Here is a 115,343-nt window from a genome sequence, read left to right on the forward strand (position 1 = left end):
GTAGCGGCAAGATGATGAGTCAGCGGGAAGAGAAGGTGTACTTCACGCTTGATGGCATGCATGTCAAAGAATTAAATGTTAAACCAGGGGATAAAGTGAAAAAGGGTCAACTTCTTGCTGTCCTCGATGTGGAGAGTGTAGAGAAGGAGATCCGTGGCAAGAAACTGGCTATTCGCAAATCCGAAGTTCAAATGAAGGAAACACTCCGCAAGAAGGATGAGATGGACCCGGTAGAGTTCGAAGAATCAACGATTGCGTTTGAAGAACTACGCCAGGAACTCGCTGATCTGGAGGAACAACTGGGCAAAGCCACGTTGACAGCTCCGTTTGGTGGCACCGTTATTGCTGTGCAGGTAGAGAAGGGTGCAACTGTGAAAGCGTATGATCCGATTGCTACGATTGCGGATACATCGAATCTGGTTGTGGCAGCTACCTTTGCCAAGGAAGATCTGGAGAAGTTCTCGGCCGGTATGAAGGCAGAAGTAGATATTAATGGAGCTGGTAAAGTCGCTGGCAAAATTAAAGTTATGCCTATCGCGGAAGCATCGGGAAGCGGCAGTGGCGAAGGGACGGGTGAAGGCGGTACGCCTCCAACCAAGGAAACGCTGGATAAGTATGTCATCGTTACACTTGCAAAAATGCCAAAAGGCGTCGAACGTGGCACACCACTATCGGTCTCGATTGTAACGCAGCGTACCGAGAACGCGATTGTGATTCCTGTATCCGCTTTACGCTCCATCGGTTCAAGAACGTATGTACAAGTGGTGGAGAGTGATGGCAGCAAGCGTGAAGTGGACGTTGAAGTTGGACAGCAGACATCGACAGATGTCGAGATTCTGAAAGGTCTGACCGTAGGTCAGAAAGTAGTGGGACGCTAATGGGGCTGCCATTGCTTCGGTTGCTGTTCCGCAAAATGTGGAACACGCGCTGGATGACCTTCAGCACACTGATCGGATTGATTGTGGCGGTAGCGTTCACCGTCAGTATTCCAATGTATGCCGATGGTGCGTTGAAACGGGTCGTCGCGCAAACGCTGCAGGATAACAGTGAAGGGTTGCCAGCCGGTTCGTTGCTTATGAGTTATCAGGCACCTGGTGGCGTGAAGACAGACACACGGGGTCTGGATGAAGTAGATCGTTATATTCGTGAGGATGTTCCTCGCGACATCGGGTTTCCTTTTCATACGTATGTGAATTCGAGATCCATTCGCAGCACAGAGGTGAGCCCGGAAGATCCAACCAAAGTGGATGCCAGCAGGGCGCGCAGTATGAGTCTGGGTACGATGAGTGGGCTGGATGCACAGGTGAATTACTCTGCCGGGGTGAAACCTGGAAACCAGGTCAAAGATGACACGATCGAGGCAGTCATGTTGGAAGAGGGCATGTACCGTAACGACCTGCATATCGGTGACATTCTGGAATATCCAGTGTATAGCGGGCTTGATATCACGTTACGTGTGAAGATTACGGGTTCCTTCAAGGCAGATGATCCGAACAGCCCTTACTGGGTACAAGGATTTGACGGCATGATGAATGGACTTTATGTGGATGAATCGGTTTTTAATGATGTTTTACTGAAGGAAAAAGGGATTCCACTTCAAAATTCACGCTGGTATTATGCCTTTGATCTGAAAGAAATTCAAACCAGCCAGTTATCAGGTCTGACTTCCATGCTGGAAAGGCTGGATATCGATCTGTACCAGCGGCTGAAAGATACAAAAGTGGACATCACCTTTGGTGATCTGCTTAAGCAGTTCCGCAGTCAGAGTCTGCAACTGCAGACCATGTTGTTTACCTTGGCAGCACCGATGATTGCGATGGTCTTTTATTTTATTGCGATGAACGCCAGACAGTCATTACAGAAGCAAGAGAGTGATATTGCGGTATTGCGCAGCCGTGGAGCTTCAGCTCGGCAGATCTTCTCTCTTTACCTGCTTGAAGGTATATTCCTGGGCGTTATTGCGTTGATTATTGGACCGTTTCTCGGTTGGTTTATGGCCAAGAGTATTGGCTCTGCAAGTGGCTTTCTCTCGTTCGTAGATCGGAAGTCTATTCCGATCGGTGTATCAAAAGAAGCTATTCTCCTGGGCGTAGCAGCGGTCCTTGTTGCGATCATCGCATCACTTATCCCTGCGATAACCTATGCACGGGCAACCATTGTATCAGCCAAGCGGCGACAAGCACGTACAGACCGCGCTCCAGTATGGCAACGCTGGTTCCTGGATGTTGTGTTGCTGGGTCTGGCTGGATATGGATACTACCTGTTCTATGAACGTCAGATGTTGACCTTCCAGACCGGAATGACAACGGATCAGTTGCAGGTACAGCCGTTTCTGTTTTTTGTACCCGCACTCGCGATCTTTGCGCTTGGACTATTCTTCCTGCGCTTGTTCCCGTGGATATTAAAGCTCATTCAGTTGATCGGTCGCAAGTTTCTCCCGGTCCCGTTGTATCTGACATTGACACAGTTATCGCGTTCATCTTCTTCCTATTATCCGCTGATGATCCTCCTTGTACTGACACTGGGACTTGGGGTGTACAACTCGGCTGCGGCTCGGACAATTGATCTGAATTCCACTGAGCGTACCTTGTACCGTTATGGTTCTGATGTGATTATGCAGACTGTGTGGGAAGGAACACCTGAGGTTAAACCCGGTGGTTCCGGACAGAATGGCGGTACGGGTGGAGGTCAACAAGGTGGTGGCAATGGAGGAGGAGGTTCTGCTGGTGGTGGTTCCGGCGGAGGCAACGGCGGTGGAGGTGCTCCAGGTGGTGGTGGCGGCGGTTCTTCGCAGCCATCCAAAGTCATCTACTCTGAACCTCCATTCGAAGTGTTCCGCAGATTAGACGGGGTTGAACATGCAGCACGAGTGCTACAGACCAAGGGCAATATTATCGTCTCTGGTAAATCGGGCGGACAGGGGATGCTGGTCGGAATTGATAATGTAGACTTTGCTCAAGTGGCATGGTTCCGCAACGATCTGTTCCCGGCACATCCCTACAAGTACCTTGACTTGCTTGGTAAATATGAAGGGGCTGTATTGATCTCTTCCAAATTTGCTGACAAGTTCAAACTCAAAACTGGAGATCTCGTCTCCATGGGTGTACAGGGACAGGCGATTGAATTCGTGGTGTTTGGGATCATACCTTACTGGCCAGCCCAGTATCCGGATCAGATGCCATTTTTCGTGGCGAATCTGGATTATATCTATGATCAGGTGCCTTTGATTCCTTATGAGGTGTGGCTGAAAATGGAACCGGATGCCAAAGTGGCTCCACTAATGGAGAAACTTGCAGCAGAAGGCATTGAGTTATCATCTGTACGTGACGTACGTACCGAATTGGTATCTCAGGCTAAACATCCGTCAAGAGGTGGCGTATTCGGGATACTGAGCCTTGGATTCCTGGTATCGGTTATTATCTCGTTGATCGGATACGTGCTGTACTGGTTCTTCAACCTGTCCGGACGTGTTGTGCAGTTTGGTGTTTTACGAGCCATGGGGTTATCACGCGCACAACTGAGCGGTATGCTGCTACTGGAGCAGGTGTTCACAGCAGGTCTATCGATCCTGCTAGGTATTGGGATTGGTCAGGTATCCAGTCGTTTATTCCTGCCATTCCTGCAAACGACGGATAATGTATCTGCTCAGGTACCTCCGTTCCGGATTGTGTTTGAACAGCAAGATATGTTGCAACTGTATGGGGTCACCGTAGTGATGCTGGTCATTGGTGCAACGATGTTGCTCTGGCAGATTCGCAGATTGCGAGTTCACCAGGCAGTCAAAATGGGAGAGGAGAGGTAAACGTGATCCAATGCGAAGGACTTGTCAAAATTTTTAAATCCAGCGATGTGGAAGTCGTTGCCCTTCAGGGTCTCAACCTGACTGTCAATCAAGGTGAAATGATGGCGATCATCGGTAACAGCGGTAGCGGTAAATCCACGCTGCTGAATATTCTGGGCGGACTTGATCGTCCTACGGCTGGTACGGCTGTTGTGGGAGACTGGGATTTGCTCAAGATGACAGATGCTCAATTGGTCGAATACAAACGTCATACGGTAGGTTTTATTTGGCAAAATAACGGTCGTAACTTGCTGCCTTATCTCACTGCACTGGAAAATGTGGAGACTCCCATGATTCTGGGAGGCAAGCGTGATCGTGCTTACGCGAAACAGTTGCTCGAATGGGTAGGCCTTAAGGATCGGATGCATAACAAATTGCATCAATTGTCAGGAGGAGAGCAACAACGGGTAGCGATTGCGATCTCATTATCCAATCGTCCCAAAATTCTGCTTGCAGATGAACCAACCGGTTCGGTCGATTCCGAGACATGTGATACAATCATGGGCATTTTCCGAAGAATGAACAAGGAACTCGGCGTTACGATTGTCATCGTTACCCATGACTTGACGCTTGCTGGCAAGGTAGACCGGATCGTAGCGATCCGGGACGGCTTGACCAGTACCGAGTTTGTGAAGCGCAACCCGAATCTGGATGATGAACACAGCTTGTCCGAGGCGGGTATGCCGGACATTCACGAAGCATTTGTCATTATTGACCGTGCAGGGCGACTTCAGGTGCCTAAAGAGTATCTGGAGGCCTTATCCATTGATAACCGGGCTACATTGGAATTTGACGGTGAACGCATTGTTATTACACCGCCAAGATAATTAAGAGGGGGAACTGGGATATGAAGAACAGTATGTGGGGAAAACGTGTTTTAGCCGTCATGGCTACAGCAACGCTGGCAATGCCGCTGATTGCCGGTTGTACGGCAAGTGAGGCGAAGGATACGGAGCAGCGCGTATTGCGTGTGGCTACGATGTGGGGCGGACAGGATGACAGTTACTTCCGTCAGCAATTTACCGATGCTTTTGAACTGACACACCCCAATGTAACGATCGAGATTGTGGCTGCCGTTGATCAGAGCAGTATGTATGGGTACGGTAACACAGAAGAACAGCAGGAAGCTCCGGATACGATGGAAAGTCTGAAGAAGATTATGACTGGGGATAATCCGGTTGACGTCATCGTGGCGGATACCTCTACAGTCAAATCATTAATTCAGGAGAATCTGGTCAAACAGCTGGACCCATTGATGCAGGAAGACAAGTTTGATACCAGTGATATTGTGCCTAGTGTGCTGGAGGGAATTAAGGACCTTGGGGACCAGAGCATCTATGCATTGACACCAACGTTTTCCTCCTCCGCTTTGTTCTATAACAAGGGTATGTTTGAAAAAGCAGGCGTGGAACCGCCAACGGACAATATGACTTGGGATGATATTTTCAATCTGGGTACACGTCTAACGAAAGGTGAAGGTAAAGATCATGTATTTGGTTTCTCCTTCACGACATATCAGGGTGGTCCGCCGTACTACTCCATGCAGCAGTACTACAGCTCGTTGCAGCTGAAGACGTTTGATGACAAAGCAGAGAAGATGACAGTAGATTCTCCTCAATGGGAGAAAGTGTGGAGCACCATCAGCAAACTTGCGATTGACAAAGTTATTCCTAAAGGCGACGAGCCACAGGATCAGAATCCGAGTGGGCGTTATGATCCGGTACAGGGTGACCTATTCCTGAGTGGCAAGTCAGCCATGGTTATTGGTGATTACAGCTATATTAATCAATTAATTGATGCTAATAAAAATGCGGATAAAATGAAAGACTTTACGAAAGTGGATTGGGATGTGGTAACACCTCCAGTTCACCCGGAAGCTCCTGAAATTGGAGGCAGCATCTACTTGAGCAACCTCATGGCGATTAATAGTGCGGCTCAGAACCCGGATGATGCGTGGGAACTGATCAAGTACATGAACAGTGAGGACTGGGCTAAGATTAAAGCACGCAGCAGCTATGAGATGGTATCACGGAAGAGTTTCATTAAGCCCAAAGACGGTCTGGATTATAACATTCAAGCATTCTATTCGCTGAAGCCGATTCCGCCAACAAATACCAATCTGGATAAAATGTATCAAAAATCCCCAGGTTTATGGCAAGTCAATGAAAAAGGTATGGAATATTTCAACCAGGTACTAGAGAACAAAAAGACACCAAAAGAAGCACTTGGTGAGTGGGCAGCTAAAGGAAACGAGATGCTGGAGAAATTGAAAAAGGATCCTAAAGCTACGTTTCAATGAGATTTGATGTAGTAGTCATATCATAAGTTAAGGATAGCCGCTGAAGATTTTAATCTTTGGCGGCTATTTTTATGAAAATGGGGTATTCTACAAAAAGCAGGAATAAATGACGACTCCGGAAAGGACGAGCGGTATGCACTGGGTATATTTCAGCAAGTTGTATGCAACCAAATTTCAGGCAGGGTGTCTGGCCAAACGTATGGAGCAGGATGGGTGGATTTACGGTCATAATGAACCAGCGGAAGTGGAAGTTTATCGATCACGTAAAGGACGTTACGGTGTACGTTTTATTCCCTGACATTACCCCTTGACTTATTGGGATAGAATGGTGTATATTAATTAAGTCGCTGTTTTAATATTTCTTACTGACGCGGGGTGGAGCAGCCCGGTAGCTCGTCGGGCTCATAACCCGAAGGCCGCAGGTTCAAATCCTGCCCCCGCAATTTAGTTTCACTTGGATGATTCACAGCCATCATCTGCACGTTATACATTATGTCTAGGGCCCTTAGCTCAGTTGGTTAGAGCGGTCGGCTCATAACCGATTGGTCACAGGTTCGAGTCCTGTAGGGCCCATACTCTTAAAACCCTTGCCTAGCAAGGGTTTTTTTCTGTCTACATGTAAGCTTTGGAGGAAAAAGTATCTTGTTAATGGTGTCTTCTAGTATGCCCTTTTTTTCGAATCACGATGTATGTCCATGCCATATCTCAAATCTCGCATATACTACCTTATCCCAACCCATAGGAGGTAGATTTCATGAGTCAATTTCTTGATGCAAGAACATCTCAGAATGCGAGTTTGGCTAACTCTATTGCAATACCAATCCTGGTTATTAATACACCACAATTATTCGGCCAGATTGGTCTGCAAACAGCAGGAGCAGGGGCAAACCCACGGGTACAATTCAAAGGAACGGTGTCTGTGCAACTTCCTTTGGCACTCGTTGGTGTAACTATTACAATTGTTAGGGGGACTTTGGCTACGGACCCTGTGATCTATTCCGCAACGTCTACGTTTAGCTTGAGTGTCCTTGCACCTCAGATTATTACGTTCTCTGCAGATGACTTCAACCCGCCTATCACACCTCAATTGACGTACACTGCATTTATCAGTTCCAACTTGCTCGGTACGATCCGTGTAGGCCCTGAGAACTTTGATGGAGCTGTATATTCCGACTAATGTTGAGCGTCCTTGCCTAAGTAAACTAGATCAATAGTCTTCTTAATTGAAAGGCCTCAAGGACCTGCCCTAAAAAGCAGGTTTTTTCCCTGTTGAAGGGGAAAACTGAACTTCATCGAGTAGGTAGGGTTCTATGATATAATGCATTACAGAGATTGAATGGTATTGGACATCAAATAATACGTGATCATCTGAGAAACGTATGAAATTAGTGATAGAAAGCAGGTTTCCGTTTAATGACGTCAAATGAAAGTCAACGTTTTCGTTACAGTGAAGCTCCGGTCTGGGATTGGCAGAGAGCTTATTATGAGCAGAAGGGGCTACAAGCTTGGACAGAGAACCAAGTCCCTCAATATATTACGAGTAATCCGTTGATTGCCACGGCGTATGCAGAGATGATCTTTGGCTTTCTTCAGGACCTTTCGAACAAAGGAAAGATCAACGAGACCGTAACCATTCTTGAACTTGGAGCGGGTGTAGGGCGTTTGGCACATCAAGTTCTCCTGAAATTGCTTGAGTTAAAGGAATTTGCTGGAATACCTTTACCGCCTTTCAGATATGTGATGACGGATCTCGTAGCGGAGAATGTGCTAGGTTGGCAGGAGCATCCATCCATGCAATCCTTTATTCAACAAGGTATAGTGGATTTTGCGCGTTTTGACGCTGTAGCGGATACGGAATTGAATTTGGTCGTTGCAGGCACGGTTATTCAGCCCGGTGATCTGAAACAACCGTTGTTGTTGATTGCTAATTACTTTTTTGACAGCATTCCACAGGAATTAATCTACATTGGGGATGGCGAGATCTATGAGTGTGATCTGCTTGTACAGTCTCCGGATCGTCGTCTTGATCTTGAGCCCGCTGAGATGCTGAAGAACATGACACTGAGTTATGAGTATCGCCGAGCGCCCGAATACAGTGCAGATAACTATCCGTATCAGGAGCTTATCACATTGTACAAAGAGGAACTGGAGGATTCGCACATTCTGTTCCCTGCAATCGGGTTGTCCTGTCTCGAACGGTTGAACAAGCTGTCACAGTCAGGTTATGTGTTGATTACCGCTGATAAAGGGGATCATCGCCTGGATAACTGGAAGTTCGCAGAGCCACCAGAATTTGTTCTTCACGGGAGTTTTTCTCTAACGGCTAACTACCATGCCATTCAATATGTTCTTGAACAGCAGGGCGCTCATACACGATTCACAACACATCATTATAAAGATCTGAATGTTGGGTGTATGTTGATGGTTGAAGAACCCATTAGTTATGTGAACACACGTCTGGCCTACCATCGATTTGTTGAACGTTTTGGCCCGGATGACTTTTTCAGCATGAAACAATGGGTAGACTCTCGAATAAAGAGTATGGAGTTAAAGCATATTTTACCGTTTTGGCGTCTGGGCGGGTATGATGCGGAGTTCTTGATTCACAGCGCTACCCACATTTCCAGTCTTCTTCCTGATGCGAGTGATGAGGAAATGCTTGATATTCAGTCTGGTATTCATACGATGTGGTCGTCCTACTATGTGATGGAGCAGCAAGGAGGTCTCGCATTTTTGGCAGGGCAGCTATTATATGAGATGTATATGTATGAGGATGCAAAACGGTTTCTGGAGATATCATTGGTTGCAGATCCGAGTAACCATAATCCAGCCGTCTTGTACGATTTGGCTGTGTGCTGTTATGAACTTGAACTGGAAGAAGAAACCCTGTCATATACCCATAAAGTATTGGCTCTGGAACCTGATCATGAAGAGGCGGCAGCCTTGCTCCAGAGTTTCGAGTTGATCTGAACGGAACAATTTTAGTTTATCTCCTGTATGTCTAGAAATAGTGATGGTTGTATATAAAATTGAAACCTAATTGGGTTGTAATCGTATTAATGGGATATTCAACCAATCATTTCTATAGTACATAAAGGAGACAGAGCTATGAAGAAAATGTTATCCGTTGCATTATATCCACTTGCTTGGGTGTTGGGGGCACTGAGTATCTTATCTGGAAATGCAAACAGTGTCCTATTGGTGAAAGATATCGCTACAGATCGAAGCTATGATGGGCAGGCTATATATGATAGTATTGAACGTAGAAATGCCTAACTACATATCATTCAACTGTAAAGGTAATTGTGTCGTCGAGCAATAACATGAGAAACAATTACTCTTGAAGTGATGTACGATGAGCAGGAGTTCTGTCCGTACAACCTTTAAGCCGGTTTCGTACCTTATTCAGGTATGAACCGGCTTTTATTTATGAATGGGGGATACCAGATGAAGATTATTATTGGACAACCGAGGCTGGAACAGGATTTGCTGCAGCTTGAAGCCGAACTCAAGCAACACCCTGATGCGGATATATTGTTTTTTCCTGAAGGTTATCTGAACCAGAATGTTGAGGAAGCTTGCAGGTTGGCGGCTGAATATGGGACCATGATTGTCTCAGGTCATCGCAGACTGGACGAACGTCCAAAGGACCGATCAATTATCATCAGTAAGGCTGGAGAGATTGTATTGGAGAAAGCTAAATATACACCTGCTGAGACGGTTGAGGAACAGGGTTGGGTAATAAGCACTTTGTTGTGTGATGAGCTGGTCCTGCAAGGATTTCGCAATGAGAATATAGGGAATGTGGACATTGTGATGCATTCCATTGGTGTGGGCATGTTCAGTGAAGAACAGTACAGTGAGTGGGTCGAAGAGGCTCGGCAGATCGCACTGAAGCATCAATGTATTGTCATGGGGACAAGCCATGCGGATGGTTCGTACCGTGATAGCGAGATATCCATTCCAATCGCGTATTGTATAACACCTGATGGAGAGGTTGTTCTGGCATCCCGAAGTGATACACGTACTCTTACAATCCTTCTGGACAGAGGAAATACAGACCCTTCACCTCAGGAGTCAAAAGAAAAACAACTGAAAATCTCCATCGCCCATTCGGTTAAATCAACGGGTATGAATCCCGGATGAATGGGCTGTTGAACTTGCCGATTCGCCCGGTCACTTGCGCGGAATACGCATATGTTATGGCATACCTTGAAATTCAAAGGAGGCCAATCAAATGAGTCAAGTTGGATACGGTTGTTGTAATGCTGGTGGCGGATGGACTTCTACAAGTGCAATTCTTGTGCTTTTTATCCTGCTCGTGATCATCACAAAATCTTTCTGGCTGTAAGTCACGTATAGAAACGTGCAAACAGTGGGCTCCGCTGAGACTTCAGCGGGGCTTTTCCTGTTTATAAGAAGCAACATATGCCATCCATGACATTTGACAACTGAAAACAATGTGCTTAAAATCACATAAGAGACTATTAACAGAGATTGAAGGGATAGCAATGCCGTTTATTCGCTTTAAAGGATTCACAGGTCCTCAACTAGAGGAAGTTGTACCCCAAATTACAGAGCAGATGGCCCTAATTACTCATATTCCAAGGGAGAGAATGAAGGCAGAGCGTCATGATGTACAAGCGCTAACACCTTCTCCGGCTTCTATAGAGATTCTGATGTTTCAACGTGACCAGGAGATTCATAATCGGATTGCATCGTCGGTGCAAGCTATTTTGGAAGAAGCATACATGCCCGATGTGCATATTTTCTTCAATATATTGTCACCTACTTTGTATTATAAAAAAGGCAGGCCGCTGACAGATTATCGATTGGATTGAGATTGTGAGGGACGAGCAGAATGTTGCTCGTCTCTTTTGATTTACATATTTTTCGTATGTTTAGCAATGGGATGGTTTCTGTGAATTCTGCTCAACGATAATGAGCATATCGCAGATACAATAAACAAGGCTCCACCGATAAGGTATACCCACCGAACGCCCAGTTGATCGGCGACTAGACCAAAGATAACTATGGATACACTCATAACCGTGGATATCAGGACGCCATGGGTGGCGTATACCTTGGTTAGGGATTCGACAGGTACACTGTTCTGAAGCGCTGTCTGCTGAGCCACATCACGAATCTGATGAACTGGACCCATCAGTATGCATAACACCAGAGCGAGCCATGGCAGGTTGTTTAGACCATAAACGACGGTCAGCAGGCTGAAGAGAAGAGAACCCATGGTCATACTAGCGATTAGGTGCTTCTGAATACGTTTGGCTAGTGCAAGAGCCAGAATACCTCCAAGCATGGTTCCAGCAGCGTAACTCGAGTTCATGAGTCCCCACCAACCTTCTCCTCGTCCCAGAGCTTCTTTTGCAAAGGCCAGCGTAACAGCTCCGATCCAGATGGAACCCGCAAGTGCTTGGGCAATGTCCATAAGCGTAATCAGCCGTAATGATGGATTCTTCCAAAGTATACTCCAACCTTCCCTCAATACATTCCGCGATACAGCAGATTTCTGAGGTTGTTCTACATTCCGTGTGAGCGAGCCCATGGCAATCATGAAGATCAGAACGGCCCAGGACAGGCTTGTAGCTGCCCAGAAGGTCTGTGACGCCCCCCAGTTCATCACGGCGAATCCCGTCATGGCGTAACCGACAATGGTTACAGTCTGATTGGAGAAAGATAGTAGGCTATTTGCTTTTATAAGGTCTTCACCTTGAACCAATCGTGGCGTTAAAGTCTTCAGTAACGGAGTTTCCCATCCGTCCAAGAAGGATAATACAATCACTCCGAGCAATATAAGCGGCAGTTGTGAAATCAAGTGATTCAACGAAATGGCTATACAGGTCATGATTAATGTTTTGGCTATGGAAATGCTGATCAATAGTCTGGAGAATGGGAAACGGTTCACAAGTAATGGCAAAGTGAGACCGGCTATTATGCGTGCAATGATCTGAATAAGTGGAAACATTGCAGCAGAGAGTACCGATCCAGTGAGACCGTATATAAATGTAGTAATGACCATGATATATATGACATTAATAAGCGAGAGCAGCGTTTTGGCGGCCCAGTACGGATAAAATGCGATGTTCATGCCAATGATGTCCTTTCCGAAACGATATATCTATATTACGGGCATTCTCATCATTGCACCACAAACAAAGTTATCATTTTCCCGTCATTTCACCACAAAAAAACTGCCCAACAGGGCAGTCATCTTCTAATGCTTATAATTCATGCCATAGCAAGTGTGAAGGCGATAAGCAACATCAGCAGGCTGGTCGTTCTGACCATAGTCATATAAGGCCTGCTGGGTTCGGCTTCGCCCCGGGAAATCCAGCCATAGCGCAGATACCAGCCGAATTTTGGGAAACAGAGATTGATGATACAGAGTACCATGAATATAAAAAAGAGGGTTCTCATACCCATCTTCCTTTCTCACTTACATAACGGATCTTATTTTAACGTTTGCGTCTGGTAAAAAAGACTACAATCAAAATAATAATGATGATAATTAACAGAAATTTCATGTATGTTCCTCCTGGTGAGTAGTTAGGTTATTGTGGAATGTTAGTTATCAACTATTACCCATAAACCACATGACTTGAATAACTATGTTACAATTAAAATATATTGATTTAATATCAACACATTCCGACTGGTTAGTTTTCTCTCCTTATAATGTACGATTGCAGAATATATAAACATTAATGTGTGTGAGATGAAGGAGGAAGGCATGAGCCAACATAATCAACTCTCATTACAATGGGAATTTATCATCTCGAAAGTGAAATCCTCCGTGACGGTGGTCGATGCTACCTTGCCTGAGCTTCCGCTCATGTATGTAAACGAACACTTTACCCAACTGACAGGATATACGTATGAAGAGTCTGTCGGACACAATTGCCGATTTTTGCAAGGGCAGGATACAGACCCGGAAACGATAATGCAGATTCGTGATGCGTTAAAGAAACAACAGTCCATTAAGATTGATATTTTAAATTATACAAAAAGTGGTCAGAAGTTCTGGAACGAACTGAATATCGATCCGATCTTTAATGAATCCGGAGAGTGTTTATATTTTGTAGGCATTCAATACGATATTTCAGAACGGAAGTATGCTGAACAGCAGTTGAAGTTTGCAACTTCCATGGCTGAGATGAACAGCAGAGGGCAATTGGAATTCATCGGCAAGCTGAATCACGAGCTTCGTACCCCGCTTAACGGCATTATGGGCATGATCGAACTTGCAAGTATGGGTGAAACTACGGATGAGCAGACAGAATATCTGGAGCTAGCACGTCAATCAGGTGAGGCGCTCCTTAACATCATTAACAATAGCCTGGATATGGCGAAACTGGGCAGAGGCAAAATGGATGTTGAAAACATTGAGTTTCAACCTTTGAAGCTGATCCAACAGATTGTGAAGACACATGAACCTGTGGCACAGAATAAACACATACGTTTGCTCTGTCATGCTGATCTGAATGTTCCTGATGTGCTTATCGGTGATCCGCTAAGACTTCGGCAGGTACTGGATAATTTGCTGAGTAATGCGATCAAGTTCACAGAACAAGGTGAAGTGCAGTTACAGGTGGATGTGAGGCAACAACTGATGGATACCGTTGTATTGGTATTCTCTGTACGTGATACGGGAATTGGCATTCCTCAGCATCAGATCGAACAATTGTTTGATGCATTTACCCAGACCGACATCTCCCATGCGCGCCGATTTGGCGGAAGCGGTCTTGGTCTGACCATCTGCAAAGAACTGCTGGAACTGATGAATGGTCAGATTTCGGTGGAGAGTACAGAAGGGAAAGGTACACAGTTTGAGGTGACACTGCCCTTGCTGCGCCAACAGGCCATTCCCAATGTAGGATAATCAATAAAGCAGGACAGCCGGGCGGTCTCGGCTGTTTTTTTATTGTATTGGATTGTTTTACGAACGGGCGTTCTGTTATAATGCAAGTGTTGAATGGGGGAGACACAGCATGAGTAAGAGACGCACAAGAAGAAAACGCAAAGGCAAGCAAGGCTTTAAAAAGCAGGTTCTGACGCTGGTAGCGATGCTGCTGGTAGCCCTCTACGCCTGGGCTGGGGGAGAATGGCCCGAGGAGATACCTAATCCATTCGGTGGGACTAATAAGAGTGTAGACCATACCATTACGTTCCCTTCAGAGCGTTATCCCGAAACAGCCAACCATATTAAAGCTGCTATCAAGGCAGGTCATTCGGATGTATGCACCATTGATCGTAGTGGAGCCGAAGGCAATCGGGATTTATCACTTAAGGGTGTTCCGGTCAAAAAAGGTAAGGATCGTGACGAGTGGCCCATGGCGATGTGTGCTGAGGGAGGAACAGGTGCAGATATCCAGTACATTACCCCGAAAGATAATCGTGGTGCAGGTTCATGGGTAGGGAATCAGTTAAGTACATATCCAGATGGAACACGAGTGAAGTTTGTAGTGAAGTAACCAACAGGATATCGTTGGGCAGAAATAAGGATTGTAAGGCCTTTGTTGTGAGGTCAGTGGCAGCGTGGTACAGGATAAGTAGAAGAGAAAAACCAGACGTGCATGCGTCTGGTTTTTTGGTGTAAAGTGCTGGCATAAATAGATCTAGTTAACGTATCTATACGGGAACTGGAGTTTCTAGGATTACAGAGCCGACTAAACGAGTTGCATTCCGCTTAAATGATGAGACCGGATGCTTAACAGACGCGTAACATGTTCCACCTCATCAAACGGTATCCACAGACTGCCGTGGACCGTACGTAAGGAAAGAATGGATGTATCAGCGGTACGCTCGGGAAATCCGGTTACCGTCTGACCGCTTGTATTACGAACCATGATCTGTTGTTTGCGCCGGATGGCAATTTCTACCTCTTTTTTCATAAGTCATTGCTCCTGATTATGAGATGTTAAATCCATATGTCAATGTTTTCAATGGTTAATTTGTCTTCTTTATCTAGTCTATCAGAACTAGGTATAGATTTCCAGAAGAGAAATCAACATTCTTCTAGGTGATTTGTCTTAGCTGTGGATGATCCGTTTTTGAATGGGGATTACGGGGTTATATTAGGGTAAAAGGAGGGGAACGGAATGACACAATTGATTATTGGGCTGGCCCGTACCGAGAACGAGGCTATAATTATGCTGAATAAGGTCAAAGAGGAAGGCATCAAGGATAAATATTTGGGAGCGGTGGCGAAGGAGCAGCTTAATCTGGAGCTGGTGAGCGAAAAGACGGGGTTGCCCAAACCTTTGAAGGGTGCCGGAACAGATGGTGCCTTTGGCGCTCTGAAAGGCATATTGGCTGGTTTGGGGAAGCGAATGGATCAGACGATGTCGATCGGAAATGCAGTGCGTAGACTCGCTGGTAATGAGATTGGGAGTGAGACCGATGATTTGGTGCTTACACTGACTGAAGCGGGGATCTCGGAGGAGGATGCGCGGTATTACGAAGATTGGCTGTTAAAGGACCATATCTTGGTTATCGTGGAGTGCAGTAAGGAAGAAGCTGCTCGTGTTCGACCTATTTTACTTTTTTAGTTTAATTTAAGGCTGATTTTAGGTTTCTTTAATGTTGGGGAGGTATTCTTATCTCACACCTCCCTTAATATAGATTGGTTTACCGGAAGTCCGGGACCGCAACTCGGACTTTCTAGGCACTGTGAGCTGACGCTTGCAGTGCCTGTTTCATTTATATAAGTTGAACTAAAGATTATTTACACTGGCACTCCGATGACAGAATAACTTTTAATCGCTGTTATCCCCAGATTTTTTGATTCCCTTTCTCAAGGGAAAATCCGGTGATAGCGTATGCTTCCGATGCAGCTTTCTTTCAGAAAGCTTTTAGGCGAACGCTTCGCTTTTTCAGTTTTTTCTGTCTTCTCCGTTATCGTGTAAATCATTAGTTAAACTTATATAGTTAAATTTTTTTTATAAAAAGTGTTGCAAAGTTAATTAGTTCATGGTAAGATATTTCTTGTCGCCAAGAAATACATAATCCTGCCGGGGTGGCGGAATTGGCAGACGCACAGGACTTAAAATCCTGCGGTAGGTGACTACCGTACCGGTTCGATCCCGGTCCTCGGCATCTTAAAAAGAAAGATCGTTTGACGCTTGTTAACCAAGCTGCATGCGATCTTTTTTTGTGTTCTTTAATATGATCGTCACTTTATTGCAGACCACATCACCATGTAGCTCATAAACATAAACCCTGCATAATACATATCAGAAGGTACATTTATCTGACTTTTATGAAGAGACGGAACAATGGTGTATACTATCCGTAGGCATATATTACCTTTACCTTGCTGAACGATATAGGTTCAACTACACATTTACACGATAACGGAGAGGACAGATGTTGTTCTGTCATCGGAGTGCCCGTGTAAATAAACATATTTGAACTTATGTAGAGTCACAAAACCAATAAAACAATCTTATGGACGGAGGACTCAAGTTTATGTTGAAACAGCTTAAGCCATACAAGGTGTTACAGGAGCGCAGAATCGAAGAACTGAAATCGGATGCGTATCTGTTGGAACACCAGAAATCCGGAGCCAAAATTGTACTATTGTCCAATCAGGACGACAACAAAGTATTCAGTATCGGTTTCCGCACACCTCCGGAAGATGATACAGGGGTAGCCCATATCCTCGAACACTCCGTGCTCTGTGGGTCCAAGAAATTTCCGGCCAAGGATTCTTTTGTTGAGTTGCTGAAAGGTTCATTGAATACATTTCTTAACGCCATGACGTATCCCGATAAGACGATCTATCCGATCGCCAGTCGTAATGATCATGACTTCCATAACCTGATGGATATTTACCTGGATGCAGTATTGAATACAAATATTTATGAGAATGAAAAGATATTTCTACAAGAGGGCTGGAACTACAACCTGACCTCTGCAGATGATGAATTAACCTACAACGGAGTTGTATATAACGAGATGAAGGGTGCCTTTTCTTCACCGGAACGAATGGTGCGCAGAGAAGTGCTGAACTCCCTTTTCCCGGATACCACATACTCCTCCGAGTCTGGCGGATTCCCGGAAGCTATTCTGGATTTAACGTATCAGGGGCTGCTGGATTTCCACACGAGATACTACCATCCTTCCAACAGTTATATCTATCTCTACGGGGATATGGATATGGAAGAGAAGCTGCAATGGCTGGATGAGAACTATCTGAGTGCATATGATCGCATCGATATTGATTCGGCCATTCAACTTCAACCTGCCTTTGCAGAACGGGTAGACACAGTTAAAACTTACTCTGCGGGAAGTACGGAATCGGAAGTGGATAACAGCTTCTTGACCTATAACGCGGTGATCGGCACAAGTCTGGACAAGGAACTGAACATTTCGTTCCAAATTTTGTTATACGCCCTGCTGAACGCTCCGGGAGCGGTGTTGAAACAGGCTTTGCTGGATAAAGGCATTGCGAAGGATGTCTACGGTTCGTATGATGACAGCCTGTATCAACCTGTATTCACTGTGGGACTGAAGAAGAGCAATCTGGCGAGCAAAGAGGATTTCCTGGGAACGGTCAAAGAAGTACTTGAGCGTGTGGTAAAAGAAGGCTTTGATCCAAAAGCGCTGCTTGCTGGCATTAACTCGTATGAGTTCAATCACAGAGAAGCGGACTATGGCAGAATGCCGAAAGGCCTGATCTACGGATTCTCCTCCCTGCAAAGCTGGTTGTACGATGAAGAAGCACCTTTCACTCATTTAGAAGCCAATGACGTATTTGCTGAACTGCGGACAAAAATGAACGAAGGTTACTTCGAGCAACTGATTGAGAAATATATTTTGCAAAACACACATACTTCCTTTGTGGCGCTTACCCCGGATAAGGGGCTGAACTCACGCAAAGAAGAAGCGTTGAAAGAACGTCTGAAAACCATTCAAGCCGGTCTTAGCGAGGAAGAAGTTCACTCGTTGATTCAGAAAACGGAGGCACTCGCTGAGTATCAGAATACACCTTCAACCAAAGAGCAACAGCAGGTCATTCCGACGTTATCGATTGAAGATATTGAACCGAAGGCCTCTACGTTGCATCAAACGGCGAACCAGGTCGACGGAACAACCATTCTCCATCATAACCTTTACACCAACGGAATTGGTTATCTGAGACTGTTGTTTGATATCAAAGAAGTGCCACGTCATCTCCTGCCGTATGCAGGATTGCTCAAGAATGTACTGGGTTACGTGGATACTCAAAACTACTCGTTTAATGAATTGTCCAATGAAATCCATATCCATTCGGGTGGTATTCATAGCGGGATAGGATCTTATGCTAACGCGCATAAGCACAATGAATTCAAGGCGACCTATGAGTTCAACGCAAAAGTGTTGTATGACAAGCTTGGATTTGCCTTTGATATGATCAAAGAAATCGTGTTCACATCCCGATTCGATAATTCGAAGCGGTTATATGAAATCATCTCCCAGATGAAAGGTAACCTGCAACGTAATCTGATCAATAGCGGACACTCTGCGGGAATCGGCCGGTCTTCGTCCAAACATTCAGCAGTTGCCGATTTCAGGGAAGCTGTAAGTGGCATTGCCTTTTACCAGTGGCTTGAGGATCTTCAGGCGAATTTTGAGGCGAGAAAAGAAGAGTTATCTTCCAGTCTGCAAGAGTTGACGGGGTATATTTTCAGACCGGAGAATTTGCTTGTTAGTTATACTGCCGATGAGCAGGGATATGAAGGACTGGAGCAACAGGTATCCGACCTGAAAGCGAAGCTGTTCACACATGAGGTTGCCAAGGAAGAGTTTACGTTCACACCGGCTACTCATAAGGAAGGATTCCGTTCCCCGTCAGAAGTGCAGTACGTGGTGCAAACGGGCAATTATATCGACAAAGGATACCAATACACCGGTTCTCTACGGGTCTTGCAGGGAATCCTGTCTCTGGATTACTTGTGGACCAATATCCGAGCCAAAGGTGGAGCTTATGGCTGTATGTCAGGCTTCAGACGGAACGGAGACAGCTACGTTGCATCGTATCGTGATCCGAACCTGGATAAAACGTACAAAGTATATGAAGAGATACCGCAATATTTGACCGATTTCCGGGCAGACGAGCGGGAAATGACGCGTTATATCATTGGTGCCATTCAGGATCTCGATACGCCGAGAACGCCTTATGGCGAAGGAGCTTTCTCTCTGGAGTGTTATCTGTCGAATGTGACTGAAGCGGATCTGCAACAGGAACGTGACGAAGTGTTAAGCACGAAGGAAAGCGACATTATCGGTTTTGCTGAGCTTTTATCGGCCATACTTGAGCAGCAACAGCGCTGCGTGATCGGTAATGAGAACAAGATTGAGGAACAGAAACAAATGTTTGACGAGACGCTGGATTTAGTTAAAAACTAAGCGCTAGTCTCACTTATCTCCGATCGAATAGGCAGCAAAGCGAAAGGCACTTTTATGAGCTGGTTTCAACAGCTTATAGAAGTGCCTTTTCTAATGGGGAGGGACTGTCTCCATCCCATATGAGAATGTGTGACACACTGCGTTGTTCAGGTGACAGCGAGCATGTTGTATATTTTCAGGGTCCGCAGATCTTCCTTTGAGATTTTTAATTCATTATATAACTCCTGATTCTCGGGCAGCGGGGTTCTGGAGAATAACATTTTGAGCGCGATAGGCATGAAAGGTCTGAAGGAGACACCAGCCATCAGTCCCCATTTTTTCTCCGATTCCTGAAAAGACGCCAAAATATTAATATATAGGTTCTCCAGCGGCGTAGCCTGATTTTTCAAAATTAGCGTGGTGAGTGTATCATAATGCTCGGTGTGGCCCCAATACATATTCTCGCACTCCTGGTAGTTCTCAAAATCCTTCACATTCATATACATCACGGTGCGATAACGGTTGGCATCCGATTGAGCCATCATGTCAATGACACAACGAATGAGACTGTTGTTACGCCCGTCATAGAAGTAAGAATAGAAACGGGTGGAGTTCTTGAAAAAGCTGGACGGGACCGCATTCATCAGGGGAGATGCATGCCTTGGTTCTTGGTACAAGAGTTGCTCCACCTGGATGTTGAGTGCGTTAGCAATATGATGTAACGTGACCAGATCAAGTGTAATATCTCCGCTCTCATATTTGGACAGCGTACCCTTGCTTTTGAAGATCTGATCCGCAAGCTGTTGAATGGTCAGTCCCCGCCACTTCCGAAAGTTTCGTATTTTCTTGCCAACTTCTTGATTGATATTGTTCATAATCGGTTCTCCTTATGCCAATGTTTCTTGAGAGTACGTGAAAATGATGAAACTCATTCATAAAAATGATGTTATATGAGAAATATATCACTTTTTCATCGAAATACCTATTTTGGAGAAACAATAAACTTCATTTGTTTCGTCAGAATAGATTGTATTGCATTTGATGCAATTCCTGCGTCATGAAATAATAGGTGTAATACGACATGAAACGACAATTGAAAAAGTAAAGCAGATAGAGGAGCAGAAGCTATGAAATATAACTTTGATGAGATTATTGATCGCACAGGAACAAATGCCATGAATACGGATGGTTTCCGTCAATATATTTTTAACGCCAGTGAAGACATGACTTTTCCATTTAAAGATGAAGAATTTATTCGCATGTGGATTGCAGATATGGAATTTGCCACACCTCCCGAGATTCTGGATGCAGTTAAGGAGCGTCTAGACCGTAGAATTATGGGTTACTCCCAGGTGTTCGATCCGGCATACTATGAAGCTGTTTCGAATTGGATGAAGAGATACTATGACTGGTCCTTCCCAAAGGAACATTTGGAGACCTCGAACGGGATCATTCCCGCTTTGTATGAACTGGTGGAATATATCTGTCAGTCGGATGAGAAAGTACTGATTGTTACCCCATCTTATGGTTTCTTCAAGTCAGCTGCGGAGCATAACAATCTTGAACTGGTATGTTCGGATATGATCAACGAGAAGGGGCGTTACTCGATTGATTTTGAGGATTTTGAAGCCAAGGCGAAGGATGAGAAGGTAAGGGTATGTATTTTCTGCAACCCGCATAATCCATCTGGACGTGTCTGGACAACGGAAGAGTTACAACGTGTGGGTGAGATCTGCCTGCGGAACAACGTATGGGTCATTTCGGATGAAATTCACTGTGATCTGCTGCGAACTGGCAAAAGACATACGCCACTTGCAAAGCTGTTCCCGAATACGGATCGAATCATTACATGTATGTCCCCAAGCAAAACATTTAACATGGCTGGTCTGATGTTCTCTAATGTCATCATTCCGAACAAAGCACTTCGAGACATCTGGCAGGCACGCCATTATGGTTTCAAAAACCCACTGAGCATTGCTGCCACTCAAGCGGCATACGAAACGGGGGATGAATGGCTGAAACAATTAAAAGGGTATCTAGACGCCAATTTCGCCTGCGTAGAACAGTATGTGAAGCAGCATCTGCCACGGGCTGTTTTTCACATCCCGGAAGCCACGTATCTGGCCTGGATTGATATCTCGACATATGCTCCACAAAATGTAAGTTTACCTCTATTCTTCGCTGAGCAAGCGGGTGTATTGCTTGAAGATGGTCATATGTTTGTAGCCAATGGTGAGGGTTGCATTCGGTTGAACCTGGCTTGTCCCCGTTCTGTCCTTCAGGAAGGGTTACGAAGAATCAGCAGTGTGCTTGTGAAAGAAGTCGAAGAGGTGCCCGTTCAAGTATAAAGTCATCAAGTCACCACGCAATAGCGAGGTGACTTTTTTGGATGAGTATACGGAATGTAGCGAGAATACGATTTATTTTGAGGTGAACGTATACCCTGATGTGCAATTCTGGTCTGCTGTCCCCGGTTATGTTAAAATGGTGGATAGTCTATGAGTTGCATGACATGCGGCTCTCAGAAGGAAGAGCCCAGTAGTTGGGCTGAACGAAACTGTATTCATCAGGGGAAAGGAGCCTATACATATGTTTGGAAACGATTGGGACAAGGTGCTTCAGGAAGAGACGGAAGCCGAATATTTTAACAAGATTCGTTACACTCTCGCCGCCGAGTACAAAACGCAGACGGTCTTTCCGCCCAAAGAAGACCTGTTCTCTGCACTGAAGCTGACGCCATATCATCAGGTTAAGGCCGTTATTATTGGTCAGGACCCTTATCACGGAGCGGGACAAGCTCATGGATTAAGTTTTTCGGTTAGACCGGGGGTACGTGTACCGCCTTCTCTGAAAAATATATATAAGGAACTTCAGGCCGATCTGGACTTGCCCATTCCGAATCATGGATCTCTGGTTCATTGGGCGCAGCAGGGAGTCCTGCTATTAAATGCTGTTCTGACGGTCCGTGAAGGTCAGCCTAACTCTCATCAGGCATTGGGCTGGCAGACGTTTACGGATGCTGTCATTCGTGCGTTGAATGAACGTTCAGAGCCGATGGTATATATGCTGTGGGGGAGCCATGCCCAGAAGAAAGGTGCATTTATTAACAGGGACAAGCACATGGTACTGGAGTCTACACATCCCAGTCCGCTGGCTGCGCATCGTGGATTCCTCGGCAGTCGTCCCTTTTCCAAAGCCAATGATTTCTTGACCTCCAAAGGTATTGAACCGATCGATTGGAAGATACCTGAAAACTAGACAGATGGAGGTGAGAACATTGCGACATTGGATAGGACGAAAAGTAGCGGTATATCGTGCAACAGGCATACGGGAGCCATTGAAGGGAACGCTGGTTGAGTGGGATGAAGAAGCGGAATGTGTGCGGATCGGACCGAAACGGATTAAGGTATCGTTTGACAATATCGCAATGATCAGACCTCTTCCCGAAGAGAGTCTTCCCTTAAAGAAAGCACGTTCTGAAGTGCACAAGGTTGGATATGTGATGAAAAAGGCAATTCAGTTCGAAAATGCGATCTATTTCAAGTCGCAGGTGATGATCTGGCGCCGGGCCAAAATTGTAGCGTTATCCACGACGATTCTGCGTCATGACGAGGATCAGGTTGAACTTGCAGATGGTCGGGTTCTTCGTAAAGACAAGCATATGTTTGTCGTACGTTCACGCCGTGGGATACGTTAGTTATACGAAGATTTAATATTCATTTCATGCAAAGATCATACGGATTTAATGTTTGGTCTGTATATTAGGTAGTAACAACCCCTTCTAAATTGATGTGTATTGAAATGGGAGCCCGGCCGGCTGCAAACGGTCGGGTATTTTTTTTGTACATGGGTTCTGTTAACCTGTTGTACATACCCATTACATTCATGTTGTATACTATTAAAATAGAAAATTGAACTAAACATTTACACGAGAACGTAGAGGGCAGAAATAACCTGAAGAAGCGGAGCGTTCGCCTAAAAGCTTTCTGAAAGAAAGCTACATCGGAAGCATGCGCTATCAACAGATTTTCACCTTTGTAAAATTGAATTAAAAAATCTGGGGATAACAGCGATCGGAAGGTTGTTCTGTCATCGAAGTGGCAAGTGTAAATATTCTTTAGTTCAATCTAAAAAGATTATGAGAAGGAGTGAAACCCAATGAAACGTATAGCTGTTTTTGCAGGCTCCAATCCGGGAAATCACCCCGATTATACAGAGAAGGCTGTTCAACTGGGCAAACAGATTGCTGATAGTGGTTATGCACTGGTCTATGGTGGTTCTTGCATGGGCTTGATGGGTGCAGTAGCCGATGCTGCTCTTGAGCAAGGGGGAGAGGTAATCGGGGTTATGCCTACTGGATTGTTCCGGGGCGAGGTTGTTCATGGAGGGCTCACACAACTGATTGAAGTGGGAACCATGCATGAACGGAAGGCTACGATGGCTGAATTATCCGATGGATTCATTGCACTTCCCGGAGGTATGGGTACATTTGAAGAACTATTCGAGGTACTATGCTGGGCACAGATCGGTATTCATCGTAAGCCTGTTGGCTTATTAAATGTCAACGGATATTATGGACCGTTAATGAAGATGGTAGAACATAGCGTACAGGAAGGATTCTCCAACACTTCGCATCTCAGTCTATGGAGTCTGGAAGCTGATCCGGCTGAGCTGATCAAACAAATGTCATCCTATATTCCTGCAGAGCTGACTCAGAAGTGGTCACAACTCAACGGGAAATGAGTGCATAAGAAGACGGGCCTGAACCTACTCGTTCCTCGGGAGAATTTTTGATCTGCCCAAGCAAGTTGCGCTATCGGACATAGTCTATAGTGTACTTCGATGAAGAGGGGAGTGTCACTGATGAGCGAACTCAAAGGTACAGGTTACGGATATTGCGGAGGCTTCGGTGGTGGAGCATGGACATCAACAGGTGCAATTCTGGTATTGTTCATTCTGTTGGTTATTATCTCTCGCACATTCATTCTGTAATTCGGTCAAATCCCGGGACGGGGATCATGCTGCAGAGGCAGCGCCCGAATAAAAAATGACCTTTCCAAAGAGACGCCGGTATATGCCGGCGTTTCAGGGGAACGGTTTTTTGACGTTTCCAGCATACGTTGAGTAATTGAAAAAGCAAAAACCTGCCCCTGAATAAGGTCAGAAGCAGGAGAGAGCCTCCTGAGCCATTAGCTGCACAACAAGCAGCTTACACCACAACAGCAGTTTGATCCGGATTACTTAACGATTTCCAGGCGATATATAGCCCGATGGCGGCTGCAATTAAGGAGAGTATTGCTGCAACAATAGCCAGCTGATCCAGTGTGTTGGGTGAACTGGAGTTAAGAGAACGCTGATTAGCCGTCTTACCGGATTTGTTTTTGATATGGACAGATGTTCTGGAAAGCCTGGAAGCCGACTGTAACTGGGATGTGTGAGGACGCGTAGGTATCGATTTTTTCTTTGAGGGATTCAATAGTCAACCTCCTTATAACGGAGTTCAGTGCTTCCATCGTTCATACTATGTTATGTCGATTTTCAGATTGAGTTCGCAAAAATGAGTGAATCCCCAGCCCGTTAGATGTTGAACCCGTTCGCTAGTATCAGCGAAGCAGGTAACCCATTATACGCTCTGTTAATACAGGTCTAACAAACGGTGTTTATAGTAAGGATCATAGAGTGAAGCTTGAACACAGGAGGCGCTGGAATGAGGAACTTGGAGATTATTGCCCACCGCGGTGCATCTGCCGTATGCCCGGAGAATACGATGAGCGCTTTTGAACGGAGTCTGGAGCTTGGAGCGACAGGCATTGAAACCGACGTGCAGATGACGAGTGATGGCAGACTGGTACTGATTCATGATGAGACGTTAAGCCGAACTGGCGGCGCAGAAGGCTGGGTTAAAGATACGACTTACGATCAATTGCGCACACGGGATGCCGGGTCTTGGTTCCATGCTGATTTTACCGGGGAACGTATTCCTTCTCTGGAGGAGTTATTCAAGCTGGTACAGGGGAAAGGAACACTGCTTAATCTGGAATTGAAAAATGGTATTGTGAGTTATAAAGGGATGGAAGAGAAGGTTATACAGGCGATCCGGGACTGGAATCTGGAGCAACAGGTTGTGCTGTCGAGCTTCAATCATACTTCGCTCGTGAGATGTAAACGTCTTGCCCCGGAGATTCGTACAGCACTTCTATATATGGAAAAGTTATATCGTCCCTATGATTATGCCGCCAAACTCGAAGCTTCAGGCCTTCATCCCTACAAGCTGGCAGTCACACAAGAAGATGTTGCTGCTGCACTGGCACATGGCGTTGTTACCTATCCATTTACGGTGAATGATCCTGCCGAGATGCAGGCCATGATTGATATGGGTGTGCAAGGGATCATTACCGATGTTCCAGATGTCTTGGCATCCTTACTTACGGTACATGCCCGTTAATCGAGTCTGTATTTTACATGTTCTACATATGCAATGATAAGGCTGTGTTCGAGCTTTTTGGCTCTTGCGCAGCCTTTTTGCGGGTAAAATTGTGTGCAAATCTTCATATATGCAATAAACATGTCCTATTTGTCCATTGCCAGAGCCGGTGGATTCACTTACAATGGTCTATGGGAATGAGAATCAATATCATTAAAGTTCGGTATTTATAGAGAGGTGATTGTTATGTACATAGGTTTGAGCAGCTCTACTCATAACGAGGGTGGGCGCGTATGAGTTCACAAGCTTCACCAGAAAAACATAATCCGGATTCACCCACAGCGAAGATACACACTCGTCCGTGGGCGGCCACACTTATTCTTACAGGGGGAGTTTTGCTACTCGCTCTGGGTATGGCGTTGTCCATTTCTTTTGGCGCTGCTGATATTAAGCTTAGTGTAGTCTGGAAGGCCATCTTTGATTTCAATCCTGAGCTGACTCCACATCAGATCATATGGGAGATTCGGTTACCACGTATCCTTGGAGGAGCAATGGTAGGTGCATGTTTCGCTGTAGCTGGTGCGATCATGCAGGGCATGACTCGTAACCCGCTGGCCGATTCAGGTCTGCTTGGGTTAAATGCGGGAGCTGGATTTGCGCTTGCAGTTTGTTTTGCCTTCTTCCCTGGCTTGCCATTTATGTATATCATCATGTATTCCTTCCTTGGTGCGGGGCTTGGTGTCCTGTTGGTGTATGGTTTTGGTGCAGCTTCTAAATCGGGTCTTACACCACTACGCCTTGTGCTTGCAGGTGCGGCTGTATCTGCGATGTTGTCGGCACTCAGTGAAGGGATTGCATTATATTTCAGAATTGGACAAGATTTGGCTTTCTGGACAGCTGGTGGTGTAGCCGGAACGAAGTGGTCTCAACTTGAGGTCATGTTCCCCTGGGTACTCGCGGCACTGATCGCAGGTCTTCTCATCTCCCGTTCCATTACGCTGCTTAGTCTCGGAGAAGATATTGCGGTGGGCTTGGGGCAACGTACTGGGCTGATCAAGCTCATAGGCCTGATTGTTGTACTGATTCTCGCGGGTACAGCTGTGTCCGTGGTGGGTGCGGTCGGTTTTGTTGGACTCATTATTCCCCATCTCACGCGGAAGCTGGTTGGGGTAGATTATCGCTGGATTATTCCATGTTCCGCTGTGATGGGCAGTCTGCTGCTTGTATTTGCGGATCTGGCTGCACGTATGATTAACCCGCCGTACGAGACGCCAATTGGCGCATTGGTTGCCCTCATCGGGGTACCATTCTTCCTGTATCTGGCGCGTAAAGAAAGGAGGACTCTGTAACGATGGAATCCTCAACAATAGTTGGAGCAGAGCGCAAGAAGAGAACCAAGAGTACGATTGTCCTCATTGTGCTTGCCCTATTAATTATTACGGCTTTTGTGGTGAGCATGAACACAGGTTTTACCAAGCTTTCGCCGCTTGAGGTGTTGCGAACCCTGTTTGGTGGAGGCACGGCGAAACAGGAATTGATCCTGTTTGAATTCCGTCTGCCACGGATTGTGATTTCGGTGCTGGTCGGGGCCGGACTTGCGTTATCTGGTTGTATTTTGCAGGGAGTATCTCGGAATGCGTTGGCAGATCCGGGGATCCTCGGGATTAATGCAGGTGCTGGTCTGGTCGTCATGTTATTTGTTTCCTTTTTCCCGACAACGACAGCAGCGCCGGTATTTCTTTTGCCAATTCTGGCCCTGATCGGTTCCGGTTTTGCTGCATTTCTGATCTACGTTCTCTCTTACAAAAAAGGAGAGGGCATTATGCCTACTCGTATGTTACTTACGGGGATCGGGGTAGCGGCGGGAATCAGTTCTGCCATGATCGTGCTTACGTTACGGCTTAGTCCGGAAAAGTATCAATTTGTAGCTACCTGGATGGCAGGCAGCATCTGGGGTTCGAACTGGAAATTTGTAACGGCATTACTGCCGTTTCTGATTATTCTTGTCCCGCTTGTTCTGTATAAGGCACGTGTATTGAACGTGTTGAATCTGGGGGACCAGACGGCAAGCGGACTCGGGACTCCGGTTGAGCGTGAGCGACTGATTTTGCTTGCGGCTGCTGTAGGACTTGCCGGCTCATGTGTATCTGTGAGTGGGGGGATCGGTTTTGTAGGTCTGATCGGACCGCATTTGGCACGTCGTCTGGTGGGTCCAAAACATCAATTCCTGTTACCCGCATCGGCACTGATCGGTTCATTGCTTGTGCTGGTTGCAGATACGCTGGGTCGTGTCATCCTGCAGCCTTCGGAGATTCCTGCGGGGATCCTGGTTGCCATTATTGGTGCGCCATACTTCCTGTACCTCTTAAGCAAGACGAAATAGAACGTAATCACCATTGTGTGGTTGCATAAGGAGGACTTCAGTCCATGCTTCGCCGTTTCTTTGCCTATTATAGGCCTTATAAAAAGCTCTTTATTCTTGACTTCAGTTGTGCGATTTTAGTCGCCCTGCTAGAGCTGGCATTTCCACTGGCGGTCAACCGGGTAGTCGATGATCTGCTACCAGGCGGTCGCTGGGACTGGATTCTATGGGCATGTCTGGCATTGCTCGGCATCTACTTATTGAATTCATTTCTCAACTTCGTGGTTACCTATTGGGGACACAAGCTCGGTATTAACATTGAGACGGATATGCGTAAAAGTCTGTTCAATCATGTGCAGAAGTTATCGTTCCGTTTCTTCGATAATACAAAAACAGGACACCTCGTGTCCCGCATGACTAACGACCTGATGGATATCGGTGAGATTGCCCATCATGGTCCAGAGGATGTATTTATCGCGGTGATGACGCTGATTGGTGCATTTAGCATCATGATGAGCATTAACGGGAATCTGGCGGTGTTAACCTTTATCATCGTTCCACTGATTATTTATCTGTCGCTCTACTTTGGTAGCAAAATGTCCAAGGCATTCAGCCGAATGTTCGGTGATATCGCGGACTTCAACGCTCGTGTAGAGAACAATATCACAGGTATCCGTGTTGTTCAGGCTTTTGCTAATGAAGAGCATGAAAAAGCACAATTCGCTGTGAACAACGGTCGTTTCCGTCAGACCAAACTAATCGCATACAAAATCATGGCCTGGAACTCCTCTGTCAGTTATATGCTGATGAAGCTGGTATCTCTCTTTGTCCTGGTATGCGGAACATGGTTTGTGATTCAAGGCAGTATGACCTACGGTCAGTTCATTGCATTTATTATGTTATCCAATGTGTTCTTGACACCGATCCAGAAGATCAACTCGGTTATTGAGACGTATCCAAAAGGGATTGCAGGCTTCAAACGTTATACGGAGTTGCTTGATATGGAACCGGATGTGGAAGATCGTCCAGGAGCCGTTACGGTATCCCATTTGCGTGGAGATATCCGTTATGAGCAAGTCACCTTTGGTTATTCAGATCAGGAGCCTGTGCTCAAAGGTATTGATCTAAACGTACGTGCAGGTGAAACCGTAGCGCTTGTCGGTCCATCGGGTGCAGGAAAAACAACGTTGTGCAGTCTGCTGCCACGATTCTATGATGTGCTGGAAGGTCGCATCACGATCGATGGGCAGGAGATACAGGATATGACACTGGACTCCTTGCGTAGTCATATCGGAATTGTACAACAGGACGTGTTCCTCTTCGATGGAAGCATTCGGGAGAATATTGCCTACGGCAAGCTGGATGCATCCGAAGAAGAAATCTGGATGGCTGCCAGACGTGCACAGATGGAACCTTTGATTCAGTCCATGCCGGAAGGGCTGGATACGTTAATTGGTGAACGCGGCGTGAAGCTGTCCGGTGGACAGAAACAGCGTCTGTCTATTGCCCGTATGTTCCTGAAAAACCCGCCAATTCTGATCCTGGATGAAGCCACATCCGCGCTGGATACAGAAACGGAAGCGGCGATTCAGCAATCCCTTGCTGAGCTGTCTGAAGGCCGGACCACACTGGTTATTGCTCACCGATTGGCTACGATCAAAAATGCAGACCGCATTATTGTCGTTGCTGAACAAGGCATTACGGAGCAGGGACGCCATGAAGAATTACTCGCAGCAGGTGGGGTGTACAGCCGCCTTCACTATGCGCAGTTTGGCGCGTAACCTATTCGATGTGGATGTAACAATGTAAATACGAGAAGTAACGCCATCGTTCTTGACTTGGAAGGAGTCAGGACGTTGGCGTTTTTTTCTTTTTCATGATCAAGTGTGAGTCAGGGGTGCAACATTGTTGTCTGCCTGTGATCATGGATATGGAAACGGGTAATATAGTAAAGAGAACACTTAACGTGTAAGATATGTTCATCATCTTGTAAGATATAGGAGGTACATGATATGCAGTTGAACGATATGCTGAAAATTCTTATAACCTGTCTATTATTTATTCTGATTTGGTGGCTACTGACTCAAGGAATTCGCAAAATTTCCAGAAGTCGTGCGGGGTCCGGTTTCCAACGCTGGGGTGGATGGTCCATTGGACTTTTCGTTGTTGGCGCCGTGCCACTCGGTTTTTCGCTATACACAGAGATCTTTGATAAGCGCCTGGATGCCAACATCGGGTTGGGGCTTGCCATGTTTTTTGTATGGGCTTATTGTGTGATCTTGTTGTGTGCGGCGTTGGTGGTATGGGGAAGGTACGTGTACAAAAGGGATATGAAGAAGTGAATATTTGGGTTGATCGTGTTGAGCCCGTCAGGAAGTTAAGGGTGAGCTGACAGCTGTATTTGTAACAATAAACTGATATGGAACGTTAAATTTAGAAAGAGGTGTTATTAAAGGGGGATTTACATATGTCCTATCTTCGTCAAGTCTTTATGTTGCTCTCAACCCTAATCGTATGCCTTACCGGATGTTCTGGATCAAACGAATGCAACTCTGTGCAGACTCAAGCGAATGCACCAAGTGAAGATGGTTTCACTGGTTATGTGGTTGAACGCAAAGACAATTCCATTCTTGTGGTTGATCCTGCATATGAAGATTTCAGTGCGAACGGAGGAGGAAGTCGGTATTATCCGGCAAAATGGTTCTCCAATTCACCTGATCCACAGATCGGCTCCTATGTTGAAGTCTGGACGGATGGAGGCCCGGAAAATCAACCCTATCCCGGGCAGGCCAGAGCAGAAAAGATAGCGGTATCTTGTCCAGTGGCACCGGATGGTGCGCATATGACGGATGCCGATGCGATTCGTAGCGGACTTCTTTCATCTGATGCAGAGAACATCCGTGTTCCAGTCATTGAGGACAAGCGGTTTGATGCAGATTCAGGGGCATGGACCCTTCTTATTCGAGATGCGATGACAGCGAATGAAGGGCAAGCCGTGCATGTGACCGTGAAGGAAGAGGAGCAAGTGGGGAAGCAGGGCGGAGAATGAGGGGTTCATAGCTTTATGATGGTGGAGAAGCGTGCGTTGCACAAGATATGATTCAAATTGAAAGAAAAGATGTGGATTAGATTCATTGCAAGCTATCATGATTTTTGAACCGCCTGTAAGTTCTCTTACTGTCCATCATGTATTATGATTTTATAAAAAGGGAAAGGACTCCTCTGCCCATGGAATTATCAAGGTCTCAGCAATTAGCTCAAGAGCATGTAACCAATTATGCAAGAAGCCGCAAAAATGAGGCGGAGCATACCATTAGGGAAATCCTTCGTATGTCCAACATCGAGCTGAAGACATTTGAAAAAGCTATCACTAAACTAAAATCTCATGCAAGTATTGCGCTACACTTTCACCCAGATCGATTAGATCCGAATATGAAAAGCGTGGCTGAAGCACTATTTGAGCAGGGATTTTATAAAAGTCAATTTGAGACTTTTTTATCGAATGGAAGTGTATCCGCATTTTCAGGTGGTGAACGTGACGTTTGGGAAAATAAAATGTTTGGCGAATCGTACCAAATAAATGGCTCAACCAATAGCGAACGACCCAAGTATGGGGCACTCAATGTCATGTTACATCCTGATGGACCTGCTCCGCGTTTTGGATCATGTTATTTTATTTTATCCGCTGAGGTCTCTCATCGTTGCACGTATACATATTTGGATTCTCACCAAGACCCCGAGGAAAAGGGAACGTATGAGGAGTTTGACCTTATTTTGGCTGCTCTCATGAGGGACGCATTCAATAGTGGTTTTGCCATTGGTGAAAGAAATCTAACGGTTCAAAAGTTAATCAACCATATGCTCTTCAATCTTGAGAAACCATTCCAAGATCCATCAAACCAAGAGCCAAACGGAAATCTGGACCATTATATCGAAGCTCAGGTCCATGGTGACATTTCACTTAAAGAAGACGTCAATATGCTTGTTGCCGACCCATCATTTAAAGGCACACATACAGGACGAATCTTAGAGCAGATTTGTTTAAAGTATTCCATTGATCTGCACTGGCACATGGGCTTTACACTATTAGTTGATGACGTTCCTATGGATTTTCGAGGTCCTTCGATGCCTTCATTAGCCAAAAGAATTGCAAAAAGTGATTTGATTGATGCAGATATCATTGGTTCTGCAGCTATGGACTTGAAACGAAACCCAAGCCATTGGAGCGATAGAGGAACCTACACAGAAGTTCTACAAGAGTTAAAATTACTCTGGCATGTCTTGGTGAGATATGGAAAGCCAATGGAAGAGTGAAATAGTACTCTAACAACCTTGAGCGCCTAACCGTTCAAGGTTGTTTTTTTATCATTCAAACGGATTACTGACTATACATTTATCTATGAATCTGCTGTCACAAAAACGAACGTATGTTTTACAAATACATTGACTTTTTGTCCAGACAATATTATATTATTGTCAGGACAAAAAAAGAGGTGAAGCAATGTCCGCCAAAAAGATGGGGCGGCCTAAATCTGACAAACCCAAAAGCAGAACGATTGAGATACGTGTCGACGAGGAAATTATGAACAAGCTCGATATTTCGGCTGAGAAGCTGAATACGAATCGATCAGACATTGTTCGCAAAGGGATTGAGAAGATTTACGACGAACTCCAAAAATAAAAAAGGAAGCAGCGCTAGTCCCGCGAAGAACACGCTGCTTCCTATCCCGCAATCACTTGAATGAGCGACTGCATAAATATCCTACCATGTGTAGAACGTTCATTCAAGTGAGGTGCGAATTGATATACAGGAGGATGCACATGAATTCGATATTAGAAGCATTATATAATGGACGACTTCGACCGGATGAGATGATGATGCCGACACATCCTGAATACCAAGCGTTAGGACGGCAGATTGCAGCTCTGACAGAGCAGTGGAAGAATCGATTGAGCGAGGAAGAATTCCGTGAGCTTGAAAAGTTATTTGACTTGTGTGGCAGATGTGAGGGCATGCATACGGAAGCAGCGTTTGCACAAGGTTTTCGTCTGGGTGCCAACATGCTAATTGAAGTCATGAGTCAGCGTGAGGAATCGGTGTTGGAGTTTAACTAAGTTTAACGATGTGAACAGAGATCAGGTTTACTTTTACAGCTAAATTCTCAAGAAATGACGTGCATACAACATACTTATTTTGCATCATAAAATTTTATCAAAAATTGAGTATAACAAAGCCCTCCAATCCTCTCTGCATTCAACAGCAGGGTTCGAGGGCTTTACTTAAACATACAGTTAACAATATATATAGGGAAAGAACCTGTTAAACAAAATTGTTCCTTAATCCGCAATATTCCCCGCCATTTTTAGGCGACGCGCAATTTCCTTGAAGTCTTCTTGCGATATACCTGGTGCGAACTCCTCCTCGACCGCAGGAGCTTCTGGAATCGGGAATCCTTCAGGTATCCCTTGAATGACTTCCAGAGGTTGTCCATCTTCGGGGTGAGTTCCTTTCCAGATCTGGCCGATCGTGTTGAAATCTTTATCACTATAGGTATACAGCTTGGTGTGTACGCCTTTTTCTTCATATTTACGAGCCTCGTTGAAGGCTTTGTTGTTCAGTGAAGGGATAGGAACCAGCTTGGTCACATTTACGCCAGTTGCAATCTCAAGTGCTTTTGCATATGCGACAACATGCACGCCGCCACGTACCAGCAGGAAACCAACCACTTCCCGGGCTGCCGGGTGATCCGTCATTTCATATACTTTCATTTTATGGGTACGAGCGCCACATTCTAGGAAGAAGTTATGCAGCAGATCCTCGACCAGATTGCCACTGTTGAAGACGTTTGCTCCCGTCCATGGATTACCCATAGAGTCAAAAGGCATTGCGCCTTGTGCACCTGCCAGGTAGTGATACGACAGACGAGCATCTTTTACGGAACCTAGTGGTGTATCGTCGGGTTCTTTGTACTCGGTTGAACCTCTGAGGCACTTGTTAATACCATGAGACACGAGCTCAACATGACCCAATTCTTCGGCCGTAATACTCATGACGAGGTCATAGAAGGGCTTCAGCTTTTCTTTGGATCGAAAATTAAATGATTGATAGAGGTAGTTGTTCAACGTTGACATTTCTCCGAATTTGCCGCCGAGTAATTCTTGTATGGCTGCCGCAGCATTCGGATCTGGCTTCTCGACATTGGGAATCTCAATCAGGATTTCATCCAAGCGTTTGAACATTCGGGTGTAACCTCCTCATATTGGTATTGCAGATCGTGTAGGGTTTCAGATCGTGGAGTCACTCTGTCATGGCCTATTACACGTTTATTGGGTTTTTTAAACAAAAAATCAACCGAATGGGACTTAAGCATCGCATAACGCATGCCTCAACTCTTCTCCCATTTGTTATTTCCAATACGGTCAAATTTATGTATAATCAAACATTCAAACGAGTCTTCACGTATAAGAGAAGAGAGTCATGAATCCATAAAGGAGTAAGAGATGAACAAGCTTTGGATACAAATAGTTGGGATTGTGATGTTTCTAATGATGCTTATGTACATAAGCAGCGAGCCTGCCACAGCATATGTCGTTACGAATGAGGTTCAGGTGGATGAAGAAATACGGCAGTTAATTGAAAAGAAATACGGGTTGGATCGTCCTGAGGAGCCGAAGACACAACAACACTTTTTCTCGGGTGACTGGGGAATGAGTTTCCGGACGGAGCCTCCTGATTCGTTTGACCGACTTGTTCATGTGGTTCCTTTTTCCCTACGGCCACTGGCCTGGATCTTTCGTTTATTCGTGTAAAATGAAACCCGGACGGGCAATATAACAGAAACATATTGTCCCAAGGAGTGAGTGAAATGAGAATGCTCATCGTTACCGTCATGTCGGTAGTTCTGAGTTTAGCCGGAATTACATCAGGCACAGGCGCCGCCATCCCTGATTATGCGAAGTGGGGAATTATTGCGGTCAAAGAAACACAGACCAAGTATAATGTGGATATTTTGGACTATAAGCATATCGGTCGCACCTCTCTAACAGCAGATCAATCACGGGAACAGTTCAAGCTATGGGTTCGTGCGAAAGACGGCAAGCAATTCGCAGTCTATGTAAATGTTGATTTTAATCCATCTACACAGCAATTAAAGAAAGTACAATTTTCCGAATCGGATCGACACTGATCCGCTGGACTTGGTCATTACAAGCCATGTTTTCATATTAGCTATACTATGGGTTGAACCAGACTGCCTTAATCATTAAGGTGAAAGTCTGGTTTTTTTTATTTTACAAAATCCTTTTTTTACTATTGAATAAAGAACTTATGTTCGCATATAATATGAAATACAAACAAACGTTCTTATCGGAGGGATGATTATGCTAGGGAAATATATTGGCCAGATGGTGGAGCTTGTCTACATGGATCGTGCAGGGCAGATTACGCAGCGACAGATTCGAATTAACAGTGTACGTGGCGGGATGATTAGAGCATCAGCGGGAAAAGAAGGTTCGCCTAGAACATTTCTGGAGCAAGGTATTCTGGCATGGCGTCCTGTTACCGATCTGAATGGGGAGGTAAAGTATGCTGAACGACTTTGAACGCAAGATTTTGCGTATTATGGTGAACTATGCAGGACAACGGCGCAGGCTGCCGCGTATGGATGAACTCGAGAACAAGACGGGACGAAGCAAAGCTTACATTCATGAGTCATTGCTGGAGCTTGAACGCACCGGGCACATCGCGTGGGAGAACCGGTCTACTCTTGAAGGGATACAGATTTTGCAGGCATGGGAACAGGTACAACAGCCGATTCGCAAAAGCCAACCTTCCGGTGATTCCGTAAAATATTTTACGGACTACTAATCATAATAAGAAAACGCCAACCCGGATATCCGGATCGGCGCTTACTGTGTCACATGTACGACATGTGCATCTATTTTAGAAATGGGGAAGTTGGTCCAGGTTGTTGGTTGGGTCACCGTCGGCATCTCCGCGAATGTACATTTCGCCATCCTTGCCTTTAAATACATTCACACCGGCAATAGCGCCAGCTTTTACTTCTGCAAGTGCCTGCTGATAATCCAGTACGCGTCCTGCTGAAGTCTGAAATGCTGTCAGGTCACCGTCGCCATTTTTCTGTACGGCTGTGAAACTCTCGCGTGTTGTTTGATCCATGATGTCACACTCTCCTTATATGACGAGATAGGAATCTGTCTACCTGATTAGCCTATCCGATTTCCTCGGAAGTATGCATCATATGCTGATAAGAGCTGCCAACGTCGAGGTTTTACAAGCTCTTTCTCATACGAACATGCAGAATATCTGCATCATAAAAAGGTTCTTCCGAAATCACTTCATAACCCAGTTTTTCATAGAATTTCTGTGCCTGACACTGCGCATCCAGTACAGAATAGGATAAGCCGAGTTCACGTGCCAGCTCCTCCATCGCGAGCAGAAGCACACGTCCATAACCAAATGAACGATGAGATTCAAGCACTGCGATTCGCTGCATTTTGGCTGTATCCTTGCTGTAATAGATCAGACGTCCTGTGGCTACAGCTTGGCCATCCGTACTTAACAATACATGATGCACATCCGGACTGATGACATCATATTGATCAATCTCAATCTCGGCAGGCACCTGTTGCTCGATAACAAATACGTGATGGCGAATTCCCAGGGCTTGCTCCAGTTGTTCTTCTGTTGATACATAACTAATCTCAGCTGCCAATTCCATTCCTTCTTTCTGCTCTTGCGCGACATATCAGACTGAATTATACAAAAAAATGTTTTTCCTGTATAGTGAAGTCTGGAACATATTGGGAGAGGAGGGGGTAGTGATGGGCATGACAGGCATCATGGTAATTACATTGCTAATGTCGGCGGGAATGATTACTCTGTTGTATTACGTTACGAAGAAAGCATACTCACGCAAGTGGGATGAAGATGAGTAATTCACCTGTTAACCTTCACGGCAAGACTTCACTGCTTCCTCGCGGAGAATACACATCTTGAATTACAGATTTGGAGTATACGTCCAGCCAGACGGGCAGAGATTCACCATTTTCATTGGGCTGTTGTAATTGTTGGAATTGAACTGTATGTTCATCCCTCTCTAAGCCGCAACCAGTAACGGTTGTAATGAGAATCATAAGCCCAGCAAAGAGAAAGAAGCATTTGGTAAATGTATATTTATTGGATTTTGACCGTTTTGTTAAGTTTCTCATAGGGAATTCACCTCGTGTTGAAATGGTAATCTTTCCTTTATTGTGCACCATTTCGGGTGAATTATAACCAAATAAATCATTGACAATGAACACGGTTACTTGATATGATACTGTTACTTGATTGGGAAACAATTATATATCATGATCTGTTAGCTCAGTTAAATTTAGTAGTACGACCGTGATTGATACATCATAATTATTACAGGGCGATAGCTCAGCGGGAGAGCATTATCTTGACAGGGTAAGGGTCGTGGGTTCGATCCCCACTCGTCCTATATGAAAAATTAAAACAACTTCTTTTGAGAATTATATCTCAAGAGGAGTTGTTTTTTTTATATAATAATATGGCTACCTCCAATAATATGTGTAGGTGGTTTTTGTTGATAATAAATTTAATGGCACAGTTTCTCTTCCTCTTTTTAAACAAAACTTAAATAAAACATAAATTCATCGTAAGGTTCGTCTTCTATACTTGGTCATGAGGTCAACATAGAACAGGAGAAGGAGAGAACTTATGAATTATTCAAGTCCATTTACATCAAAGTTAGCCAGAGTAGGGATCGCGGGTACACTGGCTTTAATACTGGCAGCAAGCCCACTTGCCAACATGGGGGTTGTTGCCGCGGAAGCAGACCCAGCACCTGTATCTTCGAAGATATATAATACACAGAAAGACTCTCTAGAGCAGACCCCGATTCAATACCAGATCCAGGCTCGATTAAATGAGAAGGACATGACGATCCAGGGGAGCGAGAAGGTAACGTACCGCAACACAAGCAAGGATGCACTCCAGCAGCTGGTTCTTCATACATATGCTGATGCAAACCTCTCCAAGTCTACACAGGCGAGCATGTACCAACAGCATAATGAGAAGATTAGTGAAGATCACCCGGAGAAGACAGCGGAGGACTTTCTGGGTGGCATCGATATTCAGGCTGTAAGCGCAGATAGCCAATCGCTGGACTTCCATAAGGAAAACCAAGCGTTGACCGTGCAGTTGAAGAAGCCCGTACAACCAGGTGAATCGGTATCATTCCAACTGGAGTTTCAGTTGAATATACCCTATGGCTCACAGCGAGTTTCCTACTACAAGGACATGATCAATGGTGCACACTGGTTCCCGGTGATGTCTGTATACGACGAGGTAAAGCATCAATGGAACAAGGCACCGTATAGTCGAACATTTGAGAGCGATTATTACACCTCATCGGACTTTGAAGTTCAATTAAATGTTCCTGATAAGTATCAAGTAGCCATGCCGGGCACGATCACCACTCAAAACAGTACAGAACATGGTCGTAAGATTGTGTCTGCTGTAGCCGAGAATACGAGGGAGTTTGTTTTCTTTGCAAGTCCTAATCTTCAAGTGGAACGCGTTACCCGTAACGGTCTGACGGTGGAGTATTATTATTTCAACGATGACCCATCCAAGAAAAAGATAATTGACCGGTACATTAATCAGGCATTCAAGGTCATCGATTTCTATAGTGACAAGTATGGGAAGTATCCCTATCCAGAGTTCCGAATTGTCGAGACGTATGTACAAGGCGTTGCCGTGGAGTATGCGAGGCTCATCCAGATGGGACAGATTCAAGATGGTGCGGTTCCAGAAGAAGACACAACATTTGTTCATGAAATAGCGCATCAGTGGTTCCATGCATTGATCGGTAATAACTCGGAGACAGAATCCTTCCTGGATGAAGGCTTTGCTGATTTCTCCATGGTGTATTTTGCCGAGAAACAGGGAGACAAGCTAAATGGATTCAGATCCATACAGTTTGATACTGCGCCCGTAGATATGGCGATTGCGTCAACAAACGATGAAGCTGGGGATTTGGCAAGTTTGGTATATTATCAGAAGGGGCGACAAGCGATCTATCAGCTTTACCGTTCCGTCGGTGAAGAGAAATTTGACGAGTTGATGAGGACATATTTCAAACGCTACGTGTACCAAAATGCAACGGTAGAGGGGCTGCTTCAAACCATTGAAGATGTGCTTGGTAAAGAAATACGTTCAGAAATGCAGATGGCCCTATATCAGCCTGATTTTGTCTTAAAGCCGGAATACCAATTATCACAGGAAGAGACCGCCGCCTATGTGCATGATGTCTTACAAGTGCAATATCAGGCTGTCATGGGTATGGTTCCTAATCTGCCTTATGAAGTGATGAATCGATTGATGGACAAAGCCCTTCAAGGCGAGGAATTAACCATTGTGCTCAGCGATCAGGTGAGTAAGCTTGCAACTAAACAGCAGGAAGATATGGTTAATCAGTTGACCGGATTCCTTGATATGACTGGTATGAAATACGACATTATAAGGGATCGCAAGGAACTGAAGCAAAAGATGAAAAAAGAGATCGGCAACAGCAACCTTATTGTTATTGGCAATGCCAAGTCAAACGGATTGGTGCAGGCTTTAAAATTCAACATTATTGATCGAACGAAACAGACGGGTTTTCCTTGGAAAAATACCATGAATCAACCTCTCACGGCTGGTGCATATGTTATCAAACATCCCTATAACCAGAATCGATTGATGCTTCATTATTTCTGGAATGAGGATCATCTGAGTGATGAGGCATTTGAAGCTTTTAAGCTGAAAATACAGGAGTCTATCGGATTCACTAACGACTTTTACCAGTACTATGTATTGGATAACCAAGGCAAGGAGAAATCCAATAAAAAAGTTGTGAATCCCATATCTTCACTTTTTGCGGAGTAATAAGTAATAAGTAATAAGTAATTGGTTTTGCAGTTTCTTCCTCTAAACAGGTTAGCCAATTGTTATTGGTTAGCCTGTTTAGTCATTTTAACAAAAGCAAACCGATGGTTGCACAACTCACTCCCCTCCATAGAAAAGATATAACCTTCAAAAAGTCTAAAAGGGGATAAAATTTTATGTTGTTTTGCAAACCAGTCTTGGAATATTAGGCCTTAAAATGGGTATGATGCTTTAACAGAAAGGTAACTTCATGAATATACTTATCGTGAGAAAACAATAGGAGGGATTAATATGAAGGATCAACATTATCCGGGCATGCCATGGAAAGAGACAGTCACTGATCACAACGGTAAGGAAAGCAAAGGAATTAACAAAATGAAAGCGTATTCATATAATACAGGCATTCGCTCTATCATTCGTGTTATTCAGGGGCCGGCTGCGAATATGGGTAATGTTGTTGATCTCTCAAATCTACTAAAGGGCGCGACGGATTTAGTATACTTCTCTCCATTGGACATTGTCACCCTGAACGTTAAGGAGGTTGTGTAACATGTCAATGGTCGAAAAAAATATCCAGGCAGAACAGACTGCTAATGTCACAGCCAACAGTTTCACTTCACCTTATGATTATTGCGATGCAGAAACCAGACGGATGTACACGCCTCAATTTGATAAAAAAATGGACAATCCTATGTATACCGCTGCAATGGCGGGTCTTCAATCGATCTATTGGTTTCGGGCGATCAAGGTAAAGGGGCTTATCCCTGATGCAAAAGCAGATTATTATGCTACGTATTCTACCAACCATAATCACATCGGAGGAATTGGACTAGCCTACTCGAACAGCCCGACAGGACCATGGACCAAACACGGACAGGTGTATCTCGATACTGTGGTTGGGAATTCGACGGAAACTCCATTTGTGATCTGGAACGATGAAGAACAATTGTTCTTTATGTATTATCAACAAAACGGACTGGGGATCAATCAATCGACGGCACTTGCGACCTCTGTAGACATGATTAACTGGACAAGAGTGGGTTTGATTTTGGACAAACCTCCCGGGTTCCCAGGTGATGGTCATACCGGTTACTTCTCGTGTTTCAGAAATGGCGGCAAATGGATCGGTTTCTCGGTGATGGGCGGTGGTGACTTTGGCCGTAAATGTATCTGGCATTCACATGACGGACGTAACTGGTTAGCTGATCCAAGACCATTAATGGGTGGGAATGATGCCACTTTAAGTGCAGGAGAAAACATTTCGAGATCCAATGCTGGTGTATTTATGTACAAAGGGAGCATGTGGTGGCTGGGCATGTTATCGGCTTATGCTTCCGGTGGGGTTACGACTGTAGCTCGGCCTGCCATTGCCAAGATCAGCGCAGACTTTCGTCAACTGCTGGACAAACCTACAGATATATATTTTCCAGCATTGACTTGGGAAACGACCAACATGCAATCCTTGATGGTGTCCGTTATGGACGGTGTAGTGTACGTGTATTACAATACCGATCATAATATCGGTGTAGCCTATTCGGTGGGGGTGTAGAGATGGTTATACGTGATGCAGCGGGTCAGATCGTGCCCTTTGGAAAGGTTCACAAACAGCTTGTGGCCGATTTTCTTTACGGAACGTTACCGGATTGGGTGGAGGTGGTGGGCAACCCTACGTTTGAGCCTTTGCCCGACAGAGGGACCATAACCGTTACAACACCGACAACGGCAGGAGCCACGGCAGAGTTGAAAATGAAACATCTGATTGACAGCTCGAAAGTAACAGCAATTGCAATAACTTTGGAAGCGCTACAATTAAACGGGAACATTGGAATTTCAGTTCAGGTTGGGATTAAATCGAAGGATAGCAAGGCCGGAATCACATTTTTTCAAAACGTAAATCAGAAGTATGGTATGGTCCGTGCCTATAAAGCAGATGGAACGTACACGGATTTTAATCAAAACATGGTGTTCTTCACCACACATGGCGTAGCAGGAGATGAAGCACAGAACCGTAAGAACCTCACTGTGCTGCTATGTACCGGATTACAGTTTTCAGCTGGACTCGAGAGACCGTCCGTATGGCTTGGTGCGGATGATCAGTATGGCGGTGTTGCTGCTGACCTTAGCGGTGGGTTGTTCCAACATGGAGAACTGCAATGTCTTTTGAAACTAACTACAAGTAAGGCAGAGGCCAAGTATTTCAAATGTGCACAGATGAAAGTGGATATCTGGAGTAATTAATCAAACTGGGGAGACGTCGGAAGATGAACAAGGTGTATGAATTGAAGAGGAATGACAAAGAGAAAAAATAGATTATCTGTATGGATCGGTAAAAGATATACTTTCAGTAATTTGGTACCTAAACACGGACACTTTGAAAATGAAGTGCAGTGTTTGGGTACCATTTTTATTTAGAGAATGAAGTCAGGCCAAGTTTATTGGATACAAGCGAACAACTCAGAAAGTGCTCTGACTCTATGTTTGGGCTGTCCGGGGTTAGAGATGAACTATTCTCCAAACGTGTTTTAAACTATATTTTTTTATGTTAACTATTTACATACACAATTTAATTGTGTACAATGTAATTGTTGGCGATACAAGAGAGATCAAAATTCAGTCAAAATAAATCTAATTAACTAAAGGAGTTTTCACAAATGAAAACATTATATGAAACAACAGTCATCAATACAGGCGGACGTCAAGGCATCGTACAATCTCCCGATAACGTGTTTATGTTGGATGTTGCTGCACCACCTGAACTCGGAGGACAAGTGACGACAGCTACCAATCCAGAGCAGTTGTTTGCAGCAGGGTATAGTGCTTGTTTTAACTCCGCACTGGAGTTTCAATTGAAGAAACACAAAGTTGAGATTGAAAGAAGTACGGTAGCTGCAACCGTAATGTTGGTGACGGACTCTGAGGATAACGGCGTGAAGCTTCAAGTAGATTTGGAAGTTAAAATCCTTGGTCTAGATGAAGAAACAGCACAGAAGTTTGTGAAACTTGCCCATGACTACTGTCCATATTCCAAAGGAATCAAAGGGAACGTGAATGTTAACGTGGAACTGGCGTAATCACTGATACTATTTGTTGATAAGAAGCCTCCGAGAAATCGGAGGTTTTTTGGTGTTTTATGCATAAAAATCAATTTCGCACTCAATTGTGGGTTATAATGGTAGTAAGTTTACACAAAACTGCTGAAAGGGGAATGTACTTATGATGGATTTTAGCAAACCACCCCATGGCTCTGAGACCGATACCCACCGTCAGCGTCATCAGGAGAATGAACAGAAATACCTGTCCGGAGGCAAGAGCATTTGGTATGAAATCAGCAACTGGCTCATTCTCGGAGGTATCCTTCTTGTCATATTTTTATTATTTAAATACGTTTTTTAAATAGACACACAACCGGGCGAATCCCCATATGATGCATTACATCAGTAAGCACTTGGGGAAATGGGGAATCCGGGATGGCAAAAGCAAAGGGTAAGAAAGCTCCCGCATTAAAGAGTGATAAAATACGTGTATCCATGAAGTTGGTCACATCGGATGTATGCGAGAGATGTAAGACACCATGTACACGAGGCATGGATTACGCTGCACGTATGAGAATTGAAGGGGCTTTAGGCAAGGGCGTTCCCTGTATATTGACCCGCCATACTTCTTCATAAACTCTTCGTATAATCCCGTATATATAACAATTATAGATCAGGGCCATCCTTTAATGAGGATCGCCTCTTTTTGTGCATTCCAAGGGGTGGAAAAAATTCTGGATAAAAAATGAAAAATGATGAAAAACAGCGCAACTTTGTGGATGAATCTGCAGTATAAATGTACAACAGCTAGCAGCAGGGGAGGGAATATTGACGGGATGAAATGGAAACGAATATTGCTTTGTGTCACGGTATTCTCCTTGCTCGGCGGGTCTTTATTGTTTGCTGATTCGGTGAACGAGAAGATTCGTGTTCTCATTAACGGCAAGGAAGCAGCTGATGGAGGTTATCTCATTGATGGAACGACCTATGTACCTGTCAGGGAAGCCGGAGGCGTCGTCAAATGGGACAGCAGTAACAAGAGAGTAACGGTGATCAAACCGAATGTACATATTTTTCTCTTCAAGGGAGACACTGTATTTGGCAACGTTAACGTAGGTAAGCTGAAATTTAATGTATTTTCACAAGTGGATAGTCTAACAGCAGATGTAGCTGCCGTGAAAGTAACAATCACTAACCCGAGCGGTCAGGTGAAGGATATCCAGTCCCAGGAGCTTACGACCCAGAAGGATAACTTCTGGTTCCGCACATATGATTTTACGTACGATTTCAGTCGTGCCGGCAAGTATCAGGTCGGCTTTCATATTAAAGAAAATGCAAACAGCAGCTACGTCCTGGTAGCGGAGAAAATCATTACAGCGCTGAACGATTGAAGCGAAAATTACCCTGTGAGTTAAATTGACCTGGGTCATTGAACATGTTACGATATGCAAGGTTACACAATTTCTATTTATAAAGCGAGGTATTTCAATGAGCGATCACACACATGAACACGGCGATGGCTGCGGATGCGGGCAAGACCACGACCACGACCACGAGCATGAAGAAGTCCTTCTCACATTAACAGACGAGAACGGCCAAGACGTGGAGATGGTTTTGGTGGAGACGTTTGACGTGGAGAAGCATGTTTATGCGCTCCTGCTGGAACGTAACAATCCTGAAGCTGACGGCATCATCCTGCGTATGGAAGAAGAAGACGAGGAAATGGTGCTCTACAATATTGAAGACGAAGAAGAGTGGAACCGCGTTGAAGCGGCTTACAACGAACTCGTTGCATCACAAGAATAGTCATTCTTTTGGAACATAACATGAAGGCTCCTTGATCTCAGGGGGCCTTTTGTTTGTTTTTTAAGAGGTATACGAGCATTTACACCACCGGTTTGAACGACGAAATAGACGGGAAAATGCAAACTCGCTTGTCCCATAAAATAAAAAAGGACCAAGCTAGGGCTTGGTCCTTTAAGTTTATCCCCTGCACAGCGCAAGGGGGTTGTTTTAGAAAATGGCATCGGCTTCCACGATCACTTTAACGTTGGTTACGCTGCGATCTTCGGGTCCTTTGACGGGTAATCCAACTTCGACATGATCGATGATGTAGTCGATATTTTCCTGGGTGATAACCTCACCCGGCAACAGGATCGGAATTCCTGGCGGATAGACATAGATGAATTCCGAGATAATACGTCCTGCGGATTCCTTAAACGGAATCACTTCGGTATCACCGTAGAATGCATCACGTGGAGTCAGCATCAACTGTGGAATATCCGGAACTTTTACCACCAGTTCATGGGCCGGGTTCACTTGATAATAGGTACGGGAGAGATCCTGCAAAGCGTTCAGCAAGATATCCACACTATTATCCGTATCTCCTGGCGTAATGAGACACAGAATATTGTACATATCACTAAGTTCAACCTCGATGTTGTAATGTTCACGTAGCCAGTTCTCTGTCTCATACCCTGTAATACCCAGATGGCGAACATGGATCGTTACTTTGGTTGGATCATAGTTGAAGGTCGCTTCTGTACCCAGCAGCTCTCTACCGAAGCAATACAGGCCATCCATATCATTAATCGAACGTCTGGCAAACTCAGCTAGTTCAATCGCCTTCTGTGCAATATCACGACCGTGGAGTGCCAGGTTACGTCTTGATGTATCGAGTGAAGCAAGCAAAATGTATGAAGTTGATGTTGAGGTGAGCAGACTCAGGATCGTCTGTACACGCTGTGGATTCACGAAACCATTCTTCGTGTTCAGGTTGAGTACGGAACTCTGTGTCATGGAGCCACCAAGCTTGTGGACACTGGTTGCAGCCATATCGGCACCTGCTGCCATCGCAGACAACGGCAGATCCTCATGGAAATGAATGAGTACGCCATGTGCTTCATCAACAAGTACAGGAACTTGGTAGCTGTGTGCCAGCTCAACAATCTCTTTAAGATCGGTAACCACGCCGTAATAGGTCGGGTTAATTACAAGCAATGCCTTGGCATCTGGATGACGCTCAAGTGCGCGACGGATAGACTGTGTAGTCACTCCATGGTCAATGCCCAGATTGGCATCTTGTGAAGGAGATACAAATACGGGTTTGGCGCCTGAGAAAATAATTGCGGACAGAACCGATTTATGCACATTACGGGGCACAATAATTTTGTCACCCGGTGAGCATACAGACAGAATCATGGTCATAATGGCACTGCTTGTGCCTTGTACACTAAAATAGGTATAATCGGCTCCGAAGGCATCTGCTGCCAAAATCTGTGCTTCCTGAATGACACCGGTTGGCTGATGCAGGTCATCCAACGGTGCGATGTTAATCAAATCTATGGAGAAGGCATTATCGCCAATAAATTCACGGAATTCGGTATCCGCTCCCAATCCTTTTTTATGGCCCGGAATATGAAACTGTACCGGATTGAGTGCCGCATGATTTTTTAAAGCGGTAAACAGCGGCGTACGGTGGTGATTCATCAGTGCTGTCACAACCCTTCCTAATAAAATTGGTAAACAAAGATGAGTATAGCAAATTAAGAACCGAATGCAACAGTATAAATCGACAATTTTTTAAATTGCCGAGATTTGGGCACATTCCCCACGGTTACACTAAGGATAGGGAATAGGCAAATGAACACCGAAAGGGGAAAAAGAATGCAAACCGACACAAAACCAGCCAAAATTCTGCGATCACCATTTTTTATCGCGATGTGGCTGACACTTTTTCTAGTTGAAATTATCAAAGGAGCCCTGTTGGTAGCTGTTTTGCCCGTGTATATGGACAATATACTGGGTCTGTCTGCAGGCGTCATTGGTGTGGCATTTGCTCTTCAATATCTGGGAGATAATCTGTTCCGGGCGCCTTCCGGCTGGGCAGCAGAACGGATCGGGTTCCGCGCAACGATGGTTACAGCATTAATCTGTACCTTAATCGCTGTTATTATGATCCTTTTTCTCAAAAGTGCCGTTGGACTGGCCATGGCCTGTCTGATTCTTGGCATTGGTACGTCACCGCTCTGGCCTTGCGCCATGACAGGCGTGACGGCGATGTCAGGCCCACAGAATAAGAATGGTACAGCAATGGGGGCGCTGGAGATGGCTGCTCTCGGCGGAACGGGGCTTGGACCTATAGGCATGAACTGGCTGCTGGAGCGCACGCATCATGATTATCGAACTATATTCCTCGTGCTGATGGGTTGTGCCATTCTCGTTATTCTGGTGGCCATGATTCTGCCTGGACGTGTCATTGTTGAAGGAGAGCATGCCGAGCAAGCAGCGAAGAATAGTGATGTGAAATATCCAGCCAAACCGAATCTGCTCACGCCGTTCATCCGGCTGCAAAAGAGTGTGAAGGGCACACTGCAACGGGTACGCAGCACGCTTAATGTTAATCCACTGGTGTATCCTGCACTGTTTATGCAGTCGTTTGTCATCGGGCTGCTCAGTCCAGTAATCACGCTATATACACGCACAGATCTGCACATCTCGCCGAACCTTTACAGCTTGTTGCTGATTGCAGGTGGTGGAATAACGGTCATTGCCTTGCTGCCTGTTGGTAAAATGGTAGACAGGTTTGGCACGAAACCGTTCCTGAACGTTGGTTTTTTGATGGCGGCAGCGAGTCTGTTCGCATTCTCCTCTATAACATCCATTCCGGTGGTGTTTGGTGTTGTCATGCTCGTGGGCATCAGTTATGCCATGATTTTGCCCGCCTGGAATGCTTTTGTAGCCACACTGATTCCCAAAGGAGAGCGGGGTGCGATCTGGGGATTCTTCCTTACATTGCAGGGATCAGGCATGGTTGTAGGACCTATTGTTTCTGGACTGCTGTGGGACCACGTTAGCCATCCGGCTCCATTCATTGGCAGTGCCATCGTCATGGCAGGACTTGCCGTTGTGCACTTTGTGTTATCCCGCAATCCATTTCGCACCGCTCCGGCCAAATAAGCAAAAGAAAAGGGAGTTCCACCAACCGTCTTGGTTGTGGGGCTCCCTTTTTCGCGTCCAATATATCACGATAATCGGGGGCTTGCCCCTGTGCGTGTGCGGAAAGCTGCAATCCGGCGGTCCTTTCGGTGAAAAATAGTCAAATAACCAAGTACCCTTACATAAAATGAAGTATAAAATAGGGTAAGCCGATTGAGTAGAAGCGATTGAAGACGAGGGCCGGAGTTGATCCGGTACAGATGGAGGGAGTGCCGTGAATAAGAGTTATGAAGTTGAATATTGCAATCTGGAGCTGCGGTTCAACCGTCGGCATATCCAAAATTTGATCAGAGACCTTATTCGTGAGGGATATTCACTATATTGGAGCGAGGACGAATCCTTTTTTATCCTGTCAGTCCGGACCGGCCGCAAGCTGGTAAAGCTCCGCTTTCAACAGACACGCACGGGGAACTACAAGATGACCGGAGATTATATCATTAAGGATGCAAAACTTGCAGAGTGGCTGGAGAAGCTGATTGGGGATACACGCGGGCATGCGGTTGTGAAGCGATTTAAGGATCAACAGATGACCGTGGAGAACATTTTATTCGGTGAAGTCATTCGGCTCGTGGAAGTGTCTGGGTTCAAACAGCGTGTCATTTTTCAAAAGGAACCTGCGCCGACGGCGGAAGAGATGGAAGAAATGTTCCTCTCGCGTGAAGGCGAGGAAAGGCTTATGTTGTTGCGTATGGAAGTGGACGATGAACTGGAGCGCCTCTACACGGCCATGCAGATGGATAATATCGAAAAAGCAAATGCTTGCCGTCAAGTCTTAAAACAGTTGTCCGGACATCTGTTAATGTTGGAAGGATGACAAGATAAGGCCGTATTTATGAAAATACGATGAACACCTCAGCAGATTGGGGTGTTTTCTCGTTGTGTAGCTGTGCCACGGGGTTCACTTCTATACATAAAACCGTTAAAATGGGAGTATTGTTGAGAATTTATTTCAATAAAATTAATTGGAGCAAAGGATGGAGGACCAGATGACAAAACAACAAATTGGCGTAATTGGCCTGGCTGTCATGGGCAAAAATTTGGCCCTTAACATTGAAAGCAAAGGTTTCTCAGTATCGGTATATAACCGTTCCCCGGAGAAAACCAATGATCTTCTGAAAGAAGCTGAAGGTAAAAACCTGACAGGCTCATTCTCCATTGAAGAGTTCGTAGCATCCCTGGAATCCCCGCGCAAAATTTTGATCATGGTACAAGCCGGCAAAGCGACCGACGCTACCATTGAACAACTGCTTCCTCACCTGGATGAGGGCGACATCATCATTGATGGAGGGAACGCATACTTCCCTGACACGCAACGTCGCAGCAAAGAGTTGGAAGACAAAGGCATTCGTTTCATCGGTACAGGTGTATCCGGTGGTGAAGAAGGCGCACTGAAAGGCCCTTCCATCATGCCAGGTGGACAGGAAAGTGCTTATAAACTGGTTGAACCGATCCTGACGGCAATCTCGGCCAAAGTCGGTGACGATCCATGTTGTACATATATTGGACCAGACGGTGCCGGACACTATGTGAAAATGGTGCATAACGGTATCGAGTACGGAGATATGCAGTTGATTGGTGAAGCGTACCACTTGCTCAAATCCGTATTGAACGTTTCCGTTGAAGAGCTGCATGCGATCTTTACGGAATGGAATCAAGGAGAGCTGGATAGCTACCTGATCGAAATCACAGCAGATATCTTCTCCAAATACGATCCGGAAACCGGCAAACCAATGGTTGACGTTATTCTGGACGCGGCTGGACAAAAAGGAACAGGTAAATGGACAAGCCAAAGTGCGCTGGATCTCGGCGTTCCATTGTCCATGATTACAGAATCCGTATTCTCCCGTTTCCTGTCTGCGATGAAGGACGAGCGTGTAGCAGCTAGCAAAATTCTGAATGGACCAGCGACTGAAGCGTTCTCCGGTGACAAAAAAGCATTTATCGAGAGCGTGCGTAAAGCCCTCTTTGCAAGTAAAATCGTATCCTACGCACAAGGATTTGCACAAATGCGTGCAGCTTCCGACGAGTATGGCTGGGATCTGAAATACGGCAACATTGCCATGATCTTCCGTGGTGGCTGTATCATCCGTTCGCAGTTCCTGCAAAACATCAAAGAAGCTTATGATAAAGACGCAGCGCTGAAAAACCTGCTCTTGGATCCTTACTTCCAAAACATCGTTGAGTCTTATCAAGGCGCATGGCGTGAAGTTGTAGCGGCTGCTGTAAAACAAGGTGTTCCGGTACCTGGCTTCTCCAGCGCTCTTTCTTACTACGACAGCTACCGTACAGAGCGTCTGCCAGCAAACTTGCTACAAGCTCAACGTGACTACTTCGGTGCTCACACGTTCAAACGTGTGGACAAAGAAGGCAGCTTCCACCACAACTGGATGGAGTAGTACCACATATACAAGTCTATTAGATTTGGCCAAAGAGCCCTTAATCAGGAGCTTTGGCCTGCTAAGGGGCTCAAAAGAGGTTTGGCGTTCCGGTGATTGCCGGTTTACGCTGGACCTCTTTTTTTACTGTGTTATACAGTAATAGTGTTGATGGAGAAGATATGTTGCTGGTTCTAGACCTAATGAACAGGAGACACTCTATTTTGGAAAAATGAGCCGGTTCTATTTTTTAACGAACTCAGAAGGCCCTATTCAGATAATTTGCAGCGAGATGTCGAGGTTTTGACGGTGATTTTTTGAAATAAGTTTACTGAGATTCGTTAGAAGTTTAACTGCTCCTATTTTAGGTAAATAAGCTCATTGGAGTTCGTTAGTTTGCTGGGATGGTTACTGATTGAGATGTTTGGAGACTCAAAACTGCTTGAGGGTGATCTGACGTAGGCTTAGATGCCGGGAGTTACTTAATCTGTCTTGGAAGTACTTGCGGATGGTCGAAAGGAAGTCAGTGAGGAGATGGTCTTTCCCAGTCCGCAGGGCTGTGTTATGATAGGACAAAAGTGCTCACGAATTGCTTGAATTAAAGGAGTGTACACCTTGAGCAAGTCTAACAATATTATTCTCATTGGTATGATGGGAACCGGCAAATCAACCGTCGCTGACATGCTTGCACGCGAGCTTGGTTATCGATTGATTGATGTAGACGCCGCGGTGGAAAAAGAGGAAGGCTGTACAATTCCAGAATTGTTCACTGGCAGGGGAGAGACATATTTCCGTGACGCCGAGAGCCGCATGTTGTGTTCGGTGCTGGAGAAGAAGTCACAGGTCATAGCGACCGGAGGTGGCGTGGTGCTGCGTTCGGATAATTGTGACGTGATGTTGAAAAATGGTTGGGTTGTTGCCTTGACTGCTGATCCGGCAGTGATTGTAGAACGTGTTAGTGGCTGTGACAATCGTCCACTCCTCGCAGGTAATGCAGAGGAACGCATTCAGGCAATTATGGAAGAACGGAAAGACGCATATCGGTTCGCACATTATACGGTGGATACAACGGAGTTATCCGCTGCTGAAGTGACTCGTTTAATTTTAGCGCATTACCGCGTCTAAGCTTGTTATCATCGAAGTTTGATGGTTGATAGGTGGTGGCAGATATAACAAAACGGGCCATATAGGCCCGTTTCTAGGAGTGGAGCAGAGCAGAAGTCACAAGGTTACAAATGACTTCGCTTCGCTCTGGGTTTCTCTAGTCTTCCTGTTGCCACTGAAGCATACCGCCGACCATGTTTGTACAGCCTTCATATCCCAGTTGCTGCAGATATTCACATGCACGCTCACTGCGGTAACCGCTACGACAGATGATCACGATCTCGCCTGATTTCTCAATCTCAGACAGTCGATCCGGAATCTGCCCAAGCGGAATATGCTTGGCTCCTTCGATCATGCCTTGCGCGACTTCATCGTCCTCGCGGACGTCTATCATCTGCAGCTTCTCTCCCGCCTGTAAACGGCGGCGCAGCTCAGACGTTTCAATTTCAGCTATTTGTGTCATATTCAGGTCCTCTTTTCTGTATGGACTTAACGCTATAATGATACCCAAGCGATGCACGGAATGTCAATTTGGCCACAATATAATTAATGAAGGAGAATTTCATCCATGGACGTTATTGTTAAACCAACCCCCACTCTGAACGGGGAAATCGGGGCTCTGTCCTCCAAAAATTATACTACTCGCTATTTGCTGGCTGCTGCGCTGGCGGAAGGCACAAGTACCATTCATTTCCCGGCACACAGTGAAGACAGTGACGCCATGCGCAGATGTATTCGTGATCTGGGGGCAGTACTTGAAGAAGACGACAGCAAGATTGTGATCCAGGGTTTTGGCAGTCATCCCCGTGATGTGCGTGAATTGAATGTAGGGAATGCGGGTGCTGTACTTCGTTTCCTGATGGGCGTTACAGCGCTCTGCCCTGACGTTACATTTGTGAATACGTACCCGGATTCACTGGGCAAACGCCCCCATGATGACCTGATCGATGCGCTTGGTCAATTGGGTGTAGATGTACAGCATGAACAAGGCCGCCTGCCGATTACAATCAAGGGTGGCAATGCCAAGGGTGGACACATTCGTGTATCCGGCTCCGTCAGCTCCCAATATCTGAGTGCGTTGTTGTTTGTAACTCCGTTGCTTGCAGAAGACAGCACCATTGAAGTACTGAATGACCTGAAGTCCAAGGTCGTTATCGGACAGACCCTGGAAGTGCTGGAGCAGGCAGGTATCGTTATCCATGCAAGTGATGATTATATGTCCTTCCGTGTACCAGGTGGACAGGCTTACCAACCAACGACCTACACAGTTCAAGGGGATTATCCCGGCTCAGCAGCGGTTCTTGCCGCAGCAGCGGTTACACAGTCTGATGTGAAGATTCTGCGCCTGATGGAGCAGAGCAAACAGGGTGAACGTGCCATCGTTGACGTGCTGCGCTTGATGGAAGTGCCATTGACTCATGAGAACGATGTTGTACATGTTCAAGGTAATGGCAGACTGAAAGCGATCGAATTCGACGGGGATGCCGCGACGGACGCCGTTTTGGCTATGGTAGCCGCAGCTGTGTTTGCGGAAGGCACGTCACGGTTCTATAATGTAGAGAACCTGCGTTACAAGGAATGTGACCGAATCACCGATTATTTGAACGAACTGCGGAAGGCAGGAGCGAACGTTGAAGAGCGTCAAACTGAGATTATCGTACATGGACGTCCAGAAGGCGTTGAAGGCGGCGTTGAGATTAACGCTCACTATGATCATCGCGTAATTATGGCGCTCACTGTCGTTGGTCTGCGTTCCAAGGAACCGCTTCGTATTCGGGATGCACACCATGTAGCCAAGTCTTATCCGCAATATTTCGATCATTTGCAGGCGCTTGGCGCCTCGGTTCAATGGGTAAAAGAGTAAATAACTGAAAACCTGTTTTTTTTGAACACGCACTTTAATCAGAAAAGGATGGTGCTTGAACATGGAATTTAACAACCCTACTCGTGAAGAAATTGGACAACTTTTGCGCAAGGCAGGCAACATCGCAGTCGTCGGCTTATCAGACAAATCAGATCGCACTTCCTATATGGTGGCAGAAGCCATGCAGAGCAGAGGTTATCGCATCATCCCGGTTAATCCACAGGTGCAAGGTGAAATCCTGGGAGAGACGGTATATGCTACACTCGCGGATATCCCAGAGCCGGTAGACATTGTCAATGTGTTTCGTCGCGAAGAGTTTTGCGCGGATGTCGCTCGTGACGCCGCTGCCATCAAAGCAAATGTGCTGTGGTTGCAGCTTGGCATCCATAGTGATGAAGCGGTCCAGATTGCTGCAGAGAACGGCATGATAGCGGTAACGAATCGTTGTATCAAGGTAGAGGATTCCATCGTTCTGCGCGGCGCTGGACGCGGCTGAGAGGCTCGTTCACCTGTGATCGAATGATCTCCTGATCTGAACCAATTGAATGATTATAGGATGAATCCCGTTAACTTGAAGTTGACGGGATTTTTTCTGTTCTATTTTTGCCGTATTAATTACCAATTGGTTACTGTTTTGCTTTGACAAAACGTTGCGTAAAGCTTACCATCTAGGATAGAAAGGAGAGGTCGCCATGAATTGGCTCGGATCCTTGCAGCAGCTCGGACGAGCGGTAATGCTGCCTACAATGGTCCTGCCCGCCGCCGCAATTTTGCTCAGTGTTGGCAGTCTGCCTTGGGACGCCTGGGGATTGGATATTGTCGGTGAAGTGTCTACCGTGGCCGGACACGGTATTTTTTATTTCTTACCGTATCTGTTCGCTGTCGGTGTAGCACTGGGACTCTCCAACCAGGCCGGACAAGCGGGACTTGCTGCTCTGGCTGGTATCGTGATATATGATCAGGTGACTCGGAACTTCGGGGATGGCACCGTTCAGCCCGCTTCCTTAATCGGAATCATACTCGGCGCGCTTGCCGGTGGGATGCATAATCGGTTTAAAAGCATTAAACTGCCTGAAATTTTACAATTTTTTGGAGGTTCAAGGTTTGTTTTGCTCATTGTCGGACTCTGTTCGGCATTGTTCTCCTGTTTTATGTTATGGCTCGCTCCGATCCTACAGCATGGATTGAACGGCATTGCTACCTGGGAATACAGTCTCGGGGGTTTTGGACTATTCATCTACGGGGTGTTATACAGGGTGCTGGTTGCTTTTGGGCTTCATCACCTGCTTAACAATGTGTTTTGGTTCCAGTTAGGGACGTTTGAAACGCCTGATGGTAACATTGTGCAAGGGGATTTGCCCCGATTTTTTGCAGGTGATCCAACAGCAGGATTCTTTATGGCAGGTTTGTTTCCCATCATGATGTTTGCCATTCCGGCAATAGCCTTTGCTATTATTCAGGAAGCCAGGGAAGATCTGAAACCAAAGATCAAGAAAACTTTTCTGACATCGGCACTCGTTTGTTTTCTAACCGGGGTATCGGAACAGATTGAGTTTGCTTTTTTGTTCGCGGCACCATATCTGTTCATCGTGCATGCAGTGATGTCCGGCGTTGCCATGTGGATTAGTTACTGGCTTGATATCCGGCATGGATTTTCTTACTCCGCAGGTATTATTGATTACATACTCAATTTCCATCTATCGGAGAATGCTTGGAAGCTCATTCCGATTGGCATACTATATGGGCTGGTTTACTACTTTCTGTTCCGATGGGCGATTCGTACGTTCAAGATTCCAACACCAGGACGTGAAGAGGGCTCCATGCTGGAAGATTGGGTAGGTAACATTCCTTATCAGGCACCTTTAATCCTCGAAGCATTGGGTGGGAAGAGTAACATTGTACAGGTTGAAGCATGTATTACACGTCTTCGTCTGACTGTGCATGATGACCGCCTGATCGACACGGGTGCCATGAAGAGTATGGGGTCCGCTGGACTGATCAAGCTGGGTGGCGGTAACGTACAGGTGGTATTCGGGACCTACTCGGAATTGATTCGGGAAGAAATCGCGAAGCTGCTGGAAAGAGATCTGCAACAGGTTCTGTTCTGTGCCCCCGTTCAGGGCAAAATGCTCCCGATTGAAGAGGTGCCGGATCAGATCTTTGCAGCCAAGCTTGTCGGTGATGGTGTAGCCTTTGTCCCGGAAAAGGGAGAGCTGGTCTCACCCGTGTACGGAACGATTATGCACTTGTACCCGACCATGCATGCCTTGGGTATATCTACCCGTGAGGGGCTTGAAGTGTTGCTGCATATCGGCATCGATACCTCTCAGTTGAAAGGCCATTTTGAAGCTTTTGTTCAGGAGGGCGATACGGTGGAGCCGGGGCAGTTGTTGATCAAGTTTGATCTGGCAGTACTCCGCGAGCAAGCGGCGTCACTAACAACACCAATGGTAATTACGAATCCAGATCGTGTAAAATCGTGGAGTTTTGCTCCATTTAAGCAAGTTAAGAAAGGTCAGGCATCCGTTATGTCCGTGGTGCTCTATGACAGGAACGTTGGAGGGGTAGAATGAAGATACAAGGCATCAACGGAGCTGCAGGCATAGCCATCGGCAAAGCATTTGTCCTGCCCAGTTGGGAATGGGATCTGCCGGATCAGAAGATGGATTCGGTGGATCTCGCCCAAGAGTTCGAACGGCTGTATGAGGGCATACGGACATCTAAGGATGAGATTGAATATATCAAAAATGAGTTCAAGGAAGTTGTTGGTCCAGAGGAGTCCAGTATCTTTGATGCACATCTGGCAATCCTCGAAGATCCGGTATTCATGAACGAAATTCGCGGTATTATTGAGCGTCAATATAAGGCAGCAGAAGTGGCGGTCAAAGAAGCCATTGACCACTTTGTCACGATGTTTGACTTGCTGGAAGACGAGTATATGAAAGAGCGGGCCATTGATATCAAGGATGTGGGTAACCGTCTGCTAAAGCATTTGCTCGGTGCACCGGAGATTACACTTCCTTCGGATACCCAGCCGTATGTACTCGTTGCCAAAGAACTGTCGCCATCTCAACTAGCGCATCTGAATCCGACCCATGTGCTAGGGATCGTGACCTTGATTGGTGGGAAAACATCACATTCTGCGATTATGGCTCGTGCCCTTGGCATTCCTCTCGTTTCCGGTCTGGAAGCGAGTCTTGGCATGCCGGTAGAGACAGGGGATATGCTTGTGGTGGATGGTGACAATGGCTTGGTATTTACGGACCCGGATCGCAAGACCATTGAACGGTATACCATGCTTCGCAGCAAGCAACTGAAGAAAAAGGAACAACTTCAAGTCCTTGCTACCGTGGATGCTGTAACCAAAGATGGGGCCGTTTTGCACTTGGCTTCCAATATCAGTTCGGTGAAGGAATTGGACCTTGCTTTGAAACAAGGAGCCAAAGGTGTGGGCTTGTTCCGAACAGAGTTTTTGTATATGGACCGTGCTACGTTCCCGGGTGAGCAAGAACAGTATGAGGTATATCGTCTTGTGGCAGAGAAAACAGCAGGACAATCTGTTGTTATTCGTACACTGGATATCGGTGGTGACAAGCAACTCGATTATTTTGAATTGCCGGAGGAAGACAATCCGTTTCTGGGGTACCGTGCCATTCGGATTAGTCTCGACCGCAAGGATCTGTTCAAAACACAGCTTACAGCCATCTTGCGTGCCAGTGCGGCCGGAAATGTCAAAATCATGTACCCGATGATCTCTTCGGTGGAAGAACTTCAACAGGCCAATGAGATTCTCCGTGAGGCGATGTCTGATCTGGACGAGCGGGGATTATCATACGATCCTCACATTCAGGTGGGAATTATGATCGAAGTTCCTGCAGCGGTGATGATTGCTGATCTGCTCGCAGAGGAAGCTGATTTCTTCAGTATTGGTACGAACGATCTGGTTCAATATGTACTTGCAGTAGATCGAATGAATGAGCAGATTGCTCATATGTATCACCCCTATCATCCGGCTGTTCTGCGGATGCTTCGTGCGACAGCAGATGCGGCTCATACGGCTGGAATTGATGTCAGTGTGTGCGGAGAGATGGCAGGGGACGAACGTGCCATTCCGCTTTGGTTGGAGCTTGGCATTCGCCACTTGAGTATGTCTCCACAATCCTTGTTACGTGTGAAGCACAGAGTGCTGAACACAACAGCATCGACCGCCAAAGAAGAAGCGCGAAAGTGCTTCGCCTTACGGACCAGCGGAGATATTGAGGAGCGACTGCAAGTCTTTAATGACTCCACGGGAAGTCCGGATGAACAAAGTGGTTCGAACGCATCGTAATTAGGATAACTGGATATAAATACCTTTAAGTTAATATATTTACATTTGTGATAATTATTTGTTGGAAACCTTGTTATATAAAATAACCCCACTGTGCATGAGAGCACAATGGGGTTATTTTTACTTGTCAGCGAGTGCATCACAGAATGCCTTGCCATAAGGGGGAAGGTCAGGCGGGCGACGAGCTGAGATGATATGTCCATCAACAACAACGGCTTCATCTTTCCAGATAGCACCTGCATTTTCCATGTCATCCCGAATGCCTGGTGTAGAGGTTACTGTAACCCCGTCCAGAATTTTGGCAGAAATCAGCACCCAGCCCGCATGACAGATCTGTCCAATCGGTTTCCGGTCTGCATTCATTTCCTTTACAAGCTCCAGTATTTTGGGATAACGACGCAGCTTGTCTGGTGCCCAGCCGCCTGGCACGAGAATGCCATCGTAATCTGAACTGTCGAGTTCATCGAAACTGTATTCGGCTTCAGCAGGCACACCATATTTGCCAATATAGGTTTTTCCTTTTTTCTCTCCAGCAAGATGCACTTCTGCACCTTCTTCACGAACCCGATGTACAGGGTACCACAATTCTAAATCCTCGAATTCTTCATCGACCAGAGCGATGACTTTTTTGCCGGTTAATCTCATGTCCATCTCTCCTTTTTGTGGTGATTAGGTCTGTTGCGTCTTTAATTGTAACAGATTCTCCAAGGGACTTCATGGAAGTGCATATTCAGTTTGGAGGAAGCGATTACAAGTCAGTAACTGCCTGCATTCGACAACCTTCATCTGGAGGGAGTGGTAATTTGTGCAACCTTTCGTTTATAGCAGGATTTGAGCCGAAATAGGTCGAATGGTACTTATATAGAGTATAGAACGAATGGGGTGATGGTGGTGCGCAAGTCGTGCAGATGTGGACATGTAATGGAGTTGGAATTAAGAACAGTGGTGTACGCCAAAAAAGTGGAGATTCGAAACGTACCCGTATTTGCGTGTACAGACTGTGTATCATATGAAGTGCTTCCGCCGGTCAAGCCGGACTTAACAGAATGCATTAACACATTGGGTGAACAGCCCGTGAAGCAAGACGTATCTTTTGGTGAACGTAATGAACTGGCAGACCTGTTTCATGAGTTACTGCTGGCCTGGCCGGATGCGACCGATCGGGAGATGGAACATCGTATGCAGCAAGCAGTGGAGGAGCGTATCAATCTGCTGCTGGACATTATGGGTTACGCAACGAAGTCTGGTGATGCAGCGTGGATGGAGACCACGGAGCGTAGATTAAGTCAATTATCCGGATTTGTGTGGCAGGAGTACTTCTCAAATGCTGTCTAATTTTGACGTGTAAAATGCTTGTTTTCATGAAAATTGGCTTTTTCGCGCACTTTTTGTTAAGATATCGAAGAGTGAAAACGCTCAACATAGCGGTATTCCTGGTAAAGGGGGATGTATATCTAATGGCTGACATGACTAAAATGACAAGTATTGAACAGCTAAACTCCGCAGTGGAGGCTACCAAGGATCAACCCTTGCTTCTGTTTAAGCATAGCACGCGCTGTCCGATCAGCTCAAACGCTTATCAGGAGATGAACGATTATTTGCTTAACAATGCCAATGAACAAGTGAAATATGGCATTATCTATGTTGTGGAAGATCGCCCGGTATCCAATGAAGCAGCAGACAAGCTGGGTGTTAAGCACGAATCTCCACAGGCGATCCTGATTAAAAAGGGAATTCCTGTATGGCATACTTCCCATTCAGATATTACTAGAACCACACTTACGAATGTTTTGAGTGAGTCCTAAAGCCTATTTTAATTGATTAATGCAAAAATTTGTCGTAATATAAATCTTAATGAAAATGGTATGAAAATTTACTGGTAATGGAGAGAAGTACTGTGACGGTAACCATTTATGATGTGGCACGTGAAGCTGGAGTGTCTATGGCAACGGTATCACGGGTAGTTAATAATAACCCTAATGTCAAACCGCAAACGCGGAAAAAAGTATATGAAGCCATCGAGCGGTTGGGATATCGTCCGAATGCGGTAGCCAGAGGTCTGGCAAGCAAGAAGACAACCACGGTCGGGGTTGTTATTCCGGATATTTCGAACTCAACCTTCGCGGAGATTGCCCGCGGAATTGAAGATATTGCGAATATGTATCACTACAATATTATTTTGTGTAATGCAGATAAGAAGAAAGAAAAAGAAATTCGTGTTATCAACACGTTGCTCGAAAAACAAGTAGACGGACTGCTCTTCATGGGCGGAACAGTAACGGACGAACACATTCAGGCGTTCCAGTCTGCGGCTGTGCCGATTGTACTTTGTGCAACAAGTGATGAGAAGGGCACATTCCCTTCGGTGGATATTGACCATGAGTCGGCTGCGTTTGATGCGGTAAACACTCTGATTCGTCATGGACACAAGGAAATTGCGATGATCAGTGGTACACTGCAAGATCCGGCGAATGGATATGCCCGTTTCCAAGGATACAAAAAAGCACTGGAAGCAGCGGGGATTGAATACCAGGAGGATCTTGTTCGAATCGGTAACTATCGATATGAATCCGGTGTGGAAGCAATGAAATATTTCCTTGGACTCAAGAAAAAACCATCAGCTATCTTTGCTGCTACAGATGAAATGGCCATTGGTGCCATTCACAGCATTCAGGATGACGGTCTGAAAGTACCGGATGACTTCTCCATTATTAGTGTGGATAACATCCGTATGGCTTCCATGGTGCGTCCTCAGTTGACAACAGTGGCTCAGCCAATGTACGACCTTGGCGCAGTAGCGATGCGTTTGCTGACCAAGTTGATGAAGAAAGAAAATGTGGAGAACCCACGGGTTATTTTGCCGCATGAAACGATTCTTCGTCTGTCTGTAAGTCATGCAGATGTAGTTTAATCGGGAATATATACAGTAAGGGAGAAGTCATTATTCTCTCTACATAGTGGATATGCGAAAGCTCCGGAGACGGAGCTTTTGTGCTGAATTAGTTTAAAAATGAAAACAGGGGGTATCAGAAGATGCGTGAAACGATTGGTATTATCGGAGCGATGGATGAGGAAGTCGAGCTTTTGCTGGCAGGTATGAAGCAGCTTGAGACGGTCAAACAAACCGGCATTACATACGTTGCGGGCGAGTGGCTGGGCAAGCATATTGTCGTGTGCAAATCCGGCGTAGGTAAAGTAAATGCAGCGGTTACAACGCAGATCTTGATTGATCGTTTTCAAGTTAATCGCATTATCTTCACAGGTGTTGCGGGTGCAGTTAACCCGGAGTTGAACATTGGAGATATGGTTATATCGTCTGTATGTGTTCAGCACGACATGGATGTAACGCCACTGGGGTTTGCACGCGGGGTTATTCCTTACCAGGAGACATCGGCCTTCCCTGCCGAGGCTTCGCTTATTACACTGGCTGAAGAAGCGTGTAAAGCACAGGGAGCCAATTACCTGATCGGTAAAGTGTTATCTGGAGATCAATTTATTGCAAATAAAGATACGGTTAACATGTTATATACCGAAATGGACGGTGCATGTGCGGAGATGGAAGGGGCTGCAGTTGCTCAGGTCTGTTACATGAATCGTGTACCATTTGTTGTCCTGCGTGGGATGTCTGATAAAGCGGATGGTTCGGCGCATGTTAACTTTGCTGAATTTACTGTGGAATCTTCGCAGCGTTCACATCGTATTGTGGAGCATATGTTAGAAAATATGTAATGACATAAGCTTATATTGCAATACCCATCCGAAATCCATGAAAAACCGCCTTCGATTAGCTGTTCCATGAGGTATGGAGCAACGCTGCGAGAGGCGGTTTTTGTTATGTATATCGTTTTTCGAACAGATCATTGAATTAGTACATGAACCGATGGCGGAAGCGTACACGATCAAACTGTTCTTCCGATGTGATGGGCACCTGACTTCCGATACGTACCATCAAACAGTTCGCAGGATGTGAACAGATTTCGGGGTCGTCTGTTGCATACCAGGTCATGTCGATCGTTTCCATCAGCCTCTCCATCATTTTGCGATAATCCCATACGTTTAGTCCGCTGCCCTTCAGATCCCAATGCCAATAATATTCTGTGGTGAAAATAATGTAGTTCTCCATGTATTTATCTTCCAAAGCGGTAAGTAACATCTCACGTCCAATGCCAAGCGAGCGATAGTCGTCCGCAACCTCGATTGCCCCAAGCTCTATCAGATCAGTCATATTGCCCTCGGACCAGCGTTCACAATCATCCGCATAGTGAAAGGTTACATAGCCGATAATCGTTTCATTTTCATGTGCAATGATAATTCGCCCTTCAGGTAGTGCTGCGATCTCGGCCAGAGCTTCTTGCTGCTCCGTTGGGCGCCGAAAGGCATCCAGATCCGGATGGAAGGTAAGACGGGTTATCTCCTCGGCCTGCACGGGGCCTTCAACAGTAATTCGGTGGCCGGACTTGAAGATGGAACGCATATGATGTTCTTTGATATGTTCCATGGTTCGTACTCCTCTCTCTCCTACTTATAGAGGTTGTTCCAAAAGAACGCTATAGCAAAAATCCAAAAAATTGAAAAGCCATAGACGACAATTGAAAAGATTTGCTATAATTGCGTAGACAAAAAATGTTCACAATTCAATACAGTATAGTAACATCTGTTTGGCCGAGCAAGTACATGATGAGAAGTTCTCTCTACTAATGTAAGCGCTAACTGGAAGTTCAGTCAACACAAAGGCAATGAGAATTGACCCCTAACGGGAATCGAAATGTCGAGTTGAAGGAGGCTGGCAAGCATGAGTCAAGTACATGGTGAGATGCTGCAAACGGTTGTGTCTGAATCTAATCTGGGCGATTACACGGAGGCGAGAAGCCGGTTCGATTGGGAATCGGTGGAAAGGCACTTTACGTGGCACGCCAGCGGAAAAGTAAACATGGCGCATGAAGCGATTGATCGTCATGTACTGGAAGGAAGGGGCGGAAAAACCGCTTTATTGTATAGCGATGCTTCACGTGAAGAGTCCTATACTTTTGCTGATCTGAGTGAACAGTCGAGTCGGTTCGGGAACGTTCTCCGCAAATATGGCATAGTCAAAGGGGAACGGGTGTTTATTTTTATGCCTCGAAGTCCTGAGCTGTATTTTAGTCTCCTGGGTATATTGAAAGCTGGAGCCATCGCGGGCCCGTTGTTCGAAGCTTTTATGGAAACGGCTGTGAAGGATCGGCTGGAGGATAGCGGAGCAGTAGCGCTCGTCACCACTCCGGAATTGCTAAAACGCATCAAACGTTCCGAATTGCCCGAGCTCAAACATATATTTATCGTGGGTGGGGGCGTGCAGACTGAAGAAGGACTCATTGATTTTGATGCAGAGATGTCTGCCGCTTCGGATGAGATGGAAGTAGAGTGGCTGAATCGTGAGGATGGTTTGCTTATTCATTATACCTCAGGCTCTACGGGTAAACCCAAAGGGGTGTACCATGTTCAAAATGCCATGATCCAGCACTATTATACAGGTAAGGTTGTTCTGGATTTACGTGAGGATGATGTGTACTGGTGCACTGCTGACCCTGGTTGGGTGACAGGGACCTCTTACGGTATCTTTGCTCCATGGCTCAACGGAGTGACCAATGTGATACGGGGTGGGCGTTTCAGCCCTCAAGATTGGTACAGCACTATCCAGAAGAACAAAGTCACGATCTGGTACAGTGCACCAACGGCCTTCCGTATGCTGATGGGAGCGGGAGAAGAGACCATTGCCCAGCATGATCTGAGCAGTCTGCGTCATGTCATGTCTGTTGGTGAACCGCTCAATCCGGAGGTTGTTCGTTGGGGATGGAAAGCCTATGGTCAGCGAATTCATGATACATGGTGGATGACGGAAACAGGTGCACAGCTGATCTGTAACTATCCCGGAATGCCGATCAAACCTGGCTCCATGGGACGTCCGTTGCCTGGAATCGAAGCAGCGATTATTGATGATCGCGGGCAGGAATTGCCGCCATACAGTATGGGTAATCTGGCCATACGGGCGCCTTGGCCATCCATGATGGCGAAGATCTGGAATAACCCTGTGAAATACGAGGAGTATTTCAGGCTTACGGGTTGGTATGTATCCGGTGACTCCGCTTATATGGATGAAGAAGGATATTTCTGGTTCCAGGGACGAATTGATGATGTGATTAATTCGTCAGGCGAGCGTATTGGCCCCTTTGAGGTCGAGAGCAAGCTCGTGGAGCATCCTGCGGTAGCAGAGGCGGGTGTAATCGGTAAGCCGGATGTGACACGTGGGGAGATCATCAAGGCCTTTGTGGCGCTTCGTGAAGGATATGAGGCGACACCGGAGCTGAAAGAAGAGATCTATCGTTTTGTCAAAGAGGGCCTGTCTGCCCACGCTGCTCCGCGTGAGATTGAGTTTAAGGATAAACTGCCCAAGACTCGTTCCGGAAAGATCATGCGCCGTGTCCTGAAAGCCTGGGAGCTTGATCTGCCAACAGGAGATCTATCCACCATTGAAGACTAACGCGACAGTGCTAGGATCATCAATGTGGTGCTATCGATACCGATACATTGAGTAGTGGGGAGAAGTTAATACTCTACGAAGCCAAATATAGTGACTCTACCCATTAAAATGGATTGTAAAAGCCTGCTTTATGCCATTGGCATGAAGCAGGCTTTTTGGCTGCTGTATATACAAATAACAAGCCGCACACTCAGATACAGTCTGAGGATGCGGCTTGTTTTGGAACGCTATGCCTGAATCAGGGTTGAAAATGTAAGGCTGCAGAAGGTTCGGATTCACCCGCACTGTTGCTGGCAGATACCTTGAACCATCCACTGGTAGATGCGGGTACTCCATAATCCATCGAATTACCCGCTGTTGTTCCAATTTTGGTGTAAGGAGCCGAGCCTGTTTCGCTGTAATATACAGTATAACTGTCTGCGTTTGGACTGGACGCCCATTGAATACGCAGTCCTTGAGTGAGGGCAGATACGCTGACTTGACCAGGTGCGCCTGGGGCTGTCGTTGTTGTATTATCGGTCTGCGTTTCTCCCGGCGTAACGACTGTACCTGGAACTTCAATCGGTTCATCAATCTCTTCTTCCACAGGGGGAGCTACACCAGCACTATTTACTGTAGCGCTAGGAGCAGATTCTCTGCCGGCAACATCCACTGCCGTTACATAGAAGGCGAAGTTACCGCCTTGCGCTGCATATGCAGAGAATGATCTGGATTCACCGGCCAAGACAACCTGGCCCTGGTTCTGGAATCCTCCACCGTTTACAGAACGGTACAGACGATAACCCACGACATCATTTTCAGGTGTGGCATTAAATGTAATGACTGCTCTGTCACCCGAGGTTGAGATGCGTACGTTGCCTGGTGCATCAGGAGCTTTGCCGTTATCTGTCCTTGGATCAATCTGTGTTGGCATGTCTGCACCAGCATCTTCAGGAAGATAATAAGCAAGTGACTCATGTCGACTCATACGTGAGAATGCATTTTGCAATTCTTTGATGAGATCCGAGATTGGTTTTTTACGCTTGATGACTGTTTTTTCCTTCAACATGTCCGAAGGTGTTCCGTCACGCGGAATATAGTTTACACCATTGTAAGTAATGTACCTTGCTTTGGCTACACCGTCATCGCTATCCTTCGGAACAAACTTGCTGTTGAAAATATCCGTAACAAATTTATCAGTCATGGATGTTGGCAACTTGCCACTGTATGCAGACACCGTGCGCGTTTCGATGCCAGATGGTTTTTTGAACGAATCCGTAACGAACAGATCTTTTTGCGTATCGATCACTTCGTTCAGGATTTTCGACCACAGTTGCTGCGCACGTTTTCTCTGTGATTTACTTTCCAGCGTATTCACGGGCTGTTTGTATCCAACCCACACGCCAAGTGTGACATCTGGTGTATAACCTTCAAACCAGACATCTGCGTAGTTTTGAGTGGAACCCGTTTTACCTACGATTGGCACACTCTTGGAATATTTGTAATTTTCACGTACTTTATCTGCCGTTCCTTCTGTAATAACGGTCCGCAGCATATCGGTCATCAGGTATGCTGTCTGCTCCGAGAAAGCTTGGACAGGTTCAGTATCGTGTTTATAAACGATGTTTCCTTTGGAATCTACAATTTTGCTAATCATGTAAGAATCGTTATATACACCCTTATTGGCGATAGCACCATAGGCACTGGTTAATTCTTCAACGGTTACACCGTATTGGAGACCTCCGAGAACACCAGTCTGAGCCTGATAGTCTTCCTTCTGAATGGTGGTAATCCCCAGTTTCTTGGCGAAGGTCCAAGCCTTCTCGATCCCTACTTCTTCATTAAACAACTTCAGAGCCGGTATATTGAGAGAATAATTCAGTGCTCTGCGGGCAGTGACGAGTCCCTGATACCGGTTGTTGGCATTCTTGGCAATGTGGTATCCGCTCGGACCATTTTTGAGAATGATCGGTGAGTCATCAATAATTGAAGCTGGCTGAACAAGACCTTCATCTAGCGCAGGAAGATAAGCGGCTATAGGTTTCATCGTTGAACCTGGCTGGCGTATCATCTGCGTTGCGTAGTTCATCTGTTCATCCTGGAAATCCCGACCCTCAATCATCCCCAGAATTGCACCGGTTTTGTGATTAATCAGCATAGCAGCAGTTTGTTCTTTTCCTTTGACAGGATCATCTGCTGAGAAATTGCTGTCATCTTCCGCAATGGTACGCATCGTTTTGTAGATGCTTTTGTTGATGGTCGTGTATATACGATATCCACCTGTCCGCAGTTGCGTCTGAGCTTCCTCTAATAATGCACTGCTTTCCTTCTGAGGTGTGGCTGCATCCTTAGCTTTGTCTGCAGATTCAGCTGTGTCGGAATTCAACTGTTTCATCAAAATCTGTGCAGCTTGTCGTTCCGTTTCCATCATAAGATATGGATAAGTGTTGTAAGCCTTGATGGTCTTCGGAGCGAGTGAGCTTTTGATATCAAAAGCTAGAGCTTCGTCATGCTCGGACTGATTGATTTTGCCCAGTTCAAGCATACGGCGCAGTACCAGATGCTGACGGTTGATTGCGCGGTCAAAATTCTCCTCTACAAAATCACCTTTACCGTTAAAAGCGGAGTAAGAGGAGGGGAGTTGTGGCAATCCAGCAAGATAAGCAGCTTGAGCGATGTTGATTTTTTCTAGATCGTTAATATTGAACAATCCTTTGGCGGCTGCTTTGATTCCGTAAACGTTGTATCCGCTGGAACCATTACCAAAAGGAACTTTGTTCAGATAGGCAGTCATGATCTCGTCTTTGGTCAGGAAACGTTCGAGTCGGAGTGAGAGCAAAATTTCTTTCACTTTCCGATCTTCCGTGCGATCCAGATTCAAAAACACACGACGCGCCAATTGCTGAGTCAGTGTACTACCGCCGGTTTGTACTGATTCTTTCAGCACTTTCTGTTTCACGGCACGTAGGGTTCCGCTCATGTCTACACCTTTATGTTCGTAAAAATGATTGTCTTCAATTGAAACGACAGCATCAATAACCTTTTGTGGGATCTGGTCCGTAGTGACCGGACGCCTGTCTTCTTCCGTACGTAATTGACCGATCGGACTGCCGTCGGCAAAGTAAGCAAAGCCTGTGATGGAGTTTTCGCTGACTTTTTGTTCAATCAGGGCCCTTGAACGGACAGGCTCGTCTTTCACAATGGAACTGACGTATCCCATCAAAGCACCGCCTACAAATAGTGCCCCCATAAATCCAAGGACAACCATCCATTTGACGAAACTTCCCAGTCTGCGGGCAAAGCTGCGTTTGCGTACAGGCTGTTCATCGGGCTTTTTCTTATTAACATCAACCATTCAGTGTCTTCCTCCTTTTAACAGCACTTATTATAGCATAAAAAGGCGGGTTTGCATGCCTGAGAAATACAAGTAATGGTCGAAATTTGCCATTCTGCCATGCATTATGCTATATATCATGCGATATTGAAGCACATTTCATGAGTTGTAAGCCAAAATAAGCAGGCCACCTCCATGCTGAGGTGCATAGGGTGACCTGAATGATTAGTCGTATTGGAGGTCTTCTACATTAGGTTTTGAAGCGTTGAATCAGCTCTAATAATTCCTGGGTAAGATTAGCCAATGAGGCAGATGCCGCCGTAATCTCTTCCATGGATGCGAGTTGTTCTTCAGAGGCAGAGGCAACACGAGTTGCATGATCTGCTGTCTCATGACCAATGGTTTTGAGTTGCACTAACGTGGCATCAACCTGCTGTGATCCAGCCGACATCTGCTGGGCAATGGCTGAGACATGTTCAATCTGCTCATTAACATCTGTAATCTGTGATGAAATGGAGAGGAATAGTTCACCACTTTCATGGATCACTTCCGCTATATGGCTCACCTCGGCATTCCCATGCTCCATATTTTCAACGAGAGAAAGGACCTCTTGCTGAACGTTATGAATCAACGCTGCAATCTGCGCTGCTGATATTCTGGATTGTTCAGCCAGATTACGAATCTCGGAAGCAACAACACCGAACCCGCGCCCGTGTTCACCTGCTCGTGATGCTTCAATGGAAGCGTTAAGGGCAAGTAGATTGGTTTGACGGCTAACTTCCGTGATCATGCCTGTAATATGTCCAATCTCTTCCGAACGTTGACGGAAATTCTCCAGTGCGGTCATGGACGTCTGCACAGAAGAGGTGGCGCTATCGACCATACGCATAGCGGACTGAATCTTATCAGTTCCGATGGTTGTTCGCTCAGCCACAGCGCGCGATGAATCCGAGACATCGGAGGCTGCCTTTGCAATTCTTCCGATTCCTACAGATATTTCATTCATGGAACGGGAGGACTCTTGCAGTTCCTGCACCTGTTTACCTGCTTTATCTGCAACTTCGACTCCTGTTAATGCAATCAGTTCGGCGGCTTTACCTGTTTCTTCGGCACCCGCGGTCAATTGTTGAGAAGTGGAGCCGACAGATAAAGCATGTTCGGATATAACCGATATGGTATGACGCAGGGTATCCATCATCTGATTCATATGACCCGCCATAACGCCAAATTCATCTTTGGATCGTACAGGTAACTTTTGTGTCAAATCCCCGCCAGCCAGCTGTCCAGCGACGATATTAACTTGATTCAACTGCCTTACAATGGAGACGATGGTGTAGGTAACCACACTTGCAAGCAGAAGTACTGCCAGTGCGGCAATCAGTATGGACCAGTTCAAGCTGTCATAGAAGGGTTGAAGGATATGGCTCTTTGGCAGCGCCGATACAAGGTACCAGTTTGAATCTGTTCCTTGTAACTTGGCAGGCTCGGCAATAAACAGTTCTTCCCCTACTTCAGGGTCTGTAGCGTAAAATTGAGACTCGCCAGACTGTATACGCTGAATGACTGTCTTCATCTCAGATGGAATTACGGCTCCTTCATTAGCCAGTTCCGGTTTGGAGCCGTGTGCAGCAATCTGTCCTTCACTAGTAATAAGCATGGCATAACCCTGATCCGGATTAAGTGATGCTATATTTTGCTGAAAACGATCAATGGTAAAGTCGGCCCCAACAATGCCTAGAAAATTTTTGTTTTCATCTAATAGAGGGAGGACAATCGAAACGAGTAGTGTTTCTTTTCCGCCAACCGTGTAGGTAACAGGCTCGGACCAATAGATGGATTTGGTTTTCTTCGGCTGCTGATAGTAAGTACTGGTTTCACCGCTTCCCTCATAAGTAGGCATAGGCTCAAAATGCAGGGAGTTGCCATCACGTATAACGTATGGAACGAATCGACCCGTAGCATCATCATATTCTTTTTTGTTGACGTGATCCGCATCGTTTCCATCAAAGGCATTTGGTTCCCAGCCCGTATAAAAGCCAAAAACTTTCTCGTCCTTCTTCAGATATTGTTCAAGGAGTCTGACGACTTCTTCACGGTTGAGTGATCCGTTCTGAGCGGCATCCAATAACGTGGTACTCATGGTGTCCAACGTGTTTTTCACCTGATTAATGTCAGTCATAAACTCATTTGTAGCCCGGTTTGCTGCCTGTCCAGCAACGGTTTCGCCGTACTGGAGGCTTTTGTCGTAAATGGATTTGGTATTAAATGCAATCAGGGCTCCAACACAACAGAGTAATACGATCCCAAGTAAAAGTCCAAGCTTAACAGCGAGCTTGCGATTGCGAAAAAAATGCATGTTTTAATCCCCCTCGATGTCATTCTTGTGATGTATATATGGATGTGTGCTTCTCCTGAAGGGAGTCTATATTTTATATCGTTATTTACGTACCTATAATGAAGATAATTAAAAAAAAGCATAGAAAAACAGCTGTCGAGAAAATCTCGACAGCTGTTTGGGTTGAAACTTTAATGTGATTGCAACGATTAACGGTTGTAGAACTCGACGATTTGTTTTTCATCGATGTCTTGGGACAATTCAGCACGCTCAGGCAAGCGGATAAATTTACCTTCTACAGCTGCTTCGTTGTATTCAACGTATGCTGGAAGATGCGAACGGCCTTCCAAAGCTTCTTTAATGGAAGAAAGAGCGCGGCTCTTCTCACGCAAGCCGATTACATCGCCAGTGCTTACTTGGTAAGAAGCGATATCGACTTTTTTACCGTTTACAGTTACGTGACCGTGTGCTACCAACTGACGCGCTCCAGCGCGGGAGTTAGCAAACCCAAGGCGGTAAACGAGGTTGTCAAGGCGGCACTCAAGCAAGAACATGAAGTTCTCACCGGCAATACCTTGCATTTTTTGAGCTTTAGAGAACAGTGTGCGGAATTGCTTCTCGCCCAAACCGTACATGTGGCGCAATTTTTGTTTTTCTTGCAATTGCATACCGTAGTTGCTGATTTTTCTGCGTTGGTTAGCTCCGTGCTGACCTGGAGGGAAAGGACGTTTCAATTCTTTGCCTGTTCCGCTAAGGGAAATGCCGAGGCGACGGCTCAATTTAAATTTAGGACCAGTGTAACGTGCCATGTTTAAAGTAGCTCCTTTTTAGTTAAAGTTCATATTAGGGCTCTGTTTGCGCTCCAATTTGTTGATGCGGGCTTGGCCTCGCATAGAACGATCAGGAAAGTTCAGCCGCTGTCCTGAAAGCAACAAAAAGAATGAGGGTGACACAACCGGTAATGCCCAAATTTAAAGACCCATTAGTAGTCTTCATCAACAATTTATATTACAGTTTAAGAGAAACAATGTCAAGCGCAGAATAAAAGCAAAAAAACGTCTAAATTTGTCGATAGGTCATTGGGCCTAAAATAATGGGACAATTTTCTGAAATATGGATGCAAAAATGGTTTAAACAGAGTAAAATAGATTGTATCTTAACTTTAAATCATCTTTATGTAACAAGGTTATCGCAACGAATTTGCAGGTTTGCGATAACGTCTGCAGATTAATGCATCCTGGTGGATGCAAAAACGGTGCAAAGGAGCGCCTGACATGTTAGAACATCTAAGAAGTTTACCTGCCAGCTTGAATTCACGAAGTTCGGGCGATTCCGCATCTTTTGCCGCTCCTCATTCTCATGAAGAGCATGTGTTGTGGATGCAAAAAATGGATATCACACCTTTTGATTTTTCATATTTAGGTAGCTTGCTAGAGCAGGCATACAGTGACTGGAACTCCAAAGTGGGTTCAAGGCTGGCCAGAACATCAACCTTTTACAGCGTGTGGAACACGGAAGGTGATTGCATAGGATACGATAGCGATCATGAAGCTGATCCGGGCGTAAATGCACGCAGGCTGGTATTGGAATGTTTGGATAAGAGACAGGTCCTGTCCCTTAAAGGGACAAGCGAACACGGACAATATCTTATAATAACACATCCCTTATTCTCCAGAACTAACAAGGATATGTTTGCCGTATTCACCGCTGTGATCTATGAATCCAATGGATATGAAACGTCTGAAGCTGTGGTTCAATCTGAGGCATTGCATTATCACACCTGCTTTTACCGAAGATTCGAATACATATTTATGACGGACCTGTTACATGCTCATGAACAAACAGCTCGTGAGGAACACCGGAGGTCCATTCTCTTTCAGATTGTTCAGCGAATGCATGACAAAATGGATGTCGAGGCCATATTGGATGAGGTATTTGACAGTATGGACTACTTGTACCCGGCCACTTATATCAAATTGTATATGTCTCAGGATCAGAACAACTCTGATCCACGGATTAAACCGTTGCTTGTCCACGAGCGAGGAGAAGATATTTGTGTGCGTTCATTTATGGAAGGTAAGCTGATCGTTGCTCGCTCAGATGATGCAGAGAACCGCATTGTAGATATAGGGATTCCGCTGAAAGGCAAACAAGGCATATACGGTGTGTTCCATATCGAAATGAATGAAGAGATTATGGAAGAATCGGACTTGCAATTGATTACGATGATGGTAGACACTGCAGGAACGGCCTTTGAGAACGCCAAGCTGCATGAACAATCCAATATGTTAATTCAGGAACTTCGTTTAATTAATGATCTTACACAGCGGTTGAACAAAAGCCTGCATCTTTCCGAGATCTATCAACTATCCGAGCAAGAGTTAAAGGAAATATTCCAGGCTGAAACGTGTTGCATTCTTCAACTCAATGACAGTACCAATGACTTCGAAGTCATGTCATCTAACGTGAAAGATGTTTTTCACCAATCCTTTTCTGTAGACTACGGTATCGCAGGTTTGGTCTATCGAACAGAGGAACCGCTCATTATAGCCAATTATGCGCAATTTGATAAAGTGTCCTCCTTTTTCATGGAAGATACGGGATCCATGTCACTGATTGCATCACCGATCAGAGTCAATGGTGAAGTGAAGGGTGCCATTTTGCTGGGACACAGTAGAGAGCACTACTTTTCATATGATAACTATAGGCTCTTGCAGATGTTATCCATTCATATCGGGCTTGCCCTGTCAAATGCCACGCTGCATGCCGAGGTTCGGCGCTTGGCTAATCTGGATATGTTGACAGGTCTGTACGTGAGGCATTATCTGGACAGTGTGATTCACGAGCGACAGGCTCATGAATTCTGTGGCTCCCTCATTGTGGTGGATATTGATCAGTTCAAACAGGTGAATGATACGTTCGGACACCAGACGGGGGATCAAGTATTGAAGCAAGTGAGTGAGATCGTCACCAGCTCTGTTCGCTCGGAGGATGTCTGCGCCAGATGGGGTGGAGAAGAACTGGCGATCTATATGCCACAGGTGAGTGTAAGGCAGGCGTTAGATTATGCGGAAGTGATTCGAAAGAGAGTCGCAGAAGAGACCCGACCGCCCGTTACGGTATCCAGTGGCATCGCAGAGTGGAATTGGATGGATGAAAAGGTCAGTGTAGAGTCCTTGTTTTATCGGGCTGATATGGCTTTGTACAGCGCCAAGAATGGTGGTCGGAACAGAATCGTTGTAGAGGAACAGGATGTAACACGTTAAGAGAGAACAATTCCAATTGCGGAGTCGTTCTCTTTTTTTTTTTTTGCATCGCAGATCAAGATGTGTATAGAAGGAAGTATAAGCATATACGGGCGGGGCAATCTATGGAGAAAGTTCACGGAAGGGTGAAGATAGACATGTTTAATCGCCATTCGGTACGTACATTATGGTTATTTGTGAGCATCGTGATTATTGGTGTTCCGGGTTGTGGATTAATGCAGCGAGATCAAACACCTGAAGAGGTTTTTTCCTTGGCTTTATCGGGGATAGCGGGAAAAGAGACGTTGAGTTTTGAAGGAGAGGCAGGACTTCGACGGGAGAATAGTGGGCTGTTCGAGAATCAGTTCAAGTTTGAAGGCAAGCTGGAGAATCATGATCGTCTGACCCTTCAGACCCGATTACCTGGAGAAGTAACTGCTGTGGGGACAGGCATTCAAACAACTGCCGTAAAAAATAATGGACAGCCCAGTGGGTTTAGCGCCTCTTTTGAGCGGAAACAAGGGCAATGGATGGCATTGTCAGCGCAGCATGAGCCGCTGCGTGGGTCTCTTTCTCGATTTAACCCAATCGCCCAATTGGAGAAGATTGATGGGATGCACAAAACCATTCAATCCGAGTATGGGGCCGGTCGTCGAACCAGAACATTACGGATTGAACTTGCACCGGAAGACGCCAAATCATGGGCTGTAACCCAGCTAAACGACGAGATGAACGCCATTCGGGCAGAATATATGCATAAGGCAGCTACGGTGAAAGGGGCGCGTAAGGAGAAGCTTGAGAAGGATCTGGAGAAAGTTTGGAAACAGGGCGAAACAACGATGCAACAGATGATGAAACAAGCGAGCGTGCAGATGGTATATCATCTCACGGTAGATCGGAAGAGCAGTCTGCCTCTTCGCTTATCCTCTGAAAGTCAGATGAGTTACACGGACAACAACCGTAAAAGTAACAAAGAAGCCCTTGTCACCGATGTGAACTTCAAGTCATATCAATAAACGAAGTGAGGGACTGCCTACTGACGGGATGACTGTTCGCGTGCTACAATAGTATCGTAATTTACCGTTGTTCAATTCAAGTATGGCAGATGACAGGAGGATTTTACCAAGATGAAAGACCCAAGAATTCAAAAGCTTGCAGCAAACCTGGTGGGCTATTCAGTAGATGTACAGCCTGGTGAAAATGTATTGGTTGAGATGATTGGATCGGAACGTGATCTGATTAACGCCATTATTGAAGAGGTAGGAAAAAAAGGTGGTAACGTCTTTGTACAGTTGACCGATAAAACCGTACAGCGTGCGATGCTGAAAAATGCCACAGAAGAAATGATGAAAACATGGGCAGAGATTGATCTGAACCGTATGAAACAGATGGATTGTTATATCGGTATTCGTGCGGGAGAAAATGTGAATGATCTGTCCGATGTGCCGGAAGAAAAAATGAAAATGTACAATTCATTATACTCCCACCCGGTACATAGTGAACAACGTGTCAAACATACGAAATGGGTTGTACTTCGTTACCCTAACGCAAGTATGGCGCAACTCGCCAATACAAGTACAGAAGCATTCGAAGATTTCTACTTCGACGTCTGTAACCTGGATTACGCCAAAATGGACAAAGCGCAGGACTCGCTTGCTAACCTGATGAAGCGGACGGACAAAGTTCGTATCACCGGACCAGGAACAGAGCTGAGCTTCTCCATTAAAGATATCGGTGCAGAGAAATGTTCTGGCCAAAAAAATATCCCGGATGGCGAAGTGTACAGTGCCCCTGTGCGCAATTCCGTGAACGGAACGATTAGTTATAACTCGCCAACCCTGTACAATGGAGTGACTTTTGAAAATATCAAGTTCACGTTCAAGGATGGCAAAATTGTTGAAGCGACAAGTAACGATACAGAGCGTTTGAATGAAATCCTGAATTCGGATGAGGGTGCTCGTCATATTGGTGAATTCGCGATTGGATTTAACCCGCATATTCTTCATCCGATGAAAGATATCCTGTTCGATGAAAAAATCGCAGGCAGCTTGCACTTTACGCCAGGTCAGGCGTATGAAGAAACCGACAATGGCAACCGCTCGTCCATCCACTGGGATCTCGTATTGATCCAGCGTCCGGATTATGGCGGCGGGGAGATTTATTTTGACGATGTGCTGATTCGTAAAGACGGTATCTTTGTCATTCCTGAGCTGGAATGCCTGAATCCGGACCGTTTGAAGTAGGAACAGGATTTTGCTGTTGCTAGGAAAGCGGATTCACGGTATCATGTAGTGGTAATTAATAGATGATACCAATAGTAAAAAGACGGAGGGATTCCTATGTCGAGTAATAACGCGGCTGTAGTAGAAATTGCTCAAACAGCAGGCAAGTTTACTTCTTCAATCGTGCTTCATTCGGAGAACAAGTATATCGATGTAAAAAGTATTCTCGGATTGTTTACAACGCTGATCAGCACGCACAGCTATGAACTACATGTTCATGGTCCAGATGCAGTTGAAGCAAAAGCAGCCATGTCAGAAGTATTTGCCAAGCATGGACTGAATGTAAGCATCGCATCTGAGTAATAGCTCTCAAGAAGCACCTTTGCCTTTTTTGGCAGGGGTGTTTTTTGGCATGGAATGCGCTGAATGCACATTTGGAGGTGACTGGAACAGGTGGATTAAGCTTCAACAAAAGGCTCAACTTTGCGGGCTTATTTTGGTCAGGTTCTTGTATTAGCTCTTCATTTCGTCTAATATTAGAGGTAGAACGTCTTTACGCGATTTTTGGGACATAGGGGGGAAAAATGCATGACTTCATCTGATCTGCAGGACCAGCTGAGTTTGAAAGCGATCAGTCTTCTTCAAGAAGATGCAGATAAAATACAGAAGCTTATTGAAGTACAGATGGAGAATCTGGCTACCCGCTACTGCCCTCTCTATGAGGAAGTATTGGATACACAGATGTATGGGTTCTCCAAAGAAGTTGATTTTGCTGTTCGTGCAGGGCTCCTTCCAGAAGGTGCAGGTAAGCAGCTGGTTAGCGCGCTTGAGCGGAATTTGGCAATTTTATATGAAGCCTTGAACAAGAAGAATGAGCAATAGCCTGCAAATGCGCGGGTCAGAATAGAAGGCATGCAGGCGTTTATGCATGCTTTTTTTGTGCGTCAGAACGGGATGGGGATACAACCAGCCGGAAGGCGTATACAAACAAAGAGACAGGACCGAATGTAAATTCGGGCTGCCTCTTGTGGCTTGTTTATTTTAATCGCTACGTGAGGGCCTGGTTACACCAGGAAGAAGGATACACCGAGTATGATATATACCACGAGCAGGAGTAAACCTTCGTACCAATTCGTTGAACCATCTTGGGTGATGGACTTCGCAATAAATACGGATACGCCGATGGCGACCAACTCAATCGTTGTGAATACGATATCCATGGTTCTGCCTGTGAAGTAGCTGACAAAAATCAGTACAGGAGCAACGAAGAGTGCGATCTGCAAGCTGCTGCCAACCGCAATTTCAACGGCGGCTCCAATTTTATTTTTCATGGCAAGCATGATGGCTGCACTGTGTTCGGCCGCATTACCGATGATGGCCACAAGGAATGCACCGACAAACAGTTCGCTAAGTCCAAATTCCGAAGTGAAGACTTCGAGCGTGCCCACCAGCCATTCACTGACGAAGGCAACCATGACTGTTGCGAGCACCAGATAGAGGATTGATTTTTTCTTGGACCATGCCGGAGCATGCTCATGAGGTAGCTCTTCATCGCGATCCTCAGTGACGTCTGCGAGGTAGTTCTTATGTGTCACCATGGAGAATAGTAACCACGCAATATACGCGAGGATGAGCAATCCGGCCACGATGAGACTAAGTGTATTGGTGTCTTTCTGTGTAATGGAATGTGTATTGAGAAAGACTGCCGGAATAAACAGGGCAATGATGGCAACAATCATCAGGGAACCATTCAGACCTGCAAGTGAAACATTATAATTCTGAATTTTGAACTTGAGTCCTCCCGCAAAAATACTTAACCCGAGCACTAATAGCAGATTTCCGATGATAGAACCTGTCAGACTAGCTTTGACCATGTCGAAGAGTCCCTCTTTGACGAGGAAAATGGCGATGATCAATTCGGCAGCATTGCCGAAGGTGGCATTCAAGAATCCACCTAGCCGCTGTCCGGCGTAGTGGGCTACATTTTCGGTGGCTTTGCCTAAAAAACCGGCCACAAAAATAACCGAAATGGCTGATATCACGAACTGTAGAATCGAATCCCATTTCAAGTAGTGGGCGATGGCACTGAGTGCAAAGAACGCAATCAGCAAAATGGATGAAATCCGGTTTCTCACAACAAACACCTCGGTTATAAATTATTTTGTTTTGAATTACACTGTAAATCGCTTATGAGATTATTTTCATATTTCAATATAACCAAATGGTGGTAGGTTGTAAACGCATCTTTTTGAGTTTAATTTGCTTTTTGGGGTGGAAAGGATTTAAAATACGAGTAACGAAGTGAAGGAGGATGTGGCATGGCAGAACAACTTCAACTGGAGAGCGGAAACATCCGGATTGCCGATGACGTGGTTGCAAAAATTGCCGGAATGGCTGCAATGGAAACACCCGGAATTGCCGCAATGTCTGGAGGATTGTCAGAGGGCTGGGCGAAGCGACTCAGCGGTAAAAACGTACAGAAAGGCGTGAGCGTTGAGGTCGGCCAGCTGGAAGCAGCCATTGACCTGCGCATCATCGTCCTGTACGAAACCCCGATTCATGAAGTTTCCCGTATGCTTCAGCAGAATGTAAGAGAAGCGGTAGAGACCATGACCGGATTACGCGTGGTTGAAGTCAATGTAAAGGTAGAAGGCGTATCTTTCAAAGGCGACGATCTGTAGAAATCGCAATCCGCAATGGAGGACAGAGTCATATTGACCTGTTCTTCATCTTGATAGACAGAATAGTAATTAGTACACAGAAAAAGGCTGCGCATCCATTGGGTGCACAGCCTTTTTTGAGTTGCTTTTTATCGAATCCGACGGATGGACTCCCGTGAACGAAGAGCAGGAGAGGTACGAGTCTGTGTCTGTACAGTCACGGACTTCGTTTTCTCTTCCTTGATCACGTCCAGATTGTTAGTACGTGAGATACTGAGCAGAATGCCCATGGCAACCATCATCACAAAGAGTGAGGTACCCCCATAACTGATAAATGGAAGCGTGACCCCCGTCACCGGAATGGTCTGAGTTACACCACCAATGTTGATAAATGCCTGAATCGCGATCAGTCCCATGATACCTATGCCTACCAATGTTCCGAATGGATCGGGACAGCGAAGAGAGACAATGATTCCGCGCCAGATGAAGTACAGGTAAACTAGCAGGAATAATGCACTTCCGATGAATCCGAGTTCTTCCCCGATTACGGAGAAAATAAAGTCATTATACGCGTTTGGCAAATAATGCAGCTTCATCGTACCTTGTCCAATCCCAGAACCTGTCATGCCGCCATCACCAATGGCAACAAGAGAACGGTAGAGGTTAAGACTTCCGCCATTAATATCGGACATTGGATCAAGGAAAGCCTGAATACGTCCGATCTTGTAGTTCTGCTCCGCAGTGACTGCTGTTGTAGCAGTCGTTGTGTCGGAAGGAGACATGGAAGAAAACAGGGAATTCGCTCCGAACGCCAGTGCCCCACCGAGTACAACCAGGAGAATCGAACCCAGGATATGTTTCATACTGGCTCCACCGGCATAGATCAAGAGACCACAGGTGGACACCAGAATGAAGGTGGTACCGAAGTCTGGTTGCAGCATAATCAGTCCTGCGATGAATCCAACGATAAACAGGACGGGAACGTACCCTGTCTTGAAAACCCTGAATTTCTCACCTTTTTTGGTAATAAGAGCAGAGAGATAGAGAATGATAGCAATTTTCGCGAACTCTGCAGGCTGAAGACTGAAACCGAAAATGTGAATCCAGCTTCGTGCACCGTTCAATACTGCACCTGAGATCAAAACAATCACCAGCATGACCGTAGTGAGCAGGAAAAAGGGTGCATAGAGCTTTTTGTACTTGTTGAAGCGGATATTCATGGCAAAAAACATGCCAAATAGACCGATAATCGCCCACATAAGTTGTTTTTTCGTGAAGTAAAGGGCATCATTGTTAAATTTATCGCTTGCGATTGCAATGCTGGAACTGGAGCTGAATACCATCACCAGTCCAAAGCCCACCAACAATAAAGTGAGGATTAGCAGTTGAAAATCCGGCGTGCCTCTCTTCGTTTTCGTTTGGGCCGTTTGTTGTTTCATTGTTTGGCCCAGCCTATGCTTCCAGCAGTTCTTTAAGCTGCTGTAATTTTTCGGCTGCCAGCTTCACGACTGGTTGCGGAACGGAAGAGTCATAATCCAGGCCGTGAGGGAAAGTGGCTTTGCCAAGGTATACTGCTTCAACAGCAAGAACGGTATCCGGTTTTTCCAATTTGCCTTCCACAGCGCGGGTATTAATGCGTACAAAGTATTCTGAGTTGGTTTGTTCATCTTCAATTTTGTAGTCATATGTAGCACGGTAATATTCCCATTGCCACCGGACAAATCCGACTTTCTCGGCGCTCTCATCCAGGTATGCCAAGTCGCTCTTCAAGCCATCCAAGCCTGTATTCTCAAAAATCATAAGCGTTTGATCCTCCTCATAAGCTTCCGAGTATAATTTCTCGAGTATTTCTCTAGTTCATGATAGTATGTTTCCCCTTCCCGTGCAAGCTTTCCGAAGGCGTTTCGTATCGGTTTTCTTCCAATTCTGCTACAATATACAGCAATAGGTTTGAAGAGGAAGGTTCGGGCTTGATTCAAGTCCCGTTCAAGATTGAAAGGGTGGAGAGACATGACTAATAATATATGGTGGGAAGATCTGCAGATCCACATGGTGGAATGGCGGCGTCACCTTCATCGCAATCCTGAGGTTTCCTTTCATGAGGAGAAGACATCCTCTTTTGTAGCGGATATGTTGGAGAGTTTTGGCGTTGAAGTGAGGCGTCATGTTGGTGGTCACGGGGTCATCGGTTCCATTCGTGGGGACAAGCCGGGTCCTGTCGTCATGCTGCGAGCTGATATGGACGCACTGCCAATTCAGGATGAAAAGAATATTGAGTATGCATCACAACAAGCAGGAGCGATGCATGCATGCGGCCACGATGGTCATATCTCGATATTGCTCGGTACGGCATTGTATTTCAGCCGTCACAAGCAGGAGATCCAAGGAGAGATTCGCTTTTTGTTCCAGCCAGCAGAAGAACTGCTTCCGGGCGGTGCAGTCCAGGTCATTGCGGATGGTGCGCTTGAAGGCGTGGATGTTATATACGGAATTCATCTGTGGACCCCGCTGCCTGTAGGTGTTGTTGCCAGTAAAGCAGGACCGATGATGGCTGCGGCGGACGATTTTTACATTGAGATCAAAGGTAAAGGTGGACATGGAGGGATGCCACAATCCACGATAGATAGTCTTATTGCGGGTTCTGCGCTTGTGATGCAGCTTCAGACTGTTGTCAGTCGTTCGGTTGATCCATTGCAACCCGCGGTGCTGACCATTGGTACAATGCAGGCGGGCTCGGCTCAGAATGTAATTGCAGAGCAATGCAAAATGAGCGGTACGGTAAGAACGTTTGATGAAGAGACCCGAAACGGGATGAAAGAGCGCGTGCTTACCATGGTAGCCCAGACAGGGGCAGCATATGGAGCAGAGACGCAAGTGAAATATATTATGGGATATCCGCCTGTGGTGAATGATGAACAAGAGACAGCACGTTTCTTCAGAGAGGCTACAGAATTATTTGGGGCAGAACGAGTGCAAGCATCCCCGATGCTGATGCCAGCGGAAGATTTTGCGTATTATCTGCAGAAGGTTCCAGGGTGCTTTATGTTTGTTGGAGCAGGTAACCCGGATAAAAATGCGATCTATCCGCATCATCATCCGATGTTTGATTTTGATGAAGACGCGATGCAGACGGCCGTGAGATTATTTATCGCCATGGCTAAAGGTTACACAGCCGAATGACTTTAGATGCAGTTGGGCATCCTGTTCATACCGAGGTATGGGCAGGATGTTTTTTTGTGGATTTTATAGATGTTGTTCAAAAAGTCCACTTTTCGGTACTGAAAACTAGACTTTTTGAACGTGCACTTTATAGAGGTTCATTTTCGGAAGTTGCCGGAACTGGACTTTTTTTGTGATAGGAGGAAGGCTCCAAATGGAAGAAACAGAACATACGGTAAGGACAGATGCTTGTATCGTTCAGCGAGATTTTACAGTTTTGCTGGAAGTTGGTCACCCCGGATTCGAAAGAGCAAGAGAGCAGCTTGGGATGTATTCAGAACTGGTTAAGACACCAGCAGCGTTTCATACCTACCGAATCACTCCGTTATCGCTCTGGAATGCGGCTGCGCTGGGATGGAATGCAGATCAGGTCATCGCAAGTTTGGAGCTGGTATCCCGCTGGAACGTGCCTGCTGCACTGATACAGGATGTTCGGAGAATCATGGATCAGTATGGCAAATTAAAACTGCATTCCGAAGCAGATCACACTAGAATGCGTCTTTACAGTGAGGATGAGCGGTTGCTGGATGAATTAAGTGGATTGAAATCGATAGCTGCCTTTCGCATGGAACGTAAGGACGCTCATGAACTTCTGCTCCCAGGAGAACAGCGAGGGTTATTAAAAAGGGAATTAACACGATTGGGTTACCCCGTACTTGATTACGTAGGATATCGGGAGGGAACCAAGCTTTCATTTGATTGGCGGTCTAATGATCCGGGGGACCACTCTGAGCGGTTTGCGTTGCGTTCTTACCAGAGAGAGGCTGTGGATGCATTCGAAGGCAGTGAGGGCATGGGAGGAAGCGGTTTACTCGTACTTCCTTGCGGGGCAGGAAAAACGGTCATTGGCATGGCCGTGCTGGAGCGGCTTCAATGTGAATGCCTTATTTTGACGTCCAATACAACGTCTGTGCGACAGTGGATTCAGGAAATTCAAGACAAAACCACGATTACCAGCGAACAGATCGGTGAGTATTCCGGTCAGAAAAAACAGGTGAAACCTGTGACTGTAGCTACATATCAGATTCTTACACACCGGAAATCAAAGGATGCTGATTTTACCCACATCAAACTGCTCAGTGAGCGGCAATGGGGGCTGATCATATATGATGAAGTACATTTGCTGCCAGCACCAGTGTTTCGTGCAACTGCGGATATTCAAGCTACGCGAAGGCTGGGATTAACGGCCACATTGGTTCGAGAGGATGGCTGTGAACAGGATGTGTTTTCGTTGATTGGTCCAAAGCTCTATGATATGCCGTGGAAACAACTGGAGCAGCAAGGGTGGATTGCTGATGTACAATGTCAAGAGATACGTATTCCGTTTTCCCCGGAACTAAGATCAAATTATCTGCAAGCCGAGGTTAAACATCAATTTCGATTGGCTGCCGAGAATCCGGCGAAGGTACATGTAGTTAAGCGTTTGCTGGAACGTCATCGGGATATGCCTGCGCTAGTGATTGGACAATATCTGGATCAACTTGAGTTGATTGCCCGGGAAATTGAAGCACCTTTGATCTCGGGTAACATGTCACAGCAAGAGCGAATCAAGTGGTTTGCCGCTTTTCGACGTGGAGAGATTAAAACAATTGTGGTATCCAAGGTTGCCAATTTTGCTGTGGATTTGCCTGATGCTGCTGTTGCGCTTGAGATATCCGGAAGTTTCGGGTCAAGGCAGGAAGAGGCACAGCGTTTGGGAAGAATTCTGAGACCAAAAGCTGGAGAAAACAAAGCATATTTCTATGCGTTGGTATCAGAGGATAGTAAGGAACAGGAGTTTGCATTAAACCGTCAGATGTTCTTGGTCGAGCAGGGATATGAATATGCCATCGTTCATGAGAACGAATAGTCCATTTATACTCGCGAAAAGAGGAGGGATTGGGATATGTCTTCATTTGAAGCAATAGATGAGCCTGTGGTACTGAACCTTGATTCATGGTCAAAGCTTGCTTTGGTGGAACAAAAAGTGCTTGGTGCAATTTTTCACAAACATGCCGGTCAGCCTTTTTCCTCCCTCCTGCCACGAGAACAGTTGGCCATCGAAGGACTAAGTGTCGCAGAAGCCAATTCTTCATTCGCCAGTCTTAGGCAGCAAAGATGGATTGAATCTGTATATAAGAGTTGGGGAGAGCGATTATTCTATATTCCTGCTTCGCTGATGGAGACATTGACGATTGCTTACGCACAAAGAGTGGGTATAACCGTTAAACAGATGGCACAGCATGCTCATGTATTACAGGAAGGAAAGCCGGATACTGCTGCGGAACTTCTTCATCTGATTGCGTGGATCGAAAGAGAAGGACTTCCTTTGACAGGGAAGGGCACCATACATAAGAAAAGTGTTCGAAAATTAAGTGTGATTACGGTATTATCTTCGACAGACTTTGATGGTTTGAGCATCCGATATGAACATTCGGATCTGTATCCGACCCACGTAGCTATCCTTCTCGATCTACTGCTCAGTCTGAATCTCGTTCAGAAGTCAGATGGCCAAATTCAGATTGTAGATCAACGGTTACAAACATGGTTGAAGCTCTCGTGGAGACAGATGCATCGGGAAATATATCAAGCGTGTATGGAAAGATACGGAGAAGCTGAACCCGCGTTGCAGCATTTCCGTTATCAATTGGCAGTGTTGGCTCCAGAAAAAAACATATGGTGCCATATAGAGAATTCGGAATTGAAACCACGGATCAGGGGCTGGCTATACGCACTGGCTGGCTGGGGTTATGGTGAAGTAGGAGAAGATCAGTCGGGAGCGCTGGCATTCCGTTGGCTGATCGAACCGCATAGCCTGTTATATCGAGAACAAGAGATGGTAAGTGAGGCTGAGCCATGTGGATTTTACATGCAGCCTGATTTCGAAATGTTGGTGCCGCCCGAAGCAGGGCCTGATGTGATCTGGATGCTGGAGCAATGCGCAGAACGGGTGACGCGTGATCGAATGTCCATCTACCGTATGACAAGAGAGCGATTCATTTCGGCCTTAGCCAGAGGGTATACATTACATGAAGTGATAGAGTGTCTGGATCAATATGCGCTGACAGGCATACCAGAGAATGTACGTATTGCGTTAGCAGATTGGGGCAAGGAGACGGATGCTGCACCGTTGACTGTAAATCGGAGTATGAAGGTAATGGAGGCAAGTACAGGCTCCGCAGATGATCCGAAGTTATTAGAAAAAGATGTGTTTAGCGGTGTATATTCTTCTTTCTACACACCCGATAATCAAGGTCTGGTTGATGTCCCTGCTTCTCTGCATGGGTTGGAGCATGATTATTCTGTCATTGAGAAGAAGTTCTCTCTGTTGGGATTTGAGGAGATACCGGAGACCTGGTACAAGGAGTGGCGGCGATATCATAGTTCAACCGCCCGACAGATTGCTGCCAAAGCCATTGAGTGGCAGACCAAGCTGGGGATACAACAGGAAAATCGTACGCAATACCTCATTCCACATCGGGTAGAGGGTCATGAACAATGGACTTTAAGCGGTTGGTGCATGTTGGATTCAAGTGAAAATACATCAGAGACGGAATGGCGTACATTCTCCCCGTCAGAGTGGGATACAATGCGTCTTATCCTGCCAGATGATGTCATAACCTGACTATTTCACGTGAATATCAGGTTGAAAGGCGAATTTTCGAGTTCCCCCTATTTCTAATTGCAGGAAAAACTCTTCTTAACTATTCATGGATATGCTATGATGAGGTAGTCTACGTTAAGTAGAACTTTATATATAGATAGGATGAATATTTCATGAGCGTAGCGGAAATGAACACGGTCGATATGGCCCAAGTGTTAACGGGCGCATATGAACTGGGCGACATGATTAACCAATCTGCCGAAGTATCGGATTATTTATATTGGAAGCAGCAAGTCGAGACTACCCCTGAGATTCAGATGGGGATTCGGAAGCTGAATGCCAAGAAGGAATTGTTTGAAGAAACACAGCGTTTCGGTCATTTTCACCCGGATTATCATGCAGCAAAAGACCAGGTGAAGGCTCTGGAACAGGAGTTGGAAAATTTCGAGGCGGTAATCCGCTTCAAACAGGCAGAGAAGTCCCTGGATGATATGTTATTCCAGATGTCAGAGACCATTGCATTTGCAGTGTCAACGACCATTAAGGTACCGAGCAATGATCCGAATCCGAAGGGCGGCTGCGGTAGTGGCGGCAAGTGTGGTTGCAGTTAAGTAATCATTATAGAAGGGCGGGGAACGATGATGTTTGCGGAAAGGACAGGATTCATTATTTGGGTCAGTGATTTGAAAGCTGCCCGTAACCTCGAAAAATATGGCACCGTGCATTATATCTCCCGCCGTATGCATTATGTAGTCATGTATGTTAATGCAGAACGGGCAGATGATACGATGAAAAATGTGAAGCGACTTTCCTATGTGCGCAAGATCGAACGCTCGTATCGTAATGAGATCAAAACCGAGTATGCCAGCAAAACGATGGACAAAACGAGCTTTTACGGAATATAGAAGAGAAACTGGAGGGACCCTTTGGGGTCGCTCTTTTCTTGAATTATACACAAATTGGCTATTGTGAAAAAAAGTTAAACTTACGCCTTGAGGTTGCGGGACTAATGTTGTAATATATTTGGTAATAAATAGATAGAAAGTCCTATCTGGTGGAGAGTGATTCCCATGCGTGATAAGGTGATGCAACGTTGGAGCACCTACGAGCCGTTTTTCGTGGCTCTTGGAGACAAGAAAGTGGCCGACATCGTCATTACCCATCATGCCAAGATGCGGTATGCAGACCGTATTGAGCCTGCACGTAGTGATGATGACCATATTGCGGCGTGGTTATGGGAGTGTCTGAAGCAGGACCGTATAACACCATACTACCGTAATGAACAGGACGTCTACCTGATTGATGAGGATCTGGTGGTGGTCGCCGAATTTTCCGAACTTGAAGGAGAATATGATATTGCGGGCAATCCGCTGCACAAAATGATTGTAGTTACGTTTCTGGGACGTATGTCGGAGACCATTGAATTAAGGGACCTGAAGTCATATTATTCATGGTTAAGACATTCAAGAAGAATGACGTTGGTCAAAAATAGCCGCAAGCATAAGTAGGTTGAGTAGATTCAATATGTTGAAATCATAGATTCAAAGATTATCGCATGCAGACAAGCTGCATGCTTTTTTTGTTGCCAAGCGAGAAATCGGCTACAATGTAGAGAGTGTAATCGAAGAGGGGCGAAGATATGAATTTTCACCAATTGCATATTTTTTATACGGTAGCAGAGAAGGGGAGTTTCTCGGCTGCTGCACAAGCATTACATATGACTCAACCGGCAGTAACGATGCAGATTCAATCATTGGAGGACTATTTTGGCACCAAGTTATTGCATCGTTCCACCAAAAAAATAGAATTATCCGAGGCTGGCCGAACTTTATTACCTCATGCGAAACGGAGTGTAGAGTTGGTCAGACAGACGGACGAAGCGATGTCGGCGTTTACTCAGATGTTACAGGGCAGACTCCAGCTGGGAGCCAGCTTAACGATCGGGGAATATGTGCTTCCACGCATGCTCGGACCATTTGCACTTCAATATCCGGATATTTCAATTGTCATGAAAGTGATGAATACAACGCAAATTATGGATGATATATTGAAGCACCAGCTTAATTTTGGTCTGATTGAAGCGCCAGTGCACCACCCGGACATGATTGTGGAGCCTGTCATGCAGGACGAGCTGAAACTGATTGTACCTGCCGGACATGATTTGGCTAAGCGTAGCAAAGTGAATATTGAGGATGTAATGAATTATCCTTTTGTGCTGCGTGAGAAGGGCTCGGGTACTCGTCAGGTGATGGAAGACCAACTGCAAAAGAAAAAGATTGATCCACAGGATATGAATGTAGTGATGGAACTTGGCAGTACAGGAGCGGTAAAATCGGCCGTGGAGGCAGGGGTAGGTATTACGATGTTATCTCCTTCTTCGGTGCAGCATGAACTGGCTCTGGGACTTGTTCATATTGTGGACATCCGCGGACTCGAATTCAAAAGGCAGTTCTATGCCATCCATTTAAAATCGTCCTTGTTGCCCCTGTCAGCAGTCGCTTTCCTGAATTATCTGCGTCAGCAGGAGCAGCCTAAGTCGGTACATAAGACGGGGAAGGCATAATCGTTGGCAACATCAATGGTAGATAAGATTGAATCATAATCAATTTTAAACAAAGGAGCTGTTGATCATGGATCAGCGCCAAGGACGCTGTGATCTTCATACGCATAGTCAGGCTTCCGATGGAATGCAGCCACCTGCTGATAATGTGAAGCTTGCCAAACAAAAAGGGCTATCTGCGGTTGCCCTAACGGACCATGATACAGTAGCTGGTGTAGCGGAAGCACAGCAAGCGGGAAAAGAGTACGATATTGATGTTGTTGCCGGAGTGGAGATCAGCACTCGGGCTGGCGGTAAAGATATTCATGTGCTGGGCTATTACGTTAATACGGAGGATGAGATATTCCTGCAACGGTTGGCCGGATTACGAGAAGCGCGAGATGAGCGGAATCATCTGATTATCGCCAAGCTCCAAGAACTCGGGCTTGATATAAGCTGGCAGGAGGTACTGGATGAGCTGGGACGACCGTTAGAGCCGGATGAGAGTATTGGAAGACCTCATATGGCTGATGTGCTGGTGAAGAAGGGATATGCTGTCGACATGCGGGATGCATTCGATCGATATCTTGCTGAAGGCAAGCCTGGCTTCGTGTCTGTACCCCGAGTTGCACCCGAGGATGCGTGTGAGTGGATCAGAGCCGCAGGTGGAGCCGCTGTGATTGCCCATCCGGGTCTCTATAACGATGATGAATTGGTGCGACGTATCATCGAAGACTCTCGTCCAGATGGCATTGAGGTGTTTCATTCGGACCATGGCCCAGAAGAGGAACGCAGGTATGGTAAGCTGGCCAAGGAATACGACCTCATTGAAACAGGTGGATCTGATTATCATGGTAAACGGCAAGGTGTTGTTTTCCACGGGGATCTTGGTAGCAAGACCGTAACGGTTGATGTGTTGGAAAGGCTGAAGGCAGCTGCTTCACAGCAAAGGGGAGAGTAAGCGAGACGTTGCAACGCTCTATCTGACTATAATAAATTCTGTATTACTGGATACATTTTAAGATCGAAGGAGTAAGAGACATGCAAGCATGATAGGGCTGAACCTTCATGTTTGCATGTCCCTTTTTTTGTTCTGAAAATAGTCTATGTAATGGAATAGTTTACCCAAGCGCCACGTGTAGCCCCGAGACGTTCGAATAATTGCTGTGCCCGCTCATTGGTCACTGCTGTGATCCAAGACATATATGCACATCCATGGTCACGCGTATATTGCTGACAGTGTGCAAATAATTTGGCTTCTGCTTCGCCCTCTCTAAATGTTTCCGTAACAAATAGGTCATTCATGATGGCGACACGCTCTGCTTTCATCGTGCTGTATGTAAAGAACAGGGTAGAAAATCCGATATGCTTCCCGTCCTCTTCTGCCACGAATTGAGCACCGATCTGCTGATTAAACAGGTTGTTGATCAAAAGCTGGATGGATTGATCACCAGGCCAGGGGTTGTTGTAGAATCCCACCACATAGTCATGCATTAATGCCATCAGGGGTTTCAGATCATCAGGTTGCGTTTCTCGAATATGTATGGTCATGTTACACTTCCTTTAACTACAAATTTTATTCATCGCAATTGAATTATTATACATATAAATGAATTAATATTCAAAGGAAATGATAAATAGGTTGGCTTCAACCAGCATTCAAACAACTAATGCAATAACAAAAATCCCCTGAACCGTTAATGGTCAGGGGATTCTGTCTTTGTTACTTTTACATCTATATAAGTTGAACTAATCATTTATACGATAACGGAGAGGACAGAAAAAACCTGAAAAAGCGGAGCTAAAAGCTTTCTGCAAGAAAGCTACTTCGGAAGCATAAGCTTCGCCTTTATCCCCGGATTTACCCTTGAAAAAGGGGATCAGAAAAATCTGGGGATAACAGCGATTGGAAGGTTGTTCTGTCATCGTAGTGTCAGTGTAAATAATCTTTAGTTCAACTTATATAGCCTTATCCATTTTTAATCGTGGATGGCAGACTCTTGATCAATTCATCATTTGGCGTGACAAACAAGGTCTTCTGATGATCATAGATCACAAAACCAGGCTTCGCACCACTTGGTTTGCGCACATGACGGATAAACGTGTAATCCACAGGCACACTGCTGGACTCCTTGGCCTGGCTGAAATAGGCAGCAAGCTGTGCTGCTTCTTCCAATGTAGCTTCACCAAAGTCCGTACTGCGAATAACGACATGTGAACCTGGAATGTCTTTGGTATGCAACCAGGTGTCGTTGGAAGAAGCGAGACGGTTGGTCACGTACTCATTCTGCAGGTTGTTTTTGCCCACAAGAATATCAATTCCCTCCGAGGAGGTGAACTGGTGTACGGTTGGACGGTCACTTTTCTTCTTCTTTTTACCCTTTTTATTACGGTCACGAAGGTATCCTTGCTGTACAAGCTCGTCCCGTATTTCCTCAATATCGTTCATCGATGCAATGGAGAGCTGCTGTAACAGGTTATCGAGGTAGTCAATCTCGTCTTTGGTTTTGCCAAGCTGCTCATGAATGACAGCCAGACTGTTCTTGTATTTGTTATACCGCTTGAAATAACGTTGTGCGTTGTCAGATGGTGTAAGCAGTGGATCAAGCTGAATGGTAATGTTGGCTTGGTTTTCATCGTAGAAGTTCACAAGCTCCACGCTCTTGTCCCCTTTGTGAACCAGATGCAGGGAGGCAAACAGCAACTCACCCCATAGTCTGAACTTGTCCGCATCATCCGCTTCCAGTAGATCCTTGTTCAGGTTGTCCAGCTTTTTGATGTTTTTGCTTCGCTCATTCTGCAGAAAACGGAGCAGATCACTTACTCTCTGTTTAACCGTGTCTCGTTCAGCCTTATCTCCGTAATAATCTTCCATGCACTTGCTCATCGTGTCATAGGTTTTCTCCAAATCCTGAATGCTCTGAAGATGAACGGCCGAGAAAATCATTTTGCCTTTGGCGTTCATTCCAGTTACAGGCGTGTAGATATGATCTCTGACAGGCCCCATCACGGCTTCAAAAGCGTTCCAGAGTGCACCAGCCTCAACTCGGCTTTCACCCTCAACCACAGCTTGAGTACTCACGGTGCCCTCAGCAGCAATTCCACGAGCAGCAATCTCTCCCGCAATTAACGGGCTAAGACCGCTAAAGGAGTTCACAAGCCAGCGTGATGCATCTTCTTCAGCGGCATGATAGCTGTCCTCGAATGCTGTACGACTCACTTCGAGCGGATTACTTTTATGTTGCTCGGGTGGGGCAGTATACGCGAATCCAGGCATGATTACCCTGTAACTGCTGATGGAAGGAGTCACATGATGAATGCCATCCAGAATCGTTCCTGTAACAGGATCAAGCAAAATAATATTACTGTGACGCCCCATCAATTCAATGATGATCCGTTTTACCGAAACATCCCCCAGTTCGTCGCGCTGGCGCACATTGATGTGGATAATACGCTCCATGCCAATCTGACGGATCTCCTCAATGATTGCACCTTCACAGTGCTTACGGAGCAACATGCAGAACATGGGTGCTTCCGTAGGGTTAAGAAATGTCTTTTCCGTATAATGCACACGGGGATAGGTTGGGCTTGCCGAAACAAGCAATTTACTATTTCCGCGCTGAGCACGCAGGGTGAGAACTACGTCATGGCCATTCGGCTGATGGATCTTGCTGATACGTCCACCAATGCAGCCTTGCAGTTCATGAACAATGGCCCGTGTCACAATGCCGTCCAATGCCATTTTTTCCACTTCCTCTCTCTATCGAGCATCTGCATTTATCATGCCAAATGCTTCATCTATATAACTGAAACGTGCAACCAGGTATGTAAAAAAACAAGGACTGGCTACAGATTCTTCGTTGCTTGCCTGTTGAACGCTGGAATTGGTACTGCGCAGAACATCGCAGACTTTTATTTTAGCCTATTCTGTCCATCAGGGAAAGGATTCACCTTCCGGGTGCTAATCACAGACCTGTCCGAATACATATAGAGCAGGTAGTTTGTCCGGCATAGTGTACAGCCTGTCGACCAGCGCGCCGGTGAGTCATGTGAGCTTATTTTGCAGATGAAATACAGACTGGGAGGGAAACTTGAAGCATGGAACATACCAAGTGGCATCAACTTAGTGATGAAGAGCTTCGTAACACTCTTGGCGTCAGCCCGCAGGAAGGATTGACGGATGAAGCTGTAGCAGAGAAGAGGAAAGTGGTCGGTTCGAATGAGCTGAGCGAGGGGAAACGCATTTCTCCAATTACATTGCTCTTGAATCAGTTCAAGGATTTTATGGTGCTGGTGTTGATGGGAGCAACGTTGGTATCCGGATTACTGGGTGAGTATCTGGATGCGGTAACGATTGTGGCTATTATCGTACTGAATGCAATTCTGGGGTTTGTACAGGAATTCCGGGCTGAACGATCTCTTCGTGCATTGAAACAGTTGTCTGCACCTCTTGCCAAAGTGCTTCGTTCAGGCCAGGAAGTACACCTTGCCGCCAAACAACTTGTCCCCGGGGATATTATTATGGTGGAGAGTGGGGACCGCATACCCGCTGATGTGCGCTGGCTGCAAACGAACAGTCTGGATGTCGAGGAGTCGGCCCTTACCGGGGAATCGGTTCCTGTAAGCAAACATTGCCTTCCGATTGCGGACGAGGACGTTCCGCTGGGTGATCAGAAGAATATTGGTTTTATGGGTACCATGGTCACTCGTGGTACAGCCAAAGGTGTGGTTATCCGTACGGGGATGGAGACGGAGATGGGCAAAATCGCCGATCTGATCCAGAATACGGAGGAGCAGGAAACACCGTTACAGCACAGGCTGGAACAACTGGGCAAAATTCTGATTTTTGTCGCATTGGGATTAACCATTATGGTTGTCGTCGCAGGGATATTGCACGGACAACCAGCCGTTGGCATGTTTCTGGCAGGGGTCAGCCTCGCGGTGGCTGCCATACCGGAGGGTCTGCCGGCCATTGTAACCATTGCACTCGCACTAGGCGTGCAGCGTATGATCAAACGTAAAGCCATTGTACGCAAACTGCCTTCTGTCGAAACTCTGGGCTGTGCATCCGTAATCTGTTCGGATAAGACTGGCACGCTCACTCAGAACAAGATGACGGTAACGGATGTGTGGCTGGAGGGACGTAACATCAAGGTTACCGGGGATGGTTATGCACCTGAAGGGCAGATGCTAGAGAACGGTCGTACGGTGGAACTGAAGAGTGACCAGTCGCTACGCAGAATGCTTCAGATCAGCGCGCTTTGCAACAATGCGAGTATTGTGGAAAGTGCTTCAAGCGAGGTGGGGAGCAAGAAAAAGGGCAAGGATACCAAAAAGGAAAGCAAGAAAAACACGAAAAAAGGTGAACTCCAAGAAGAAACCGTTCAACGAGATAATGTATTCTGGGAGCTGAAAGGCGATCCGACGGAAGGGGCACTCGTCACACTGGCCTCCAAAATGGGGCTTACTCCTGCCGGACTCAAAGAGTTGTATGCCCGCCAGCAGGAATTCCCGTTTGATTCGGAGCGAAAACGCATGTCGGTCCTGGTTCATCATCAGGGGGGCCGAATGATCTATACCAAAGGTGCACCGGATGTGTTGATTGGACACTGCAGTTATATTTTGTGGGAAGGCAAGGTTGTGCCTTTCACTGGGACACTGCGCCAGAAAGTGATGGCAGCTAACGAGAGCATGGCCGGAGCGGCACTACGTGTCCTTGGAATGGCCTATCGTGAAGTGCGGCCGGAAGAAAAAGTGGCTGATGAACATGCCGCCGAGAGTCAGCTTGTCTTCGTAGGACTTGCAGGTATGATAGATCCACCACGTCGTGAAGTGCGAGATGCGATTGCAACATGCCGCAAGGCGGGGATACGAACTGTCATGATCACAGGTGATCATGGAACAACGGCAGAAGCCATTGCTCATCAGTTGGGGATTCTTCCCCGCGGAGGGGCTTCGTTAAGTGGTCAGCAACTGGCAGGCATGACAGACGAGCAACTGGATAAACAGGTAGAGGGCATCTACGTGTTCTCAAGGGTATCTCCGGAACACAAGCTTCGCATCGTGAAATCGTTACAGCGCAAAGGGCATGTCGTCGCGATGACGGGTGATGGAGTCAATGATGCTCCGGCGATCAAAGCTGCAGATATCGGCATAGCGATGGGCATTACAGGAACGGATGTCACGAAGGAAGCTTCGGCGCTCATTCTGAGTGATGATAACTTCTCAACCATTGTGGCTGCCATTGAAGAAGGCCGTAATATTTATGAGAACATTCGCAAGTTTATCCGTTATTTGCTGGCATCAAACGTGGGCGAAATATTGACGATGTTCTTTGCAATGATGATGGGCCTGCCGCTACCACTCGTACCTATTCAGATTCTGTGGGTTAACCTCGTAACGGATGGTTTGCCTGCAATGGCGCTGGGGGTAGATCAGCCTGAGAAAGATCTGATGGAACACAAACCCCGTGGCGCCAAGGAAAACATTTTTGCCCGCAGACTGGGGTGGAAAATCGTCAGCCGGGGTGTGTTGATTGGGTTATGCACACTCGGAGCGTTCTGGCTTACCCTTCAGGCTGCGCCGGATAATCCGGGTCAACTGATCAAGGCACAGTCTGTAGCTTTTGCTACACTCGTTTTGGCGCAACTTATCCATGTTTTTGATTGCCGTAGTTCACGGTCCATCTTCCACCGCAATCCACTACAGAACAAATATCTGGTTCTTGCCGTTATTTCATCGGTTGTACTGATGCTGGTTGTCATGTACGTTGAACCGCTGCAGCCGATCTTCAAAACCGTACCTCTGGGATTGCGTGAATGGGCGATCTGTATCGTAGCTGCGGGCATTCCCACGTTTCTTATGGGCGCAGGCAGCGTCTGGGGTGGTCGTCGTAACCGCCGCCGTATGGGTGGTTCTGGCCGCTTCGTACCGAAAAGTACAAAGTTTTCGGCATAAAATCAATACCTTTTCCCTACCTATTTCGGTATGCTATCCTCAAAATGATTCAAAGCGGAAGCTTTGGCATTTTGCAGGATAGCTTTTTTGTGTAAATGCTGAATATGAATTTCTATGGTAATCCTGTAGAAGAGCAAGAATATAGCTTTGGCAGCAGACTGCCAAAAGGAGTGGGCAAGATTATGGAATTTACGAAAATGCATGGACTTGGTAACGATTTTATCGTTGTATTTGGTGAAAAGGAGCTTCCGGCAGATGCGGCAGAGTTGGCTGTGAAATGGTGCAACCGTTTCTTTGGCATCGGTGCGGACGGCCTGGTTTATATACTGCCTTCGGAGAAGGCGGACTTTCAGATGCGTATCATGAATTCGGACGGTTCGGAAGCAGAACAGTGCGGTAATGCCATTCGCTGTGTATCCAAATACGTATACGATCATGGTCACGTGAGCCAGGAGCAGATCACCATTGAAACGATTGGTGCAGGGGTACAACCTGTGAGTCTCAACATTCGTGATGGTAAAGTGGAAACGGTACGTGTCGACATGGGTGAGCCGATCCTGAACGGTCTTCAAGTGCCTACAACGGTGGATGCCAACCCAGTGGTTGATCACTACATTGAAGCAAATGGACATGCGTTCAAATTCACTGCCGTATCCATGGGTAACCCGCATGCGGTTATCTATGTAGATGACGCTGTGAATTTTGACCTCACGACTTGGGGACCACTTCTTGAAGTGCATCCGATGTTTCCAAAAAAAATCAATGTGGAATTCGCCACAGTTCGTGACCGTGGATATGTGGACATGCGTGTATGGGAACGCGGAGCGGGTCCAACACTAGCTTGTGGAACCGGAGCTTGTGCGACACTGGTATCCTCTGTCCTGAATGGACATACAGATCGTACAGCAGTCATCAGCCTCAAGGGTGGGGATCTCCATATTGAGTGGAATGAAGCTGACAATCATGTGTACATGACTGGACCTGCTGAAGTTGTTTTTAAGGGAATCACTTCATAAAAAGTGAAAGGTTTAACCAAAGGGGCCTGCGGGCCTCTTTTTTTATCAAAAAGGACAGGTCGTGTCTCCTGTACAGAGACATATTGGGGGCTGTATGGCAAGAAAGTCCATATGAGCTGGATACTCATTAAAAACCTGTGTTTTTCTTCGTTTTTTAGCGTTTTTTGTGTTACATTAGTATGTAAATGATCACAGCTAGGCGGGGGGAAATGGGATGAAGGCGGATTTGCGCAAAGTTATGCAGGAACGGGTTCTCGTTGGAGATGGGGCCATGGGAACATTTCTGTACCAAATGGGGTTCCCGGTGGGGATTTCATATGAAGAATTAAACTTGATTTCACCTGAAGTAGTGGCGGATGTACATCGCCGTTATCGGGATGCAGGTACAGAAATATTTGAAACAAATACGTATTCTGCCAATTACGACAAGTTGTCCAAGTTCGGTCTGGAGTCCAAGGTGGAGGACGTGAACCGTGCCGGCGTACGCATCGCCAAAGAGGTAGCTGGAGATACCGGTTATGTGCTTGGTGCAGTTGGTTCCATTCGAGGTGGCAAGCGGACAAACGTGTCAACGAGTGAACTGAAACGCTTTTATCAACAACAGATCTCTGCACTGCTAGATGAAGGCGTGGATGGCATTTTGCTTGAGACCTTCTATGATATCGAGGAAATGGATATTGCCCTTTTGCAAGCACGCAAGCTAAGTGATCTGCCCGTGATTGGACAGTTCGCGGTTGAGGATGTAGGACACACACTGGACGGATATACAATGCCTGAAGCCTTCCGGATTATGCGGGAGCAGGGCGCGGATGTCATTGGTTTTAACTGTCGCTCAGGTCCAAACGGGATTATGCGTGCCATGGAAACCGTCTCGGGACGAATTGGTATTCCAATGTCCGTCTACCCGAATGCGGGTGCAGCAGATTATGTAGATGGTGAGTTCCGTTATGGTGCGACTCCGGAGTACTTTGGTCAGACGGCAGTGCAATTTGCTGAACTGGGCGCTCGTATTATCGGCGGTTGCTGTGGTACGACACCTGATCATATTACTGCTATGAAGGAGGCACTTGCTGACTATGTGCCTTCGCCTATTCTGGAGCCTGATCCGTCAGAATCCAAACCGCGTATTGTGTTGCATGAAAATGTGGATGAGCGTTCCGGACGTGGCGGACAGCCTACGATCGTTGATCTGGTCAAGCATCGTCACACCGTTATCGTTGAACTTGACCCGCCACGTGACTTGGACATTGCCAAGTTCATGAAAGGTGCCGAGACACTGAAAGCAGCCGGAGCCGATGCCCTGACACTGGCCGATAATTCACTCGCGGTTACACGCATGAGCAACATGGCGCTGGGTCACCTCGTTCAGGATCGCACGGGCCTTCGTCCACTGGTGCATATTGCCTGCCGTGACCGGAATCTGATTGGAACGCAGTCCCACATGATGGGGTTTGATGCTTTGAGTATTAATCATGTACTGGCTGTAACAGGAGATCCTGCAAGATTTGGCGATCTGCCTGGTTCGAGCTCGGTATACGATCTGACTTCTTTTGAAATCATACGCATGATCAAACAGTTGAACGATGGAGTAGCTTTCTCAGGTAAACCACTGAAGCAAAAAGCTGGTTTTGTAATCGGAGCAGCATTTAATCCCAATGTGAAATATTTGGAGAAAGCTGTACAACGTCTGGAGAAGAAAATTGCCTCTGGCGCTGATTACATCATGACACAACCGATCTATGATCCTGAGTTGATTGTAGCAATGCACGAAGCGACCAAACATCTGGATGTGCCCATTTTTGTAGGTGTAATGCCGCTAGCGAGTGGACGGAATGCAGAGTATCTGCACAACGAGGTTCCCGGAATCCAGCTTTCGGATGAAGTGCGTTCCCGTATGGCGGGTCTGGAAGGCGAAGAAGGCCGTGCGATGGGAGTAAAAATTGCCAAAGAACTGCTGGACGTAGCAACAGCGCATTTCAAAGGCATCTATCTCATGACACCGTTTATGTTCTACGGCATGACGGCCGAACTGACGCAATACGTATGGGAGAAGTCGGAGCATCAATGTCCTACTTGTTTCAACCCTAATAATCAATTACAATAGTAAAACGGATGTGATGCCGATGTCATTCAGTATGACCGGATACGGTCAATCCGCCTTTCATTTTGGCGGCTATAAGGTACAATTAGAGATCAAATCTGTAAATCATCGTTATTGCGAAGTGATGATGCGTCTGCCAAGAGAGTGGACGTATTATGAAGACGGTTTGAGGAAGATCGTACAGAGTCGTTTGAAACGTGGGCGGATTGATGTTTATGTAATGAAAGAAAAAGAGGAAGACCAGGCTCTTCCCGCTGTTCTGAATGAACAGACGGTCAGGGCCTATCTGCAGGCTGCAGAGCAACTGGAGACCCAATATGGAATGCAGGGCAAACCAAGTATTGTGGATATGCTTGGTCTGCCGGACGTCATGGTTCATTCGGATGGGACAAGTTCCATTCCCGAAGAGCAGAAGGACGAATGGGAGCGAGTTCTGCAGGAAGGATTGAAAGAGGCTCTGTCCAGCCTTGAACAGATGCGCGCTCGCGAGGGTCTTCATCTGGCCAGTGATCTGGAACGGCGGATTACCCGTCTGGAGTCACTGCATACCGAGATGCTTGATCTTGCACCGACTGTGGTAAGTGATTATCGCAACAAGCTAAGACAAAGGCTTACGGAAATGCAGGAAGAAGGCTCTTTCCCTTTTGATGAGCATAAATTGGGTATGGAAATTGCAATGTTTGCCGATCGTTCTAACATAGAAGAGGAGCTTACGCGTCTACAGAGTCACTTTGGACAGAGCAGGGAACTGCTGAAGAGTGATGAGCCCGTAGGTCGTAAGTTGGACTTTCTAATTCAAGAGATGAATCGGGAAGTCAATACGATTGGATCAAAAGCCAACCATTTGGCTCTGGTGAATCGTGTTGTCGAGATGAAGGCGGAGCTGGAGAAGATTCGTGAGCAAGCTGCGAATATCGAATGAACGGCCACATTTCGGCAAAAGAGTCGCATGTATAGGGGGAAGAACCTGATTATGGCAATCAAACTCATTAACATTGGATTCGGTAACATCGTATCGGCGAACCGGATTATATCCATCGTGAGTCCGGAATCGGCGCCGATCAAGAGAATTATACAAGAGGCAAGAGATCGTCACATGCTGATTGATGCAACGTACGGAAGACGTACTCGTGCCGTAATTATTACGGATAGCGATCATGTCATTTTGTCTGCAGTTCAGCCTGAGACGGTCGCCCATCGTCTTTCTTCGAAAGATGATGATAACGACGAATAAAATGGAGTGTAATATGTCTAAGGGATTACTGGTAGTGTTGTCCGGCCCATCTGGGGTCGGGAAGGGTACTGTATGCAGCGCTTTGCGCAAACGGGTGCCGGAATTGATCTATTCCGTATCGGCGACAACCCGTCAGCCTCGTCTTGGTGAAGAACATGGTGTTAACTATTTCTTCAGAAGTCATGAAGAGTTCCAGAACATGATTGCTGAAGATCAATTGTTGGAACATGCGGAGTATGTTGGTAATTATTACGGAACACCGCGTGATTTTGTAGAGAAAACGATTAACGAAGGCCGCGACATCATTCTGGAGATTGAGGTTCAAGGCGCGTTAAAAGTGAAAGAGAAATTCCCGGAAGGGATCTTTGTTTTCCTGCTTCCTCCTTCATTGGACGAGCTGAAAGATCGCATTCAGGGCCGTGGTACCGAAAGCCAAGCGACCATTGATCACCGGATGTCCGTGGCGGTTGATGAGATCAGTCTGCTGGAGCAGTATGATTACGCTGTTGTTAATGATGAAATTGATTTGGCGTGCAAGAGAATAGAAAGCATCATAATCGCCGAACATTGTAAGATCAATAAATAATCCCTTTTGCCGCTGCAGAATGCGATATAAGTGGGGCAGTTGTCATATCATATACTGAAGCACTCCTTCTCGGAATGCCCGGGTGTGAAGACATGCCACATCAGTTCTGTCAGGCGGCAACTTGTGATTATACTAATGCGAAGAGGTGTTTGTTAATATGCTGTATCCTTCTATTGATGAAATGATGAACAAAGTCGACAGCAAGTATTCCCTTGTTGTTGCTGCTTCCCGCCGGGCTAGACAGCTACGTGAAGGTGAAAAAACGGATTTAAGAGGTGCGAGATCCCATAAACAAGTTGGCGTTGCACTGGAAGAAATCTATGGAGACCTGCTCGTTGTCATCAAAGGACAGGACGAAGAAGAAGAGTAAGCCGCCTGCGGCTGCTCTTCAACTGCATACGGCGCAAGCCGGATTAATTGACAACCGCGAGGTTGTTATTTTTTTACGAATAAGCATATTTTAACGGAATCTTACTTAGGACGTGTCTCAAAACTCGCTGAAGTGCATCTTTTACCGCCTTTTCGCCCCCTGCTGCGTCACTTTCCCTTGACGTGCCCCGGCACGCCTGCGGAAAACTTCCTTGCTTGGAACGAAAATTCGGGAAAATCTGCTTCCTTCGGAGTTTTCAGACGCGCCCTAGACGTCGTATAAATATCGGGGGAAATAAACATGTTGAACGGTAAAAAAATCGTGCTTGGTGTGACTGGCGGCATAGCCGCTTACAAAGCGGCAACATTATGCAGCAGACTGGTGCAAAAGGGAGCGGATGTTCATGTGATCATGACAGCTTCCGCTACACAGTTTATTACCGAATTGACGCTGCAAACGTTGACCCGAAACACCGTATATACGGATACATTTGATGAGCGTGAACCGGCAGTCGTATCTCATATTCATCTGGCCGATCTGGCTGATCTTGTTCTGGTTGCTCCGGCAACAGCCAATGTGATTGCCAAGATGGCGCATGGCATGGCAGATGATATGCTCTCAACAACTCTTCTTGCGACGACAGCCCCTGTCATGATTGCTCCAGCGATGAATGTACATATGTATGATCATCCAGCTGTAAAGCATAATATGAACCTGCTTGTTGAACGGGGCGCCATGATGATCGAACCGGGTGAAGGTCTGCTTGCGTGTGGATATGTGGGCAAGGGACGTCTGGAAGAACCGGAGAGCATTGTGGATGTGGTAGAACGTTTCTTTGAACAGAAAGAATCTGCAGACATTAGTCGGCAGGGACAAGCTTCATTGTTACAAGGCAAGAAGGTTGTCGTTACGGCTGGAGGTACGATTGAGCGCATTGATCCAGTACGATACATTACGAACGATTCATCTGGCAAAATGGGATTTGCCATAGCCGCAGCTGCGCGTGATCTGGGGGCAGATGTGAAATTGGTTATGGGCAGTACCCAAGCCAAGCCACCGGAGAACGTTGAGTTGATCCCTGTACAGTCTGCACAGGATATGTATGAAGCGGTAACACGCGAGTGGGACGATGCTGATATCGTGGTTAAGGCGGCGGCAGTTGCCGATTATCGTCCAAAGGAAGTTTATACCGAGAAGATCAAGAAGAAAGGCGACACGCTGTCGCTCGAACTTATTAAAAATATAGATATTCTTGAAACACTGGGCAAACAGAAAACCCATCAATTTTTGATTGGTTTTGCTGCGGAGACTCAGTCAGTTGAGATGTATGCACGTGAGAAATTGGAACGGAAAAACTGTGATCTGATCGTAGCCAATGATGTAACCCGCACGGGTGCAGGATTTGGAACAGACACCAACGCGGTACATATCTATGACCGGGAAGGTTTGGTGGAGGAGCTTCCAGTGATGGCCAAGGACGATGTGGCTCATCGGTTGCTCCAGATTGCGGCGGAGCGCATTGCCGGGAGGAATTAGGATATGGAGATTGCCAAGGTCATAGTCGATGTTCCCGTGAAGGAAACAGATCGGCCGTTTGATTACCTGGTACCTGAATCGATGAGAGAATGGATCGAGATTGGCAGCCGGGTGGGTGTGCCTTTTGGTCATCGGACGGTGCAGGGATTCGTGATTGATCTTGTGCCGCGTACCGGAGAGGAAACATTCAAGCTTAAGCAGATTCAGGAGTTACTGGACATTGTTCCCCCGTTGTCAAAGGATTTGGTTGAGTTGGCCGAATGGATGAGTGGACGTTATGCCAGTAACCGGATTTTGTCATTGCAGGTCATGGTGCCGACGGCATTGAAAGGGAAAGCAGAGCGATACATCTCGCTGGGAGATGCACTTGATGGACAGATGGCGGGTGCACAACCGGATGATGAGGTGTTATTTGTTTGGGGAGAAGAGTCTACGACTGAGAAAGTACAGCAGGATATCATCCGTTTTGTCAAAAGTCGGGGTCAGGTACCGCTGCAACAACTGAGTCGAAAATATCCCAATCATGCTGCACTAATTAAGAAATTATTGCTTGGTGGTGTACTGCTGGAAAGTCAGGCCATCAAGGACAAGTTAAATAAAAAAACGATGAAGTCCGTTGATCTGGCTGTAGATATTGCTGCTGCTCAGGAAGCACTTGCTTCATTCCCGGCGAAAGCACAGCGGCAGAAGGAGATTCTGGCTTTTTTGCTGGAAATGAAAGAACTGCTGCCCATGCCGATGAAAGAAGTGTTATCTACACTACAGGTATCGGCCGCAACGATTAAAGGGCTTGAGGAAAAGGGATTAATCGTAACCGAGGACGTTGAGGTCTTCCGTGACCCTTATCAGGGCAGGACGTTCAAAGCGACTGAACCGCTGGTTCTGACCGATGAGCAAAAACTTGTCTACGACAATATCAATGGCCGATTGCAGGAACAACGCCATGGGGTGTTTTTGTTACATGGTGTTACGGGAAGTGGCAAGACGGAAGTCTATCTTCAAACCATTCAACAATGCATCGAACAGGATCGGCAGGCTATTGTACTGGTGCCCGAGATTGCACTCACACCACAGATGGTAGAACGTTTTAAAGGGCGATTTGGAGACCAAGTTGCTGTTATGCACAGTCGTCTGTCTGGCGGTGAACGTTATGATGAATGGCGCAAGATTCGTGAGGGTCAGGTGAAGGTTGCAATTGGGGCGCGTTCAGCTGTATTTGCTCCATTCAGTCGGCTTGGGTTGATTATTATGGATGAAGAACACGAGACTTCCTACAAACAGGAGGAGACACCGAAATATCATGCTCGTGATGTAGCGGTAAAAAGAGCACAGCAGCATCAGGCGGTGGTTGTTCTGGGTTCAGCGACACCTTCGCTGGAAAGTTATTACGCTGCACGCTCGCAGAGTAATGATGATTTTGCACCACTCTTACTGGAGATGCCAACGCGGGCACTGGGTAACAAGCTGCCTGAAGTGCGGATCGTTGATATGCGTGAAGAGTTGAAGGATGGCAACCGCTCCATGTTCAGCAGGGCTTTGCACAAAGGGCTGGAGGAACGCTTGGAACGTGGTGAACAGACGGTGCTTCTGCTGAATCGCCGTGGATATTCGACCTTTGTCATGTGCCGAAGTTGTGGATATGTGGCAGGTTGTCCCGAATGTGATATTTCATTGACGTATCATCAGCGCTCGAATAATCTCCGTTGTCATTACTGCGGGTATGCGGAAGCGGCTCCGGAAGTGTGTCCGGACTGTGGAAGTGAGCATATTCGATACTTTGGTACAGGTACACAGCGAGTCGAGGAAGAGCTTGCCAAGCTCTTCCCGGGTATTCGGGTCATTCGGATGGATGTGGATACAACAACGGAAAAAGGGGCTCACGAGAAGCTACTGAAACAGTTTCGTGAGAAAAAGGCGGATGTATTGCTGGGCACCCAGATGGTTGCGAAGGGTCTTGATTTCCCGGATGTAACCCTGGTTGGCGTGATAACAGCGGACTCAGCGTTGAATTTACCTGATTTCCGTGCTGCGGAAAAAACGTTTCAGTTGCTAACACAGGTAGCTGGCCGAGCGGGTCGGCACCAATTGCCTGGTGAGGTGTTTGTTCAGTCCTATACGCCGGAACACTACTCCATTGGCCATGCGAGTCAGCATGACTATGTGTCGTTTGTACGTGAGGAATTGCTGCACCGTCGCAATTTGCAATATCCGCCATACTGTCGCCTGATTCTGGTGACCTTTTCGCATGAGCAACTTCCGGTATTGATTCGTCTTGCCGAGAACTATACGCGAATACTGAAAGAGAAGGCTAATGCGGCTGGATGGCTCGGCAGTCTGGATCGATTCAGCAATGATGCCTTTGATGTACTGGGGCCTGTAGCGTCTCCGATTCCTCGGATCAAGAATAGATACAGATTCCAATGTATGATAAAATGGCGGGGGGATGTAGACGCCATAGGACTCGCTCTGGCTACGGCCCGGCGCATGGACGATGATGTTCAGGCGCAAAAATTGCTTATTAGTCTGGATGTAGACCCGCAAATGTTAATGTAAGCATTTTGCAGCAATGCGGATGTAAACAAGCGGTATAAACATAGATTAAAATGAATACCCCAAAAATACAGATATCGTCCTGAAATTATGATGAGGATTAGGAAGGTGCTTACAACATGTCGATTCGCATTATCGTGCAAGAACCAGATGAGGTGCTCCACAAGAGAGCCAAAGAAGTAACCAAAATTACACCAAATGTACAAAAATTGCTGGATGATATGGCTGATACCATGTACGATGCGGAAGGTGTGGGTCTTGCTGCGCCACAGGTCGGTATTTTGAAACGTCTGATTGTTATCGACGCAGGTGATGAGCAAGGGCTGATCAAGATGATTAACCCGGAGATCATTGCAAGTGAGGGAGAACAATTTGGACCTGAAGGTTGTCTGAGTATCCCTGGAATTAATGGTGATGTTCGCCGTTTCGAGACCGTTACAGTTAAAGGTCTGGATCGTGAAGGTAAAGAGCTGATTATTACGGGTAGTGGCTTGCTGTCCCGTGCATTCCAGCATGAGATTGATCATCTGGATGGCGTACTCTTTACGGATGTCGCCGAGAAAGTGTACGAAATTGCAGCCGATCAAACGGGACCGCGTCGTAATTAAGGAGTGATCGATTTGAATATTGTTTTTATGGGAACACCTGAATTTGCAGTTCCTTCTCTCGATATGCTGATGGCAGAGGGATACAATGTGGTGGGTGTGGTGACTCAACCTGATAAACCACAGGGACGCAAAAAAGTACTTACGCCAACACCGGTTAAGGCCGCGGCAGAACGCCACGGTCTGCCGGTGTTTCAACCTGTTAAATTGCGTGATCCGGAAGCGGTAGCCCGCTTGGCTGAATGGAAGCCGGATCTGATCGTAACCGCGGCCTTTGGACAGATTCTGCCCAAAGCCGTGCTGGATATGCCTGTTCGTGGTTGTGTGAACGTGCATGGCTCTCTTTTACCGAAATATCGGGGAGGAGCACCGATTCAACGTTCCATTATTAACGGGGAATCCGTGACAGGAGTCACATTGATGTATATGGCTGAAGGCTTGGACACCGGAGATATGATCTCGCGTGTGGAACTGCCAATTACGGATGAAGATACATCAGGATCGATGTTTGATAAATTAAGTGAGGCTGGTTCCAAACTGCTTCAGGCAGAAATGCCACGATTGATTACAGGCGAGACAACGGCGGTCCCTCAGGATGATGCTGAGGCTTCGTATGCTCGCAATCTGACTCGGGATGACGAGAAAATGGACTGGAGTCGTACTTCACGTGAACTGTTCAATCAGATTCGTGGTCTTGTGCCGTTCTCCGGTGCATTTACGATGTGGGATGATCAGGTCTTCAAAGTTTGGGCTGCGGCTAATCCCGATCAGGTGGACCTAGAAACTTCTTCAGATGCTGGACAAGCAGAGCCGGGAACGGTGCTGCAATTGAATAAGGCAGGGATTGAAGTCCGCACAGGTAATGGGTCTCTCTGGTTGACTGAAGTGCAGCCAGCAGGTAAAAAGGTGATGCAGGCCGCTGACTTTGCTCGTGGTGGTACACTGAAACCTGGAACGGTGCTGCGATGAGCGGTAATATACCAGGTCGTTCGTCAGGAAAAGGCCAGCAAGCTAATGGGAATTCATCCGGACGTGAAGGAAACCGTCGTCCGAATTCGGGTAAATCGGGTGGTGCATCGCGCTCCCAGCAACCCAAAACATCTGCTCGTACATTGGCAGTCAAGGTTCTGAGTGCTGTTGAGCAAGATGGAGCATACAGTAATCTGGAGTTGAACCGCCGTCTGAAAGAGGCGGATTTAAGCCCCGCAGATGCTGGACTAGCTACCGAATTGGTGTATGGAACAATCGCCAGATTGAATACACTTGATTATTTTCTGGAACGTTACGTCGCCAAAGGAGTATCCAAACTGCAACCATGGGTTCGTAGCCTGCTGCGAATCAGCGTCTATCAGATGATATACCTGGATCGTATTCCGGAGCATGCCGTGGTGAGCGAAGCGGTTAATCTGGCGAAGAAACTGGGCCATCAGGGAATCTCGGGTATGGTGAATGGAGTGCTCCGCAATATGATCCGCAATCGGGATGAACTTCGTATTCCAGAACATCTGCCCGCTGCAGAACGTATTTCACTGGAGCATTCCCACCCGTTATGGATGGTTGAACGCTGGATTGCCCAGTACGGCGAAGAGACAGCGGAAGCGATCTGTCGTGCGAATAATGAGCCGCCAGCGGTGAGTGTCCGGGTCAACACAACAATGACCACACGGGAGAAACTGATGCATGAGATGACCAGTACAGGTGCAGTCGTTGAAGCTTCTCAGCTGAGTTCCGATGGAATTCTTGTACGTAGTGGCGGAAACATGGCTCTAACGACCTGGTATCGGGACGGGTTGTTCTCTGTACAGGACGAAAGTTCCATGCTTGTCGCTGAAGCAGTTGCGCCAGAAGTAGACCAACTTGTATTGGATTGCTGCGCAGCTCCAGGTGGTAAAACAGCTCACATGGCTGAGAAAATGCAGGATCGCGGTCGTATTGTCGCGAATGATGTACATGCTCACAAGCGCCAGCTGATCCTGGATCAGGCGGAGCGTCTCGGTCTGACTTGTATCGATGCTGTAACTGGAGATGCGCTAGACCTGAATGAACGGTACCCGGAAGCGTCGTTTGACCGCATTTTGCTGGATGCACCATGTTCAGGTCTGGGTGTTATTCGCCGCAAGCCTGATGTGAAATGGACCAAAACCGTAAAAGATATCGAAGATATCGCAGGCTTGCAACGTGAATTGCTTGATCAGGTTGCGCCGTTGTTAAAACCAGGTGGTATTCTGGTGTATAGCACGTGTACGATTGAGCCTGCTGAGAATGAGGATATGGTTGCAGACTTCTTGAATCGACATCCGGAATACAGCCCAGCAGAAGCATCCGTCTGGTCTGAATCGGAGACAGCGAACTTGAAGGTTGTGAACGGTGGTATTCAGATTTTGCCACAATACGCTCACAGCGACGGATTTTTCATCGCACGGTTGACAAAAACAGCGGAATAACAGTTTAATAGAGCACGGAAGTATGACCGCCGAGGGGAACTTCGGCGGATTTCTTTGTGATGGGACTTCGATATAATTGTCAGAGAATGTGGTGACAGGGTGCGATGGCGGCATTGAGATGTTATAATGCATGAAGTACAGATATCAAGGGTATACATGGATGTAACGTGGTCTTTGTGATAGAATAGGACGAATGGAACGAAAAGAAGGAAGCCAACGAAAAGAAAAGAAGGAATAGGTGTTGACAACAAAATGAAACCTTTTATATATGATTATTCTCTGGAACAACTGCAGCAATGGGCTGTGGAGAATGGGGAGCCGGCGTTTCGCGGTGGCCAAATCTTTGACTGGATTTATGTAAAACGCGTGAATGATTTCAGTGAAATGACCAATCTGTCCAAGCCATTGCGTGAAAAACTGACAGAGCAATTTGAATTTGTAACGCTTAAGGAAATTACCAAGTTTGAATCCAAGGATGGAACGGTTAAATTCCTCTTTGGTCTTCATGATGATCATGCCATTGAGACAGTAATCATGAAGCATAACTACGGGAACAGCATCTGTGTAACCACACAGGTTGGTTGTCGTATTGGTTGTACGTTCTGTGCATCCACATTGGGTGGTCTCAAGCGTAACCTTACGGCTGGGGAGATTGTTGCCCAGGTTGTGCAGGCTCAGAAAATTCTGGATGAACGCAACGAGCGTGTCAGCAGCATCGTAATCATGGGTTCGGGTGAACCTTTCGAAAACTATGAAGCTACGATGACTTTCCTGCGCATTATGATTCATGAAAAAGGGCTGAACATCGGTCAGCGTCACATCACGGTATCCACGAGCGGAATCGTTCCGAACATCTACAAGTTTGCAGATGAAGATACACAGATTAACCTTGCCATTTCGATCCATGCACCAAATGATGCACTGCGTTCGAAATTGATGCCGGTTAACCGTCGTTTTCCTTTTGAAGACGTGATGGAGTCCCTTCGTTATTATCTGGCCAAAACAGGTCGGAGAATTACGTTCGAGTATGCACTTATTGGTGGGGTAAACGATCAGCCAGAGCATGCAGCAGAACTGGCAAGTGTGCTTAAGAACATGTTGTGCCACGTGAATCTGATTCCGGTTAACCATGTACCTGAACGCAAATATGTAAGAACATCGAGAAGCGACATTTTCAATTTTCAGAAGATTCTCTCGGAACAGGGTGTTAATGTAACCATTCGTCGTGAACAGGGACATGATATTGCTGCCGCTTGCGGTCAGCTTCGTGCAAAGCATATGGAGTTGAGGTGAGAACGTTTTGATCAAAACAGTTCATGTGAGCCATATCGGACGAGTGCGTTCGGTGAATGAAGATTCAGCCTGGATTCGTAATCTCGATACAGGATATATTCTGGGTATTGTTGCCGATGGCATGGGTGGACATCTTGCAGGGGATACGGCAAGCCGCTTGGCAGTAGAGACGTTGGTGAAAGATCTGGGAACACTGGAACCAGGTCTGTCACATGCGTCTCTGTCTGCGGCTCTCAGCGATGCTATTTTGCATGCCAACGAAGTTATCTTCCGCACGGCATCAACAGATGACAAGTATCACAACATGGGAACAACGGTGGTTGCGGCTTTATTGAACGATACGGAAGGTGTTATTGGACACATCGGTGATAGCAGAGCCTACAAAATTGCGAACAAAGCTGTGATCCAGCTAACCGAGGACCATACACTGGTGAATGAATTGTTCAAAAATGGTCAGATTAGCAAAGAGGATGTGTCCCATCATCCACGTCGCAACGTACTAACTCGTGCGCTTGGAACAGATGCCGAGGTGAAGGTAGATCTGGATACCGTCAAGCTGGAGGAAGGCGAAGTTCTTCTACTGTGCAGTGATGGTCTCAGTAACCTGGTCAGCAATGAGCAGATTATTCAGGTTGCCGGCAATCTGGAACTGGCATTGGAAGATCGTGCAGACCGACTGCTTCAGTTGGCTTTACTTGCTGGGGGAGACGACAACATCACGCTTGCTTTGTTCGAGTTGCAGAGGGAAGGTTCCGTGGATACGGAAACGGGGTGTGAGTCATGATTGGGCACCAACTAGGCGGACGCTATGAAGTGATTGAGCGTGTCGGCGGTGGCGGCATGGCTCTTGTGTACAAAGCCCAGGATCTTCTGTTGAACCGGAATGTAGCGATCAAAGTCCTTAGACAACAGTTTGTGCATGACGAAGAGTTTATTCGCCGTTTCCGCAGGGAAGCACAGTCGGCAGCATCGCTGTCTCATCCGAATGTAGTTAGCATTTATGACGTGGGGCAGGAAGATGACGTTCATTATATTGTCATGGAGTACGTGGAAGGCAAAAACTTGAATGAAATTATTAAAGAACGCGCCCCTCTGCAGGTGGACGAATCGGTGCGAATCGCTTCCCAGATTGCAGATGCTCTTGATCATGCACATCATAATCAAATCATTCATCGGGATATCAAACCCCACAATATATTAATTGGCCGGAATGGCCGCGTGAAAGTAACGGATTTCGGGATTGCCCGTGCCGTTACATCTACAACGATTACGCAGACGGGTTCTGTAGTTGGTTCTGTACATTATTTCTCACCGGAGCATGCCAAAGGCATCGTTACTGGTGAAAAATCGGACTTATATTCTCTTGGGATCGTACTTTACCAGATGCTTACCGGGCAACTTCCGTTTCTGGGTGAAAGTCCAATCAGTGTGGCATTGAAGCATTTGCAGGAAGAGTTCGATGAACCACGCAAATTCAATCCATTGATTCCGCAAAGTGTAGAAAATGTCATCTTAAAATCCATGCGTAAAAATCCGCAGGAACGTTATCAGTCGGCCAAAGAAATGCAGACCGATCTGGAAACTTGCCTGATGCCGGAGAGACGTAATGAAACGAAGATTGATTTTCCGGATGAGGATGATATAGATCAGACTCGCGTTATGCCAGCCATCAAGCCTGAACCGCGCGGAGTTACATCGACGGGTGCGGTGCCAGTGATGGAGTCTAACGAAGAAACTGGCAAGGGTAAGGCAAAATCGAAGAGTTGGAAGAAGCCAGCTCTACTCATCTCATTAACCGTTCTTATTCTAATCGCCATGGTGGGCGTTGTATGGTATGTCAAGGGTATGCTGGTTGTACCTGAAGTAACCGTGCCTAACGTGATCACCCAGACGGAAGAAAAAGCTCGGGAAATGCTTGAGGAGAAAGGACTCGTCGTCAGTGATGAGGTCATCCGTTTGTATCAGGAAGGTGTCGAACCCGGTATCGTCTATGAACAGAGCAGAAAAGAAGGCGATGTTGTCAAAGAAGGTTCCGAGGTCCAGATCAGTGTTGGTGCAGAAAAAGAACTTTTAAAGATGATTGATGTCAAACAAGTAACTTATGATGAGGCTGTCAAGAAGTTGACTGCGCTTGGCATTAAGGAAGATCAGATTCAGCGGAAAGACGAGTTCTCCAATGATGTGGCTTCAGGTTCTGTTATTTCCCAGACACCGGGTGTCAATGAGGAATTTGATCCAGAGACAGTTCAGATTGAGTTAACCGTAAGTAAAGGCACTGAAACGGTCAAAATGCCTGATCTGAAAAATCTTACCCGCAGTGAAGCCGAAGAAAAACTTAAATCTGCTGGACTTGAGCTTGCTCAGGTACAGGAAGAACAAAGTTATACGGTAGAAAAGGGCAAAGTGACGCAGCAATGGCCTGTGGAAGCGGGCGCAGATGTGAGTCCTGGCGATAAGATTACAATCTTTATCAGCACAGGGTATCCACCTGAAGCGCTGCAATATCCTTTTGATATCAATGTATCACCCAAAGAAGAGGGCAAAAACAGTAAAATCCGTATCACATATGAAGATGCACGTGGCAAGAATCAGGAATGGGGAACTCGCACCGTGAACTCAACCCAGATCTTGACCATTCCACTTGTACTCGCTCCAAATGAAAATGGGGCTGTGTCCGTCTATCGTGATGGACAGTTCCTGGATACGTATCTTGTCTCCTACAGTGAAGCCAAAAACGGAACAGTAAACGTACCTTCCATTGACCCGGAACAAAGCACTGAGACGCCGCCAGAAAATGAGCCTGATCCAGGTGAAGGTAGCGTTGATGAGGGAAGTGTTGATTCCAATCAGGAAGGTGAACCTGAGTCCACACCGGCAGACGGTGAGGGTGAAAGCGTAGATGAGGACACTTCTGCCATGAATAATGGTAAGGGGCACGGCAAGGAAAAAGAGAAGAAAAAGGAAGTCATTAACGCATCAAGCCGTCCATAAGGGCGGCTTATGCTGGCGTCTGGAGTAAATGTACCACCATCTAAAGGAGGGCGTCGGAGCTATGCCAGAAGGTATCATCGTTAAAGCGCTAAGCGGTTACTATTATGTCATGCCAGTGGAAGACAACGGGGTTCCTTCGGTTGAAGGTTCCGCCGTTCAATGTCGAGCCAGAGGTATCTTCAGAAAGCGGGGAACATCACCGCTTGTAGGTGATCGCGTCAGCTACATGTTGACTGAGAACGGAGAAGGAACGGTTGATGAAATTCGGAAGCGTGAGACGGAACTTATCCGTCCTCCTGTAGCCAATGTAAGTTTGGCTGTTCTCGTGTTTTCTGTGAAGGAACCGGATATGAACCTGAACCTGTTGGACAAGTTCCTTGTTCATATCGAGCAGGCGGGGCTGGATGCACTCATTGTGTTGACCAAACTTGATTTGGCTGATCCAGCCAAAGACACTGTTGCTGAAGTGAAAGCATTGTATGAGCAGGTTGGTTATGAAGTGATCTCCACAAGTTCACGTACCGGTGAAGGCAGTGAATTGCTCAGAGACCGTCTGGCTGGTAAGATCAGCGTATTCTCCGGACAATCCGGTGTAGGCAAGTCTTCGATGTTAAATGCATTGATGCCGGGCCTGACGCTGGAGACAAATGCGATCAGCATGCGTCTAGGACGAGGGAAACACACCACCAGGCACGTGGAGCTTATTCCGTTGGATAATGGTGGATTTGTTGCAGATACGCCAGGATTCAGCCAACTGGACTTTCTGGAGATCGGTGTGGAGGAACTCTCCACTTGTTTCCGCGAATTCGCCCAGTTTGCAGATCAGTGCAAATTCCGAGGTTGTACCCATACACATGAACCAGGCTGTCGTGTGCTTGCGGCCAAGGAGGAAGGTTTGATCTCCGAAAGCCGATATCAGCACTATGTGCTGTTCCTGAACGAAATGAAAGATAAGAAGCGGAGGTATTAACATGATTAAAATTGCCCCATCGATATTATCAGCTGATTTTGCCCGCCTTGGTGCGGAAGTTGCAGAAGCTCAAGCTGCAGGAGGAGACTGGATTCATGTTGACGTTATGGACGGTCATTTCGTCCCTAATATTACGCTTGGACCTGCGATTGTGAAGGCAATCGCTCCACATACAAGCTTGCCGCTCGATGTGCATTTGATGATTGAGAATCCGGAGCGTTATGTTGAGGAATTTGCCAAAGCGGGTGCAGCGGTAATTACCGTTCATGCTGAGGCTTGTGTGCATTTGCACCGCGTTATTCATCTAATTAAGGAGCAAGGAGTGAAGGCAGGAGTTGCCCTTAATCCAGGAACGCCAGCATCTGCCATTCTCGAAGTTCTGGATGATGTGGATATGGTTCTTGTTATGACGGTCAATCCTGGATTTGGCGGACAGGCTTTCATCTCGGGTACCATGAACAAAATCAAGCAGATTCGTACCTGGTTGAACGAAAAGGGACGCCATGATGTACATATCGAAGTAGATGGCGGAATTGCTGCCGATACAGCCCCTCTTGTGGTGGAAGCTGGAGCAGATGTGCTCGTTGCCGGGAGTGCCGTATTTGGACGTGAGGATCGTGCTGCCGCGATTACTGAAATTCGCCGTAGCTACGGAGGCTGATCTATGACCCTCAAGGAGACACTGTGGACGATGGCTGCGAGTCTCGTGACGGGACTTGTGCTTGCTTTGTTTGCGGTTATTCAATCCCCGTTTAATGCTATTACGTCATTAATTGGGGTAGGCGTTGTTATTATGTATTTCCGCAAATTTGATCGTACGGGACATCGGGTTACTTTTGTCATTTTCGGCATACTGTATTATTTACTGAGTGTTTTCATGATCGCTGCCTATCAATATATTCCTGCCCAAACGTAAATGACCTGATCTTCGGGCTTGTCATTGTGGAATAGGGATCGAAGGTTCCGCATAAATATGGTTACATGAGCAGGTTTCTCATGTAGCCTTTTTTGTCGTGTTTGAGGTAAAGAAGGCCTGAAGCATAGGATACGGCGGACGCATGAGCATGATGGGGAGGGTGAATTATGAAATTTTACACATTCAAACTGCCGAAGTTTTTGGGAGGGTTTGTAAAGGCGATTCTTAATACGTTTCAAAAGCACTGATCCGATTGATAAGGTAACAGGGAATACCGCCGCTTTGGCTCAGGCTTATCTGGAATTCGTACCTGCGAAGCGCCATGCGGCGGCCATTCACATGTTAATGAGCGTATTCAAGAATCCCTTTTTTGAATACCAAAAAAGCACCTGCAAGGAACAAGGTGCTTTTTGCTTACCCGATTTATAGTAGCTTTGCGTGATTATACGCGAGTCACTTTACCGGCTTTCAGTGCACGGGTGCTTACGTATACACGTTTTGGTTTGCCGTCAACGAGAATGCGGACCTTCTGAACGTTTACGCCCCAAGTACGACGGTTACGGTTGTTAGCGTGGGATACGTGGTTACCGGTGCCCGGTTTCTTACCTGTCACATAACATTTGCGAGACATAGATTACACCTCCTATCCTAAAATAACCAGTTGCCTTCAGAAACGAAAAGTCATTCCATAAGGACTAAATTGTTCTTCCTGATCATAAAGATCAGGTTTCAGTAGCTAATGGCGTTGTTTAAGCCGGCATGAACCGGATCATTTCCATTACTTAACCTGCATAAAACAATACTTGAATATAATATCATAATTAAAAAAGCTTCGTCAACTGATCCAAAAACTTTATTTATTTCTCCTGTCTAATATAGTACAATGTTGAGTAGTCCATAATACAGTGGTGAACAGGCTGTTGCCGCGAGGAAGTCGGAGAATAAACCGTACTTAGAGGTCGGTGGTCTGCTTTTTTGGCAACGCTGTGAGCTGCGGCATTCCATCATTGGCACCAGTCTCCATGCGGCATTCATGCCGGCTCTTGATACCGGTGCATATCCGTATGCCCCGAAGTTAGGGGTGCAGAGAGTGCAGGATATTGGTAGCCCGGCCGCCCAGACCGTTAATCCGGCTGACATGTTGTATTGTATGCCTGTGCCGGACAAGGTATGGACGAAGAATAACGCAGTCCGCGTTAGCGCATGAACAGACCAGACACATCTTGGTGCAAGGTGTTCGTGTATCAAGCTAGGAAGGGGAATTCTCACTTGAGTATACGTTCTTTAAATGGAACAGATTTCACCGCAATGGTACTTGCCGGAGCGGAACAACTTGGACAGCATGCAGAGCACGTCAATTCCCTGAATGTTTTCCCTGTGCCGGATGGTGACACGGGAACGAACATGAATTTGACAATGAGTGCAGGAGTCGCAGAGATTAAAAGAAAAAGTTCTGCCTCCATCGGCGAAGCTGCCGGTATTCTATCGAAAGGCCTGCTTATGGGCGCACGGGGGAATTCAGGAGTTATTCTGTCGCAATTGTTCCGTGGTTTTAGTCGTTCAGCTGCTCCCTATGAGGAACTGAATACGCTCCAATTTGCAGCAGCCCTGCAGAACGGTGTTGACGCAGCTTACAAAGCAGTCGTAAAGCCCGTTGAAGGGACCATTCTTACCGTAGCCAAGGAAGCGGCGAAACATGCCAACTACTACGCAAGACGGACGAATGATATTACTGAATTAATGAATGAAGTTTTGTTAAAAGCAAAAGAAGCACTGGCAATGACTCCGGAATTACTGCCTGTACTGAAACAGGTTGGTGTTGTGGATTCAGGTGGTCAGGGGCTTGTATATATCTACGAGGGCTTTATGGAAGTATTGCTGCAAAGTGACGGAGAGAGTCGTACTTCACTGAACAAAGAAGTAACCCCATCCGTGGTAGCATCTGCTTTGAAACCGGCTGCACCGACAGAAGTGGATATCAAGAAGCCTGCACAGCAGCAGGTGATTGCACCGGAGATGCCATTGTCTGCTCAGGCGAGACTGGAAACGGAAGATATTGAATTCCTGTATGATATGGAATTCTTCATTAATCGTGAGCTTGGAGAGAACGCAGGAGTGGCATTTGATGACGAAGCATTCCGGAAAGCGTTGTCAGTTAATGGGGATTCGA

The 115,343-nt window shown here is 46.3% G+C and carries 110 protein-coding genes and 4 tRNA genes (2 of these 114 running past the window's edge); 92 read left to right on the forward strand and 22 right to left on the reverse strand.

Annotated features, from left to right (window positions below; genetic code table 11):
- From MKY28_RS05225 to MKY28_RS05285, 13 genes are all read left to right on the forward strand, one after another.
- A protein-coding gene (locus tag MKY28_RS05225; protein ID WP_036614803.1) for an efflux RND transporter periplasmic adaptor subunit crosses the window boundary here: on the forward strand, nucleotides 1–878 show its 3' portion. Its footprint begins 232 nt before the window's first position; 878 of the gene's 1,110 nt are visible here — the last part of the coding sequence; the start codon falls outside the window, past its left edge; its stop codon occupies nucleotides 876–878.
- On the forward strand, nucleotides 878–3,802 hold the full coding sequence (locus MKY28_RS05230; RefSeq protein ID WP_340935226.1) for an ABC transporter permease: 2,925 nt from the start codon (nucleotides 878–880) through the stop codon (nucleotides 3,800–3,802). Before MKY28_RS05225 ends, MKY28_RS05230 begins: the two co-directional genes overlap by 1 nt.
- Nucleotides 3,803–3,804: 2 nt before the next feature.
- Nucleotides 3,805–4,668, forward strand: coding sequence for an ABC transporter ATP-binding protein (locus MKY28_RS05235; RefSeq protein WP_145323112.1), 864 nt, complete (start codon nucleotides 3,805–3,807; stop codon nucleotides 4,666–4,668).
- Nucleotides 4,669–4,688: 20 nt separating this feature from the next.
- Nucleotides 4,689–6,140 carry an ABC transporter substrate-binding protein gene (locus MKY28_RS05240; RefSeq protein WP_036614797.1) on the forward strand — a complete coding sequence of 484 codons (1,452 nt, stop codon included), beginning with the start codon at nucleotides 4,689–4,691 and terminating at the stop codon, nucleotides 6,138–6,140.
- 106 nt (nucleotides 6,141–6,246) lie between these two features.
- Nucleotides 6,247–6,438 (forward strand): hypothetical protein, encoded by a 192-nt coding sequence (locus MKY28_RS05245; RefSeq protein WP_047843730.1) that lies wholly within the window; start codon nucleotides 6,247–6,249, stop codon nucleotides 6,436–6,438.
- Nucleotides 6,439–6,509: 71 nt separating this feature from the next.
- Nucleotides 6,510–6,583, forward strand: a tRNA-Met gene (locus MKY28_RS05250).
- A 56-nt stretch (nucleotides 6,584–6,639) separates the two neighbouring features.
- Nucleotides 6,640–6,713: transfer RNA gene (locus MKY28_RS05255), tRNA-Ile, on the forward strand.
- Between the two features lie 181 nt (nucleotides 6,714–6,894).
- The gene (locus tag MKY28_RS05260) at nucleotides 6,895–7,317 is read left to right on the forward strand and encodes a hypothetical protein (protein WP_036614795.1); all 423 of its coding nucleotides are present in this window, start codon (nucleotides 6,895–6,897) and stop codon (nucleotides 7,315–7,317) included.
- Nucleotides 7,318–7,553: 236 nt separating this feature from the next.
- Nucleotides 7,554–9,110 carry a tetratricopeptide repeat protein gene (locus MKY28_RS05265; RefSeq protein ID WP_340935231.1) on the forward strand — a complete coding sequence of 519 codons (1,557 nt, stop codon included), beginning with the start codon at nucleotides 7,554–7,556 and terminating at the stop codon, nucleotides 9,108–9,110.
- A gap of 138 nt (nucleotides 9,111–9,248) precedes the next feature.
- Nucleotides 9,249–9,416 (forward strand): hypothetical protein, encoded by a 168-nt coding sequence (locus MKY28_RS05270; RefSeq protein ID WP_307534362.1) that lies wholly within the window; start codon nucleotides 9,249–9,251, stop codon nucleotides 9,414–9,416.
- A gap of 171 nt (nucleotides 9,417–9,587) precedes the next feature.
- Nucleotides 9,588–10,286 (forward strand): hypothetical protein, encoded by a 699-nt coding sequence (locus tag MKY28_RS05275; RefSeq protein WP_340935232.1) that lies wholly within the window; start codon nucleotides 9,588–9,590, stop codon nucleotides 10,284–10,286.
- Between the two features lie 91 nt (nucleotides 10,287–10,377).
- On the forward strand, nucleotides 10,378–10,491 hold the full coding sequence (locus tag MKY28_RS05280) for a YjcZ family sporulation protein (RefSeq protein ID WP_082219140.1): 114 nt from the start codon (nucleotides 10,378–10,380) through the stop codon (nucleotides 10,489–10,491).
- A gap of 160 nt (nucleotides 10,492–10,651) precedes the next feature.
- Nucleotides 10,652–10,981 carry a DUF1904 family protein gene (locus tag MKY28_RS05285; protein ID WP_017687348.1) on the forward strand — a complete coding sequence of 110 codons (330 nt, stop codon included), beginning with the start codon at nucleotides 10,652–10,654 and terminating at the stop codon, nucleotides 10,979–10,981.
- 41 nt (nucleotides 10,982–11,022) lie between these two features.
- Here MKY28_RS05285 and MKY28_RS05290 read toward each other — a convergent pair whose 3' ends face one another.
- Both MKY28_RS05290 and MKY28_RS05295 read right to left on the reverse strand, forming a co-directional pair.
- A complete protein-coding gene (locus tag MKY28_RS05290; protein WP_340935235.1) occupies nucleotides 11,023–12,246 on the reverse strand; it encodes an MFS transporter in 1,224 nt (407 codons plus the stop codon).
- 140 nt (nucleotides 12,247–12,386) lie between these two features.
- On the reverse strand, nucleotides 12,387–12,581 hold the full coding sequence (locus MKY28_RS05295; RefSeq protein WP_036614780.1) for a DUF6199 family natural product biosynthesis protein: 195 nt from the start codon (nucleotides 12,579–12,581) through the stop codon (nucleotides 12,387–12,389).
- Nucleotides 12,582–12,888: 307 nt separating this feature from the next.
- Between MKY28_RS05295 and MKY28_RS05300 the strand changes: the two genes are divergently transcribed.
- Together MKY28_RS05300 and MKY28_RS05305 are read left to right on the forward strand one after the other, a co-directional pair.
- A complete protein-coding gene (locus MKY28_RS05300; protein ID WP_340935237.1) occupies nucleotides 12,889–14,037 on the forward strand; it encodes a sensor histidine kinase in 1,149 nt (382 codons plus the stop codon).
- A gap of 109 nt (nucleotides 14,038–14,146) precedes the next feature.
- Nucleotides 14,147–14,629 (forward strand): NucA/NucB deoxyribonuclease domain-containing protein, encoded by a 483-nt coding sequence (locus MKY28_RS05305; RefSeq protein ID WP_215079494.1) that lies wholly within the window; start codon nucleotides 14,147–14,149, stop codon nucleotides 14,627–14,629.
- A gap of 195 nt (nucleotides 14,630–14,824) precedes the next feature.
- On the opposite strand, the gene MKY28_RS05310 is transcribed toward MKY28_RS05305, so the two are convergent.
- The gene (locus MKY28_RS05310) at nucleotides 14,825–15,049 is read right to left on the reverse strand and encodes a hypothetical protein (RefSeq protein WP_017687353.1); all 225 of its coding nucleotides are present in this window, start codon (nucleotides 15,047–15,049) and stop codon (nucleotides 14,825–14,827) included.
- A 207-nt stretch (nucleotides 15,050–15,256) separates the two neighbouring features.
- On the opposite strand from MKY28_RS05310, the gene MKY28_RS05315 reads away from it, so the two are divergent.
- The 3 genes from MKY28_RS05315 to MKY28_RS05325 all read left to right on the forward strand — a co-directional run bounded on the left by MKY28_RS05315 (nucleotide 15,257) and on the right by MKY28_RS05325 (nucleotide 19,547).
- Nucleotides 15,257–15,706, forward strand: a complete 450-nt coding sequence (locus MKY28_RS05315; RefSeq protein WP_340935244.1) for a hypothetical protein — start codon at nucleotides 15,257–15,259, stop codon at nucleotides 15,704–15,706.
- 461 nt (nucleotides 15,707–16,167) lie between these two features.
- Nucleotides 16,168–16,253 (forward strand) — tRNA-Leu (locus MKY28_RS05320).
- A 372-nt stretch (nucleotides 16,254–16,625) separates the two neighbouring features.
- Nucleotides 16,626–19,547 (forward strand): insulinase family protein, encoded by a 2,922-nt coding sequence (locus tag MKY28_RS05325; RefSeq protein WP_340935246.1) that lies wholly within the window; start codon nucleotides 16,626–16,628, stop codon nucleotides 19,545–19,547.
- A gap of 146 nt (nucleotides 19,548–19,693) precedes the next feature.
- On the opposite strand, the gene MKY28_RS05330 is transcribed toward MKY28_RS05325, so the two are convergent.
- Nucleotides 19,694–20,401: a helix-turn-helix domain-containing protein gene (locus tag MKY28_RS05330; protein ID WP_017687366.1), complete on the reverse strand. Its 708-nt coding sequence runs from the start codon at nucleotides 20,399–20,401 to the stop codon at nucleotides 19,694–19,696.
- Nucleotides 20,402–20,653: 252 nt separating this feature from the next.
- Between MKY28_RS05330 and MKY28_RS05335 the strand changes: the two genes are divergently transcribed.
- From MKY28_RS05335 to MKY28_RS05355, 5 genes are all read left to right on the forward strand, one after another.
- A complete protein-coding gene (locus MKY28_RS05335; protein WP_340935247.1) occupies nucleotides 20,654–21,874 on the forward strand; it encodes a MalY/PatB family protein in 1,221 nt (406 codons plus the stop codon).
- A gap of 241 nt (nucleotides 21,875–22,115) precedes the next feature.
- The gene (ung, locus tag MKY28_RS05340; RefSeq protein ID WP_036614765.1) at nucleotides 22,116–22,784 is read left to right on the forward strand and encodes a uracil-DNA glycosylase; all 669 of its coding nucleotides are present in this window, start codon (nucleotides 22,116–22,118) and stop codon (nucleotides 22,782–22,784) included.
- A 19-nt stretch (nucleotides 22,785–22,803) separates the two neighbouring features.
- Nucleotides 22,804–23,223 carry a hypothetical protein gene (locus tag MKY28_RS05345; RefSeq protein WP_017687369.1) on the forward strand — a complete coding sequence of 140 codons (420 nt, stop codon included), beginning with the start codon at nucleotides 22,804–22,806 and terminating at the stop codon, nucleotides 23,221–23,223.
- Between the two features lie 461 nt (nucleotides 23,224–23,684).
- The gene (locus tag MKY28_RS05350) at nucleotides 23,685–24,269 is read left to right on the forward strand and encodes an LOG family protein (RefSeq protein ID WP_017687370.1); all 585 of its coding nucleotides are present in this window, start codon (nucleotides 23,685–23,687) and stop codon (nucleotides 24,267–24,269) included.
- A gap of 120 nt (nucleotides 24,270–24,389) precedes the next feature.
- Nucleotides 24,390–24,518: a hypothetical protein gene (locus tag MKY28_RS05355; RefSeq protein ID WP_255319930.1), complete on the forward strand. Its 129-nt coding sequence runs from the start codon at nucleotides 24,390–24,392 to the stop codon at nucleotides 24,516–24,518.
- Nucleotides 24,519–24,735: 217 nt separating this feature from the next.
- Here MKY28_RS05355 and MKY28_RS05360 read toward each other — a convergent pair whose 3' ends face one another.
- Nucleotides 24,736–25,002 carry a hypothetical protein gene (locus MKY28_RS05360; RefSeq protein WP_036674861.1) on the reverse strand — a complete coding sequence of 89 codons (267 nt, stop codon included), beginning with the start codon at nucleotides 25,000–25,002 and terminating at the stop codon, nucleotides 24,736–24,738.
- 231 nt (nucleotides 25,003–25,233) lie between these two features.
- Between MKY28_RS05360 and MKY28_RS05365 the strand changes: the two genes are divergently transcribed.
- From MKY28_RS05365 to MKY28_RS05405, 9 genes are all read left to right on the forward strand, one after another.
- Nucleotides 25,234–25,971 (forward strand): glycerophosphodiester phosphodiesterase, encoded by a 738-nt coding sequence (locus tag MKY28_RS05365; RefSeq protein ID WP_253501874.1) that lies wholly within the window; start codon nucleotides 25,234–25,236, stop codon nucleotides 25,969–25,971.
- 272 nt (nucleotides 25,972–26,243) lie between these two features.
- Nucleotides 26,244–27,299 (forward strand): FecCD family ABC transporter permease, encoded by a 1,056-nt coding sequence (locus MKY28_RS05370; protein WP_036614761.1) that lies wholly within the window; start codon nucleotides 26,244–26,246, stop codon nucleotides 27,297–27,299.
- 2 nt (nucleotides 27,300–27,301) lie between these two features.
- The gene (locus MKY28_RS05375) at nucleotides 27,302–28,333 is read left to right on the forward strand and encodes a FecCD family ABC transporter permease (RefSeq protein WP_036674863.1); all 1,032 of its coding nucleotides are present in this window, start codon (nucleotides 27,302–27,304) and stop codon (nucleotides 28,331–28,333) included.
- Nucleotides 28,334–28,377: 44 nt separating this feature from the next.
- Nucleotides 28,378–30,093, forward strand: coding sequence for an ABC transporter ATP-binding protein (locus MKY28_RS05380; protein WP_076250814.1), 1,716 nt, complete (start codon nucleotides 28,378–28,380; stop codon nucleotides 30,091–30,093).
- Between the two features lie 231 nt (nucleotides 30,094–30,324).
- Nucleotides 30,325–30,654 carry a hypothetical protein gene (locus tag MKY28_RS05385; RefSeq protein ID WP_076318888.1) on the forward strand — a complete coding sequence of 110 codons (330 nt, stop codon included), beginning with the start codon at nucleotides 30,325–30,327 and terminating at the stop codon, nucleotides 30,652–30,654.
- 125 nt (nucleotides 30,655–30,779) lie between these two features.
- Nucleotides 30,780–31,361, forward strand: a complete 582-nt coding sequence (locus MKY28_RS05390) for a DUF3221 domain-containing protein (protein ID WP_340935252.1) — start codon at nucleotides 30,780–30,782, stop codon at nucleotides 31,359–31,361.
- Nucleotides 31,362–31,540: 179 nt separating this feature from the next.
- Nucleotides 31,541–32,626, forward strand: a complete 1,086-nt coding sequence (locus tag MKY28_RS05395) for a DUF3626 domain-containing protein (protein ID WP_340935254.1) — start codon at nucleotides 31,541–31,543, stop codon at nucleotides 32,624–32,626.
- A gap of 187 nt (nucleotides 32,627–32,813) precedes the next feature.
- A complete protein-coding gene (locus MKY28_RS05400) occupies nucleotides 32,814–32,993 on the forward strand; it encodes a ribbon-helix-helix domain-containing protein (RefSeq protein ID WP_017687382.1) in 180 nt (59 codons plus the stop codon).
- A gap of 140 nt (nucleotides 32,994–33,133) precedes the next feature.
- A complete protein-coding gene (locus MKY28_RS05405; protein ID WP_340935255.1) occupies nucleotides 33,134–33,427 on the forward strand; it encodes a DUF6809 family protein in 294 nt (97 codons plus the stop codon).
- A 222-nt stretch (nucleotides 33,428–33,649) separates the two neighbouring features.
- Here MKY28_RS05405 and MKY28_RS05410 read toward each other — a convergent pair whose 3' ends face one another.
- The gene (locus tag MKY28_RS05410) at nucleotides 33,650–34,552 is read right to left on the reverse strand and encodes a manganese catalase family protein (protein WP_036614750.1); all 903 of its coding nucleotides are present in this window, start codon (nucleotides 34,550–34,552) and stop codon (nucleotides 33,650–33,652) included.
- A 315-nt stretch (nucleotides 34,553–34,867) separates the two neighbouring features.
- Here MKY28_RS05410 and MKY28_RS05415 point away from each other — a divergent pair, with 315 nt between their 5' ends.
- The 4 genes from MKY28_RS05415 (at nucleotide 34,868) to MKY28_RS05430 (ending at nucleotide 36,179) form a co-directional block, all read left to right on the forward strand.
- A complete protein-coding gene (locus MKY28_RS05415) occupies nucleotides 34,868–35,122 on the forward strand; it encodes a hypothetical protein (protein WP_340935256.1) in 255 nt (84 codons plus the stop codon).
- A 56-nt stretch (nucleotides 35,123–35,178) separates the two neighbouring features.
- On the forward strand, nucleotides 35,179–35,499 hold the full coding sequence (locus MKY28_RS05420) for a DUF3889 domain-containing protein (protein WP_036614744.1): 321 nt from the start codon (nucleotides 35,179–35,181) through the stop codon (nucleotides 35,497–35,499).
- Between the two features lie 193 nt (nucleotides 35,500–35,692).
- Nucleotides 35,693–35,914 carry a hypothetical protein gene (locus tag MKY28_RS05425; protein ID WP_017687387.1) on the forward strand — a complete coding sequence of 74 codons (222 nt, stop codon included), beginning with the start codon at nucleotides 35,693–35,695 and terminating at the stop codon, nucleotides 35,912–35,914.
- On the forward strand, nucleotides 35,898–36,179 hold the full coding sequence (locus MKY28_RS05430; protein WP_340935258.1) for a hypothetical protein: 282 nt from the start codon (nucleotides 35,898–35,900) through the stop codon (nucleotides 36,177–36,179). Before MKY28_RS05425 ends, MKY28_RS05430 begins: the two co-directional genes overlap by 17 nt.
- 75 nt (nucleotides 36,180–36,254) lie before the next feature.
- Here MKY28_RS05430 and MKY28_RS05435 read toward each other — a convergent pair whose 3' ends face one another.
- The 3 genes from MKY28_RS05435 to MKY28_RS05445 all read right to left on the reverse strand — a co-directional run bounded on the left by MKY28_RS05435 (nucleotide 36,255) and on the right by MKY28_RS05445 (nucleotide 37,543).
- Complete coding sequence (locus MKY28_RS05435) at nucleotides 36,255–36,491, reverse strand: DUF3892 domain-containing protein (protein ID WP_017687389.1); 237 nt, start codon at nucleotides 36,489–36,491, stop codon at nucleotides 36,255–36,257.
- A gap of 112 nt (nucleotides 36,492–36,603) precedes the next feature.
- A complete protein-coding gene (locus MKY28_RS05440) occupies nucleotides 36,604–37,047 on the reverse strand; it encodes a GNAT family N-acetyltransferase (protein WP_036614958.1) in 444 nt (147 codons plus the stop codon).
- Between the two features lie 238 nt (nucleotides 37,048–37,285).
- Nucleotides 37,286–37,543, reverse strand: a complete 258-nt coding sequence (locus MKY28_RS05445) for a hypothetical protein (RefSeq protein ID WP_211080740.1) — start codon at nucleotides 37,541–37,543, stop codon at nucleotides 37,286–37,288.
- A 203-nt stretch (nucleotides 37,544–37,746) separates the two neighbouring features.
- Between MKY28_RS05445 and MKY28_RS05450 the strand changes: the two genes are divergently transcribed.
- The 9 genes from MKY28_RS05450 to MKY28_RS05490 all read left to right on the forward strand — a co-directional run bounded on the left by MKY28_RS05450 (nucleotide 37,747) and on the right by MKY28_RS05490 (nucleotide 45,106).
- A tRNA-Val gene (locus MKY28_RS05450) sits at nucleotides 37,747–37,818 on the forward strand.
- Between the two features lie 239 nt (nucleotides 37,819–38,057).
- A complete protein-coding gene (locus MKY28_RS05455; protein ID WP_340935260.1) occupies nucleotides 38,058–40,268 on the forward strand; it encodes a M1 family metallopeptidase in 2,211 nt (736 codons plus the stop codon).
- A 291-nt stretch (nucleotides 40,269–40,559) separates the two neighbouring features.
- Nucleotides 40,560–40,817, forward strand: a complete 258-nt coding sequence (locus MKY28_RS05460; RefSeq protein WP_340905936.1) for a hypothetical protein — start codon at nucleotides 40,560–40,562, stop codon at nucleotides 40,815–40,817.
- A gap of 1 nt (nucleotide 40,818) precedes the next feature.
- The gene (locus MKY28_RS05465) at nucleotides 40,819–41,817 is read left to right on the forward strand and encodes a hypothetical protein (RefSeq protein WP_340935261.1); all 999 of its coding nucleotides are present in this window, start codon (nucleotides 40,819–40,821) and stop codon (nucleotides 41,815–41,817) included.
- 2 nt (nucleotides 41,818–41,819) lie between these two features.
- Nucleotides 41,820–42,506 carry a hypothetical protein gene (locus tag MKY28_RS05470; RefSeq protein WP_307534421.1) on the forward strand — a complete coding sequence of 229 codons (687 nt, stop codon included), beginning with the start codon at nucleotides 41,820–41,822 and terminating at the stop codon, nucleotides 42,504–42,506.
- A gap of 413 nt (nucleotides 42,507–42,919) precedes the next feature.
- A complete protein-coding gene (locus MKY28_RS05475) occupies nucleotides 42,920–43,339 on the forward strand; it encodes an organic hydroperoxide resistance protein (protein WP_017687397.1) in 420 nt (139 codons plus the stop codon).
- 142 nt (nucleotides 43,340–43,481) lie between these two features.
- The gene (locus MKY28_RS05480) at nucleotides 43,482–43,661 is read left to right on the forward strand and encodes a hypothetical protein (RefSeq protein ID WP_017687398.1); all 180 of its coding nucleotides are present in this window, start codon (nucleotides 43,482–43,484) and stop codon (nucleotides 43,659–43,661) included.
- Between the two features lie 475 nt (nucleotides 43,662–44,136).
- Nucleotides 44,137–44,691 carry a copper amine oxidase gene (locus MKY28_RS05485; protein WP_036614723.1) on the forward strand — a complete coding sequence of 185 codons (555 nt, stop codon included), beginning with the start codon at nucleotides 44,137–44,139 and terminating at the stop codon, nucleotides 44,689–44,691.
- Between the two features lie 97 nt (nucleotides 44,692–44,788).
- Nucleotides 44,789–45,106 carry a DUF1292 domain-containing protein gene (locus MKY28_RS05490; RefSeq protein WP_036614722.1) on the forward strand — a complete coding sequence of 106 codons (318 nt, stop codon included), beginning with the start codon at nucleotides 44,789–44,791 and terminating at the stop codon, nucleotides 45,104–45,106.
- A 207-nt stretch (nucleotides 45,107–45,313) separates the two neighbouring features.
- Here the strand turns inward: MKY28_RS05490 and MKY28_RS05495 are convergent, their stop codons facing one another.
- The gene (locus MKY28_RS05495; RefSeq protein WP_340935264.1) at nucleotides 45,314–46,789 is read right to left on the reverse strand and encodes an aminotransferase class I/II-fold pyridoxal phosphate-dependent enzyme; all 1,476 of its coding nucleotides are present in this window, start codon (nucleotides 46,787–46,789) and stop codon (nucleotides 45,314–45,316) included.
- 177 nt (nucleotides 46,790–46,966) lie between these two features.
- Between MKY28_RS05495 and MKY28_RS05500 the strand changes: the two genes are divergently transcribed.
- The 4 genes from MKY28_RS05500 (at nucleotide 46,967) to MKY28_RS05515 (ending at nucleotide 51,798) form a co-directional block, all read left to right on the forward strand.
- Nucleotides 46,967–48,259: an MFS transporter gene (locus tag MKY28_RS05500; protein ID WP_076328051.1), complete on the forward strand. Its 1,293-nt coding sequence runs from the start codon at nucleotides 46,967–46,969 to the stop codon at nucleotides 48,257–48,259.
- Nucleotides 48,260–48,512: 253 nt separating this feature from the next.
- Nucleotides 48,513–49,112 (forward strand): hypothetical protein, encoded by a 600-nt coding sequence (locus tag MKY28_RS05505; RefSeq protein WP_036614719.1) that lies wholly within the window; start codon nucleotides 48,513–48,515, stop codon nucleotides 49,110–49,112.
- Nucleotides 49,113–49,284: 172 nt separating this feature from the next.
- A complete protein-coding gene (gndA, locus tag MKY28_RS05510; RefSeq protein ID WP_091014235.1) occupies nucleotides 49,285–50,694 on the forward strand; it encodes an NADP-dependent phosphogluconate dehydrogenase in 1,410 nt (469 codons plus the stop codon).
- Between the two features lie 594 nt (nucleotides 50,695–51,288).
- Nucleotides 51,289–51,798: a shikimate kinase gene (locus tag MKY28_RS05515; RefSeq protein WP_340935269.1), complete on the forward strand. Its 510-nt coding sequence runs from the start codon at nucleotides 51,289–51,291 to the stop codon at nucleotides 51,796–51,798.
- Nucleotides 51,799–51,934: 136 nt separating this feature from the next.
- On the opposite strand, the gene MKY28_RS05520 is transcribed toward MKY28_RS05515, so the two are convergent.
- Nucleotides 51,935–52,240: a rhodanese-like domain-containing protein gene (locus tag MKY28_RS05520; RefSeq protein WP_017687407.1), complete on the reverse strand. Its 306-nt coding sequence runs from the start codon at nucleotides 52,238–52,240 to the stop codon at nucleotides 51,935–51,937.
- Between the two features lie 105 nt (nucleotides 52,241–52,345).
- On the opposite strand from MKY28_RS05520, the gene aroA reads away from it, so the two are divergent.
- From aroA to ptsP, 4 genes are all read left to right on the forward strand, one after another.
- Nucleotides 52,346–53,641 carry a 3-phosphoshikimate 1-carboxyvinyltransferase gene (gene aroA, locus MKY28_RS05525; protein WP_340935270.1) on the forward strand — a complete coding sequence of 432 codons (1,296 nt, stop codon included), beginning with the start codon at nucleotides 52,346–52,348 and terminating at the stop codon, nucleotides 53,639–53,641.
- 61 nt (nucleotides 53,642–53,702) lie between these two features.
- Entirely contained in the window at nucleotides 53,703–54,137 is a 435-nt protein-coding gene (locus MKY28_RS05530) for a CoA-binding protein (protein WP_340017939.1), read from the forward strand.
- A gap of 196 nt (nucleotides 54,138–54,333) precedes the next feature.
- Nucleotides 54,334–56,214, forward strand: a complete 1,881-nt coding sequence (locus MKY28_RS05535; RefSeq protein WP_036674872.1) for a glucose PTS transporter subunit IIA — start codon at nucleotides 54,334–54,336, stop codon at nucleotides 56,212–56,214.
- Nucleotides 56,211–57,971 carry a phosphoenolpyruvate--protein phosphotransferase gene (ptsP, locus tag MKY28_RS05540; RefSeq protein ID WP_036674873.1) on the forward strand — a complete coding sequence of 587 codons (1,761 nt, stop codon included), beginning with the start codon at nucleotides 56,211–56,213 and terminating at the stop codon, nucleotides 57,969–57,971. The genes MKY28_RS05535 and ptsP overlap by 4 nt, the downstream gene beginning before the upstream one ends.
- Before the next feature lie 120 nt (nucleotides 57,972–58,091).
- On the opposite strand, the gene MKY28_RS05545 is transcribed toward ptsP, so the two are convergent.
- Nucleotides 58,092–58,616, reverse strand: a complete 525-nt coding sequence (locus tag MKY28_RS05545; RefSeq protein WP_076328047.1) for a type 1 glutamine amidotransferase domain-containing protein — start codon at nucleotides 58,614–58,616, stop codon at nucleotides 58,092–58,094.
- Nucleotides 58,617–58,892: 276 nt separating this feature from the next.
- Here MKY28_RS05545 and MKY28_RS05550 point away from each other — a divergent pair, with 276 nt between their 5' ends.
- The 4 genes from MKY28_RS05550 (at nucleotide 58,893) to MKY28_RS05565 (ending at nucleotide 61,700) form a co-directional block, all read left to right on the forward strand.
- A complete protein-coding gene (locus tag MKY28_RS05550; protein WP_083677402.1) occupies nucleotides 58,893–59,306 on the forward strand; it encodes a hypothetical protein in 414 nt (137 codons plus the stop codon).
- Nucleotides 59,307–59,428: 122 nt separating this feature from the next.
- Nucleotides 59,429–59,776 carry a bacillithiol system redox-active protein YtxJ gene (gene ytxJ, locus MKY28_RS05555; RefSeq protein ID WP_036674876.1) on the forward strand — a complete coding sequence of 116 codons (348 nt, stop codon included), beginning with the start codon at nucleotides 59,429–59,431 and terminating at the stop codon, nucleotides 59,774–59,776.
- Nucleotides 59,777–59,868: 92 nt separating this feature from the next.
- Nucleotides 59,869–60,882: a catabolite control protein A gene (gene ccpA / locus MKY28_RS05560; RefSeq protein WP_036674877.1), complete on the forward strand. Its 1,014-nt coding sequence runs from the start codon at nucleotides 59,869–59,871 to the stop codon at nucleotides 60,880–60,882.
- 122 nt (nucleotides 60,883–61,004) lie between these two features.
- A complete protein-coding gene (locus tag MKY28_RS05565; RefSeq protein WP_338706554.1) occupies nucleotides 61,005–61,700 on the forward strand; it encodes a 5'-methylthioadenosine/adenosylhomocysteine nucleosidase in 696 nt (231 codons plus the stop codon).
- 136 nt (nucleotides 61,701–61,836) lie between these two features.
- Here the strand turns inward: MKY28_RS05565 and MKY28_RS05570 are convergent, their stop codons facing one another.
- A complete protein-coding gene (locus MKY28_RS05570) occupies nucleotides 61,837–62,469 on the reverse strand; it encodes a GNAT family N-acetyltransferase (protein WP_338706553.1) in 633 nt (210 codons plus the stop codon).
- Nucleotides 62,470–62,763: 294 nt separating this feature from the next.
- On the opposite strand from MKY28_RS05570, the gene acsA reads away from it, so the two are divergent.
- Entirely contained in the window at nucleotides 62,764–64,488 is a 1,725-nt protein-coding gene (gene acsA, locus MKY28_RS05575) for an acetate--CoA ligase (RefSeq protein WP_340935274.1), read from the forward strand.
- 238 nt (nucleotides 64,489–64,726) lie between these two features.
- Here the strand turns inward: acsA and MKY28_RS05580 are convergent, their stop codons facing one another.
- The 3 genes from MKY28_RS05580 to rpsD all read right to left on the reverse strand — a co-directional run bounded on the left by MKY28_RS05580 (nucleotide 64,727) and on the right by rpsD (nucleotide 70,945).
- Nucleotides 64,727–67,822, reverse strand: coding sequence for a transglycosylase domain-containing protein (locus tag MKY28_RS05580; protein ID WP_340935275.1), 3,096 nt, complete (start codon nucleotides 67,820–67,822; stop codon nucleotides 64,727–64,729).
- A gap of 229 nt (nucleotides 67,823–68,051) precedes the next feature.
- Nucleotides 68,052–70,157: a methyl-accepting chemotaxis protein gene (locus MKY28_RS05585; protein ID WP_340935276.1), complete on the reverse strand. Its 2,106-nt coding sequence runs from the start codon at nucleotides 70,155–70,157 to the stop codon at nucleotides 68,052–68,054.
- A gap of 188 nt (nucleotides 70,158–70,345) precedes the next feature.
- Entirely contained in the window at nucleotides 70,346–70,945 is a 600-nt protein-coding gene (gene rpsD / locus MKY28_RS05590; RefSeq protein ID WP_017687421.1) for a 30S ribosomal protein S4, read from the reverse strand.
- Nucleotides 70,946–71,410: 465 nt separating this feature from the next.
- Here rpsD and MKY28_RS05595 point away from each other — a divergent pair, with 465 nt between their 5' ends.
- The 5 genes from MKY28_RS05595 to MKY28_RS05615 all read left to right on the forward strand — a co-directional run bounded on the left by MKY28_RS05595 (nucleotide 71,411) and on the right by MKY28_RS05615 (nucleotide 76,485).
- Nucleotides 71,411–73,402 carry a sensor domain-containing diguanylate cyclase gene (locus tag MKY28_RS05595; protein WP_047843696.1) on the forward strand — a complete coding sequence of 664 codons (1,992 nt, stop codon included), beginning with the start codon at nucleotides 71,411–71,413 and terminating at the stop codon, nucleotides 73,400–73,402.
- Between the two features lie 137 nt (nucleotides 73,403–73,539).
- A complete protein-coding gene (locus MKY28_RS05600; protein ID WP_253501800.1) occupies nucleotides 73,540–74,397 on the forward strand; it encodes a hypothetical protein in 858 nt (285 codons plus the stop codon).
- A 111-nt stretch (nucleotides 74,398–74,508) separates the two neighbouring features.
- The gene (locus MKY28_RS05605) at nucleotides 74,509–75,624 is read left to right on the forward strand and encodes an aminopeptidase (protein ID WP_076328038.1); all 1,116 of its coding nucleotides are present in this window, start codon (nucleotides 74,509–74,511) and stop codon (nucleotides 75,622–75,624) included.
- A gap of 96 nt (nucleotides 75,625–75,720) precedes the next feature.
- Nucleotides 75,721–75,966 (forward strand): HPr family phosphocarrier protein, encoded by a 246-nt coding sequence (locus MKY28_RS05610; protein WP_036614658.1) that lies wholly within the window; start codon nucleotides 75,721–75,723, stop codon nucleotides 75,964–75,966.
- Nucleotides 75,967–76,191: 225 nt separating this feature from the next.
- The gene (locus tag MKY28_RS05615) at nucleotides 76,192–76,485 is read left to right on the forward strand and encodes a YlaN family protein (protein WP_036614657.1); all 294 of its coding nucleotides are present in this window, start codon (nucleotides 76,192–76,194) and stop codon (nucleotides 76,483–76,485) included.
- A gap of 182 nt (nucleotides 76,486–76,667) precedes the next feature.
- On the opposite strand, the gene cax is transcribed toward MKY28_RS05615, so the two are convergent.
- Nucleotides 76,668–77,738, reverse strand: a complete 1,071-nt coding sequence (cax, locus tag MKY28_RS05620) for a calcium/proton exchanger (protein WP_036674882.1) — start codon at nucleotides 77,736–77,738, stop codon at nucleotides 76,668–76,670.
- A gap of 183 nt (nucleotides 77,739–77,921) precedes the next feature.
- Here cax and MKY28_RS05625 point away from each other — a divergent pair, with 183 nt between their 5' ends.
- Nucleotides 77,922–78,284: an Asp23/Gls24 family envelope stress response protein gene (locus tag MKY28_RS05625; RefSeq protein ID WP_017687428.1), complete on the forward strand. Its 363-nt coding sequence runs from the start codon at nucleotides 77,922–77,924 to the stop codon at nucleotides 78,282–78,284.
- Between the two features lie 128 nt (nucleotides 78,285–78,412).
- Here MKY28_RS05625 and ftsW read toward each other — a convergent pair whose 3' ends face one another.
- Together ftsW and MKY28_RS05635 are read right to left on the reverse strand one after the other, a co-directional pair.
- Nucleotides 78,413–79,702, reverse strand: a complete 1,290-nt coding sequence (ftsW, locus tag MKY28_RS05630) for a putative lipid II flippase FtsW (protein ID WP_036614653.1) — start codon at nucleotides 79,700–79,702, stop codon at nucleotides 78,413–78,415.
- A gap of 13 nt (nucleotides 79,703–79,715) precedes the next feature.
- On the reverse strand, nucleotides 79,716–80,063 hold the full coding sequence (locus MKY28_RS05635; RefSeq protein WP_074095774.1) for a YugN family protein: 348 nt from the start codon (nucleotides 80,061–80,063) through the stop codon (nucleotides 79,716–79,718).
- Between the two features lie 210 nt (nucleotides 80,064–80,273).
- Between MKY28_RS05635 and MKY28_RS05640 the strand changes: the two genes are divergently transcribed.
- From MKY28_RS05640 to MKY28_RS05675, 8 genes are all read left to right on the forward strand, one after another.
- A complete protein-coding gene (locus MKY28_RS05640) occupies nucleotides 80,274–81,443 on the forward strand; it encodes a M20 family metallopeptidase (RefSeq protein ID WP_340935277.1) in 1,170 nt (389 codons plus the stop codon).
- Between the two features lie 193 nt (nucleotides 81,444–81,636).
- A complete protein-coding gene (locus MKY28_RS05645; protein ID WP_340935279.1) occupies nucleotides 81,637–83,331 on the forward strand; it encodes a DNA repair helicase XPB in 1,695 nt (564 codons plus the stop codon).
- 36 nt (nucleotides 83,332–83,367) lie between these two features.
- A complete protein-coding gene (locus MKY28_RS05650; RefSeq protein ID WP_340935280.1) occupies nucleotides 83,368–85,086 on the forward strand; it encodes a helicase-associated domain-containing protein in 1,719 nt (572 codons plus the stop codon).
- A gap of 152 nt (nucleotides 85,087–85,238) precedes the next feature.
- Entirely contained in the window at nucleotides 85,239–85,676 is a 438-nt protein-coding gene (locus MKY28_RS05655) for a YlbF family regulator (protein ID WP_036614642.1), read from the forward strand.
- A 30-nt stretch (nucleotides 85,677–85,706) separates the two neighbouring features.
- Nucleotides 85,707–85,970 (forward strand): YlbG family protein, encoded by a 264-nt coding sequence (locus tag MKY28_RS05660; protein WP_026080981.1) that lies wholly within the window; start codon nucleotides 85,707–85,709, stop codon nucleotides 85,968–85,970.
- Between the two features lie 165 nt (nucleotides 85,971–86,135).
- The gene (locus MKY28_RS05665; protein ID WP_017687436.1) at nucleotides 86,136–86,573 is read left to right on the forward strand and encodes a hypothetical protein; all 438 of its coding nucleotides are present in this window, start codon (nucleotides 86,136–86,138) and stop codon (nucleotides 86,571–86,573) included.
- 131 nt (nucleotides 86,574–86,704) lie between these two features.
- A complete protein-coding gene (locus MKY28_RS05670; RefSeq protein ID WP_036614641.1) occupies nucleotides 86,705–87,628 on the forward strand; it encodes a selenium metabolism-associated LysR family transcriptional regulator in 924 nt (307 codons plus the stop codon).
- Nucleotides 87,629–87,695: 67 nt separating this feature from the next.
- A complete protein-coding gene (locus tag MKY28_RS05675; protein WP_340935282.1) occupies nucleotides 87,696–88,565 on the forward strand; it encodes a PHP domain-containing protein in 870 nt (289 codons plus the stop codon).
- Between the two features lie 143 nt (nucleotides 88,566–88,708).
- On the opposite strand, the gene MKY28_RS05680 is transcribed toward MKY28_RS05675, so the two are convergent.
- Together MKY28_RS05680 and MKY28_RS05685 are read right to left on the reverse strand one after the other, a co-directional pair.
- Nucleotides 88,709–89,155 carry a GNAT family N-acetyltransferase gene (locus MKY28_RS05680; protein WP_340935283.1) on the reverse strand — a complete coding sequence of 149 codons (447 nt, stop codon included), beginning with the start codon at nucleotides 89,153–89,155 and terminating at the stop codon, nucleotides 88,709–88,711.
- A 418-nt stretch (nucleotides 89,156–89,573) separates the two neighbouring features.
- On the reverse strand, nucleotides 89,574–91,346 hold the full coding sequence (locus tag MKY28_RS05685; protein ID WP_340937838.1) for an Rqc2 family fibronectin-binding protein: 1,773 nt from the start codon (nucleotides 91,344–91,346) through the stop codon (nucleotides 89,574–89,576).
- A 356-nt stretch (nucleotides 91,347–91,702) separates the two neighbouring features.
- Between MKY28_RS05685 and MKY28_RS05690 the strand changes: the two genes are divergently transcribed.
- From MKY28_RS05690 to spoVM, 19 genes are all read left to right on the forward strand, one after another.
- A complete protein-coding gene (locus tag MKY28_RS05690; protein WP_340030859.1) occupies nucleotides 91,703–94,561 on the forward strand; it encodes a calcium-translocating P-type ATPase, SERCA-type in 2,859 nt (952 codons plus the stop codon).
- A gap of 182 nt (nucleotides 94,562–94,743) precedes the next feature.
- The gene (gene dapF / locus MKY28_RS05695; protein ID WP_076251213.1) at nucleotides 94,744–95,577 is read left to right on the forward strand and encodes a diaminopimelate epimerase; all 834 of its coding nucleotides are present in this window, start codon (nucleotides 94,744–94,746) and stop codon (nucleotides 95,575–95,577) included.
- Nucleotides 95,578–95,791: 214 nt separating this feature from the next.
- Complete coding sequence (locus MKY28_RS05700; protein ID WP_339186538.1) at nucleotides 95,792–97,681, forward strand: bifunctional homocysteine S-methyltransferase/methylenetetrahydrofolate reductase; 1,890 nt, start codon at nucleotides 95,792–95,794, stop codon at nucleotides 97,679–97,681.
- Nucleotides 97,682–97,700: 19 nt separating this feature from the next.
- Complete coding sequence (locus tag MKY28_RS05705; protein ID WP_076211386.1) at nucleotides 97,701–98,600, forward strand: YicC/YloC family endoribonuclease; 900 nt, start codon at nucleotides 97,701–97,703, stop codon at nucleotides 98,598–98,600.
- Nucleotides 98,601–98,651: 51 nt separating this feature from the next.
- Nucleotides 98,652–98,912 carry an extracellular matrix/biofilm regulator RemA gene (gene remA / locus MKY28_RS05710; protein WP_006209218.1) on the forward strand — a complete coding sequence of 87 codons (261 nt, stop codon included), beginning with the start codon at nucleotides 98,652–98,654 and terminating at the stop codon, nucleotides 98,910–98,912.
- A gap of 13 nt (nucleotides 98,913–98,925) precedes the next feature.
- Nucleotides 98,926–99,498, forward strand: a complete 573-nt coding sequence (gene gmk, locus MKY28_RS05715) for a guanylate kinase (protein WP_017687445.1) — start codon at nucleotides 98,926–98,928, stop codon at nucleotides 99,496–99,498.
- A 157-nt stretch (nucleotides 99,499–99,655) separates the two neighbouring features.
- On the forward strand, nucleotides 99,656–99,868 hold the full coding sequence (gene rpoZ / locus MKY28_RS05720; protein WP_036614619.1) for a DNA-directed RNA polymerase subunit omega: 213 nt from the start codon (nucleotides 99,656–99,658) through the stop codon (nucleotides 99,866–99,868).
- A 300-nt stretch (nucleotides 99,869–100,168) separates the two neighbouring features.
- Entirely contained in the window at nucleotides 100,169–101,404 is a 1,236-nt protein-coding gene (gene coaBC, locus MKY28_RS05725; protein ID WP_340935285.1) for a bifunctional phosphopantothenoylcysteine decarboxylase/phosphopantothenate--cysteine ligase CoaBC, read from the forward strand.
- 3 nt (nucleotides 101,405–101,407) lie between these two features.
- Nucleotides 101,408–103,957 (forward strand): primosomal protein N', encoded by a 2,550-nt coding sequence (gene priA / locus MKY28_RS05730; RefSeq protein ID WP_105599619.1) that lies wholly within the window; start codon nucleotides 101,408–101,410, stop codon nucleotides 103,955–103,957.
- 116 nt (nucleotides 103,958–104,073) lie between these two features.
- Entirely contained in the window at nucleotides 104,074–104,562 is a 489-nt protein-coding gene (gene def / locus MKY28_RS05735; RefSeq protein WP_017687449.1) for a peptide deformylase, read from the forward strand.
- A 12-nt stretch (nucleotides 104,563–104,574) separates the two neighbouring features.
- Entirely contained in the window at nucleotides 104,575–105,528 is a 954-nt protein-coding gene (gene fmt, locus MKY28_RS05740; protein WP_047843684.1) for a methionyl-tRNA formyltransferase, read from the forward strand.
- Nucleotides 105,525–107,003 carry a 16S rRNA (cytosine(967)-C(5))-methyltransferase RsmB gene (rsmB, locus tag MKY28_RS05745; protein ID WP_340030857.1) on the forward strand — a complete coding sequence of 493 codons (1,479 nt, stop codon included), beginning with the start codon at nucleotides 105,525–105,527 and terminating at the stop codon, nucleotides 107,001–107,003. The genes fmt and rsmB overlap by 4 nt, the downstream gene beginning before the upstream one ends.
- A 252-nt stretch (nucleotides 107,004–107,255) precedes the next feature.
- Entirely contained in the window at nucleotides 107,256–108,296 is a 1,041-nt protein-coding gene (gene rlmN / locus MKY28_RS05750; protein WP_017687452.1) for a 23S rRNA (adenine(2503)-C(2))-methyltransferase RlmN, read from the forward strand.
- A gap of 7 nt (nucleotides 108,297–108,303) precedes the next feature.
- A complete protein-coding gene (locus tag MKY28_RS05755; protein ID WP_017687453.1) occupies nucleotides 108,304–109,080 on the forward strand; it encodes a Stp1/IreP family PP2C-type Ser/Thr phosphatase in 777 nt (258 codons plus the stop codon).
- Nucleotides 109,077–111,287: a Stk1 family PASTA domain-containing Ser/Thr kinase gene (gene pknB, locus MKY28_RS05760; protein ID WP_036674900.1), complete on the forward strand. Its 2,211-nt coding sequence runs from the start codon at nucleotides 109,077–109,079 to the stop codon at nucleotides 111,285–111,287. The genes MKY28_RS05755 and pknB overlap by 4 nt, the downstream gene beginning before the upstream one ends.
- Before the next feature lie 61 nt (nucleotides 111,288–111,348).
- On the forward strand, nucleotides 111,349–112,257 hold the full coding sequence (rsgA, locus tag MKY28_RS05765; protein WP_076328024.1) for a ribosome small subunit-dependent GTPase A: 909 nt from the start codon (nucleotides 111,349–111,351) through the stop codon (nucleotides 112,255–112,257).
- A 1-nt stretch (nucleotide 112,258) separates the two neighbouring features.
- A complete protein-coding gene (gene rpe / locus MKY28_RS05770; RefSeq protein WP_017687456.1) occupies nucleotides 112,259–112,918 on the forward strand; it encodes a ribulose-phosphate 3-epimerase in 660 nt (219 codons plus the stop codon).
- Nucleotides 112,919–112,921: 3 nt separating this feature from the next.
- A complete protein-coding gene (locus MKY28_RS05775; protein ID WP_047843680.1) occupies nucleotides 112,922–113,173 on the forward strand; it encodes a hypothetical protein in 252 nt (83 codons plus the stop codon).
- A 167-nt stretch (nucleotides 113,174–113,340) separates the two neighbouring features.
- Nucleotides 113,341–113,421, forward strand: a complete 81-nt coding sequence (gene spoVM / locus MKY28_RS05780) for a stage V sporulation protein SpoVM (RefSeq protein WP_017687458.1) — start codon at nucleotides 113,341–113,343, stop codon at nucleotides 113,419–113,421.
- Between the two features lie 194 nt (nucleotides 113,422–113,615).
- Here spoVM and rpmB read toward each other — a convergent pair whose 3' ends face one another.
- Nucleotides 113,616–113,804 carry a 50S ribosomal protein L28 gene (rpmB, locus tag MKY28_RS05785; RefSeq protein ID WP_017687459.1) on the reverse strand — a complete coding sequence of 63 codons (189 nt, stop codon included), beginning with the start codon at nucleotides 113,802–113,804 and terminating at the stop codon, nucleotides 113,616–113,618.
- A 638-nt stretch (nucleotides 113,805–114,442) separates the two neighbouring features.
- On the opposite strand from rpmB, the gene MKY28_RS05790 reads away from it, so the two are divergent.
- Nucleotides 114,443–115,343, forward strand: partial view of a DAK2 domain-containing protein gene (locus MKY28_RS05790; RefSeq protein ID WP_340935286.1) — the 5' end (the start) only. The gene runs 911 nt beyond the window's last position; only the first 901 of its 1,812 coding nucleotides appear in the window; the start codon lies at nucleotides 114,443–114,445; its stop codon lies beyond the right edge, outside the window.

Source organism: Paenibacillus sp. FSL R5-0473 (assembly GCF_038004565.1).
Taxonomy (GTDB): domain Bacteria; phylum Bacillota; class Bacilli; order Paenibacillales; family Paenibacillaceae; genus Paenibacillus; species Paenibacillus amylolyticus.

Coding starts and splice junctions, on each gene's coding strand:
- MKY28_RS05445 (WP_211080740.1), bottom strand. CDS start 37,543: ATGAGAAACTTAACAAAACGGTCAAAATCCAATAAATATACATTTACC.
- MKY28_RS05480 (WP_017687398.1), top strand. CDS start 43,482: ATGATGGATTTTAGCAAACCACCCCATGGCTCTGAGACCGATACCCAC.
- MKY28_RS05230 (WP_340935226.1), top strand. CDS start 878: ATGGGGCTGCCATTGCTTCGGTTGCTGTTCCGCAAAATGTGGAACACG.
- MKY28_RS05500 (WP_076328051.1), top strand. CDS start 46,967: ATGCAAACCGACACAAAACCAGCCAAAATTCTGCGATCACCATTTTTT.
- MKY28_RS05650 (WP_340935280.1), top strand. CDS start 83,368: ATGTCTTCATTTGAAGCAATAGATGAGCCTGTGGTACTGAACCTTGAT.
- MKY28_RS05280 (WP_082219140.1), top strand. CDS start 10,378: ATGAGTCAAGTTGGATACGGTTGTTGTAATGCTGGTGGCGGATGGACT.
- priA (WP_105599619.1), top strand. CDS start 101,408: ATGGAGATTGCCAAGGTCATAGTCGATGTTCCCGTGAAGGAAACAGAT.
- MKY28_RS05275 (WP_340935232.1), top strand. CDS start 9,588: ATGAAGATTATTATTGGACAACCGAGGCTGGAACAGGATTTGCTGCAG.
- MKY28_RS05570 (WP_338706553.1), bottom strand. CDS start 62,469: ATGGAACATATCAAAGAACATCATATGCGTTCCATCTTCAAGTCCGGC.
- MKY28_RS05565 (WP_338706554.1), top strand. CDS start 61,005: ATGCGTGAAACGATTGGTATTATCGGAGCGATGGATGAGGAAGTCGAG.
- MKY28_RS05430 (WP_340935258.1), top strand. CDS start 35,898: ATGCTGAACGACTTTGAACGCAAGATTTTGCGTATTATGGTGAACTAT.
- rpsD (WP_017687421.1), bottom strand. CDS start 70,945: ATGGCACGTTACACTGGTCCTAAATTTAAATTGAGCCGTCGCCTCGGC.
- MKY28_RS05685 (WP_340937838.1), bottom strand. CDS start 91,346: ATGGCATTGGACGGCATTGTGACACGGGCCATTGTTCATGAACTGCAA.
- rsmB (WP_340030857.1), top strand. CDS start 105,525: ATGAGCGGTAATATACCAGGTCGTTCGTCAGGAAAAGGCCAGCAAGCT.
- MKY28_RS05260 (WP_036614795.1), top strand. CDS start 6,895: ATGAGTCAATTTCTTGATGCAAGAACATCTCAGAATGCGAGTTTGGCT.
- MKY28_RS05420 (WP_036614744.1), top strand. CDS start 35,179: ATGAGAATGCTCATCGTTACCGTCATGTCGGTAGTTCTGAGTTTAGCC.
- MKY28_RS05580 (WP_340935275.1), bottom strand. CDS start 67,822: ATGGTTGATGTTAATAAGAAAAAGCCCGATGAACAGCCTGTACGCAAA.
- MKY28_RS05670 (WP_036614641.1), top strand. CDS start 86,705: ATGAATTTTCACCAATTGCATATTTTTTATACGGTAGCAGAGAAGGGG.
- rsgA (WP_076328024.1), top strand. CDS start 111,349: ATGCCAGAAGGTATCATCGTTAAAGCGCTAAGCGGTTACTATTATGTC.
- MKY28_RS05385 (WP_076318888.1), top strand. CDS start 30,325: ATGCAGTTGAACGATATGCTGAAAATTCTTATAACCTGTCTATTATTT.
- MKY28_RS05705 (WP_076211386.1), top strand. CDS start 97,701: ATGTCATTCAGTATGACCGGATACGGTCAATCCGCCTTTCATTTTGGC.
- MKY28_RS05495 (WP_340935264.1), bottom strand. CDS start 46,789: ATGAATCACCACCGTACGCCGCTGTTTACCGCTTTAAAAAATCATGCG.
- ftsW (WP_036614653.1), bottom strand. CDS start 79,702: ATGAAACAACAAACGGCCCAAACGAAAACGAAGAGAGGCACGCCGGAT.
- MKY28_RS05375 (WP_036674863.1), top strand. CDS start 27,302: ATGGAATCCTCAACAATAGTTGGAGCAGAGCGCAAGAAGAGAACCAAG.
- MKY28_RS05310 (WP_017687353.1), bottom strand. CDS start 15,049: ATGAAAAAAGAGGTAGAAATTGCCATCCGGCGCAAACAACAGATCATG.
- MKY28_RS05635 (WP_074095774.1), bottom strand. CDS start 80,063: ATGATTTTTGAGAATACAGGCTTGGATGGCTTGAAGAGCGACTTGGCA.
- MKY28_RS05265 (WP_340935231.1), top strand. CDS start 7,554: ATGACGTCAAATGAAAGTCAACGTTTTCGTTACAGTGAAGCTCCGGTC.
- MKY28_RS05660 (WP_026080981.1), top strand. CDS start 85,707: ATGTTTGCGGAAAGGACAGGATTCATTATTTGGGTCAGTGATTTGAAA.
- MKY28_RS05335 (WP_340935247.1), top strand. CDS start 20,654: ATGAAATATAACTTTGATGAGATTATTGATCGCACAGGAACAAATGCC.
- MKY28_RS05775 (WP_047843680.1), top strand. CDS start 112,922: ATGACCCTCAAGGAGACACTGTGGACGATGGCTGCGAGTCTCGTGACG.
- spoVM (WP_017687458.1), top strand. CDS start 113,341: ATGAAATTTTACACATTCAAACTGCCGAAGTTTTTGGGAGGGTTTGTA.
- def (WP_017687449.1), top strand. CDS start 104,074: ATGTCGATTCGCATTATCGTGCAAGAACCAGATGAGGTGCTCCACAAG.
- remA (WP_006209218.1), top strand. CDS start 98,652: ATGGCAATCAAACTCATTAACATTGGATTCGGTAACATCGTATCGGCG.
- MKY28_RS05690 (WP_340030859.1), top strand. CDS start 91,703: ATGGAACATACCAAGTGGCATCAACTTAGTGATGAAGAGCTTCGTAAC.
- MKY28_RS05435 (WP_017687389.1), bottom strand. CDS start 36,491: ATGGATCAAACAACACGCGAGAGTTTCACAGCCGTACAGAAAAATGGC.
- MKY28_RS05550 (WP_083677402.1), top strand. CDS start 58,893: ATGGAGTTGGAATTAAGAACAGTGGTGTACGCCAAAAAAGTGGAGATT.
- MKY28_RS05680 (WP_340935283.1), bottom strand. CDS start 89,155: ATGACCATACATATTCGAGAAACGCAACCTGATGATCTGAAACCCCTG.
- ytxJ (WP_036674876.1), top strand. CDS start 59,429: ATGGCTGACATGACTAAAATGACAAGTATTGAACAGCTAAACTCCGCA.
- MKY28_RS05595 (WP_047843696.1), top strand. CDS start 71,411: ATGTTAGAACATCTAAGAAGTTTACCTGCCAGCTTGAATTCACGAAGT.
- rpmB (WP_017687459.1), bottom strand. CDS start 113,804: ATGTCTCGCAAATGTTATGTGACAGGTAAGAAACCGGGCACCGGTAAC.
- MKY28_RS05520 (WP_017687407.1), bottom strand. CDS start 52,240: ATGACACAAATAGCTGAAATTGAAACGTCTGAGCTGCGCCGCCGTTTA.
- MKY28_RS05625 (WP_017687428.1), top strand. CDS start 77,922: ATGGCAGAACAACTTCAACTGGAGAGCGGAAACATCCGGATTGCCGAT.
- MKY28_RS05425 (WP_017687387.1), top strand. CDS start 35,693: ATGCTAGGGAAATATATTGGCCAGATGGTGGAGCTTGTCTACATGGAT.
- MKY28_RS05415 (WP_340935256.1), top strand. CDS start 34,868: ATGTACATAAGCAGCGAGCCTGCCACAGCATATGTCGTTACGAATGAG.
- MKY28_RS05475 (WP_017687397.1), top strand. CDS start 42,920: ATGAAAACATTATATGAAACAACAGTCATCAATACAGGCGGACGTCAA.
- MKY28_RS05640 (WP_340935277.1), top strand. CDS start 80,274: ATGACTAATAATATATGGTGGGAAGATCTGCAGATCCACATGGTGGAA.
- MKY28_RS05325 (WP_340935246.1), top strand. CDS start 16,626: ATGTTGAAACAGCTTAAGCCATACAAGGTGTTACAGGAGCGCAGAATC.
- MKY28_RS05355 (WP_255319930.1), top strand. CDS start 24,390: ATGAGCGAACTCAAAGGTACAGGTTACGGATATTGCGGAGGCTTCGGT.
- rpoZ (WP_036614619.1), top strand. CDS start 99,656: ATGCTGTATCCTTCTATTGATGAAATGATGAACAAAGTCGACAGCAAG.
- aroA (WP_340935270.1), top strand. CDS start 52,346: ATGGACGTTATTGTTAAACCAACCCCCACTCTGAACGGGGAAATCGGG.
- gmk (WP_017687445.1), top strand. CDS start 98,926: ATGTCTAAGGGATTACTGGTAGTGTTGTCCGGCCCATCTGGGGTCGGG.
- MKY28_RS05460 (WP_340905936.1), top strand. CDS start 40,560: ATGAAGGATCAACATTATCCGGGCATGCCATGGAAAGAGACAGTCACT.
- MKY28_RS05290 (WP_340935235.1), bottom strand. CDS start 12,246: ATGAACATCGCATTTTATCCGTACTGGGCCGCCAAAACGCTGCTCTCG.
- MKY28_RS05465 (WP_340935261.1), top strand. CDS start 40,819: ATGTCAATGGTCGAAAAAAATATCCAGGCAGAACAGACTGCTAATGTC.
- MKY28_RS05470 (WP_307534421.1), top strand. CDS start 41,820: ATGGTTATACGTGATGCAGCGGGTCAGATCGTGCCCTTTGGAAAGGTT.
- MKY28_RS05300 (WP_340935237.1), top strand. CDS start 12,889: ATGAGCCAACATAATCAACTCTCATTACAATGGGAATTTATCATCTCG.
- MKY28_RS05615 (WP_036614657.1), top strand. CDS start 76,192: ATGACTTCATCTGATCTGCAGGACCAGCTGAGTTTGAAAGCGATCAGT.
- MKY28_RS05390 (WP_340935252.1), top strand. CDS start 30,780: ATGTCCTATCTTCGTCAAGTCTTTATGTTGCTCTCAACCCTAATCGTA.
- MKY28_RS05350 (WP_017687370.1), top strand. CDS start 23,685: ATGAAACGTATAGCTGTTTTTGCAGGCTCCAATCCGGGAAATCACCCC.
- ptsP (WP_036674873.1), top strand. CDS start 56,211: ATGAAGATACAAGGCATCAACGGAGCTGCAGGCATAGCCATCGGCAAA.
- MKY28_RS05455 (WP_340935260.1), top strand. CDS start 38,058: ATGAATTATTCAAGTCCATTTACATCAAAGTTAGCCAGAGTAGGGATC.
- MKY28_RS05535 (WP_036674872.1), top strand. CDS start 54,334: ATGAATTGGCTCGGATCCTTGCAGCAGCTCGGACGAGCGGTAATGCTG.
- acsA (WP_340935274.1), top strand. CDS start 62,764: ATGAGTCAAGTACATGGTGAGATGCTGCAAACGGTTGTGTCTGAATCT.
- MKY28_RS05370 (WP_036614761.1), top strand. CDS start 26,244: ATGAGTTCACAAGCTTCACCAGAAAAACATAATCCGGATTCACCCACA.
- MKY28_RS05245 (WP_047843730.1), top strand. CDS start 6,247: ATGACGACTCCGGAAAGGACGAGCGGTATGCACTGGGTATATTTCAGC.
- MKY28_RS05400 (WP_017687382.1), top strand. CDS start 32,814: ATGTCCGCCAAAAAGATGGGGCGGCCTAAATCTGACAAACCCAAAAGC.
- gndA (WP_091014235.1), top strand. CDS start 49,285: ATGACAAAACAACAAATTGGCGTAATTGGCCTGGCTGTCATGGGCAAA.
- MKY28_RS05645 (WP_340935279.1), top strand. CDS start 81,637: ATGGAAGAAACAGAACATACGGTAAGGACAGATGCTTGTATCGTTCAG.
- MKY28_RS05410 (WP_036614750.1), bottom strand. CDS start 34,552: ATGTTCAAACGCTTGGATGAAATCCTGATTGAGATTCCCAATGTCGAG.
- MKY28_RS05305 (WP_215079494.1), top strand. CDS start 14,147: ATGAGTAAGAGACGCACAAGAAGAAAACGCAAAGGCAAGCAAGGCTTT.
- MKY28_RS05365 (WP_253501874.1), top strand. CDS start 25,234: ATGAGGAACTTGGAGATTATTGCCCACCGCGGTGCATCTGCCGTATGC.
- MKY28_RS05295 (WP_036614780.1), bottom strand. CDS start 12,581: ATGGGTATGAGAACCCTCTTTTTTATATTCATGGTACTCTGTATCATC.
- MKY28_RS05285 (WP_017687348.1), top strand. CDS start 10,652: ATGCCGTTTATTCGCTTTAAAGGATTCACAGGTCCTCAACTAGAGGAA.
- MKY28_RS05545 (WP_076328047.1), bottom strand. CDS start 58,616: ATGAGATTAACCGGCAAAAAAGTCATCGCTCTGGTCGATGAAGAATTC.
- MKY28_RS05530 (WP_340017939.1), top strand. CDS start 53,703: ATGGAATTTAACAACCCTACTCGTGAAGAAATTGGACAACTTTTGCGC.
- MKY28_RS05395 (WP_340935254.1), top strand. CDS start 31,541: ATGGAATTATCAAGGTCTCAGCAATTAGCTCAAGAGCATGTAACCAAT.
- MKY28_RS05380 (WP_076250814.1), top strand. CDS start 28,378: ATGCTTCGCCGTTTCTTTGCCTATTATAGGCCTTATAAAAAGCTCTTT.
- MKY28_RS05585 (WP_340935276.1), bottom strand. CDS start 70,157: ATGCATTTTTTTCGCAATCGCAAGCTCGCTGTTAAGCTTGGACTTTTA.
- MKY28_RS05490 (WP_036614722.1), top strand. CDS start 44,789: ATGAGCGATCACACACATGAACACGGCGATGGCTGCGGATGCGGGCAA.
- MKY28_RS05675 (WP_340935282.1), top strand. CDS start 87,696: ATGGATCAGCGCCAAGGACGCTGTGATCTTCATACGCATAGTCAGGCT.
- MKY28_RS05655 (WP_036614642.1), top strand. CDS start 85,239: ATGAGCGTAGCGGAAATGAACACGGTCGATATGGCCCAAGTGTTAACG.
- MKY28_RS05600 (WP_253501800.1), top strand. CDS start 73,540: ATGTTTAATCGCCATTCGGTACGTACATTATGGTTATTTGTGAGCATC.
- pknB (WP_036674900.1), top strand. CDS start 109,077: ATGATTGGGCACCAACTAGGCGGACGCTATGAAGTGATTGAGCGTGTC.
- MKY28_RS05330 (WP_017687366.1), bottom strand. CDS start 20,401: ATGAACAATATCAATCAAGAAGTTGGCAAGAAAATACGAAACTTTCGG.
- ung (WP_036614765.1), top strand. CDS start 22,116: ATGTTTGGAAACGATTGGGACAAGGTGCTTCAGGAAGAGACGGAAGCC.
- rpe (WP_017687456.1), top strand. CDS start 112,259: ATGATTAAAATTGCCCCATCGATATTATCAGCTGATTTTGCCCGCCTT.
- rlmN (WP_017687452.1), top strand. CDS start 107,256: ATGAAACCTTTTATATATGATTATTCTCTGGAACAACTGCAGCAATGG.
- MKY28_RS05665 (WP_017687436.1), top strand. CDS start 86,136: ATGCGTGATAAGGTGATGCAACGTTGGAGCACCTACGAGCCGTTTTTC.
- MKY28_RS05270 (WP_307534362.1), top strand. CDS start 9,249: ATGAAGAAAATGTTATCCGTTGCATTATATCCACTTGCTTGGGTGTTG.
- coaBC (WP_340935285.1), top strand. CDS start 100,169: ATGTTGAACGGTAAAAAAATCGTGCTTGGTGTGACTGGCGGCATAGCC.
- MKY28_RS05405 (WP_340935255.1), top strand. CDS start 33,134: ATGAATTCGATATTAGAAGCATTATATAATGGACGACTTCGACCGGAT.
- MKY28_RS05700 (WP_339186538.1), top strand. CDS start 95,792: ATGAAGGCGGATTTGCGCAAAGTTATGCAGGAACGGGTTCTCGTTGGA.
- MKY28_RS05605 (WP_076328038.1), top strand. CDS start 74,509: ATGAAAGACCCAAGAATTCAAAAGCTTGCAGCAAACCTGGTGGGCTAT.
- dapF (WP_076251213.1), top strand. CDS start 94,744: ATGGAATTTACGAAAATGCATGGACTTGGTAACGATTTTATCGTTGTA.
- MKY28_RS05240 (WP_036614797.1), top strand. CDS start 4,689: ATGAAGAACAGTATGTGGGGAAAACGTGTTTTAGCCGTCATGGCTACA.
- MKY28_RS05485 (WP_036614723.1), top strand. CDS start 44,137: ATGAAATGGAAACGAATATTGCTTTGTGTCACGGTATTCTCCTTGCTC.
- MKY28_RS05315 (WP_340935244.1), top strand. CDS start 15,257: ATGACACAATTGATTATTGGGCTGGCCCGTACCGAGAACGAGGCTATA.
- MKY28_RS05610 (WP_036614658.1), top strand. CDS start 75,721: ATGTCGAGTAATAACGCGGCTGTAGTAGAAATTGCTCAAACAGCAGGC.